The following is a 113,665-nucleotide window of genomic DNA, read 5'->3' on the forward strand; positions in this document are numbered from 1 at the left end:
GAACTGCGCTTGCACAGACACCGTTGGCGGCACCACGTTGGGGTACTGCTCGATGGGCAGTATGCGCATCGACATCACGCCCACCAGCGTGACAATAATTGCCAGTACCGTGGCAAAAATTGGCCGGCTGATGAAGAAGTTAGAGAAGTTCATTATTGCGCACCCTCTTCCCCTTCAGCGGGCTGGCCAGCGGCTGCCCCCTCTTCCATCTCTTGCGCTGCCTCTGCCTGCTGTTGCGCTTCTTCTTGCTCAGCCTCTTCGACTACCGCCTCCGCATTGCCGCTAAACGGCTGCGGGTCAATCGTCCTGCCCGGCTCTAAACCGGCGGGGTCGCCTACGATGACGCGATCCCCCGGCTCAATGCCGTCACGAATCAACTGCCACGGGCCAGCCACTTCGCCCAAGGACACCGTCCTTTCGCGGGCTTTGTTATCTTCATCCAGGACAAACACTTGAGGGCCCATTAACCCTTGGGTGACGGCAATTTCTGGCACCGCCATCACATCAAAGCGCTTTAAGCCCTCAATGCGCACGCGCACGAACTGACCCGGCAGCACGGCCGCATCAGGGTTGTCGAACGTCGCTGATGCTTGCACCGTACTGGTGCCGCTATCGACCCGAGAGCCCAGAAAATCTAAGCGTCCTTCAAGCTCTGAATCGCTGCCGCCACTCACACCCGGTACGCTCAACCGCGCACGAATATCCGACGGATCCCCGTTGTCGCTTAGCTGGCGTCGCAGCTCGAAGGCGTCCCGCTGGGGCAGCTGGAAACGTACTTCTAACGGGTCCAGGGGCGTGACCGTGGCCAACTCGGTACCGGACGTCACCAAATTGCCCACGTTGACTTGGCTTAAGCCAATCATGCCCGAGACAGGCGTGGTCACCCGCGAATAATCCAAATCCAAGTTAGCGCTGGAGAGCGCGGCCTCTGCTTGGGCGACGTTTGCCTGGGCCACGCGCTGATCAGCCAGTGCCTGATCGTATTGCTGACGACTCACCGAGTTTTGGCTAAGAAGCTGCTCAAAACGCTGGGCATCGCGCTGGGCGCGGGAAAGCTCGGCGCGAGCGCTCTGTAGATCCGCTTCACGCTGATTGACGGTGGCCTGATAAAGATCCGGCTCAATGGTATAAAGACGGTCGCCCTTCTCCACCAGTTGACCTGGCTCGAAGTGGCGTTCTTCCAAAAACCCGTTAACGCGGGCAACCAGCACAACTTCATCGTCACTGCGTAGCAGCGAGGGGTAGGATTTATCCAGCGGAATATCCTGACGTGACATCTCGGTCACTTCGACTTTATGGGGCGGTGCCTCTTGCTCGGCACCCTGCTGGGGCGCTTCGGCTTGCTCTTGACCACAGGCCGCGAGTGCCAGCGCGGCTAACAGGGTCACTAGACTCGCTCGATGTGAGTGAATCATTTTCTTCATACGTTGAGTTCCCATAGATCTTTTAAAAAGTCGATTAGTGGCACATGTGCACCAAGACACTTCCCCTGCCAACCCCTTTCCACTGGGCGGTTACCTACTCAGGCTGAGGTGGTGCACCGATGTCGAGCGCGCGCTCATAGCGGTCATTGCCGCCGCCTTCAGGCAAGGTAAAGTTGACCTCTTCGCCGGTTAGCCAGGCATTGACTTCTTCAATGGCGTCCACATCCAGGCGACCCGCTTGCTGACGCAGTGAAAGTAAATTCACCACGTAGTCGTAGCGTGCCTCGGCATAGTTGGCGATGGCGTTGTAGAGGTTCTGCTCAGCGTTGAGCACATCGACAATGTTACGAGTACCGACTTCATAACCGGCGCGGGTCGCTTCAAGCGCGCTCCGGTTGGAGACGATGGCCTGCTCGCGAGCCTCAACGGTTTCCACATCGTTGCTGACCTGGGTATAAAGCGAGCGCACCTGCTGGATGGAGGAACGACGCTGGGACTCGAAATCGTACTGGCTGCTTTCCAGTTGATAGGTCCCTTGACGAATACTCGCACTGGTACTGCCGCCGGTGTAAATCGACAGGTTGGCACGCAAACCGATTTGGCTTGAGGAGTCCTGCCCGGTGATGCCATCAATATCGTTGTCGCTAAACTGGTAGTTACCAAAGGCGTTTAGCGTAGGCAAACGCCCCGCGCGGGCAATCTCCGCCCCGCTACGCGCGACCTCAATCCCCGCCTGCTGCGCCAGTACCTGAGGATTACGCTCAATGGCTTGCTCTACCCAGTAATCGCGGCTGCTGGGTTCAGGAAGGGCAATCGGCATGCCATCGCCCAGCGCTTCAATATTCGCATAGCGCTGGCCGGTGAGCTGCTCTAATGCCTCAAACGCCACTTGAAGATTGCTTTCAGCCGCAATGCGGTCAGCCCGCGATTGGTCAAACGTCGCGCGAGCCTCTTCGACTTCGGTAATCGCAATCAAGCCGACTTCAAACTGCTCGCGCGCTTGCTCAAGCTGGCGGCCAATGGCGCGCTCTTGGGCAAAACGCGCTTCGAGCACTTCGTGGGCACGCAAAATATCAAAATAGGCGCTGGCCACGTCAATGAGCAGTTGCTGTTCCGTCGCCGCTAGCAGGTACACCTGTTGGTCAATCTGGCGCTCAGCCTGGGTAACCTCGCGGCGCGTTACTTCGTCATACAGCGCCTGGGTGGCCTCAAGGGAGAGCGATACCGTGTTGTAGCGGTCATCACTTGATCCAGCTCCAGCTTCCACGCCAGTGCCAGCCCCTGCACGCGATGAGGACTGGCTTTCATACTGCTGATTGTGGGCGACCGTACCCGAGGCGTTGACCTGGGGTAGCAGCCCACCCCGAGCGACATCTCCGCCGGCTTCCACGCCCAAATACTCGGCGCGCGCCGAGGCAAGCTCAGCGTTGTTGTCTAACGCATCACGGGTAATCGTGATGAGATCAGCGGCCTGAGCAGGCAACACGAAAGAAGCGGCGAATACCGCTACCAGTAGGGGTCGTAAAGGGGCATTGATTGCCCAGTGTGCCAATCGCATAGGGGTGCCTCTAGGTATCAGCGTCAGGATGACGAATGTACTCAATCACTCAGCTAACCAAATCACTCAGCTAACCAAGTTACTCAGCCAGCTCTGCGCCATTCAGAAAGATGAGCATTATAGTTACATTCATGTATGTATGCTAGCCTTGTACATTCTTTAAATATGTGGACAGCCTGTTGTCAAGTCACTTCCAACCTACCTTAGTCCAAAGTATCGTGGGTTGGCGACAAATGCGGCTTATGGTGACGAAATTTTCGGGCATCGATGCCCCATTTATTGAGTCGTGAGGTCAGCGTTGTCGGTTTAATTCCCAGCAACTCTGCCGCACCCCCCGCCCCAGAGACTTTACCTCCGGCCTGCTTCAGAGCAGCAATCGTGCTCTCACGCTGGCGCTGGCTCAGCGTATGCTCGGTCAGCACTGCCTGCGCACCGTGCTGTTCGCTATGGTGAGCTGGCGAAGCCTCCGCGAAGGTATCAGGTGAACGTGACGGTTCGCCTAGCAGCAGGTCATCAAACACTAAGCGCCGATCTTGAGTCACGATCACCTGCCGCTCAATGATATTTTCCAGCTCTCGAATATTGCCCGGCCACGCATAGCGCTGCAGAATTTCCAACTGCGCCGGGGGAATACGCACCCCTGGCTTGTTAAATTTCAGGCAGGCGCGCTGTAAAAAGTGGCGCGCCAGCAGCGGTACATCTTCAATCCGCTGACGCAATGGCACCGAATCAACCGGAAAGACATTAAGACGAAAATACAGATCCTCGCGAAATCGCCCGAGGTTGATCATCTCACGCAGCTCGCGATTGGTCGCGGCAATCACTCGCACGTCCACCTCACGGGTTCGATTTTCGCCTACGCGCTCAAATTGCTGATCTTGTAATACGCGCAGCAGCTTACTCTGCAGTTCCAAAGGAATTTCACCGACTTCATCCAAAAACAGCGTGCCACCGTGGGCCAGCTCAAAGCGTCCGGGGCGGTCCTGTATCGCCCCGGTAAAGGCGCCTTTCACATGGCCGAAGAACTCGCTCTCAAACAGATCGCGCGGAATCGCCGCGCAGTTAACACGAATGAGCGGCCTATCGCTGCGCATACCCCCAGCATGAATAGCGCGAGCGATCAGCTCTTTACCGGTGCCCGACTCACCGCTGATCAGCACGTTGGCACTGGTAGGTGCGACCATTTCAATCTGCTTAATCAGTTTCGCGACGGCGGGGCTATTGCCGACTATATCGTGGTGGTTAAGCTCCGCTTTGATCTCTTCCTGAAGGTATTCATTTTCCAGCTCTAAGCGCTGCTTGAGCGACTCCACCTCGGCGAGGGCGTCACGCAGCTGCTGTTCAGCACGTTTGCGTTCGCGAATATCGCGAAATAGCACTACCGCGCCTACCAATCGCCCCATCTCGAAAATCGGCGTGCTGGTGTACTCCACCGGTATCGCCTCGCCATTTTTGTGCCAAAACACCTCGTTATCGACATGATGCACTTGTCCGTCGCTAAACGCGGCGTGAATGGGGCACTGCTGAACCGGGAAATGACTGCCATCGGCATGAGCATGATGGAACATGAGGTGCGCATCGTGGCCCACCATGTCGTCGGTGCTCCAGCCTAAAATGCGCTCGGCGGCGGGGTTAACAAAGGTAGTTTTGCCTTCGGCGTCCAAGCCGTAAATGCCTTCCCCCGCGGCGCCCAGAATCAACTGGTTTTGCTTTTCAATCCGCTCGAATACCTGTTCAACGCGTTGCCAGCCCACCTCCCCTTGGCGATGTTGGCGGCCTAGCTCCGCTTGCGCACGCCGCTGTTCGGCTTTGTTGCGATCAATCAACGTTAATAACAGCTGTTCTGAAACATCAATACGCTGGGCATAAACCTCAACTCGATACGGCTGGCGGCACATATCGAGAATTACTAAATCGTCTGACCAAGCCGCTTTTTGCACCAGCGCCTCGTCCGTAAAACTCACCCATAACGACAATGAAGCACTCAAGCGATGGCTGAACGGTGTTGTTAACGGCCGCGCTTCATCAATGCGGAGCAACGCGCAGGCGGATGGATTAGCCGCCAGCAGCTGATCGGCAAAAGGGTCAACCACGAGCATCGCCAGCGGTGAATAATCGCCCATTAAGGCCTCAGTACCTGTGGCCTCAGTACCTGTGGTCTTAACACTGGAGGCCGTCGTACCGGCGGGGGTGGGTTCGTACACAGACATCGGTTTACCCCTCATGACATAAGGTGATTGTTAACCAATGCCATTCAATTACCGCGCCATTCACGATTTTTCGTGAATAAAACAACGAAATATCGTTATTTACGATTTTTCGTAATCTATCTCGCCCACAAACGCAGCCGTTAAAAATAGCGTTAAATTATTAAAAAACAATAATTTAAATACATAAAAGCCAAGTTGGCATGCAATTAGCAAGAGTATGGATAGAACCGCGAACCCTGCCTCTTTTGCACCAAGAAGGCGCGATCGGCTGTTTTTTGCTCTTATAGAAAACACTCGACGCTTGGCCGAGGCACTCATTAACCGAAATGACGCAGGAAACCATACTTATGTCATATCTAATGCCCAGTGAATTTGTCACCAAGTTGGTGGATCAGGGTGAATCAAAAGTCTATATGGGCACCCGGGATACGCTTATTCGTGCCTTCATGGCGGGGGCTACCTTAGCGTTGGCGGTTATTTTCGCCATTACCATCGCAACGCAAACAGGGAATTTTTTGATTGGTGCACTGCTCTTCCCCGTGGGCTTCGTCATGCTTTACCTGATGGGCTATGACCTGCTCACCGGGGTTTTTATGCTGGTGCCTATTGCATGGCTCGACAAACGGCCTGGCGTCACCCTGCCGCGAATGCTGAAGTGCTGGGGCTTGGTAGGGCTTGGAAATCTTGCGGGTGCTCTGTTTATCGCAACGTTCGGCTACCTGAATTTCACTATGGGCGGCACCCAGGAAATCAACGCCGTCGGCCAAGCCATGATGGCCGTCGGTGAAAGCCGCACGGTGGGTTACCAGGACGCAGGACTAGCTGGTTGGGTTGTGCTCTTCCTGAGGGGCATGTTCTGCAATTGGATGGTCTCCATGGGCGTGGTGGGCGCCGCTATCTCCACAACGGTTTCCGGCAAGATCATGGCCATGTGGATGCCAATCATTGTGTTTTTCTATCTCGGCTTCGAGCACTCCGTGGTCAACATGTTCCTGTTCCCGATCGGCCTCATGATGGGCGCTGATTTCACCCTGTATCAATACATCATGTGGAACGAGATCCCCACGGTATTGGGCAACCTTGTCGGTGGTCTAACGCTGGTTGGCTTGGTTCTTTACACCACCCACGTCCGTACTCAGGCTAAAAAAGTGTTTTCTTGACCCCACCAGTCGACGCAACAGGGCGTTAGTCGCCCGCCCCTTGATAGGAGAACCATGATGGATAAGCTCGAAATGCGTTACACCTTGCTCGCGGCCAAAGCGCGCAAAAAAATGAGCTGGGACGATATCGGTAAAGCAGTGGGTATGTCGCCGGTCTGGGTCGCCTCCGCCTGCTACGGCATGAACAGCGCCAGCAAAGAGGTTGCGCAAAAAATGTGCGACACGCTTGGCGTAGAGAGCGATGTCGCCGAGGCCTTGGTGGCATTCCCCACCAAGGTCTGGGATGAAGCGATTCCCCAAGACCCGTTTATCTACCGCCTGTATGAAGTGGTCGGTGTTTACGGGGAAACCCTGAAAGACGTGGTTCAAGAGAAGTTTGGCGATGGCATTATGAGCGCCATCGACTTCACAATGGAGGTCGACAAAGTCGAAGACCCCAAAGGCGACCGGGTACTGCTCACCTTGAACGGCAAGTTTTTGCCCTATAAATCTTGGTAAAACACAAGTCCTGGTAAGGCTCAGGTGAAAGATTCGAGCCTCGCCACGCTGCGTTCAACCGCCGCACGGTAGCCGGCGCCGAACAGCAGCAGATGATTTAACAGCGGGTATAGCTGAAACAGGGCTTCACGCCTCGGCCAATCGGCCGGGGCGTCGCCGTCCCAATAAGCGTCAAAAAATGCCTCACCCGGCGAGCCAAATAGCGTCAGCATCGCCACGTCCACTTCCGGGTAGTGACGATACACCGCCGGGTCTATCACCGCGGGCCCCTTTGTCGTGAAGAGCACATTCCCCGACCATAGATCACCGTGGAGTAAACTCGCTGCCGGATTGGGTAGCCAGCGTTCCAAATCCTGGGCCAAGCGCTCGATACGCCCGCGTAGCTCGCCATCTAAAAGCCCGCGCTGATAGCATGCCTGACACAGAGGGAGCAGGCGGCGCTCGCGCTGAAAGGCCCGCCCGTCGCTGAGCGGCGCATTGGGCTGGGGCGTGCGGCCACAGGCATTATCCTGATGCCAACCATGGGCATCGCCAATCACATCATGCAAACCGCGCAGGCCTTCGCCAAGCGCCGCTTCGTCCTCCAGCTCGCCTGACACTGTATCTAACGACTCAATCACCAGCCATTCATCTGACAACCCCAGCACCTCTGGCACCACTAGCGTTGCGCAGGCGCTATGCAAGGTCCGCAGGCCTTCGGCTTCACCGCGCAGCCGCGCCGCATCGTCATGCTTAATCACCACCTCCCCCTGGCGCGTCTCCAGGCGATAAACGGCCGCGATATCACCCCCACTCAATGACGTTAAATCACCGCTAGGGGATAGCTCGATAGACTCCAACAGCTGGCTTAGGGTGGCATCCATATCCGACTCCCCCGTTCCTCGACATTTAGGTCAATAGACTGACGTATAGTCTAGCCTAATCTTTTATCGATCAAACTCTCTAACTCAAGCTGGTCGTCATGAAAACGGCGGATGCCTTCGGCCAGCTTGTCGGTGGCCATGGCGTCCTGATTGTGGCCCCAGCGGAAGGCGGCTTCGCTTAGCGGCTCACTTGGTTTGCCACTGCCGTCGCCTGCCTGGATTTGCGCAGCAACGCTGCCTTCGGTGGCGTCCAGCTCTTCAAGTAACGCCGGTGAAATGGTCAGCCGTGGGCAACCTGCCAGGGCAAGTACCTGACCGGTGGTGCGAAAGCTCGCGCCCATGACCACGGTGTCGTAGCCACCCTGATTGGCACGCTCACACACGCCTTGCACAAATTGAACGCCAGGGTCGTTTTCCGGGGTATAGTCGTTGCCGGTCGCTTTTTTGTACCAGTCGGTTACCCGGCCCACAAAGGGTGAGACCAGAAATACCCCGGCATCAAAGCATGCCTGGGCCTGAGCATCGCTGAAAAGCAGCGTCAGGTTGCACTGAATGCCCTCGCGTTCGAGCACCTCGGCGGCACGGATACCTTCCCAGGTAGAGGCCAGTTTGATCAGCACGCGATCCCGGGACACGCCGCGGGCGTCATACAGTTCGATTAACTCGTGGGCCTTGGCAATACTGGCCTGGGTATCAAACGACAGCCGTGCAGCCACTTCGGTGGAGACACGTCCAGGTACAACGGCGGAAATCTCACTGCCCATGGCCACCGCCAGACGGTCAACGGCATGCTTGACCTGCTCTTCGCGGCTGCCAAACGAGGCTTTGACACTACTGAGCTCTTCGTCAATCAACGCTTGATAACCCGACAGGCTAAATGCCTTGAGCAACAGCGAAGGATTAGTGGTGGCATCCTGAGGCTGGTAGCGGCGAATAGCCTCAAGATCGCCGGTGTCGGCAACCACAAGTGAATGTTGCTTTAACTGTTGCAGCTGGCTGGTCATAAAAACTCCTTACATTTATTAAATTTTCATTTAATTTGTTTCATCTTAACTGTTCACTAAGACCGCTTTATTAAGCACTGCCATGGCGTTGTTCAAGTGCTGCGCAGTAGCGCGCATAAACCGGCTGGTAGGCGGCCACACGATCTGGATGAGGGTCGGCAAGCGTTTGCGCGTCCAAATGGACGAGCCGATCACACAACGCTTCCAGGGTGACGCCCTCGGCGCGCTGGTCACACCACGCCGCCTGTATCGCAGCACCCAGCGCGGCCGCATCGGTAATCTCGGGGCAAATCACCTGGGTGCCGGTAATGTCCGCGACCATCTGCCGCCAAACCGGGCTGTTAGCGCCGCCACCGATCAGGCGAATCTGGCTGGCCCCGGCGGTTAAATCACCCAACAATTCCAGCCCATAGCGTAGCCCGAAAGTGGCCCCCTCCACCACGGCCCGGCATAAATTCGCCTGGGTGGTATTTAAACTGGTCAGGCCAAGAAAGTCCGCTGAGGCGTTGGGCAACATCGGCACTCGCTCACCGTTGAAAAACGGCAGCACGGTAACCCCTTCGGCGCCTATTGGCGCGCTGGCCACTTTCTCGCCAAACGCTGCCAGATCTAAGCCAAACAGCTTGCGTACCCGCGTAGTGGCCGAGGTGACATTCATGGTGCAAATCAGCGGCAGCCAGCCGCCGCTACTCGAACAGAAATTGGCTACCATGGCGCTATCGCACTCAACGGGGGTGTCTGAGTAGGCGCAAACGGTACCGGAAGTGCCCAAACTCAGCGTAATCAACCCTGGGGTGATATTGCCCGTACCAATGGCACCCAGCATATTGTCACCGCCGCCGGAGGAGACCACCACCTGATCGCTCAGCCCAAGTTCCTGGGCCACTGCTGGGCGCACAACGCCTACCGCCTCATGCGCCTCCAGCACACGGGGGAGAACCCGCTGGGGGTCTAATTCTGGGGCTATCTCTGCAAAAACATCTAACTGCCAGCAGCGCTTGCGAGTATCAAAATAGCCGGTGCCAGAGGCATCGCCCGCTTCTGTAACCCGCTCGCCGGTGAGCCAGAAATTGAGGTAGTCGTGGGGCAGAAGCAGGCTCTTGATACGCCGATACGCCTCCGGCTGATGCTCACGCAGCCAGGCAACTTTAGAGGCGGTGTAACCAGTTTGCAGCACTAGCCCCAGCTTCTCCAAGCAGCCCGCTTCGCCACCCAGGCGGGCGACTAAATCGGCGTTCTGGACGCTGGTTTCGGTATCACACCACAGCTTGGCGGGGTAAACCGGCACACCGTCGTCATCCAGCGCTACCATCCCATGCTGCTGGCCAGAGACACCGATACCACGCACTTGACTCGCCGACACTCCGGCTTTGTCCAACGCAGCAAAGAACGATTCTTTCAAGGCCGACAGCCACTCGGCCGGTGCCTGCTCCCGACGACCATTTTCGCCTTCCTCCAAGCGGTGAGCTTGGCTTGCTTCAGCGAGAATCTTGCCGCGTTCAACGTCTATCAACACTACTTTGGTACTTTGGGTACCGCAATCAACCCCGATATACATCATAATGTTCCTTTGGATGACACCAGACCCTCTAGCGTAGCGCGTGCGCCGCGTTCGTGCAGGGAACTGAGAGTCTCTACATAGGCTTCAACAAAGCGGGGGCTGTCGATTAAGTCGCCAAACAGCTCGCGGTTTTCGATAAAGGCCGTGGGTCGCGAGCGATTTTCGGCAGCAATCGCCGTGAGCGGCGCTTTCAAGCGATCGACAATCTCTATGGGCTCGCCCTGCTCGTCTACTCCTTCAGCGTAGCGCGCCCAGCTGGCTACCACGGCGGCGCTACGCTTTATCTCGCCGCCCTGAGCCAACTGCTGGCGAATCACCGGCACTAGCCATTTGGGGATGCGGTCGGAACTCTCGGCACAGAGCCGTGCCAAAGTATCTTTGATTTGCGGGTTGGCGAAGCGCTCAATCAGCGTTAAGCGGTAGCTTTCGAGATCGACCCCCGGCACCGGCGCCAGGGTGGGCGTGCCCTCTTCGCGCATATAGCCCAGCAAAAAATCGACGAACAGCGAGTCCTGACACACTTCATGGGCGTAACGGTATCCGGCTAAATAGCCAAAATAGGTCAACGCCTGATGGCTGGCGTTGAGCAGGCGCAGCTTCATTAGTTCGTAGGGTTCCACGTCTTCCACCACTTGAACGCCTACTTTATCAAACGCCGGGCAGCCAAGGGGAAAGTGATCTTCCAAGACCCACTGGGTAAAGGGTTCACAGACCACCGGCCAGGCGTCCTCTACCCCAAAACGCTGAGCGAGTTCATCGATGTCATTGGGCGACGTCACCGGGGTAATACGATCCACCATGGCGTTGGGGAAGGCCACCTCTGCTTGCAGCCAGGCGCCTAACTCAGCATCCCGGGCCTGGGCATAGGCGCCGAACATACGTTTGGCCACATCGCCGTTGCCTTGAATATTATCGCAGGACATCACGGTAAATGGTGCGATACCCCTAGCGCGACGGAGGGCTAGCGCTTCCACCACCAGCCCGAAGCTGGTGGAGGGCTGGGTAGGGTTGGCAAGATCGGCGCGCACTTGAGGATTGTCGAGATCGAACTCACCGCTCACTGGATGAAAGTTATAGCCGCCTTCGGTCACTGTCAGCGATACAATGCGAATGGCCGAATCGGCCATCTGCTCGATCACCGCCTCGGTCTCTTCGGGTGCAAACAGGTAATTGACCATGCTGCCAATGACCCGCGGCTCATACTGGCCATCTGGGTGTTTGACCACCAGGGTGTAGAGATAGTCCTGCGCTGCCAGCGCCTGCTGCATGCGTTTGTCGTCGGGCATCACGCCCACACCAACAATACCCCAATCTAGTGCTTCGCCCTGGTTCATCAATGCATCCAGGTACATCGCTTGGTGGGCGCGGTGAAAGCCGCCTACCCCGATATGCACAATGCCGGGAGTGAGCGTCTTGCGGTCATAGCTGGGTTTGGCAACGTAACTAGGGTTGGCAACATCGTCGGTTAGCTTGCCCAGGTTGTGATTGTTAAGTTGGATCATGGGACTCTCCAGCCAAGGCCTACTTGGCGCGATGGGATGCATAAAGTCAGGTAAAAAGCGCGGGTAAGTGTGCTAGCGCCAGCGCTGGTCTGGCGATAAACAGCAACTTTTCACTAACTGCGCGTTGAGCATGTCTTTGCGATGGGTGCGCGCTAGCGCCCCAGCGCGATCCTGGCCCATCTCAAGCCAGCGATTGACCAGCCGCTCAATCAGCACGACGTCGTCGACGTCTATAAACAGCGTCCAATCAAACAGCGGGCGCAATTCGCGCCAGGGGGAGCGGTCAAGCAGCAGGTAGTTGCCCTCAACAATGACGATGCGCTGCTCAAGGGTAATCAGTCGCCCACCGGCACGGGCGAGATCCAGCGGGCGATCAAACACTGGCACTGCGACTGGGTGAATTCCTTGGCGGATACGCTCAAGGTCACAGCGCAGTCCCTCCACATCGAAGGTATGAGGTGCGCCTTTTACCGGCACCTGCTGCTCGCCTAGCACGGCGTTATCGAAGTGGTAGCCGTCCATAGGCACCAACCCAGCTTGGCCTGGCAGGTATTGATTAATGGCATCGCAGAGCTGATCGCTGCGATAAGATTTCCCCGCCCCCGGCGGCCCTGCCAGCGCTACCAGATAGCGTGATGCGCCTTCGGCAGCGCCAATAATCTGACGGGCTAACGTATCAAAATCAGGTGTCATGACCACCTCAGTTCATCCAGTTGCCGCCATCGACATTGAGCGTCTGGGCGACCACGTAGTCACTGTCCTGGCTGGCCAAAAATACCGCCGCGCCGGTGTGGTCTTCGGGAAGCCCCATACGCCCGAACGGCACCGCCTCGCCCACTAAGCGTTTTTTCTCACCGAGCGGGCGGCTCTCAAAACGGGCAAACAGCGCGTCGACCTCCTCCCACATCGGCGTATCCACCACGCCAGGGGCGATGCCGTTAACGTTGATGCGGTGTTTGATGAGATCCAAACCACTGGATTGGGTAAGGCTGATGACAGCCGCTTTACTGGCGCAGTAAACGCTTACTAGGGCTTCACCGCGGCGACCTGCCTGAGAGGCCATATTGATAACCTTGCCGCCCTGGCCGCGCGCCACCATCGAACGGGCAACCGACTGCAGAGTGAAAAACATGCCTTTGGTATTGACCGCAAACTGCTTGTCAAAGCTCGCTTCGGTCACCTCAAGCACCGGCGCCATATCAAAGATGGCGGCGTTATTGACCAGAATATCGATGCCGCCAAAGCGCTCTGTTACCACTTTGACCATGGCATCAATCGACGTCTGATCGCAGACATTCAGCTCAACCCCCATCACCTTTTCGGCAGGCGACTGCTGCCGCAGCGTTGCCACAGCATCATCAATGGCAGCACGGTCAATATCCGCCACCACCACGCTGGCGCCTTCGGTTAAATAGCGCTGGGCGATGGCCAAGCCGATGCCCCGCGCGCCGCCGGTAATCACCGCAATTTTATTGTTTAGTTTCATCTTGGTGCTCTCTTGTTTCGCTGTGCCGTTATTGCCAGGAAGCTTTTATTAAGTGGATAAATAGCCATTGGCTTGCCACTCATCCACCAAGGCTTCCAAGCCGTGCATATGTTCTAGAATGCGCCAGGCGCCAGCCTGTAATAGTCGCGCTGACTGTTCAGTATCCACGTGACTGCCACCGACAAAACCAATCACACACATACCTGCAGCATGGGCGGCGGTCACCCCCGCCACGCTATCCTCCACTACTAGGCAGTCCCGCGGCACCTGGCCCAATTGCGCTGCGGCTAAGCGATAGATCGCAGGGTCGGGCTTGGGGTTAGCCACCTGGTCAGCGGTAAAAATCGGCACTTCACCAAAGGCTTCAGCCAATCGTGTGCTGGCCAGCGACGCCAATACGCGGCTGCGCCGACTGTTGGAAACCACCGCCTTTTCAAGGCTAATGCCGCGAACCGCTCTATCGGCACCCTCTATGGCTTTAAGCTCCCGCACCAGACGCGCCTCGATAGCGGTATCCACCTGTTCGGTGGCGTCCAATGGCAGGGTGTGGCCGCTTAACGCTTCAAGGTGGCGCAAGATATTTGCGGTGGTCATGCCCAATGCTTGGCTAAGTAACGGGGTAATATCGAGGTCGGGCAGCCAGCGGCTGAGATGCTCCACCAAGGTGCCTTCAGCAAGAGCTTCGCTGTCGACTAGCACGCCATCACAGTCAAAGATGAGCGTCCTCATGCAGGCTCCTCAGAAGGCGCCCCTGGGCCGCGGTTATCGTGGCGGGTCAGCCCTGCCAGCGGGTGCTGCTGCAAGCTCGGCAGAGCCAGCCCGTCTGCCCCGAACAGGTGGGCACGCTCGGGAGCAAAGCCGAAATGCACCGTATCGTTGACCCGGTAGGCCACGTCTCCATCGGCCATAATCGTGATTAGCTCATCGTTCATTTGTACGTAAAGCGAGGTCTGGCCACCTAGACGCTCCAAGACTTTAATTTCACCGCTCAACGGGCCCTGTTCATCAAGCACCAGGTGTTCCGGGCGAACCCCCAGCTCCAGAGTAGCGCTCTCCTCCAGGTGGGTGCCGTCCACCGGAATGCTGCGTTCACCACCGCCGGGCAAGCGAACACCTACTCCGCCAGGCGCTACGCCAGTCAGCGTGACCGGCAGAAAATTCATTTTTGGTGAGCCAATAAATCCCGCCACAAAGCGGTTGCACGGGTGATGGTAAAGCGCCATGGGAGACCCCACCTGCTCGACCACGCCGTCGTGGAGCACGACGATTTTATCCGCCATGGTCATCGCTTCGATCTGGTCGTGGGTGACGTAGATCATGGTGGCGTCCAGCTCATCATGCAGACGCGCCAGTTCGATGCGCATCTGCACCCGCAGCGCGGCATCCAGGTTAGAGAGCGGCTCGTCGAATAGAAAAATACTCGGGTTACGCACAATCGCCCGGCCAATCGCCACCCGCTGACGCTGACCACCGGAAAGCGCTTTGGGCTTGCGGTCTAACAGCGGCTCTAGCTGCAGAATCTTGGCCGCTTCCAGCACTTTCGCGCGCCGCTCCTCTTTGGGCACCCCGGCCAGGCGCATACTGAAGCCCATGTTGCCCTCTACCGTCATGTGCGGGTAAAGCGCGTAGCTTTGAAACACCATGGCGAGCCCGCGGTCGGCTGGGCCAACGTCATTGATACGCTGACCGTTGATCAAAATATCGCCGTCGGTGGCGCTCTCAAGCCCAGCAATCATGCGCATCAGGGTCGATTTACCGCAGCCCGAAGGGCCTACGAAGACCACAAATTCGCGGTCATTCACCTCAAGGTTGATACCCTTGATCACCTCAGTGTCGCCAAATCGCTTGGTAATATTGTGCAGTTGTAGTGTTGCCATGAGGAAGATCCTTTACTTGACGGCACCAAAAGTAAGGCCACGTACCATTTGTTTTTGGGTCATCCAACCGAGTATCAAAATCGGCGCAATGGCCATGGTGGAAGCGGCAGATAGCTTGGCCCAGAACAGCCCCTCAGGGCTTGAGAATGAGGCGATATAAGCGGTTAACGGCGCTGCTTTTGAAGAAGTCAGATTGAGACTCCAGAACGCCTCGTTCCAACTTAAAATGATCGACAGCAGGCCTGTTGAAGCGATGCCCGGCAGCGTGAGTGGCAGCAGTAGAAAGAACACCTCCTGAAAGGTTGAGGCCCCATCCATACGGCCCGCTTCAAGAATGTCTTTGGGCATGTCCTTGAAGAAGGTGTAAAGCATCCACACTACAATCGGCAGATTCATCAACGTATAGATGATGATCAGCCCGGTGCGGGTATCGAGCAGGCCAACGTCGCGGAAAATGAGATAAATCGGCACCAGCACGCCGACCGGTGGCAGCATTTTGGTGGACAGCATCCATAGCAGGGTGCCTTTGGTGCGCTTGGTGGGCAAAAAGGCCATGGAGTAGGCAGCAGGAATCGCCAGTAGCAGCGCGAAGAACGTTGAGCCAAATGCCACCGCAACGCTGTTAAGCGCAAAGCGTGTATAACCCGAGCGCGCCTGCACCGCCTGGTAGCTCTCTAAGGTGGGCGAAAAAATCAGCGTGGGGTCGGCAATCGCTGCCGACTCGGTTTTAAAGCCGGTCAGGATCATCCAGAAAATCGGAAAGAAGATTACCAGCGCCACCGACCAACCTAACACCGTTATCATAGCCCGCTTGCTTTGCGCTGACCGTAAGCCAGTCACTGAGCGTGGTGCGGTCGTTGCGGAACGTAATATTGTCATTGAAGTACTCCCAGGTGCCGCTCTAATCTTCCAGGTTTTTGGCCACCATACGGACCAGGAAGATCGCCACGATATTGGCGAGAATGATCGCAATCACTCCACCGGCCGACGCAGTGCCCACGTCAAAATCCAGCAGTGCACGAATGTAAATCAGGTAAGCCAGATTGGTGGTCGCCAAGCCTGGGCCACCGGAGGTAGTAACAAAAATCTCGGCAAAGATGGTCAGCAGGAAGATCATCTCAATCATGACCACTACGCTGATCGCGCGCCTTAAGTGCGGCAGGGTGATAAAGAAGAAAATCGCCACCGGCCCCGCGCCATCCATTCTTGCGGCTTCCACCTGATCCTCATCCAGCGACTGCATGGCGGTGAGTAGAATCAACAGCGCAAACGGCAGCCACTGCCACGCCACGATGATCACAATCGAGGTCAGCGGCAACGAAGAGAACCAATCGACAGCGGGCAGCCCGAAGGATTCTGCCAACCAAGCCAGCACCCCGTTTGAGGGGTGCATCATCATGTTTTTCCACACCAGCGCGCTAACGGTGGGCATCACAAAAAATGGCGAGATCGCCAGTACCCTAGCAATGCCGCGTCCCGCGAAATCCTGCTGGAACAGCACCGCCAGCAAGGTGCCGCCTACCACGGTAATTGCCAGCACCCAGCCCACCAACAGCAGCGTGTTGCCCATGGACTTCCAGAGCGCAGGGTCAGTTAACAGGTATTCATAGTTTTCCAGCCCGGCGAAGCCCGTCATACCGGGCATTAGCAGGTTGTAATACTGAAAGGAAAACCATAGCGTCATGCCCAGTGGCACAATCATCCATAGCAGCAGTAGCGTCACGGCCGGCGCTTGAAGCGACAGCGTCCTTAGCCCACCGACGGTACGGCCGGAAGCACGTGTTTTAGTCATGGGGTTACCTGCGGAAACAGTGTGGGGTAATGCCTGCCTTGACTGGCAAGGCAGGCATTGCGGCCATCAGTCTAGATAACCGGCCCGCTGCATGGTGCGTTCGGTGGCACGCTGAGCACTGTCTAGCGCCTGTTCAACTGTGGTGTCACCGGTTAGCGCTGCGGCAATGGTTTGGCCGACTTGAGTACCGATCGACTGGAACTCGGGAATACCCACAAACTGCACGCCCACATAAGGGCTAGGCTCCAAGGTAGAGTCGGTGGGGTCGGCGTCCTGAATAGCTTTCAGCACGAAGTCAGCAAAGGGGGCTGCTTCGATGTACTGCTCATTGGCATAGGTCGACTCACGAGTGCCTGGTGGCACACTGGTCCAGCCTTGGGTTTCACCGACCAGCTCAATGTACTCTTGTGAGGTTGCCCAGGTAACAAACTCAAGCGCCGCGTCCTGGTTCTCTGAAGAAGCCGGAATGGCTAGCGCCCAGGACCACAACCAGTGGGAACCTTTAGGTGTTTCCGCTATTGGCGCTGGAGCAAAACCTAAGCTGTCCGCCACATCGGACTCATCGCCGTCGTAGAGTTTGCCTGCCGCCGAGGTGGCATCGACCCACATACCGCAATTACCGCGCGAGAACAGCGCTAGGTTTTCGTTAAAGCCGTTGGAGCTTGCGCCTGGCGGACCGTAATCGTTGAGCAGATCAACGTAGAACTGGACGGCGTTTACCCAGGCATCGGAGTTCAGCTCGGGATTCCAGTCTTCGTCAAACCAGCGCCCACCAAAGGTGTTCACCAGGGTGGAGACAAACGCCATGTTTTCGCCCCAGCCGGGTTTACCGCGCAGGCATATACCGGCCAGATCGTCTTCCATGCCGTGCAATTCACCGGCCCATCCGCGCACCTCTTCCCAGGTGGGCTGATCGGTCATCTCAATGCCCGCTTCTTCGAACAGGTCCTTGCGGTAGTACATCATTGAGCTTTCAGCATAAAACGGCAGCGCGTGAAGCGTGTCATTATAGCTTAAACCATCGCGGACCGACGTCAGCAAATCGTCTTCGTTATAATCGTCCGGCAGGTTATCCAGCGGTGACAGCCAGCCGCGCTCAGCCCAGATCGGCACCTCGTAAGTGCCAATGGTCATCACATCGAACTGGGCACCGCCGGTGGCAATATCGGTGGTCATGCGTTGACGTAGCACGTTCTCCTCAAGCACCACCCAATCCAGGGTGATATCAGGGTGAGCTTCCTCGAAAGCATCGGTGAGGCTCTGCATGATGACCATATCGTTATTGTTAACCGTGGCCACGGTAATTTCAGTTTGTGCCTGGGCATGGCCGGACATAGCAATGGCGGCCGCTAGCGTGGTGACGGACAAGTGACGTGCGAGTCGCATAAAGCACTCCTGTGGGCTTGTATTGGCATTGTTGTCGCCTTGATCTTATTGATCATCTAACGAACAAATGATCGTACGTAAGCGCAAGAAAAGCAAAGCCCATACGCTTAGACTTTACGCTAACTTATTACCCCTAACGCATGTTGCAGTGCCCACATTTAGGGTTTTAAAGGCTTAGAGCGCTTCAACAATCTGACGGGCGGCCACTTCGTCGGTTACCAATCCTTTCAACCAACCGCCGCGCAGTGCGGCATGAATCGCCGGGGCTTTTTCGCAGCCACCGGCAATCGCCACTATGTGGTGCTTACCAAAGCGTTCCAGGGGCAGACTAGTGACCCGTCGGGTAATCGAGCAGTCGATTACCTCGCCGTCGCTATTGAGTGGCCAGCCAAGCAACTCCCCTACCGCTTTTAGACCTAACAATTCATCCAGCTCGCTTTCGCTAATAAAGTGGTCTTGAAACAACGTGGCCTGGCGGTCGATGCGCCCAACACCGATAAACGCGGCCTCTGACTGCCGTGCCACATCGGCAATCGCTTTAAACAAGCGCTGTGCCAGCATCGCCTCTTTTTCAAACAGCGATTCAGCCACTACCGGCGCGGGCAGTAAGAACCGCTCACCGCCGGTTTTATCCGCCATTACCATCACCGCATCGTAACGGTTGGCCGAGCCATCCCGAGCGACATTACCCACCAGCGACACAAAGCGGTGCTGGGGCCGTTCAATGCGGCTAAGCGCTTCTACCGCTGCCCGCACCGAACGCCCGGTACCCAGCGACAACGTCAACGGTTCGCTGCGCTCGACCATTTGCGCAATGCGCTCGGCGGCAGCGATTGCCAGGTAGGAGGCGGCGCTGTCTGCAGCGTGATTATCGGCGGGCACTACTTCACAGTAGGCCAGGCCAAAGTGATCACGCAGCGTACTGCCCAGCGCCATACAGTTAGATATGGGGTGATCAATATGCACTTTCACCAGCCCTTCCTGGCGGGCCAACGCCAATAAACGCTGCACGCCTGGCCGCGAAACCCCCAGCTGGCTGGCAATCTCGTCCTGGGTCATGCTACCCACGTAGGACATCCAGGCGGCCCTGGCCGCCTGATCCAGCTTTACCTCGAATTTATCCATGGGGCGGCTCTCGTATCAGTCGTGGCTAACAGTCGTGGGTAAACGTCATCAAAGTATCATTATACAAAGCCAAGCCCGCGACCAGAAGTCTTCTATCCGCTAACATGGTCAGCGTTACACGATTCACAATGGTTTGTTCGCTTGGAGTTACACTATGTATAAGCTCGCATTTTTTGTTCCCATAGAAGACGCCGAAAGCGTTAAACAAGCGGTTTTTGAGGCCGGTGCTGGCCGTGTTGGCGACTATGAACATGCCTGTTTTCAAACCCGTGGCACGGGTCAGTTTCGCCCTACAGAAGGCGCCCACCCCCATATCGGGTCGGTGGGCAGCTTGGAAAAGGTCGAAGAGTTCAAAGTCGAGTTGCTTTGCGATGAAGCTCATATTCACGGCGCTATCGCGGCGTTGAAGCTAGCTCATCCTTATGAAGAGGTCGCGTATGATGTCTTTCAGTTGGCCGACCTGTAAGGGTTTTTATATCCTGTAATGGTTTTTATACAGTGGCATTCGAGGCTCACGCGCTGCCAAAATAACGCTCGCGATCTTCTGGCGTTACCATACTGATGTGCAGCGGAAACTCATTGCGGAGGCGGTCAGTGTAAAAGTGGTGCAACGTGCGCTCGATAGTCACGAAGGCGAGCTCATCCCAAGGGATCTCGTGCTCTTCAAACAGCGCGACCTCCAGGCTTTCTGGCCCGGCGCTAAAACCACTGACCAACTCGGCGCGAAAAATCATATACACCTGATTGATATGAGGTAGGTCAATGAGCGTATACAGGTTGGCAAGTTCGACCTCAGCGCAGGCTTCTTCTTGGGTTTCTCGGATGGCTGCCTGCTGGGTCGATTCGGCGTTTTCCATATAGCCAGCGGGAAGTGTCCAGTAGCCTTTGCGCGGTTCAATAGCGCGCTTACAGAGCAGCACCTGACTACCTAACACCGGTAACGTACCGGCCACTATGCGCGGGTTTTGGTAGTGGATCATACCGCAAGCATCGCACAGGTAGCGCGGGCGATCATCGCCTTCCGGGACGGCAAAACGTACTTTTTCACCACACTGGCTACAAAAATTCATCGCGTGTTCTCAACGGCTAGTGAATAGAAGTCTCGACGTGCTTGACGTCAATGACCGCTGCTGGGTAAAAAGATAACAAAGTAATGAGATACCCCATGTTAGAGAAACTGCGTAAACGGCTGCAACAGTTGACTCCTCAACGCTTGGACCACGTGGCGATGCCCGAAGCCGCCGTGCTGTTACCGATTGTTGAACGGCCAGCGCCCACCTTACTATTTACCCGTCGCGCCAGCCACTTGAGTACCCACAGTGGCCAAGTAGCGTTTCCAGGCGGCAAGCGTGAATCCTATGATGCCGATCTATATGCGACCGCGCTGCGCGAAGCAGAAGAGGAGATTGCCCTCGACCCCGGCCTGGTGCAACCCCTGGGGCGGCTGTCGGATGTTATTTCGCTGCACGGTATTCGCGTCACCCCCTGGGTCGGCATTATTCCGCCGGATCTCCCCTTGATTGCCGACCCCGGTGAGCTAGACGCGATTTTTGAAGTCCCACTAAGTCACTTTCTAGACGATCACCGTACCCATACCGATGTGATTACCGTGGATGGGGTGACCCACTACGTGCCCAGCTATCACGTAGATGGCCATGTGATCTGGGGGCTTTCAGCGATGATGCTGGTAGAGTTGCTGGCCGAAGGCTTCGGCATGCCGATCAATTTATATCAACGTCCCAGGGGGCCACTGCGCCACTACCCTGAACGCAAAAGCCGCTTACCTACTTAAGCAGCCACTTCTTCACGCTCTGCGCCACCGAGGTCCAACAAATGACGCCTACCGCTATGCCCTCCCCTGCATTACAACCCGCTACTCAGGTAGCGCTTATCGAAGCGTTAGTTGAGCAGGGCTGGTATGTCGGCCGTGACGTCATTGACCTTGGGTTATGCGACGTCCTCAATCACGAGCTTCTAAAGCGGGCGGCCTATAACGGCCTGGATGAAGCGGGCATCGGCCGCGGTCAGCAGCATCTTTTACGCAAAGATATTCGCGGTGACGCCATTCATTGGCTTGACCGTGAAAGCGCCGCCCAGCGGCAATACTTAGAGGCGATGGGCGAGCTGCAGCAGGCGCTCAACCAAGCGCTATTTTTAGGTTTATTTGAGTACGAAGCACACTTTGCCCACTACCCGCCGGGGGCTTTTTACCAGCGCCATCTGGATAGCTTTCGCGGTCGCGCCAACCGCGTGATATCCACTGTTGGCTACTTAACCCCGGATTGGCCAAGCGACGGTGGCGGTGAAATGGTCATTTACCATCCTAACGACCCCAGCCAGGAGGTCGCGCGCGTCGTTCCCGAGGCGGGCACCTTCGCCTGCTTCTTATCAGACACCATTCCCCACGAGGTGTTACCCACACGCTACCCGCGCACCAGCATCGCGGGCTGGTTTCGGCGCAATGCGTCGCTGGGCGGCGTGCTTGATCCGGCGCACTAGATTCTGAACGCCCAAACAGACTAACTTCGCGGAACAATTTGCCCGTTAGCCCGTTCCAGCACTTCGCGCACCTGTTGGTAATCAGCGCTATGCGCGTTACCGCTCTCATGCTGTTCAATAAGCCCGACAACGTTTAACAGCGTGTCCATTCCATAGGCCTTTTCATCCGTGGCGGTAAACGCCTGGATATAGCCTTTACCGTCGGTATCCCAGCCTACTTTGATGGGCGAATCGATAATATTGACCTGGGTGCCTACCGGTACTCGCCAGAAGATCGACGCGATATCGTCGGGGTGCATGCGGATACAGCCTCGGCTAGCGCGCATGCCAATGCCATCCGGCTGGTTGGTGCCGTGAATCAGATATCCAGGGATATCCAGCAAAATAGCGTATTGGCCAAGCGGATTATCGGCGCCGGGGGGCACAACCTCAGGTGTCGGGTCGCCGCGTTCGGCGGCTTCCCGGCGAATCGACTCTGGCGGGTACCAAGCCGGATTTTCAAGTCGCATGGTCGTCTCGGTGATCCCCAACGGCGTGTTATACGCATCGCGCCCAATGCCAACGGGGTACGTCTCCACCTGCGGCGTCTCGCCCTCTTCTACCTCGGGGTAGTAGTAGAGGCGCAGCTCAGCCACGTTAATCACAATACCGGTACGCTCCTCGTCAGGCAGAATGAATTGCCCGGGGATCGTAACCTCCGTTCCCTCGCCAGGGAGCCAGATACTGACATCGGGATTGGCCATACGAATTTCTTCGTAGCCCACGTTGTGCGCCTGGGCAATATCCAGCAGCGTATCTTCTTCACTCGCCGTCACGGTGTACACTTCGCCCACCATGTTGCCCGCTTCGGGCAGAGGAAAATGGCCTTTCGGCAACTCATCCCCGCTGGCCGCGCCAGTCGACGCTATTAGCCATGCCGCGAAGGTAAAACGGCTGAAGCACAACTGTTTAAATCGCTGGAAAGGGTGGTATCGAGTACTCGATGTCATGGGGTCTCCTTTTTTTTGCTTAAGGAATATGACCACTGACGAGGAGCGAGGTCAATTCGCCACTCTGTCGCACAGTCGCAGCGCTCCCCTTTGGGTAAAAAAAATGCCGCCCCATTAGATAATGGGGCGGCATCATAAACATCGGCTATCGAAAGGTCGCGTTTAGCCTTTTAATGTAGCCGTCATACTGATGTCGGCGTTCAGCACTTTGGAGACGGGGCAGTTGGCTTTAGCCGTTTCTGCCGCTTCTTGGAAGGCTGCATCGTCGGCGCCACTTATCGCAGCGACAACGTCCAGATGAATGTTGGAAATATCAAACCCGGCATCGCTCTGTGAAAGCGTCACCTTGGCGCTGGTTTCAATCGAATCGGCGGTATACCCTTTATCGCCCAATATCATCGAAAGTGCCATTGAAAAACAGCTGGCGTGTGCTGCGCCAATTAGTTCTTCAGGATTAGTGCCTTTTTCATCCTCAAAGCGCTTGCTGAAGGAGTAATGGGCATCTATAACGCCACTTTCGGTTGAAACGGTGCCTTTGCCATCTTTGAGTCCACCTTCCCAACGTGCGCTAGCTTTACGATCCATGAACAACTCCTTGTGCGTAGCTAATATGCTTAAACATGTACTCAGACAGGGCTTAACGGCGGTTGCCGCCCCAGCCCCTTACCCAGCGTAGCTGATTTTTGGCGCTGTGCCGAATCAGCTATCACGGTGGGCTTCCTTCACTCTGCATTCCGCCGTAAGCTGGTTAGCTCCCTAATCGCCCTACCTAACGCAAATTAAGGACACACCATGTCGTCGGCTGATGCGCTGCGTCTGAGTCTGCTTTCCACACTGTGGGGCCTGTCATTTATCTTTATGCGCGTTGCCGTCCCTGAGTTTGGTGCAGTGCCCTTGGTACTGGTACGCATGGGTCTTGGCGCGTTGCTGCTCATGCCGTTGCTTATTAGCCTGCGTTATCTGCGTCTCATCTGGGACCATAAAGGCCCCTTGTTACTGCTCGGGATAGTCAATCACGTACTGCCGTTTTCATTGCTGGCGCTGGCTACCACGCGCCTGGAAGCTGGCTTTACCTCATTGATTAACGCTACCACGCCAATTTTCACCGCTTTGCTAGGCGCGCTTTTTTTCGCCACGGCGGTGCAACGCCAACAGTATTTAGGCTTAGCCCTGGCACTCCTGGGCGTCTATGTGCTTTCTGCGGATCGGCTCGATTTTGCTCTGGGCGGCGACGGCTGGTTTATTCTGGCCGCCTTAGGAGCAACGTTCTGCTACGGCATTGCGAGCAACTACTCCAAGACGCGCCTCGGCCACTTGCCCACCCGGGTGCTGGCGGCGGGCAGTAGCGCTATGTCGGCGCTAGTGCTGCTAATTCCCGGTATTTTGCTATGGCCAAGCGTCCCTATCAGCCCACTGGCCTGGGGAAATGCGATGGCACTGGCGGCGCTCAGCACCACGCTGGCGTTCCTGCTCTACTTTGGCTTACTCGCCAGCGCGGGCGCCACGGCCACCTCAACAGTCACTTTTTTGGTGCCGGTCAGTGCGTTGATATGGGGCTATCTGCTGCTTGGCGAGACGCTGAATCTACACATTATCGCCGGTATGGTCATTACCCTGATCGGTACCGCTATCGCTACCAAGCTACTGCGCATTAGGCGTCTCGGGGCGATGCCGCCAGTGTATCCCCCACACGAATAACATTGCCGTCACCCGCGATCAGTGTGGCGTTTTGACCAAAAAAAGCGCCTTTTAACGTCGGCTGTGTGTTCAACGCCATTAAGGTTTTCAGTGGCTCGGCGGGGTCAGGCACCGCCGCCGTGTGCTGATCAATGGTGGTAATTTTACAGCGCTTGCAGGGCTTGCGTAGCGCTAGTTGAAAGGCGCCGTTTTGCTCTGTCAGCGTTGCCCAGCGGTCTTCCGCCCAGGCCTCGTCGCCCTCCACCACGATATTAGGGCGAAAACGGTTCATGGGCACAGGTGTGTGTCCCTTGGCTACCAAGGCTTGATTCAAGGCATTTAATGAATCAGTGGTGGTTATCAAAAAAGGGTAACCGTCGGAGAAATAGGTGTGCGCCGCCCCGCCGTCGAGAAAATCCTCTTCAACCGCTCGGGTAAAGTCAGTCGCGAAGCGCACCAAGCTCAACCCCTGGCCCTGTTCGCCCAAAGCGGCTTCTAGCCAGCGTGAAACCTCCTCACTTTCAGGGAGCGCTTTGCAGTGGTCATTCCACACGTTGACCAAGCGCAGGTTTCCCTCGGGCTCGGCCAAGGGCACGTTGAGTGACTCGATATTAGGATGCGAAAGCACGAGGTGCTCATCGGTCAGCGCCACCTCAACGGTTGCCAGCGCCGGCAGTTGGCGCTGGGTCACGAAGCGTTGGTGAGCGTCAACCAGCATCCAGCGACGATCCCAGGCTAACCCGTGCGCCTGCAGCACGCTTTGGTCAACGCTGATGCCTTTGAGCGATTTAACGGGGTAGATGTTGAGTTGGGTAATCTGCACGGTGGCCTCACGACGGATTAAAAGGCTACTTTAGCCATTCTCACCACTAGCCGCTACCTTGAATCATCATCGCGTGACAGCGTCATTCCCGCTTCGATGCGATAGCCTAAATCGACCACTTGCTGGGTCAGCGGCTCTCCGCGCAGCCGCGCTAATAACTCCCTTGCCGCCGCTTCGCCGATGGCTCGGCGCGGCGTCACTACGCTGGCAAGCCTTGGATTCATCACCTGTCCCACATCGTGGCCGTGAAAGCCTGCCAGCGCCATGCGCTCCGGCACGTCAACCCCGCGGCGCTGGCACTCGAAGTAAGCCCCCACCGCGACGTCATCGTTGGTGCAGAAAACCCCGTCGGCTGCTGGGTAATCGGTGAGCACCTGCTGCAACAGCGCGGCGCCCACGCTGTAGGAAGAACGCTGGGTGCTTTGAAGGGTAACGGGGCTTAACCCATGCTCTTCCATCGCCTGACGATAACCCTGCTCCCGCTGGCGAGTACGCTCATCCAAGCGCACCGCTAGGTAGATCACCTGACGCCGCCCACGACGGATCATCTCGCTCACCATGTCGTAGGCGGCCTGCACGTTGTCGTAACCCACCGCCTGTTGCAGTGCAGGGCGGTGGGTATCCATGACTTCCACAATCGGGATGCCGGCGGTTTCCAGCATGCGCAGGCTGCGTGGGGTATGGTCGCGATCCGACAAAATCACCCCATCAACGTTATAGGACAGCAGCGAAGCCAGACTGCGCTCTTCAAGTTCAGGGCTGTAGCCATAGTGCGACAGCATCAGGTGATAGCCTGCCGGTTCCGTCAGCGACTCGATGCCGACGATCACATCGGCAAATACCTGGTTGGTCAGCGACGGCACCAGCACGCCAATCGAATGGCTGGTGGCGCGGGAGAGCAGATCGGGGGCACGGTTGGGAATGTAGCCAAGCTGCTCGGCAATCGAGAAGATGCGCTCGCGAAGGCCTGCCGATACCGTTTCCGGATCGCGCAGGCAGCGGCTAACGGTCATCTTGGTAGCCCCTACGTGGTCGGCAATATCCTGCAGGGTGGGGCGTTTTTTCTTCACTGGGGTGACTGCCTTTTGCAACGAGGGCGCATTGAGGCCTAGCCTAACCAGCAGCAGGCCTCAGTGCCTATTCTCCCTTTCGCTTATGAGCGGCTGGGTACCGGCAATGTGGCAGCAAATTGACGGACGATTTCCTCAGGTGGTAAAGCAATCGAAGCGGTGAACGCCTCCTCTTCTTTGGGCGGCTCCAGGTCAGCCAGTTGGCTGGCCAGCATGGTGTCGCCTTTAAAGAAGTGGCCTGCGCGGGTTTCGAGGCGTTCAAGCAGCAGCTCCCGGCTGCCCGCTAAATAGAGAATCTGCAGCGCCGTGTCGCCCTCGCGCAGCCGCTCGCGGTAGCGTTTTTTCAACCCTGAACAAGCAATGACGAGGGAGGCGTCTCGCGCTTGATACTCGGCGAACAGCGCCGCCAACGTATCCAGCCATTCGCTGCGGTCAGCGTCATTGAGCGGCGTGCCGCTGGCCATTTTGGTCACGTTGGCGGGCGAGTGATGATCGTCACCATCGATAAACGTCGCGCCTATTTCAGCTGCCACCTGACGGCCAATGTGCGACTTACCCGAGCCGGACACGCCCATTACCAATATACGCTGCGAGAGTGTCTTCACAGAGGCTCTCCTCTTAATTGCCGCGCACGGCGGTTAGGTCAGGCAACCACGTCACGATTCCCGGGAAGGCGACCAGTAACACTAGCACCACTAACAGCGCCACGTAGTAAGGCAGCATGGCTTTGACCAGCGACTCCATGGAGACCTTACCCACGCCGCAGCCGACGTAAAGGCAGGTGCCCACCGGCGGAGTTAATAGCCCAATGCCCAATACAAAGGCCATCAGTACGCCGAAGTAGGCGGCATCTACGCCCACCGAGGTTACAATGGGCGCCAGCATCGGGGCCATGATGACCATCGCCGGGGTTAAGTCCATCACAAACCCCACCAGCAGCAGCAAAAAGGCCACAATCAATAACAGCAGGAAGGGATCCTGGGTGATCGCCTGCACCTGGCTAACCAGGGTTTGCGGCACCATATTGATGGTTAAAAACCAAGCGATCACCGTCGCAAACGCCAGTAACATCATGACCATACCGGTTAACCGAGCGGTACGGATCAGCATTCCGCCCAACGCTTTCAGCTTAAACTCGCGGTAAACGACCAGCGAAATAGCCAATGAGTAGAGCAGTGCCGCCACAGCCGCTTCGGTGGCGGTAAACACGCCACCGATAATGCCGCCAATCACAATCACCGGCAGCACCAGCGCCAGCCAGGCATCCTTAAAGGCTTTCCAGAGACGATCCCAACGGAACTGCCGCACGCCGCCGCCATCCTTTTTGGCCAGAACATAGGTGGTGACCATCAGCGCAAAGCCAATCAACAGGCCTGGAATAATACCGGCAATGAACAGGCGGCTAATGGAGGTTTCGGTGACGATGCCGTACAGAATCAGCGGAATCGACGGCGGAATAATGATCCCAATCACCGAGGAGACGGTGTTAATTGCGGTGGCATTGGCCGCGCTGTAACCCTGCTCTTTCATCGACGGAATCATCATTGCACCGGTAGCCGCCGTGTCGGCCACCGCTGAACCGCTAATGCCGCCAAAAAACATCGAACCGGTGATCGCGACCTGCCCCAACCCGCCGCGCACAGAGCCAACCAGCGCACCGGCCAGCTCCATTAAACGCCGCGCAATGCCGCCGTTGCTCATCACCTCGCCAACTAAAATAAAGAACGGGATCGCCAGAAGCGGGAAGCTGTTCACTCCGCGGATCGACTGCTCAATCATAATCGATAGCGGAATATCAGAGAGTACCGCCATCACTAGCGCCGCCACACCTAAGCCAAAGGCGATGGGAAGCCCAATCACAATGGAGGCCAACAAAATAGCTAAAAAAATCCACAGCATGCTTAGCGCTCCCGCTCAGGGTGACGAATAACGGTCAGGCTTACCCACATACGCCAAACCGCGACCGCCGCAATAAAGATGACACACAGCACCAGCGAGAGGCTGATGAAACTCAGCGGCACGTTCATGATCGCCGAGCGTCCACTTGAGCGCTCCAGCACTTGATAGCCGCCCCAGATCATGACCCCCATCAGGCCGGTGATGATCAGGTGCTGCAAGAAATAAAGGATATGCGCCAGACGCAGCGGCAAGCGCCGCACCAGGGCGTCGACGGCAATGTGCTCGTAGCGAGAAAATGCCGCGGCGGCGCCGATAAACACCAGCCATACAAACAGCATGCGCGCCAACTCATCGGCCCACGGCAGCGAGTGATTGAACAGCGCGCGCCCCACCACGTTGCAGGAAACCGATGCAATCAGCGCGACTAAAATAACCCCGATCAAATACTCCATGCCCAAGGTCAGCCAGCGAAACAGCGCCGGACCATGGCGATTATCGGTATCGATTTCCAATAATTTGCGATTGGGGTCGTCCAGGTATACCGACGGATCTTCAATCGGTGTCGGGGTATGCGCGGACGTAGAAGAGAGAGGCATAGAAAACTCCAGGGCACTGACACAACGGGCAGGCACAAAGGCCTGCCCGATGGCGCGCTAAACGAATAGCTTAGTTGCTGCTATCTTCAACAATCTGCTGGATATCGGCGATCAAATCTTCGCCAATGCGCGGCGCCCATTCTTCATAAACCGGTTGAACGGCGTCTTGGAAAGCGGCTAGCTGTTCGTCGTCAAGGCGGGTAATTTGCATACCGCGTTCTGCTAACTGATTCCGTGACCAATCGTCGTATTCAGCCGAGAGCTGGATTTCATACTCGGCTGATTGACGCGCTGCTTCCTGCACCAGTTCTTGATACTCGGGCGCCATGCGGTCCCAGGTACGCTCGGAAAGCATCATGATAAACGGGGTGTAGACGTGGCGGGTTTCGGTGCCGTAATCCTGCACTTCGTGGAAGTTAGAGGTCAGGATGGTGCTCCAGGGGTTTTCCTGGCCATCGACAACGCCTTGCTCCAGCGCAGAGAACAGCTCGCCAAAGGCCATCGGCGTTGGGTTGGCGCCCAGGGCTTCCCAAATGGCCAAGTGCACTGGATTTTCCATGGTACGCACGCTTAAACCGCGCACATCCAGACCCGCTACATCTTCAGGACTAGTGATCGGGCGAGCGCTGTTGGAAAGCTGACGATAACCATTTTCAGAGAAGGCCAAGGCTTTCAGTCCCGTCCCTTCAAAAGCATCGAGCATGTTCTGAGCAACATCGCTCTGCATCACGGCCACAGCGGCTTCGCGGCTAGGCAGCAGGAACGGTAGATCGAAAGCAGCCAGCTCTTCAACGTAGCCGGTAGCAGCTGAGCTGGAGGGGTAGGTCATATCCAGCGTGCCGGTTTGCAGCATCTCCAGCATTTGCACGTCGTCGCCTAACTGGCTGTTAGGGAAAACGTTAACGCTGATACGACCGTCGGTGCGCTGCTCAAGAATCTCACCAAAGTATTGGCTGGATAGATACTGCGGCGAGCTTTCCGCAAGGCCGATGCCCATGCGTAGGGTGTGCGAGCCGTGATCACCGACTACCTCACCGTCAATTTCCGGCGGATCAGAGAGCTCTGGGCTCTGAGCATGCGCCATGCCAAAGGTCAGGGTGGTGGCACCGACGAGGGTAAGCGTGTTGCGCCAAATAGCGGTCATAGCGTTTCTCCAAATACTCGTTGTTGTTGATAACTGAGTTGTTAATGGCTGAGTTGTTGATGGCTGAGTCGTTAATCACTGAACTACTATAATCAATGAACTACTAATAGTTAATTCAATGACCGGCAGCTTGTTACCGGTAACATTCAGTAAGCGAAGGCTAGCCACCTGCCCTACGCGTGTCAAAACAAAACTGCCAACTTACGACCATCGTCTAGGCCTAGTCACTGGCGGATCATCACGCTACATTAGCCTGTCTACTTTTTTGGAGCCGCTATGTCTGAGCAACCTTCTTGCAGTGAATTAGAGCTCGATAATCAGCTTTGCTTTGCGCTCTATTCAACTTCGCTAATGATGACGAAGGTTTATAAGCCGCTGCTCAAAGAGCTTGGGCTTACTTACCCCCAATACCTTGCCATGCTGGTATTGTGGCAAGAAGATGGCATCACGGTAGGCACCATGAGTAAGCGCCTACTAACTGATCCAGGCTCACTGACGCCGCTGCTTAAACGCCTTGAAGCCGATCAACTGCTGAACCGAAAGCGCAGTTATCAAGATGAACGCGTCGTTGAGCTTTATCTGACTGAAAAGGGCCAAAACCTACGCGAACACGCTCACAGTATTCCTAGCTGCGTGGTAAATGCCAGCGAGCAGTCTGTCGAGGCGCTCACAACGCTGAAAGAGGATTTGGTGCGTCTGCGCGATAGCTTACAAAAAAATCAGTAACCACCTCGGATAACGACGAGGTAGCTAAGTTTTATTGTCATTTAACTTGCGCGCAAAATAAAGCTGCGCTAATTTGAAAGGCACGTTGCAAGGCGACGGGAATGAGAAGTACGCCAATCACACCGGCATAATCAATAACGCTGATAGGAGATATACTGTGTCTACATCGATCGAAAACGTTGTGTACCGCGCCCATTCCACCGCCACGGGTGGCCGCGAAGGGTCCGCCAAATCATCGGATGGGGCCTTGGATGTCAAACTCAGCACGCCTAAGGAACTGGGCGGCGCAGGCGGTGATGGCACCAACCCCGAACAACTCTTTGCCGCTGGCTACTCGGCCTGCTTCCTAGGCGCATTAAAGCACGTAGCCAGCCAGGAAAAAGTCAAACTGCCTGAAGAGACGCAAATTGATGGCCACGTCGGTATTGGCGCTATCCCAACCGGCTTTGGTATTGAAGTTGAACTAAAAATCAGCCTGCCCGGCCTTGATAAAGACGTTGCCCAGCAGCTGGTCGATAAAGCCCACGTTGTATGCCCCTACTCTAATGCGACTCGCGGTAATATCGACGTCACCCTGACACTGGTATAAAGGTCGTAGCCTAATTTATTGATTACTTGGCTTAATCATTGAGTGCCCACGCCACCGCTTGCTGTGCATGCAGCGCGGTGGTGTCGTAAAGCGGCACAGTGGTATCGCTTTGACTTATCAGCATGGCGATTTCGGTGCAGCCCAAAATAATCGCCTGGGCGCCTTGGGCATGGAGTGAATCAATGATGGCCAAAAAGCGCTGCCGCGATGCATCTTCAATGTGGCCTTGGCAGAGTTCATCGAAAATTACCCGATGAATAGTGTCACGCTCAGGCTGATCGGGCACCACGACTTCGATGCCAAACTGCTTTTCCAAGCGGCCGATATAAAAGTCCTGTTCCATTGTGAAGCGCGTACCCAATAGGCCGACGCGAGTCATTCCGTCCGCCGTCAGTTTTTCAGCCGTGGCATCGGCAATATGCAACAGTGGAATAGCAATGGCCTGTTCGATAGCGGGCGCTACCTTATGCATGGTGTTGGTGGCAATCACAAGGCAATCGGCGCCCGCGCGTTCGACGCTTTGAGCAGCGCTGGCCAGCAGTTCACCAGCGGCGTGCCAATCGCCCTGTTGCTGCAGCGCTTCGATGTCGGCAAAGTCGACGCTAACCATCACGATCTTAGCCGAATGAAAGCCACCTAGCGCCGCTTTGACGCCCTCGTTTAGGGCTCGGTAGTAGCCTTGGGTCGACTCCCAGCTCATACCGCCTAGCACGCCAATAACACGCATCCGCCACCTCTATGGAAAATGAGCTACTTTATTATCAGGCTAATCTCCAGCCCCCTAGTAGCCGCTTTATCATCAATAGACTCTTTATAGCGAGGAAACGAATGAGCGACAATACCTATACCCCACCCCGCGTTTGGAAATGGGAACCGGGCAATGGCGGTAAATTTGCCAATATCAATCGCCCGATTGCAGGCCCTACCCATGACAAAGCACTGCCGGTAGGTAAACACCCTCTCCAGCTCTACTCCCTTGCCACCCCTAACGGTGTCAAAGTCACCGTGATGCTCGAAGAGCTGCTGGAACAAGGCATAACAGGTGCCGAGTACGACGCCCACCTGATTCAAATTGGCGAAGGCGATCAGTTCAGCAGCGGCTTTGTGGAGGTGAACCCCAACTCCAAAATACCCGCACTAATGGATCACTCGACCACCCCACCCCAGCGGGTGTTTGAGTCCGGCGCCATCCTGCTTTATCTGGCTGAAAAATTTAACGCCTTCTTGCCCACCGACCCAGCGACACGCACCGAATGCCTGTCCTGGCTGTTCTGGCAAATGGGCAGCGCACCGATGCTGGGCGGCGGCTTTGGTCACTTTTACGCTTACGCACCGGAAAGCTATCAGTACCCAATCGACCGCTACACCATGGAAGTAAAGCGCCAGCTTGACGTGCTAGACCGCCACTTGGCAGAAAACCGCTTTATGGCGGGCGACGAGTACACCATTGCCGATATGGCGATTCACCCCTGGTACGGCGCGCTGGTAAAAAACCGCGTTTACGAGGCGGCAGAGTTCCTGGAAGCTCACACCTACAAGAACGTTCTACGCTGGACCGAGGAGCTCGATGAGCGCCCTGCCGTTAAGCGTGGCCGTATGGTCAACCGCACCTGGGGCGAACCCCACGAGCAGTTGCATGAACGCCACGACGCCAGCGACTTTGAGCTCAAAACGCAGGATAAACTGGCTGATGGTGAGTAAATAGCCGCAAAAAACCGTAAAAAAAGGGCCTACGCGTGATCACTCAGCGTAGGCCCTTTTATGTTCTAAAGGCGATTCATCACATCTTAAAACTGGTAACGCACGTTAGCCGTTACGTTGCGTCGCTCGCCATAGCCACAGTCACCGCCTTCGTAACGGCACCAAGAGACAAATTCTTCATCTGTCAGGTTTTTGGCGTCCAGGCTTAGATCCCACTGCCCGACGGTATAGCCGATCATGGCGTCAAATAAGGTCTCAGAAGGCACCTTAGGCGCACCACCCGAGCCTACGTTGTCACCGATGTAGCGAACTCCGGCACCAAATCGCCAGTTATTGCCTAGGTAGAGTTTGTTCCACCAGGACGCCTGTTTTTCCGCAACGTATGGTAGCCGCTCGCCAGAGCTTGCATCATCGGCATTCATGTGTGTGTAACCCAGTTGGGTTTCAAAGTCCTGCCAGCGTTTGTTTACCTGCAGTTCCCAGCCGTCGATGACTGCGCCGGTTTGCTCAACGCCTCCCGGCGTAGCGCCGTCGCTGACCCGGTTTTCCTGGGTGATATCGAAATACGCGGCGTTGATAGCCAGCGACTTGTCCGGTGACAGGTACTTGATCCCCGCTTCTTCCTGCTCGCCGGTCGTTGGCTCAAGCGCACTGGGGTTGGCGGTGCCGTCATCGCCCAGATTCATGGTAAAGGATTCCGAATAACTCACATAAGGCGAAATGCCGTTATCAAAGCGGTACATTAGGCCAAGACGCCCAGTAGTGGCTTCTTGTTCGTAAACCTCATCAGGTTCAGACACCGATAATTTGCGATTTTCCGCCCAGTCGTGGCGTAAGCCCGCTGACACCGCTACCCGGCTGACTTCGATATGATCAGCCAAGTAAATACCTACCTGCTCAATTTCATTACCCGATTGCCCCGAAGGATCAAGTGCCTCCAATTGCAAGTTGCCGTATTCAGGGTCATAGACATCAATCGTGCCACCAGTTGCAGAACCATTATTGTTTCGTTCCCAGTGAGCATCCTGCCTATCGATACCAGCAATCAGGTTATGCTGAGTATCACCCAACTCAAACTCCCCTTCCAGGCGGGCATCGATATTGAAAATTTGCGTTTCGTCATCAGCAGTATAAATCGTCCGAGGCACCTCACCATTAGCATCCGGTGCACTTGAGATAGTCACCCAGTGCTCGCGGGTTTCCGTGCTGGAGTCGGTGTAGCGCGCAGTGGCGGAAAACGCCCAGTCGCGGTTCAACTGATGATCGAAGAACAACGTGGTCTCGGTTTTTTCGCGGTCATAGCGGTCCCATCCCGGCTCGCCGACAAAACGCTCAGAGCCGATAAAGCCCTGTGAACCCGGTTCTAATGTGCCCGCCTGGGGCAGGAACTGCGCAGATACCTGGCCTTTATTCTCTTGGCGGTTAACCAACAGCGTGATTTCGGTATCATCACTGGGTCGCCAGGTCAGTGAGGGTGAGACTAAATAGCCATCGTCCTCAACGTGATCCACCTGAGTGTCGCTGTCACGCTTCAGGGCCACCAGGCGGTAAAGCAGCTTGCCCTCTTCGTCAGCAGCCCCGGTGACATCGACAGCGAGCTGTTTGCGGTTATGGGAACCATATTGTGCCCATACCTCGCCGCTGGACTCTTCTTCAGGCAGTTTGGAGACCCCATTGATGACGCCGCCCAAATCCGCCTGACCGTACAACATGGAAGACGGCCCTTTCAGTACTTCCAGGCTTTCGAGCGCATAGGGGTTGGTGCGCACTGAATTGTAAGAGCCGTAAAGCTGACGCAGGCCATCAAGGTAACGGCCTGCCGTAACACCGCGAACCGAGGCACCGTCTATGCGCGTATCGAACCCGAAGTTACCGGCGTAAACGCCTGGGGTATACAACAGCGCATCCTGAATCGTTTTGCTGCCGGTATCCTGCATGAACTGCTCGTCCACCACCGAGATGGAGAATGGCTGATCTTTTAGCGGCACGTTCATTTTGCCAACACCAGGCGTCTCTTCCATTTCGATATAGCCGAATTGGCCAGTGGATTCTGCTGTTACCTCGACCGTATCCAGCTCAACGGTTGGAGTATTTAGGTCGTCTTGGGCCACAGCATAAGCGGAGGTGCCTAGCAGAGAAGCTATCGCAATAGCGCGTGGCATTTTGCGCAAACAAAAGGTTGTAGTGTGCATATTGATCCCGGAGCGGAAAACTGTTATTAACGGAAAAGCCAATGATAGTAATTTTTATTTCCGAAAATATAATGTTCTCATCACCGGGTGTCAATCAAACCAGCTTATCGTATGAAATCACTCGACCCGCGAGTTATTCAACGCGTAATTCCATACCCGATAGAAGTAGAAAATATACCCTAGGCCGAAGGTAACCAGCGAAATCAGCATCCATAAGATGATGTGGCCGATATTACTGAATAGGTTGATATCGCAGACCATTTTTCGCTCGATGCCAGTCGCATCCACGACTGAGGTGCGGTTAATCACAAACCGCGAAAATGAATAGGGGAAGAAAAAGAGCGCTATCCCAAAAGTGATAAAACTCAGCACCACCCAAATAATCAGATGAACGATGATATCGAGAATCGACAGGTCTGCTTTGATTTTCACACGTTACCCTTAGCATGCATGGAAAGCGGCAGAGAGTATCACCGTCAGCCACAAGCGTGAACATTAAAATTAAAATAAATTAGGAAAATGAATCGGATGGGTATGACGTTAATGCGGCCCACGAACGCCCTCTAAACTCGAATGGCGACTTTCTGCCTGCCGTTTGACGACACTCAACGAACCATCGGTTTCTAACACAACGGCTTCTACCGCAGTCACATCATTAAGGCCGCTACTGCGGATAGCCGCTAAAACTTCGTCTTGAGTGACCCGCGCTTGTTGCAGTGGTGTGGATAGAAACTCCCCCTGATAGAGCAGCATCAGTGGCTCGCCAGTGACTAACCGACGTACCCAGCGAAATCGCACGCTAGTCCAGGTAATCACAAATTGGAGCGAGATCAATAGCGCTAGTGCGACCGCACCATCAGCCAGCGCAACATCTTTAGACAGGAGAACAGTCGCCAGAGTTGAACCCAGCGCAACCGTTACGATTAGGTCGAAAGCATTCATTTTCGAAAGCGTACGATTACCTGACAGGCGCAGAAAGAGCACCAGCGTTGCATATGCCAGTAACCCGATGATTAGAACGCGTAATAAGCTGCCCCAGCCATTAAAAAATACCAGATCCATATGTTCTTTCTCCTTAGACATCAAGCGATATAAAAAACACTTGCCTACCACACAGCCTAGGCTAACAGCCCTGTGTCTACTGTATTAGCTAAGAAGATATTTAGCACTGGCTCTGCCGCCACTGGGCATAGGAACTGTTACATGAGGGCGCTTGCCCTCTTCATCGGAGTATGTATGGAACGGTAGCCGTTTAGAAGCGTTTAGATAGGGTGATCGCGCCAAACTTATCCTGTTCGTCCTGAGCGTCGAATTCACGCGTTCGCTGTATAGCAGCGTAAGTGACTTGCCAATCTTCCCAGGCCAGTGCCAGCCCGGCTGAGACATCGCCCACCCACTCTTTGCGGTCGACCGAGTGGCTATTTCTAAACGTATTACCATCAAGCGTCAGGTTTTGGGCCATATAGTAGCCTTCTACGCTGGCAAACAGGTACCACTGCCAGCCGTCGTTTCCAGTCATATGGTGGCGACTACCAGGGTTGGGCCTGAGAGAGGGGATACCCGGCGCTTCATCGCCCCAGCGCACGCTGTAACCGGCGCTTGCATAAGTATACAGATTACCCAGGGCAGCTCCGGCGTTAGGGCCGTGAGCAAATTGCTTACCCATCAATGTGGCGCTCTGCCACCACTGGCGGCGCATGGCAACATTGACGATGGCTTCATCGCCCAGCTGGTTATCCCAGCCATCGGGACGATCACTCTCGGTGATCCGATGCACTTCACGCTGAATGCTGTCAGCAAGCGAAGAGGGGCCGACTAAGCCAATATCCAGATGCAGGTCGGTGGCCTGGCGCCAGCTACCCATCGGCACATCTTCGTAAAGCGAAAGCCCCCCGTAAACGAGTCCTGCGTAAGGGCGATCGTCTTCAATCAAACCACGCTGCTCGATGTTATTCGGCGTATAGATCTGGTGTACCAGCCGAAAAGCGGCCATATCAGCGCTGCCGATAATGCTATCAGGCAACGTAGTGGCTAGGCGCTGTGCCCAGCTTTCAGCCTTGGGCTCAAACGCCCAATTAAGTTCAAAGCCGCTGGTATAGTGGCCATCATCACTACTGGCCAAGCCATCATTGGCGTGCTGAATCGACAGCACGTTATTTTCTGCTTGCGCCAGCGTTGGCAGTAGACCAATAACGGCCACTAGAGAGAGCAGTGGCCACCGTGCAGAGGAGTAGCTGGTCATTACTCATTCCTTGAGTTGAGGGAGTAGAGTCGGGTCATTAAGGCATCAATTAACAACAAACATTGTTGATTGTATGTAATTGTGCAAAAAGATAGCAAGTCTATTTTTTTAGCTATCACAAAAACATTAGGTTACCCCTTACCTCCCTCACCAATGGTGGAAATAGACAAAAACTGCGAATGCTTAGCGGTCGCGTAGTAGCCACTGCGGGGTAATTTCATGCTGGCCGTTTTCATCGGTAATAAACAGCGACCCTTCGCTGACCATCACCGCCCAATTAATCGCCCTTGGCAGGTCTTTAGCGATGGTCGCTAGCGCTTCCTGGGGCAGTTTCGCCACATGCACATTTTTTAGCGAGGCTACGTTAGCCAGTACTTTGCTCTCCCACAAATCTACCCGGCCGTAGGCAAGTAGAGACACGCGTTCCGCGCGGCGAGAACACCAGGTAATACGCTCAGCATCAGGCAAGCCCACTTCAATCCAGTGAAGCAAACGCCCATCTAGGCTTTTCTCCCACAGCGCCGGCTCGTCCACATCGGAAAGCCCCCGCCCGAAGGCCAGCGATTCGTTGTACCACAGCACATAAGCAAGCAAGCGCGCGGTCATGCGCTCTTCGGTTTCTGACGGATGACGCGCCACGGTAAAACGCAGTGTTTCATACACCCCGCGATCCAGGTCGGTCAGATTAATATCAACTTTATAGGGCGTTGCGCTAAGAGCCATGGGACTTTCCAAACGAAAATTTGCGCCAGTGTACCCGATGTAGGGTGGCCTTGGTGAACGGCAAAGCAAGTTAAGACTTGCGATAATCGATTTTCAGAACGCCATTTTTTAACGTTTCGGCCTCGTGCATAGGCTCACGCCATGGTTCTTCCAGCGCAGATTGATACCATGCTTGCATAGCATCAAGCGCTATCAGGCGTTCCACATAAGCCTGGGCAGCCTCACTAACAGGCAACTTAAAAGTCTGCACGCGAAACGCCACAGGGGCATAAAACGCATCTACTGCTGAAAAGTGTTCACCCGCCAAAAACGGACCGCCAAAGCCCTCAAGCCCCTGTTGCCACAGCGTATCTAAGCGAGCCAAATCGGCTTTGAGTTTGGCCGATAAGCTATTCAATTCAACCCGCACAGCGCAGTTCATCGAGCACTCGTCGCGCAGTGCACCAAAGCCGCTGTGCATCTCTGCTGTCGCGGAGCGTGCCCAAGCCCGAGCGGCCTTATCATTCGGCCAAACGTTCGGGTGCTGCTCGGCCACATACTCGACAATGGCCAATGAATCCCATACGGCAATATCACCGTCAACTAAACACGGTACCAGGCCCGAGGGCGAAAACCGCTTAAACGCCTCATGACTAGCACCAAAACCACCCTCAAACGGCACTAGATGCTCATTAAACGGAACCTCCAGCGCTTTCATCAGCACCCAAGGGCGCAACGACCAGGAAGAGTAGTTCTTATTGGCAATATACAGATCAAACATGCAGCGCTCCTTGTGTAGGGAAAATAGCGGCTTACTACATTAGCCTTTGAGCATAAAACGGGGGTGACGCAAGCGCCACCCCCTAAATAAGCAAAATTGAAACGAGCAACCTTTAGAATCTGGCTTTGCGCTTCTCAACAAACGCTGACATGCCCTCCTTTTGCTCGCCACCGGCGAAGCATAGGGCAAACAGGCTGGTTTCCAGCGCCAGGGCGCTATTCAGGTCTTGATCCAGCCCGTCGTGGACCGCCTGCTTGGCACTGCGGACCGCCTGCGGGCCATTGCCTTTAAGCTGGTTGGTGAGTTCTTCAACGTAGCCCTCAAGCTCCGCTTGGGGCATTACCCGGTTTACCAGGCCGATACGCAGCGCCTCTTGGGCGTCAATTTTGCGCCCGGTGGTCGCCAGATCAATCGCCATGGCAGGGCCAACCCGGCGCGGCAGGCGTTGAGTGCCTCCAAAGCCGGGGATGACGCCCAACTGTACTTCCGGTTGACCAAATACAGCGTTATCGCTGGCTACGGCCCAATCGCAGGCCAGTGCCAGTTCGCAGCCGCCGCCAAGGCAAAACCCGTTCACCAGCGCGACCACCGGCACGGGTAAAGTCTCTAGGCGTTTAATGGTTCTCAGCGCTTGGCTGGCAAAAGCTCGCGCTTCTTCGGGTGTTTTATCGCGCATTTCGGTGATGTCGGCGCCGGCCACAAAGGACTTTTCGCCCGCGCCGGTAATCACTACACCGCGTAGATGGGGGTGGGCCTCAAGCTCGACCAAGTGCGCTTCCAGCGCGGCCAATACTTCGCTGTTTAGGGCATTCAGCGCTTTAGGACGATTGATGGTCAGTTGCACCATCCCATCGTTATCAACCTTTTCAATCACTGCTTCGCTCATGGCGGGCTCCTTATTTGATTTGTTATTGAACATTAAAGTGAACACCACCCAACCCTAGCGAACGCTTGGTTGAGTGGCAATGACTTATTTATGCCGCGCTCTTCACGTCACTGCAAGCTAATCGTAGTGATAAAATCCTCGCCCGCTTTTACGCCCTAGGTATCCCGCTGCGACCATGCGCTTGAGCAGTGGGCAAGGGCGGTATTTGGGGTCGCCAAAGCCTTCTTGAAGCACTTCCATAATCGCCAAGCAAACGTCCAGGCCAACCAAATCTGCTAGTGCCAGTGGCCCCATGGGGTGAGCGGCGCCAAGCTTCATCGCCTCATCGATCGCCTCCGGCGTCGCGGTGCCTTCTTGAACGATAAACACCGCTTCGTTGATCATCGGTACCAGCAGGCGATTCACCGCAAAACCTGGCGCGTCGCCCACCGGCACGGCGGTTTTACCTAACGCCTGGGCAAGGGCTTCAATCTCGGCAACGGTTTTATCCGCGGTCTGTTCAGCGCGAATCACTTCCACCAGTTTGAGCACCGGCACTGGGTTAAAGAAGTGCATACCCACGACGCGCTCGGGGTGCTCGCACACCGCCGCCAAGCGGGTGAGTGATAGCGACGAAGTGTTGGAGGCTAAAATTGCGGAACTGCTCAAGCGGCTTAGATCGCGAAACAGTTGCTCTTTGAGTTCAGACTGCTCGGGGGCGGCCTCAATAATCACCGCGCAGTCGCTCAGGGCATCCAGCGTGGTGGTCGTGGAGAGCCGCGCCAAGGCAGCATCTTTATCCGCCTCGCTAATTTTGTCTTTGGCCACCTGCTTTCCCAGGCCTTTGTCGATAGCCGCCTCGGCGCGGCTGAGTTGCTCTTCGGCCACATCATAAAGGCGCACGTGAAAACCGCTGGCAACCGCCACTTGGGTGATGCCCTGCCCCATGGTGCCAGCCCCTACTACACCGATTAATTGATCGCTCATGCCCTCTCTCCCTATCGATTAGCAATACTAGTTATCAGTACTATTTATCCATACTAGGCGGTTATTGGTGTCGCTGTTTCAAGCGGCCGATTTAGATTTAATAACCTTAAAACAGCACCGCCGCCTCTAGGGGCGGCGGTGCTGAGCTGAGAAAATAACGCTAACGAATCTCAAATTCGCTTAGGCACTGTATCCCCGCCTCAATGACCGCACGCTGAGCACGACCTACCGGCAGCCATTGGGTGATGGCAAACTCGGCACTACGCATTTTGGCAGTATAGAAGGGATCATCGCTGCCGTTTTGAATCGCAGCTTTGGCACTCAACGCCGCCTGGCCCATTTGCCACGCGCACAGCACATGCCCTGCTAAGTTAAGGAACGGCGTGGCATAAGCCTGAACGGCATCAGCGCCGTTTTCGGGGTCTTTGCCTTGTTCGAGAACAATCGCTTGGGTGGCTTTTAAGTCCTCAAGCCCTCCAGCCAGGCTGCTCCCGAGTATTGCCAAGGCGGGGTCGGCGTTTAACTGCTCCACGGTGGCAGCAACGTCATGCAGCAGCGCCGTGAGCGCTTCGCCGTTGTCACGCTGGAGCTTACGGCCCGCCAAATCGAGCGCCTGAATGCCGTTAGTGCCTTCATAAATCGGCGCGATGCGGGCATCGCGCAGCAGTTGCGCTGCGCCAGTCTCTTCAACGTAGCCCATTCCGCCGTGTACCTGAATGCCCATCGAGGCGATATCCACCGCTTGATCGGTGGAGAAGCTTTTGATCACCGGAATCAGAATATCCGCGCGGGCCTGGGCAGTTTGCCGGGCATCGTCACTTTCAGCGTGGCGGGCGGTGTCCAGCTCAGCGGCGCAGTACAGCGCCAGCGCGCGTAGCGCATCGGTACGCGAACGCATGGAGAGCAGCATACGGCGCACGTCGAGATGGTCGCTAATGGCACACTCCTGACCGCCGCGTGATTTTGGCGAGCGACCCTGCTGACGCTCCAACGCGTAGGCGAAAGCATGCTGGCAGGCGCGCTCAGCCACGCCAATGCCCTGAATGCCGACTTTGTGACGCGCTTCGTTCATCATGGTGAACATGTGGTTTAAACCACGGCCTTCTTCGCCGACCAAGTAGCCAATGGCACCGCCGTTCTCGCCAAAGCTTAAGGTGCAGGTGGGCGAGCCGTGAATGCCCAGCTTGTGCTCAATAGAGGCACAGGTGACATCGTTGCGCTCACCCAGCGAGCCATCGTCATTGACCAGAAACTTGGGCACCAAGAACAGTGAGATGCCTTTGTTGCCTTCCGGCGCATCGGGCTTGCGGGCCAATACCAGGTGGATAATATTGTCGGCGGCATCGTGCTCGCCCCAGGTGATATAGATCTTTTGTCCACTGATGCGGTAGTGGTCATTTTCAGGCACGGCGCGAGTGCGCACTTGGGAGAGATCCGACCCCGCTTGGGATTCGGTCAGGTTCATGGTGCCCGTCCAGCTGCCTTCCACCAGCTTGGGCAAATAGGTCGCTTTGAGTGCCTCACTGCCGTGATGGGCCAGCGCTTCGATGGCACCAGCGGTCAGCATCGGGCACAGGCCTAGCGCCATATTGGCGCCGTGAAGCATCTCCTGGACGGCGCTGGCGACCACCTCAGGCAGGTTCTGCCCGCCAAGCGCTTCTGATACACCAATCCCGTTCCAGCCGCCCTCGACATACGCTTGGTAAGCCGCCGCAAAGCCTTTCGGAGTGGTCACGCTGCCATCTGAGTGGCGTGTAGTCCCCTGCTGGTCGCCAATCTTGTTAAGCGGTCCCCAGACATCACCGGCAAGTTTTGCGGCCTCTTCGAGTACCGCCTCGACGAGATCAGGCGTGGCTTCTTCAAAGCCCGGTAGGCTGAGCGAACGGTGCGCTAGTAGCTCTTCGAGCACGAAGCGCATATCGCGTACCGGTGCGGCGTAATAGTTCATAACAAAACCTCGGGCTAAGAGTTAAACAATTGTTTGAAAGTGTGGCTAGGATAGTAGTAACACTCTCCTGCCGACACCATTAGCCCAAGGTATCAGCCGTTACCCATAACGTCTTTATCCGGTCTTTTTTTACGCACTTCCACTTGTTCCACGTCATCATAGTAGGTGATATGGCTTTTATCTTCGGCGGGCGGCCCCACCACCGGTTCAGCCACATCCACATCCCAAACGGCATCAGACAGGTCCTCCAGGTGCTCGTGCTCTAGCGCTCCCTGCATCAGCTCTTCGGTGACAACCAGTTCAGCCCCGGCAGCCGTCATCGGTGTAGTGGGTGTAAAGGGCGCCACAGGCACTGGCGCGGGGCGCACACTGCGCCGCCAGGAGAAGAACAGTAAGAAGAACAGGCTCAGCGAGCCAAAGGCCCAGAACAGGCCGGCATCGCCCATCACCGTCATCACCGGGGAGATCATCAACGGGCTGATGGTGGCGCCAATCGAATTAATCAGTAGCAGGCCCTGGCTCATGCGCACCAGCGCCCCGGCGGGCGCGCGGTCGGCGGCATGGCTCACCGCCACCGGATAGAGCGCAAATACGCCACCGCCAAGCAAGAATAGCAGCGCCGCCAGCATTGGCGTTGGAAGCGGTAGCCAGATCATCGCCGCCGAGATCAGTACGCAGAAACCACTGATACCCATCAGCACCATCTGACGGTCGTGGCGATCCGACCAGCGGCCAATGGGGTACTGCAGCAGCATGGCCCCCATAATCACCACCGCCATCATCTGCCCCACTTGGCTGACGCTCATGCCAATCCGCTGCAGATAAAGCGGCAAGAGGGTATAGGCCGCGGCGACCACCATACCGGAGCCTAAACTGCCCATTACACCGGTCGGCGTCAGGGTGATCAGGCGCAGCGGATGCAGCGGCTCGGCGTGTTCCATAATCGGGGAGACGCGGGGAATCATTGCCATGGGAAGCACGGAAAGCGAGGCCAGCAGGCCAATCACCATAAAGGGCGCCGTGACGCCCATGGCATTGGTCACGCCGAGTAGGAGTTGACCCAATACGCCGGCGGCATAAAGCGAAATCATGTACAGCGCCAGCAGGCGCCCGCGGACTTTTTGATCGCCCGACGTCAACAGCCAGCTCTCAATGACCAAATAAACACCCACCGTGGCCCAGCCGCCGATCAAGCGCAGCACAAACCAAGCCCAAGGGTCGAAGAACAAACCTTGCAGCAGCACGGTAACCGCAACGAGCGAGGCAAAACTGCCGTAGGCGCGAATATGGCCAATGCGCAGCAGCAGGCGGTCGTTAACCAACGCGCCCAGGGCTAAGCCAATAAAGTAGGCCGACGAGACAATACCGATTAGCGTGGCCGACTCACCGGCCGCGTCTAAGCGCACGGTAATTAAGGTGGCCAGAAAACCGTTGCCAATCCCGAGAATAAATAGCCCCAACAGAGGGGCCAGCGCCATGGCTAGCAGTTGCCGCGACATGAATACCTCACCTTGACCAGAAGGATGAAAAAAACAGCATTACAAAGGTAATGATATAAACCGTCATCTCACCTGGCGCATCTAGTCAGGTAGTATTACGGCGCGCAATTATTGCCCTCGACTGAGCAAAGTCAATGCTTTTCTGATGGCATCGCTATCGGCGACAGCGATTTACGCAGAATAACCGTGTCAGGCCCCGGAAATTCCACTGCTAACGTATTCTTTTGTGCCCACCAACGGAAGGTCTCTTGACTAAAAAAGCTAATATGCGTGGGGTCGCTAATATAGTGCCAGCGGGCAAAGGCCTCGGGCGACGTGACCCGTTTGGTCATCACCCCCAGATACCCGCCTGGCGCCAGTTGAGCCACTAATTGAGTAAGCACCTGGCCGGGCTGTGACAAGTGCTCAACAACTTCTGTTGCGGTGATAAAATCAAACATCTGGGCGAGAGCCGAGGCGTCAGGGGCGTAAAACGGATCGTAGATAGCCATCGGGTAGCCCTGCTCTGCGAACATCACCGACAGCGTTGGCCCCGGCCCTGAACCAAAATCGAGCCCGCGGGCATTAGCGGGAAGCTTCGCCAGCAGCGGGGTAAATAAACGCCCTAAAAAGCGCCGGTATCCCGTATCATGCGGCGAGTTTTGGTGTTTATCGTATTCGGCTTTTTCAGCAGCAGCGCTCAAATGCTGCGCCGGGGGGACAAATACCAGCTTGCACGTGGCACACTGGTAGTAGTCACGGCGCCGATCCCGGTGGTAAAGCGCAGTCGTGGATGCCGCGCAGAGCGGACAGCGACGCATCATCGTATTCTCTGGCTTATCGTTACGTATTAAGGAAGGTGGCATGCTCTCAGGTCTGGATCATCTTGTGGTTACCGTGACCGATATGGGTCGCGCAGTGGATTTTTACTCGCGTGTTTTAGGCTTGGACGTCCGCTACCGGGATGCTCAACGGGTCGATTTAATGCTCGGCGATACGGCGTTACGTCTACACCAAACCGATACCGACATTGCGCCCATTTCAGCGACGCCGACTCCCGGCAGTCTGGATTTATGCCTACGCTGCCAACTGCCGCTGGATGAGTTCAAGCAGCATTTAGAGGTGCTGGGCATTGATGTAGAACTGGGTCCTGTCGCCCGCCAAGGCGCCAATGGGCCGATTGAGTCGCTTTACCTGCGCGACCCGGATGGCAACCTGTTGGAAATTTGCCGCCCCGCTTCACGTTAAGGCTCAATCTTGGTTAGTGATAAGCCGAATAGCGCACGGTATCATAATGCGCCTGACCAGCGCCCGCTGAAATGCGCTAGCCAGTATTCTATTATTCAAAACTAATCATTCAGCACTAACCATTAGTGCTAACCGTATAGTCTTTATACGGTTTTATCGAAAGGAAACGTTATGCTTGATAACGACAGTGATTCCCCCTCTCAAGGCGAAGTCGTCAGCGGCGCGCAGCAGCCGCCCGACACCACCATGGCGATGGTTATCTATGCGCTCTATCTGGCCAGCTTCATCCTCGGCTTTACGTCGCTGATTGGTGTGGTTATCGCTTACGTCTATAAAGGCAAAGGGCCTGAATGGTTGGACGAGCACTACCGCTACCAGATTCGCACCTTCTGGATGGGCTTGGCATACGGCATCCTTTTTTCACTGCTAACCTTCGTGTTGATCGGTTTTCCGCTTTTGCTGGCGCTGGCTGTCTGGCTAATTATTCGCTGCGTGAAAGGCTTCAAGGGGCTGCAAGAGAAGCGTGCACCCTCTAATATAGATTCCTGGCTGTTTTAACCATGGCTCAACAAACGCTTGAAACGCGTGGGCGTTTTTCCAAAGCCAGCGCGATCAGCTGGCTTTGGCGGCGCCTTTCGCACTGGCCCCTGGCGCGCCTGTGGCGCTTTGCGTCAGCGCTGGGCCCCTTGGTGTACCGCTTTAACCAGCGCGAACGCCATATCACCGATATTAATATCGGCGTTGTTTATCCCCGCCTTAGCCCCCGCGAACGTAAAGCACTGGCACAGGATAGCCTGCGCCACTCAACGGCGACCATGTTAGAGCTGGGGCATGCCTGGATGGCGGCACCGGAAACAGTAGACGCGGGTATTTTAGCGGTGCACGGACGCGACAAACTCGACAGTGCCCGGGCAGAGGGTCGCGGCGTGATTGTGCTTGCCCCCCACTTCGGCAACTGGGAGGTGCTCAACTTCTGGCTATCGAGCCATTTCCCCTTTACCGCCATGTACGAGCCACCCAAGATCACTGCCCTCGACCCGGTCATTCGGCACGGTCGAGAGCGCATGGGTGCAAGCTTAGTGCCGACCAACCCACGCGGTGTGGCGGCGCTGCTTAAAGCGCTTAAACGCAGCGAGGCGATAGGTATATTGCCTGATCAAGAGCCTTCGTGGGGCAGCGGCGTCTTCGCCCCGTTTTTTGGCCGCGACGCCTACACCGCAACGCTGTTGCCGAAACTGGTGGCCCGCACCCAGGCGCGCGTGGTCACGGGGGTAGCGCTGCGTATTCCCGGTAAAGGCTTTGAGATCCATTTACTGGATGCCGATGAGCGCGTTTACAGCAGCGACGATGTACTGTCTGCCACGGGCGTTAACGCCAGCGTAGAAACCGCGATTGGCTTGGCACCTGCGCAGTATCAGTGGGAGTACAAGCGCTACCGCAAAGTGGTGCAAGCGCAGCAAAAGCTGGCTAACCACCGCGACTATCGGCTTTATTAATCTAAAAGAGTTTTCTGATGACGCCACACGCTAGTCCGCCCGATGCAACCCGCACGCCGCAGATTATCTACGCCCTTTATTTAGCGGGGATTGTCACCGCCAATATTACCCTGCTGATTGGCGTAATCATTGCCTATGTTTACCGCAAGGACGCCGCACCGTGGCTGCAGCAGCACTACCGCTATATGATCCGCACCTTCTGGATCGGCACCCTGTATGCCTGCATTGCCTTTGTGCTCAGCATTTTTGTGGTTGGCACGCTACTCTGGCCGCTGCTAGCCGTGTGGCTGGGGGTACGCTGCGTACTGGGCTGGGTAGACGTGCGCAAAGGGCGCCCCCCGGCCAGGCCCGCTAGCTGGCTTTGGTAAGCCGTGCGTCATCTGCCCTTCACTCGTTGTTATCACGGGCATAAACATCATCCAAACGCTCAATATCGTCTTCGCCCAGATAACTACCTGACTGCACTTCGATCAGTTCAAGGGGGATTTTGCCGGTGTTCTCCAGCCGGTGGAGCGCGCCGATCGGGATATAGGTCGACTGGTTTTCCGTTACCAGAAAGCGTTGTTCCTCAAGCGTTACCTGCGCCGTCCCCCTCACCACAACCCAGTGCTCAGCGCGGTGATGGTGGCGCTGCAGCGACAGCCGCCCACCGGGCTTAACGGTGATGTGTTTGACTTGATAGCGTGCACCGCGATCCATTGCTTGAAAGCTGCCCCAGGGACGCTGCACCAAGGGTGCCGCCACCGGTTCGCTGCGGCCCGCTTGAGAGAGCGCCGCCACTAGCTGCTTTACCTGCTGCGCTTGATCGCGATGAGCCACCAGCACGCTATCCGATGTTTCCACCACGATATGGTTCTGCACGCCTAGCGTGGCCACCAGGCGGTGCTCGGCAAACACCAGCGAATCCTGGGTATCGGTTAGCCAGGTATCGCCCTTGGTGGCGTTGCCCGCCGCATCAGGTTCCAGCGTGGCCCATAGCGAATCGAAACTACCGATATCGCTCCACTGCGCCGCCAAGGGCACGACCGCCGCGTGGTCGCAGTGTTCCATCACCGCGTAGTCGATCGAGTCCGCCGGGCAGCGTCGAAACGCGGCTTCGTCCAGGCGCAGAAAATCCAGGTCGCGATGCGCGCCGCTAACGGCCGCTTTGCAGGCCTCAAGCATGCTCGGGTTAAGCCGTTCCAGCTCGGCTAAATAGCGCGACGCCGGAAGCAAAAACATGCCGCTGTTCCAAAGGTAGCCACCGTTTTCCACCAGCTCGGCTGCGCGTCTGGCGTCAGGCTTTTCAATAAAGGCGGCGAGGCGATGGCCGCCTTCGAGAGGGTCACCGCAGGCGATATAACCGTAGCCGGTTTCAGGCTGGGTAGGCACCACGCCGAAAGTAACCAGATACCCCGCTTCAGCTAACGGCACGGCCAGCGAAACGCTGTACTGAAACGCCTGAACATCGCCAATCACATGGTCCGCCGGTAGCACCAGCAGGAGCGGATCATCGCCCGATTGACGCGCCAACAGCGCTGCGCAAGCAATCGCCGGGGCCGTATTACGCCCTTCGGGCTCGAGCACCAGCGTCGCTGCTTGCTCCATCTCACGCAGTTGTTCAGCCATTAAAAAACGGTGGCTGTGGTGGCCCATTAGCAATGGCACGGCAGTGGTGACGCCCACTAAGCGGCTGAGCGTTTGCTGAAGCAGGCTTTGCGACGCGGTTAACGACAGAAACTGTTTGGGCATCTGCTCGCGGGAGAGGGGCCAGAGCCGTGTGCCACTGCCACCGCTCAAAATCACCGGCTGAATCATGGTGCCATCCTTGTTGTCGTTCCTGGGGGCGGGAAAGTGTCAGCGTCAGGTGCCGCAAAATCGGCCTGCAACCAGTGGCGCAGTTGGCTCATTCTGGGTGCGTTAGCGGCCTGCTCAAGCGCTGGCAGCGTGCCGGGTATAAATCCACGCGCCAAAAAGGGTGCCAACAGCGCTGGGTCGCCGCTGATAATATGCACGGGCACCGCCTTGCTGGCATCGTCACCGGTAATCAGCGGTGCTGCCTGATGGTCGCCGAGGACGATCAGCAGAGTGTCGTTATCCACCACCCGCTCGGCCCAGCGCCCGGTAACTTTGACAGCATAGTCGACCGACCAGGCATAGTGATCACGAATACGCTCGATGTCCTGCCATAACACCTCGGGCGGGTCGCCGGCCTCCTCCCAGGGGGTAAAAATCTGGCCGTCTGCGATTAACGACCAGTCTTCAATCACTGGCAAAATCGGTGTCCAGGGCGCGTGGCTGGAAATCAGTGCCAGCTGCGCGAATACCGGCGTGTCGCCCAGCAAGTGGCGCTGGGTGTAATCGAGGGTGAACTGGTCGGGCATGGTCACCCAGTTGAGCGCGGGGCCGGCGTAGTCGATATCGTTGGCGGCGGCAATCTGATCAAAACCGTAGGCCTGCCCTTCCGGCCACGCCATGGTGATGGCGGGCATTACGCTGAGGGTGCGTTGACCGGTGGCGCTAAAATCATCGATCAACGTCGAGTGATCGCTATTTAGCATCAACCGATACCATAGCTGATTATCGATCCACCGGCCGCTAAGGACGGTTGCATGAGCAAGCCACGACTGCCCCCCTTGAATGGGCGCCTCTAACATACCTGACACGACATGCAGATGGCGATTCTCCAGGCGCTGCTGCATCTCGCTAAGCGTGGGTAGCAACACGTCAGCATAGCGCGGGTCATTCAGCGCCGAAATGCCGTAGGACTCAATAAACGTCAGCAACACGTTACGCCCCTCAAGCCCGGGCATCGGCTGCGTAGCAATGGGTGATGTCTCCAACTGCTCGGCAAAGGCAAGGCGCGCGGCGTGGGTATCGGCTATTTGCTGCCACTGAAACCGCGTGGTGTTGAGCATGGGCAAACGGGCACTGTCCACCAGCCGTACCCCGGCCAACTCAAGTGCGGCGCCGCTGGTAGCCACCACCAGCACCGCTAACGCGGCGGCCCCAGGGAGTTGCTTCACACAATAGTGAAAGGGCGGTAGCAGTAAGCGTAATAAGCCCAAAACAATACCCAGCAGCACAGCGGCCCCGACGAACATCGCGCAAACCGCCACAGTTTGGCCTACATTACCTACTAGCAGATGATAAATAGAGCGCAGCAAAGGAATATCAAGGTAAAGGTTCAATGGCCGGGCAAAGGCCATATTAATGGCCGCATCGCCTAAATTAGCGGCAGTGGCCACCAAAATCCAACTGACGAACGCAACGACCAGCCAACGACGCAGTTGGCGGGGAGGAAGCAGTAGCATAAGCGGCGCGATAATCAGCGCCTCCCAAGCAATAAGATGGGAACTGACATCACCAAAACGCCACCACAGCGGCGCGATGAGTAATACATTCAGTGTTAGTAGCGTTAATAATAATCGACTCATCGCATTCTCATTTCTGCCTGCGTTAGCTTAAGGTGGCTGAGGTATCACCGGTCAGTGTTCGACCTCAGTGAGCGGTTATGAAAAAAGCAAGGAATAAGGGCTGCTGTAAAACGCAATAATCATGTACTGTTGTGCAAAATTGTATAATTATTGTGTAAAAAATTCACGCTTTGCGTCGCTGATGGCGAAGCGTGTGCAGACCTTCTACCGAAAGGACTTCGCCCATGTGTTGTAACACTATTGGTAGGTGGTGGGCAGGTAAGTGGATGGTTCTCCTCAGTAGTGCCGTCATCTCTTCCGCGTTTGCCCAAGACGATCAACAGTTCAGCGACGTCATAGAACGTGCTCAACAGCTTGCCGAGCACGCGTATCAAGCCCCCGAAGAGACGCTGCCGAAGGCACTGCGTGAGCTTGACTACGATGCCTACCGACAAATTCGTTTTGATCCCGAGCATGCCTATTGGCAAGACGAAAGCCCCTTCAGCTTACAGCTGTTTCACAGCGGCTTTCTGTTCCAAACCCCGATAGCCCTTAATGTCATTGATCAAGATGGCGTTACCCCGCTGCCCTTTTCAGCAGGCGATTACCGCTACGATGGCGCCGCTGAAACGTTGCAAGAGCATGACCTAAGCGGCAGCGGTCACGCGGGCTTTCGCCTGCATTATCCCCTCAACAGCGACGACTACGCCGATGAGTTTGCCGTTTTTCTCGGCGCGAGCTATTTCCGCCTGGTAGGGCGCGGCCAAGCTTACGGGCTCTCGTCACGGGGGCTGGCGATTGATACGGCGTCTGCCGAGGGCGAAGAGTTTCCCGCGTTTCGCGAATTCTGGTTGTACAAACCCGCCGCTGACGCCAGGCAAATTGAGCTGTTAGCGTTAATGGATAGCCCATCAATTAGCGCTGCCTACCGTTTTATCATCCAGCCTGGCGACAGTACTCAGGTTGAAGTAGAGGCCGAATTGTTTGCCCGGCACGATATTGCCAAGCTAGGCGTGGCGCCGTTAACCAGCATGTTTACGTTTGGTGAAGCAAGCCGCGAGCGCCCGGACGATTTTCGCCCTCAGGTACACGACTCTGACGGCCTGCTGATGCATACCGGCAGCGGCGAGTGGATCTGGCGCCCCCTGAGCAACCCCAAGCATCTTCGCACCTCGGCATTTAGCGATAGTCAGCCTCAAGGGTTTGGCTTGATGCAGCGGGAACGTGACTTTAGCCGCTACCTGGACACCGAGGCCCAGTATCACCGCCGCCCCAGCCAATGGGTCGAGCCCTTAGCGCAATGGGGGCCAGGCCACGTCGAACTGGTTGAAATTCCCACCCCCGATGAAACCCACGACAACATCGTTGCCTACTGGGTGGCGGACGACACGCTTGACGCGGGCGAATCCCGCCGCCTGCACTACCGCACTTACACGCTTAACGCTCAGCCAGAAGCGCATACGCTAGGTCGGGTCATTCGCACCCGCCACGGGAACGCAAAGGTACCGGGAACAGATTCACCCGCTGACGCTCAGCGTCAGTTTATCGTCGATTTCCAAGGCGGGGCGTTAGATGCTATTAGCGCCGACCAAGCCGTCGAGTTAGCTATTAGCAGCCAACAAGGTGAGGTATTGCTGCCCCAAGTTACCGCACTGCCTCATCAAGGCTTTCGGGCGAGTTTTCGGCTACCCGAAAGCGATCAACCCAGCGATGTTCGCCTCAGGCTGACCCTAAACGGCGAACCGGTTAGCGAAACCTGGAACTACGTGTGGTATCCCGATGCCTAGCACAACCGATATCCAACCATCGATTCCCTGGCTGACCACACGCCGGGGCGGTCTGGCCATTGTGGTGCTGCTTTCCAGCGCGGCGGGCTGTATCGCCATGAACCACGTCGTCGCCAGCCTCGCTATCGGCTGGCAGGTTTCCATGCTGGTGCTGTTTGCGTTGACCTTTACCTGGATCGCGCTGGCATTTTGGGGCGCCGTTTGCGGCTTTGTGGTCTGCGCGCTGCGCCGCGACCCGCTTAGCCTACGCAAGCTCGACCAGCAAGCGCCCAGCGCACGCCTGCTCGTGAGCCGCACCGCGATCGTGATGCCGATTTATGCCGAGCCACCGATCCCCACCTTTGCCGGGCTTGAAGCCACCTGCCGTTCGCTGTTGAGCTACGCCATTCATAGCGATGGAAACGACGCGGTACGGCCCATGAGCGAGCATTTTGAGGTGTTTATTCTTAGCGATACGCAAGACGCCGCCCAAGCTCAGGTAGAAGAGGCTCACGTGGCGGCCTTGCAGCGTCGTTTTAGCGAGCAGTTGGCCATCCATTACCGCCGGCGGGCTAACAATAACGGCCGCAAAGCGGGTAACATCGCCGAGTTTTGCCGCCGCTGGGGGCGCTACTATGATTATATGATCGTACTCGATGCCGACAGTTTAATGAGCGGCGCCACGCTGCTGCGCATGGTCCAGCGCATGCAGCGCCAGCCCTCACTGGGTTTGATCCAAACGGTACCCATCCCGGTCGGCCAAAAAACCCTGTTTGGGCGCTTCACGCAGTTTGCTTCAGCGCTCTACAGCCCCATGCTGGCCGCTGGCCAGAGCTTCTGGCAAGGGGATGCCGCGAACTATTGGGGACACAATGCGATTATCCGCACGCGTGCCTTTATGGATTACGCCGGCCTCCCCACGCTCTCCGGCAGGCCACCGCTGGGCGGTGAAATACTCAGCCACGACTTCGTGGAGGCCGCCTTGCTCAAACGCGGCGGCTGGCAGGTCATACTGGACACCACTATCACCACGGCGGTATCGCGCCATGACCCCTACGCCAGCGCCTCCCACAATAGTTTTGAAGCCATGCCGAGTAATCTGCTCGACTTTGCGAAGCGTGACCGCCGCTGGCTCCAGGGCAACCTTCAGCATTTACGTTTGCTAAGCGGCGCAGGGTTGCACCCCCTCAGCCGCCTGCATTTCTTCTACGGCGCGTTTGCTTATTTATCCTCATTAGTGTGGCTAGGGCTTTTGCTATGCACCAGCGCATTGGTAACGGTTCACTCGCTGAGTAATGAGTCAGGTGAGCTGCTGTCAGGTAACGTTACCTTTAACCCGCTTTCGCTGGGGTTACTGTCCATTACCTTAGTGATGCTATTGGCGCCTAAACTACTCGGCTGGCTACTGGCCTGCTGGCAAACGCCCCACGCCTTCGGTGGTCGGCTGCGCCTGACCGTCAGTACCTTTCTGGAAATGCTGTTTGCCGCCTTGTTAGCGCCGTTGATGATGGCGTGGCACAGTCTCTTTATTATCAACGTGCTGCTAGGGCGCTCCATTGAATGGCAAACGCAAGAGCGGGGTGAGCGGTCACTGACTTGGCGTGAAACCTGGCAACACACGTGCTGGATGACGCTCACCGGCGTGGCATGGGCGGGCATAATGGCCGCCTTTTCGGCGACGGCCTTTGGTTGGTTAACCCCGGCCTGGCTAGGCCTAGTGGCGGCGGCACCGCTGGTTAAATACTCCAGCAGCAGTACCTGGGGCGGCGTGGTGAGCTATCGGCTCGGGCTTCTTAAAACGCCCAGCGAATGCTTAATGCCGTCGGTACTAGCGGATTTTGCAGCACTCATGAGCAGTAGCCACCCGCATCCTCTCGACCCATCGACCCAAGCGGCTTACCCACTTCAGCTACCGCCGCCGGAGCGCCTGGGAGCGATGCTCTGCCAATCCTTTCAGCAGTTTGATCGTCAGGCATTGGCAGCCTCATCACAAACGCCGCCGACAACGACCAAGGAGCCGTATTAATGCCTAGCCTGTATTTCCAACGGCTGCGCAGTGCGAGTGGGCTCGCCCGCTCGCTATTTATTTATTGGCGGCCGGGTCGACAACGCGGGCTACAACGCCTTTACCGCCCTTTCATTCAGCCCGGCGCCATCGCCTTTGATATTGGCGCCCACTTAGGCGACCGCAGTGCCGCCTTTCAAAGGCTGGGGGCCACCGTGGTAGCCCTTGAGCCACAGCCGAATCTCGCCAAGTGGTTCAGGCGTATGGTCAACAAACCCAACGTAACGCTGCTGCCGCTGGCCGCCGGGCCAAGCCCAGGCTTTGCCGAGATTGCCATTAGCTCCGGCAACCCCACGCTTTCGACCCTGGCCACCGACTGGCGCGAACAAATCGGCGAACGCAACGCAGGCTTTAGCCACGTTCGCTGGGAACAGCGGCTGCGCGTCCCGGTCATCACCCTGGATAGGTTGATTGATGAATATGGCGAACCCAGTTTTATCAAAGTCGATGTCGAAGGTTTTGAGGCTGACGTATTGGCAGGGCTTAGCTGCCCGGTGGCCGCCCTGTCGGTGGAGTTCGTCGCCGGCGCGCTGGACGTCGGTCGCGCCTGCGTTGAACACCTGAGCGCCCTCGGTGATTATCGTTATAACGTCGTGGTCGGTGAGCAACGCCACTTTCAGTGGAGCGAGTGGCAACCCCCACAAGCGACTATCCAGTGGCTTGCCGATGGCGCCAACGACGTCCCTTCCGGCGATCTTTACGCCTGCCGCGCCGATCATCCCTTGGTGCTGAATGATGTTAAATAACGCGAGGCCCTTCCCTTTATGATTCACCACTGGCAAACGCTGACCGCGCCACAGCTCGCGGATTTCGCCCAACGCGACCCGGTGGCCGTGCTAGTACTCGGCGCCATTGAGCAGCACGGCACGCACCTTCCCCTCGCTACTGACCTCATGATTGGCGAAGGGCTGCAGGCCGCCATGCTAGAGGTGCTTGACCCCGATCTTAACGTGATCTGCCTGCCGCCTATCGCCGTGGGCGCCAGCGACGAGCACGTCAGCTTCCCCGGTACGCTAAGCCTGCCTGCGCCGCTGGCGATTGCCACCCTGGAAGCCTACGGCGACAGCTTGGCCCGCGCGGGCATCCGCCGTTTGGTGCTGCTTAACAGCCACGGGGGGAACAAAGCAGTCATGGACTTGGCGGGGCTAACGCTACGGCGGCGGCATGGCATGCGCGTCGTCAAAGCGACCTACACGCGTCTGCCCGCGCTGGAAGGTGCAATAGATGCCGACGAACTGCGCTACGGGTTGCACGGAGGATTGCTTGAAACCGCCATGATGCGCTACCTGGCGCCTTCGTTAGTGCAACTCGACGATTACACAGCAGCGCCGACCGCCGCACCGCAAGACGCTGCTTTGGTCAGTGCCGAAGGCGCTGCAGCGTTTGCGTGGTTGGCTGAAGACTTGAGCCCGCATGGCGTGGCAGGCGACGCGACCCACGCCAGCGCTGAACTAGGCGAGCAGCTGGTTCAACACTATGCCCGCCAACTAGCGGCCGTAGTGGCGGAAACCGCCCACCTACCACCGCTAACCAGCCACCGCTAACCAACCAAACTTGCTGCACAAGTGGGAACCAGCTTTAGCTCGCGGCCGTGTTGCGTTTAACGCTGGTCACTGAGCACATCTTCCAACAGATGCCCACCGCGGGTGGCCTTGGCATTTAAGTAGCGGTGATTTTGGTCGGTAACGCTACCGTAAAGCGCCTGGCGCGATACCACCTCGATACCGCCTTGGCGCAGCGCCTCCATTTTCAACGGATTATTGGTCAGCAGCTGCACCTGGGTGATCTCAAGCGCGTTTAACATATCCACCGCCACCGCATACTGGCGCTCGTCGTCGCCAAAGCCAAGCACCTGATCCGCATCCACGGTGTCCAAACCACCGTCCTGCAAGGTATAGGCGCGCAGCTTATTGGCCAGGCCGATACCCCGGCCCTCCTGGGCTAAATAAAGCAGCACGCCGCCGCCCATGGCTTGAATATCCGCCACGGCATTGCGCAGCTGCTCGCCACAGTCACAGCGCAAGCTACCAAACAAATCGCCCGTCAAACACGCCGAGTGCATACGTAACGGCACCGCACCTTGCCATTGCGCCTGCTCACCGATGACCACGGCCACGTGCTCACGCAAGCCGTCCGGCTCCCGGAACAGCACAAAGCGGCTATGAGCGGCCTCTTCGAGGGGAATGTGCGCTTCGCTGACACGTTTAAGCATGCCCGGCGCACCGGCCAGGCACTGCTGCGCCTCTTCGGCGTCCACTTCCAGCAGCCGCCCTTGGGCCAGCTGTTGATCAATAGTGGCCGCGGCGGCTTCACTGACAAACGCGCATAGCGCCGCGGGGATTAGCAACGCCCGGCGCATAAGCGCAACCGCGCCACGCTCGGCCAGTCCCGCGGGTTTTAAACCGCTCGTTAAGCCACTGGGAGCCTGCGGCCAGTTTTCCGCAGTAGCTAAGCCGTGCAGCTCGCTAACACTTATATCGGCGGCTAACGGCAAACTGGCCGCCTCTGCCGTCAGCGAGATCCCCATCGCTGCCAAACGGTGACGAGTGAGGACCAACGCTGGCCGCGACCCCGCCGTTTGAGCCAGGGTTTCCACCGACTCACTGCCCTCCAGCGCCTGCACTAACAAGCGCTGCCCATCGGCATTGACCACCACTGGCAATCCCCGACGTATATCGAAAATAGCTCGTTCAATCTGATACATGTAGGCCTCCTGGCTTCCTGGCGTGAGGGACGTTCCGCGCTTGCGCTAAACCGACAGGCGCCGCATGATAAAGCGGATTTTCTAGCGCGGAGGCGTCATGCCCGACTCCCCTATCGACACGGGTTTTATCTATCAAGAAAGCGATATTGCGCTGGCAGATGCCTGGCAGTGGCTGCTGGCACGGCGCCACCAGCGCCCCTGCTCGGTCGCCGTTACCCTGGCGCCCGACGGTGAATGGCAATCGCCGCAAACGGTGACGCCTGAAGCGCGCCAGCTGCTGGATTGTTTGACCCCGCTGGCTAGCCGCCCCGCGTGGGTCATCGCACAGCTGGGACAAAGCATGGATGGCCGGATCGCCACCGAAAGTGGCCACTCGCATTACATTAACGGCCATCAAAGTTTGGTCCACCTGCACCGGCTGCGGGCCTTGGTAGACGCTGTGGTGATCGGCGCCGGCACCGCCAGCGCTGACAACCCGCAGCTGACGGTGCGCCATGTCAGCGGCGTTAGCCCGACCCGGGTGGTGCTGGACCCGCGTGGGCGCCTGCCGGATGACTTGACGCTGCTGACGACGCCGTCCGCCGCGACGCTGCATATCGTTGGGCCCAGCGTAGCAACGGCGTCCGCCAACGCTCACGTAGAGCGCTGCGTACTGCCATTGAACAGCAGCGGCCAGTTCAGCCCCAATGACGTGATTGCGCTGTTGGCTGAGCACGGCTTGCACCGCGTACTGATCGAAGGCGGCGGCATTACGGTGTCCCAATTTATCGAAGCGGGGGCCGTTGACCGGCTGCACCTGCTGGTCGCTCCGCTGCTGATTGGTTCCGGCCGACCGGGGCTTAAAATGACCCCCATCGACACCCTTGAAAGTGCGCTGCGCCCGCCCACCCGAACGTTCCGCTGCGGGGACGACACGCTGTTTGACATGCAACTGAGCGCCGCCGCCACCTGACGGCTGTGCCGTGCGGCGACGGCTTAACGCTACCCAAATACCCGGCAGGCTGGCCAGTAACACGATGACGCCATAGGCCAGCGACACTGCCACGCCCTGGGCAGCGGGCAAGCCCACCAGCGCCCATACGCCCGCAGCAGTGCCTTCGCGCAGCCCCCACCCCGCCACCGACAAGGGAATCAGCATCGCGAGCAGCAGCACCGGCGTTAGCGCCAGCAGCTGCAGGGCAGGCAGTTCGACGCCAATCGCCCGCGCAGCGCACACCATCACTAAACCGTAGCTCACCACAATCGCCAGCGACGAGAGCAACTGCTGGGGCCAAACCCCACGCTGATATAAGCCGCGTTTTAGGTCTCTGGCCAAGGCGCGACACCATTGGGGTGCACGGGCTAAGCCCACGCCAACGCGCTGACGGAGCAGCAGCCCGGTGACCACGACGCCCCCCACCGCCGCTGCCAGCGTAGTCAGCACTGGCCAGCCTAATGCGCCATGCCAAAGCGGTGAGAGCAGCAGCGCCGTGAGCGTTAGCAACGCCACCGCGACCTGCCCGGAGGCGCGCTCAATAATCACCGCGCGCCACGCACTGCCTCGAAACGCGGCCTGGCTGGCATGGCGGTGCGCGCGCCCTGCGTCTCCTAACACACCACCCGGCAAAAGCTGGTTCACTAACAGCGCCAGATAGTATTCGCGCAGGGCATAGGTAAACCGTAACGGCACATCGATAAGGCCCGCGGTGAGCTGCCAGCGCCAGGCGCATAGCATTACTTGCAGGGTACTGATCGCTAGCGCCAGCACCACCCATCCGGCTGAAAAGCGCTGCACCTCGGCAAGTATCGCCTGAGGCTCCACCCACAGCGCAACGGCGCCCAGCAGCGCGGCGCTGATTAACCCACGACGTAGCCATGGGCGGTCCATCCAGACAAGTAACCGGCGTGCAAGGCGCATACGATTAGCCCTCTTCCCGGGGCGTCGCGAGTAAATCGCAGTGCCCAACCCAAACCCCAAGGGCACCGTCTGCCACTGCTTGCTGACGCTGCTGCAACCAGTGGGTAATCCGTTGCGCCGCCTGCGGGGCTTGTGTCATTGCCGCTTCCGCCCAACCTTCGAGTAGGGCTTTGATCAACGGCTGCTGGGCACTGTTGCCAGCGGCTAACCGCCAAGGTGTTTCGGCCTGCTCAACGCGGTAATTGGCCTGTTCTAAAGCGCTGACCAGAGCGCTATGCGCCTGCCCGCCCAGGGCGGCTCCCAAGCCTTTATCACGCCGCTGGTGGGCAGTAAACATTGCCAACACCCAATGATCTTCGTCGTCCAGCACCGGCTCGCCCTGGGAATCCATAAAGTGCCACTTACCGGTAACGCTCAAGGCGATGAATAGCGCTTGGCGCTGCGCGGCGCAACGGGCCACCAATGCCTCAATCCACGCTTGTGAAACGAGATCCAGCAAGGCCGACGCGGTTACCAAATGGGCCCCATGCAGCGGGACGCTATCCACCGGCGCCAGGGAGACGCAGTGGGTTTCGACGGCAATGGGCCGCCCCTCGGCATCGCTAACATCGGCGGCGCGTTGGCGCGCTTGCGCTAACAAGGCAGCGTCGTGGTCGATTAGATTCCAACGCTGAGGGCCATGCAAGCGCGGGGCGAGAAAGCGCATATTGCTGCCTCGGCCACAGCCCAGGTCGGCTATCAACGGGGTCGATGTCCGCGCACGCAACCATTCATCGGCGAGCGCCGCAAGCGGCTGACTGCGTGAATCAACATCGGCCTCTTCGCGCAGGGTTAACCAATCTGCCGCAAACTGACTCCCAGCGTGCAAGCTCGTGACGTTTAAAGCCGCAGCAAATGCTGCCCCCGCCGCTTGCCAGTCGCTTAACTGTTCGCGCGACTTTATAGCGCCCTGACGCAGCCGGTGGCGTAACTCGGCGTCGTGACAAAAGCGGTTCAAGGCGTCTTGCAGGGCATCGCTGTCGCCCGGTATAACGCTCAACCCGGCGCCTTCCGGCAAGGTATCGCGAAGCGCGCCGCCGGTGGTGGTGATTACCGGTAAGCCGTGAGCCAAGGCTTCGGTGACGACCATGCCGTAGCCTTCGTACCAGGATGGCAGTAACAGCGCATGCGCGTGTCGATAGGCAGTTTCCAGCGTTTCGCCATCACACTCGCCGTGCAGGTGCACGCGGGCTTGCAAGCCATGTTGCTCGATCAACTGCTCTACGCGCTGGGTGAACGCTGGGTCGCGTGCGTCGCCATAGCAGTCGCATTGCCAATGCTCACCCGCAACGCCCGCCAGTGCTTGAACCAGAATGTCCTGCCCCTTGCGCGGCGTTAGCGTCGCCACGCACAGCAGCCGTAGCGGTTCGCCGGGCTCAGCGGCGGGGCTAATGGGCGCCTGAGCGACGCCCGGTTCCACCACGCTGACACCCGCGTTCAGCGGTACGTCGTAATGAGCCGCCAGTTCCGGCAGGCGTCGGGCGGTAAAACGGCTGGTCACAATAATCCGCGCCACAGCGGCTAACGCGGCTAGTTCACTGCGATGAAAACGCTGCTGGTCGGCGGCATTAAGCCCCAACTCATCGCCTAAGGGGTGGTGCAGTAACGCCGTGATATCCAGCCGCTGAGCATGCGGCGCCACTACCTCAGGCAAAGCGCCCATGGCGAGCCCATCAATCACCACAGCGGCGCTATCGGGCAGCCTTTCCAGCGTCAGGCCAAGCTGGGCTGCCGCCGTGGCATCGGCGTCGGGAAATTCACCGTCCAGGCCAACCACATCGATATCAAAGCCCTGTTCACGCAGGGCCGAGACGATATGGGCATCATAGAGGTAACCCCCGGTACGTTGCCCTGGGTCACCCGCCACGATTAAGCTAAACCGCTGGCTCATAGCGGGCCTTCGAAGCTTGCCCAGGCCACATGGGATTCGTGCAGTTTGACCTCTAGATGGGTCAACCCACGCGCGGTCGTGCCCATTTCACCGGCGTTAATCGCCGCCGCCAACTGGTCAAAAATCACTTTGGCCATAAACTCGGTGGTAGTGTTCTTGCCTTGCAGTTCACTTACCTCATCCAGATTTTGATAGTTGTAGCCTGCCAGCACGGCTTTGAGGGTCTCACTGGCCAGACCAATATCGATAACGAGACCATCGTCATCCAATTCGGGGCGCTGAAAAACCACATCCACCACATAGGTAGCACCGTGGGTGCGCTGCGCCGGTCCAAACACCTCTCCCTTAAAGCTGTGGGCAATCATAAAGTGGTCACGAACACATAAACGGAACATACACACGCCTCATAGTTAACTTTTTAAAAATATACACTTACAAGGGATATCGTAGCCGGTGGCAGAGTTCAGCGCTGCCGCGACCAAACAACCAAGGGGCCAGCGTAGGCAGCTGGGCAAAGTCGCTTTCACCGCTGATAAGTGCCTCCAGCCGATCATCTACCAGCAGGCTCAAGGCTAAACGAAGGCGTCGCGTGTAATCCCAGCGAGGGCTCAATTTAGCCGGCAACTGGCCTACCTGGCTGGCCTTAAGCGTCAGCCGCTGGGAGTGAAAAGCGCCACCCAATGGCAAGGCCACCTCACCTTCGCCAAACCAGCTCATTTCGATAATGCGCCCTTCATTGCCAACGACTGCCAGCGCCTGGCGTAAGCCAGCCGCGTGCCCGCTGGCGTGGATCACACAGTCCTGATCGTGAGTCACCTCCTCAGGGGCACAGAAAGCCACGCCCAGTTGCTCGGCAAGCTGGCGACGCTCGGGATTAATATCGACCAATCGCACATTGACGCCGGGGATTTGAGCGCAAAGGTACGCCACCAGCGTACCCACCACGCCAGCCCCGATCACACATATCCGCTCGCCCAGCATGGGCTCGGCGTCCCACACCCCGTTAATAGCGGTTTCCATATTCGCGGCCAGCACCGCTCGCTCGGCGGGTACATGGGTAGGCACTTCAAGCACCGCCGAGGCAGGCACGACGTAATGATCTTGATGGGGAAACAAGCAGAAGACGGTTTTATCCAATAAAGCGCTTGGGCCTTGTTCAACGCGGCCAACACTGCAGTAACCGTACTTAACCGGGGCAGGAAACTCCCCGGCTTGAAAGGGAGCCTGCATGCGGAAGTATTCGCTTTCGGGCACATGGCCATTGAACACCAGCGATTCGGTGCCACGGCTGATGCCGCTGTACAAGGTGCGTACACGCACCTCATCCGCTGCCACGGCGGGCAAGGGTTCAGGACGCAGTTCACCCTGTGCTGGGCGTGTCACCCAAAAGGCATTCGCGTATTCAGGCGTCGACATAACCCTTCCTTCTGGTTGCGAACTCCAACGCCGCGAGCTCTTTTTCACTCCATTGAACACGGTGTCGCGCTATTGAATTGCACGTTAAGTAGCGTGGCGTTGTCATATACAAAACGTTTATCAATGGCTCACCTTTTTTAAGCTTAGCGTTTGAAAATGAAATATTCGATTAACAATTTTGGTCAGTGGATACTAACGTGTGTATTGTCTTGAGCGTATGGACAACCCTACCTTCTTCTACAAGAATGGTACATATAAAAATTTTTGCATCATTTTTTCAGTCGTATGCCGCGCTATTGCGGTGAGGGGCTTGCATGTTTCGCTTTTTGAATACCTCAGGGTGTTATTCGTTATCCAAGCGCCTTCAAACCGCTATAGAGCTGGTGCTGGGCGGTTTGCTGCTGCTGGTAGCTGGCCAACTCTTGCCCACTCTAATGGCCGGCCCGATTAATTGGGCCGTCGCTTTTGGTCTGTACATGATGATTGCTGGCCTAGTGGTCATTTACTGGCCACAAGGCGCACTCGGCTGGGCAAACCGCGTTACGTTAGTGCGGGCCGTGCTGGTCGCCTTGGTAGCAGGCGGCTTAGCCGCGGGCACATTTACGCAGGTGATTTGGCAGTGGCTGCTGATCGCCGTGTTAGCACTACTGCTGGATGGAGTGGACGGCTGGGTCGCCAGACGCACCCAAAGCCACTCTGTCTTTGGGGCACGTTTTGACATGGAGCTTGATGCCCTGTTGATTATGCTGCTGTGCATCGGCCTGCTGCTTGAATCGATGGCCCCTTGGGTGCTGTTGATTGGCGGTATGCGCTATCTATTTGTGATCGCGGGCTACCGGCTTAGCTGGCTACTGGCGCCGTTGCTGCCTAGTTTACGCCGCAAAATAGTCTGTGTTTGGCAAGTCTCCGCCTTGCTGCTAGCGCTGACACCGCTGACCTCACCGTTGCTAACCGGGCTGCTTGCCATCAGTGCGCTGCTATCGCTCATAATGTCATTTGGTGCCGATGTAAAATGGCTCTACCAGCAAACATGAATGTCTCAACGCGCTAGCGCTCCAGCCCCAAGCGTTGATGCCATTCGGCCAGGCTTTCGTCTGGGTAGGCATAGAAGCATTTGTCCTGAATCGGCGCATTCACTTCGACCCACTCCGCCTTACTACCCAGCATCATGTGGGTACGCTTGGGAGGCGAAGGCAACTCACTATCAATAGCTGAGGCGAAGGGGTGTACCAGCTCAGGCCACTCGGGGTCGTAAACCCACAGCGATGAAGCGCAATGCTTGCAAAAGTGCCGCTCTGCCGTGCTCTGCTCGCCATTGATGATGGCCCGATAGACCCTAATGTGCTCGTCTCCCTTCACCATCAATGATTTGCTATTGCCGCCGAGGTTGATGGCATAGCCACCGCCCCCCGCCGTCTTACGACACACTGAACAGTAACAGCGGTTAAAGGGAAAGGGATGGTGTGATTTCACACTGAACGTTACTGCCTGACAATGACATGAACCTCTTAACAGCATAGTGCCTCCTTCCGCAGCCGTTACCAACCACGGGTATCTGAGAAGCCGCATGGCTGGGTAATTTTTTACGTATGCTCTTGCACGTACTTTCTTAAACGTATTCTCTTGCACGTACTTTCTTAAACGTATTCTCTTGCACGTACTTTATTACACGTACTCTCTTACTATAGACACAACAGCATGAAGCCATCATTTTTAAGCAGCGTTGGTGGCTATCGCGGCAAATAGCGATTCGGGCTCTCCCTTCACCTTAGCGCACAGCGCCCCCCGCTCTTTCAACGCTGCTGTCTCCGCTATCTATGAGAACTTCCTCATCGCTTACAACAGGGGAGCGCTTTGTGATGGGCGACCTGTGTAAAGCGTGCTCATCAGCACGGTGTTCCTGCGTGCGTAAGCTGGGTAAATTTTTCGGCCACTGGACCGAACTGATCGGCGGCGTGGAGCTGATCGGTATTGGCTGCGTGATACTGCGGAGCAGGCGGGCGTTATCGCGCATCTTGAAGCAGGCAGCACGCCATAAAAAAATGAACCCGCCTCATGGGCGGGTTCATTACTGATGTTGTGACTTCGACCGTCAGTCCAGCTTCACCAGCATCTTGCCCTGGTTGGACCCTTCAAACAGGGCAAAAAAAGCGTCCGGAGTACGCTCAAGCCCTTCTTCCACGGTTTCGCGGTATTCGATACTGCCATTGGCGACCAGCGGCCCTACCTGCTCATAAAATGCCTGCTCGTGGCCCTGGACCCACTCATGCACGATAAAGCCCTGCATGCGCAGACGCTTGATCAGCACGGCGGCAATATTGGCCGGCCCTGCTGAAGGCGTCGATTCGTTATAGCGCGAAATCATGCCGCAAACCGCAATACGGCCAAAATCGTTCATGACATCAAGTGCCGCCTCAAGCATGGGGCCGCCCACGTTTTCGTAATAAACGTCGACACCCTGCGGAGCAGCTTTCTTCAGTGCCTTCTTGATCTCATCAGCACTCTGATGGTGATCAATGGCCGTGATACCGTGCGCCTCAAGCCACTCACGCTTCTCCTGGCTGCCGGCACTACCAATGACCTTGCAGCCCTTTTGATGGGCCAGCTGAGCGGCCAGCGAACCCACAGCGCCGCTGGCAGCCGAGATCAGCACGGTATCCGAGGATTTAAGTTCAGCGACCAGTTCCAGTCCACTCCAGGCGGTCATACCGGGCATGCCCAGAACGCCCAGAAATGCCTGAGGGGGTACATCAATATCCGGCAGGGGCTGTACCTGGTCACCATCAAGCTGTGCCACGTCTCGCCAGCCGCCCATGTGAACGACCCGGTCGCCTTTTTTCAGCTGCTGATGCCGGGATTCAATAATTTCTCCGAGCGCCCCACCCTCCATAGGCTTGTTCAATTCAAAGGGCTCAACATAGGTTTTGACGCCGCTCATGCGCCCACGCATGTAGGGATCCACGGAAAGCCAGTGATTACGGATACGTACTTCACCTTCTTCAAGCTCAGGCAGTTCACAGGTTTCAAGCTGAAAAAGTGAACGCTCGGGTAGGCCTTCGGGATATTCACCGATCGTGAAATAGCGTGATTGGGTCATGGGTCTCTCCTAGATGCTTCAAAAAAGTACCAATAATAAGCAAGTGGATAAACCACAGGATAAAAAAAGGCGCGGCCAATGTTGCACCTTAAAACGATAGCAGGCTACTTAATTTTTCGAAATGTCGGCATGGTTACGAAAAGCGCTCATGCGTGGCTAGCTTATTCACGTTTGTGAATCAGAGTATTATCGTGCCCCCTTCAAGGCTTCAAGCAGTTCGGCGACCGCCAGACTCCCTTCGGGTTCATCAAATGCTTGCGTTAGTGAGCCTTCGGCAAAGCTCAGAAACCGGTAAGCGGCAGGAGGTAAGCGACGCTCCCGGCGCACCACGAAATGCCAGCGGCTTTTCAATGGAAACCCTGTCAACGTTAGCTCCTGAACGCCCTTGGGCGAATCGGCCACCACGTAGCGCGACAGCACCGCCAGCCCCATGTTCGACGCCACCGCTAGCCGAATCGCCTCATTACTGGCGATCTGCTGGGTGGACGTTAGCTCAATACCGGCGCTGTAAAGCCAGGCATCAAAGGTATGCCGGGTGGCAGAACCCGGCTCGCGCAGTAGAAATCGCTCGTCTTTCAAGGCCTCCATGGAAAGGTCTTTTACATTGGCCCAGTGGCACTTCTCAGGCCCTACCACCACCAACGGATTGCTTAGAAATGGGGCGGCCAGCACATCGTCATCCGAAGGCGGATGGCTAAACACGTAGATATCATCCTCATGGCGCTCAAAGCGATTGAGCATCTGCTGACGATTACCGATCTCTACCGTGACATCTACCTGCGGATTAGCCTGACTGAAGGGGCCCAACAGCCGCGGCAACACGTACTGGGCGGTGTTGACCAGGCCAATACTAAAATGGCCGCGCCCGCCGCGGTTGTATTCCTCCAGGTACTGGCTGAACACATCGGCGCGGCTGAGCAAATCCTGGCTGAGCTGATAGAGCGCCTGGCCGACCTCTGTTGGCACAATGCGGCCTTTCTCCTGGCGCACAATGGGTTCGCCGACGATCTCACGCAGCCGTTTCAGTTGCTGAGACACCGTCGGCTGGGTCAGGTGAAGTCGATTGGCGGTGGCGGTAATCGACCCCGTGCGCACCACATCGGCGTAGACCTGGAGCAAACGAAACGTCAATTGGCGTATTTTCATCGTAGACACCATAGGTATTTATCTATGACTGTATAAAGTTTATTTGTTTTCATCAATTCACACAGACCGCTAAAGTGGCCGCGCTGTGCTTTCAACCCCAGCCTGTCAAGGAGAATTACCGTGCCGGATATTGTGGTCATGTTTTTTGTATTAGGTGTGGTCGCCGGGGTGGTGCGTTCCGACCTCAGCATTCCTAAAGCCGCTTACGACATTCTAAGCCTGCTGCTGATGCTAACCATTGGCCTTAAAGGCGGCATGGCACTGCACGGCAGCTTAAGCACCTCACTACTGATCGAGCTTGCTGGGGTCACGCTATTGGGCATCATCATTCCGCTGGTGGTGTTTCCGGTGGTTCGCTACCTGGTGCGGCTGTCGCTTGCCGACAGCGCCAGCCTGGCCGCCCACTATGGCTCGGTGAGCGCCGGTACTTTTGCTGTTGCTTTAGCGTATACCGAAGCACATAGCCTGGTGACCGGTGGGCAAGTCACGCTTTATCTGGTACTCCTGGAGCTACCGGCCATCATGCTGGGGCTGATGCTCTACCGGCGCTTTAGCCGTGCCGACGCAAGCACTTCGCCAGCTGGCCTATGGCATGAAACCCTGACCAATCGCGGCGTTATTCTGCTGGTGGGCGGCGTTTTGATCGGTTGGCTATACGGCCCGAATGCCGGCGAATCGGTCACCGGTCTTTACACCAATGCTTTCCAGGGCATTCTGGCGCTGTTCCTGCTGGAAATGGGTCTGGTAGCGGCAGAAACACTGCGCAGCCTACGCTGGTCACATAGCCGACTGATCATTTTCGCCCTGACAGCACCTATCGTGCTTTCCAGCTTTGGCCTGATGATGGCGTTCTGGCTGGGCCTGCCCGCTGGCTCCGCGGTAATTCTTGCCAGTCTCACCGCCAGCGCCTCCTACATCGCCGCGCCCGTCGCCGTACGCGCCGCCATTCCAGACGCCAACATTGGCCTTGCCATGCTGGCATCACTGGGGCTCACCTTCCCGTTCAATGTGTTGATTGGCATACCGCTCTATCATCACCTTTGGGGATGGCTGGTGGGGATTTAATACAGCTAGTGAGGGGGAGCCGTTTTGGGCAATCGCTTAGCCAAGAGCGCCTAGAATCAGGCCGCACATCACCAACGTGCAGCCCACACCGACGATATACGCCACCGTCCGCCAGGGCTGAAGCCCCGCCAGCAGGCACAAGGTGTGCATGTAACGGGCGCCGGTAAATGTCAGGAAGAGCCAGGCCGCCAAGCCTGGCGCGGCATCTACCCACACGTAGGCAACCCCAAGCGCCAGAAAGATGGGGATATTTTCAAGGTCGTTTAACCAGGCGCGGGCCGCTCGTTGCACTTGGGGCAATTCCTCCTTGGCGGCTTCACGGCCCACCAAAGCCGCATCTTCGGGGGTCTTGAAAGTCATCTTGGTGATGCGATGAAACCCTTGATACGCGGCAATCGCGAACATCTTCAAAAACAGCAGCACCGACGCCACTGCGTACCAATACACTGCGCTATCCATGGTGTCTCCTTGCGTTTAATACTCGGCTTTGCAACGCGCCGCTCCTGCAGCCAACATAAAACATTGAAACCTAACGATGAGAGGCATAAGGCGAAGTATGGACCATACACTTGAAATCCAGGAAATCCGTAATCTCACCCACGATGTCAAACAGATACGGCTTGCCAAGCCTGAGGGATACACGTTCACACCTGGCCAGGCGACCGAGGTAGCCGTCAACCGTGAAGGGTGGACCGACGAGAAACGGCCGTTCACCTTCGCCTCTCTGGTTTCGGATCCGTGGCTGGAATTCGTCATCAAGATCTATCCAGACCATGAGGGCGTCACCCAGCAGATCGGCCAGCTAAAAGAGGGGGATTCGCTGATCATTGGCGATCCCTGGGGCACCATTGAATACAAGGACGAAGGCGTTTTCCTGGCGGGCGGTGCAGGGGTAACGCCGTTTATCGCTATTCTGCGCGACTTGCATCGCAAGGGCGAGATCGGCAACAACCAGTTGGTCTTCTCCAACAAGACAGAACGCGACATCATCCTCAAGGAGGAATTCGAGACGATGCTGGGGGATCAATTCATCAATGTCATCACCGACGAAAAGCCGTCCGGCAATCATACCGTCATTGATGGCGTCATCGACAAGGCCTTCCTGACATCGCATATCAAGGACATGAGTCAAGCCTTCTACGTGTGCGGCCCCGACCCGTTCAACGAGAGCATCATGGCAGCCCTCAAAGAGTTGGGCGCCAACCCGGACGCGCTGGTCTTTGAAGAGTAGTCGGTCTCGCAACGCGGCCTGATTCAACGGCGCATTGACAGTGCCAAGGTGTTATAAAGGCTTCAGATTATCCGCTTTTTGCTCCCCGCCCGATTGGGTGGGGAGCGATTACTTAGTGCTTTACACCTCCACCGCTTTGTGGCGATTCACTGTGGTATCGCTTTGCCTCTCTATTAAGGCGTTTTCATCGCCTGACGTTTGACCTACCCAGGGGTTTACGTTTGAATAACCGATATTCTTAGGGCTCTGAATAATGACATCCGATGCACGAATCGCGGAAATGCAGCGTCGTCTCCAGCGCTGGTTGAGTAAAGGGCCGATCGGCACTGAAAGTGAAGCTTACGGCAGCCTTGAGGGGCTGGACGATGATATTCAGGCACTGGAAGCAGAAATGCGCACCCTGTTTCCTGGGCGCGAATCCACCCGGGATGTGTTCGAAGCCCTGAGAGACCAGTCCATGTTCCGCACGGTTCTTGAGTCCGTGGTCGAGGGTGTGGTGGTTGCTGATATGGAAGGTCGGCTCCTCGTCTTCAATTCCGCCGCACGGGCGTTACTGGGCAGTGGTCCCACCGAAGGCGATGCCGAAAACTGGAGTGATGAGTACGGTTTTTTCTATCCCGATGGGATAACGCCCTGCCCTTCCTCACAACTCCCCCTCAGCCGGGCGATGCAGGGAGAACCGGTTGATGGGGAGGAACTGGTTGTCCGCACGCCGGGCCGAGCGAATGTCCATATTCTTGCAACCGCCAGACCCCTGCTTGATACGGACGATAAACAAATGGGCGGTGTGGTGGTATTCCATGACATCACGGCCTCCAAGGCCTTGGAGCAGGAGCAGCTCCATGCCCGAATGGCCGCAGAGGATGCGTCTCAGGCGAAGAGCGAATTTCTCGCCAACATGAGCCATGAAATCCGCACTCCGCTGACAGCCGTCCTTGGGTTCGCAGATCTACTAATGGACGGACAGCTCGGAGAGAGCGACAGGCTCAACTACATCCAGGCGGTCAGACGAAACGGCGAACACCTGCTTGCACTAATCAACGACGTTCTGGATATATCGAAGATCCAGGCCAATAAAATGCACGTTGAACAGTTGACCTGTTCGCTCCATCAGTTGGTGCACGAAACCGCCTCCATTATGCAGGTGCGGGCCCTCGAAAAGGGCCTGCGATTTGAGGTGGAATATGAAACTCCGATTCCGGTGCACATTCGCAGCGACGCCATGCGAGTGCGTCAGGTGTTGCTCAATCTTCTCAGTAATGCCATCAAGTTTACCCGTCAGGGCCGGGTCAAACTCACCGCACGCTGTGTTGACCCAGGCACTGAAGCCTCCCGGGTGGAGCTAGCGGTCAGCGACACCGGCATAGGGCTGAGTGAGGAAGATATTAGCAACCTGTTTCAGCCCTTCCACCAGGCAAGCCCTTCCACCACCAGGGAATACGGCGGTACCGGCCTTGGCTTGGCCATCTGCCGGTCACTTGCCGAGGCGCTGGGTGGTGAAATCCGCGCAAGCAGCACGGCCGGTGAGGGCAGTACGTTCACCTTTGTGCTTTACCATTCGATAGACGAAAACACCGAGATGGTCGCCGAGCACGGTCTCGCCTCTGGAGAACTTCAGATGGAGACGCCTGCTGCAGCCATGCCTGCGCAGATGCTCGCCGGGCGGATACTTCTAGCGGAGGACGGGCACGATAACCAGTTGCTGATTTCAACCATCCTGCAGAAGCACGGCCTGGAAGTGGATATTGCTGAGAACGGCCAGATTGCCGTGGATGAGGGGATGAAGGCGCTGGAAAACGGCAAGCCCTACGACCTCATCCTGATGGATATGCAGATGCCAAAACTGGACGGCTACGGCGCTACAGCCAGGCTTCGCTCCAAGGGCTACTCCGGGCCGATCGTTGCCCTGACCGCCCACGCCATGTCCGGCGAGAGAGAGCGCTGCATCAAAGCCGGCTGCGATGACTACCTTACCAAACCCATCGCCCGCGCGGTGCTGCTTGCCGCGGTGGCGCTCCACCTGAACCAGGGCCAGGGCGACCATGACGGGCCCGCCGAAGATCGACTTTACAGCGCCTATGCCGATGACCCGGACATGGATGAGCTGGTCGCAGGCTTTGTCGAGCGACTACCCCAACAGCTGACGGATCTACGCCTGGCCGCTGACGAAGGGGATAGCGCCCAGCTGAAGCGTCTAGCTCACCAACTCAAGGGCGCTGCCGGAGGCTATGGTTTCATGCCCGTGAGCGAGCAGGCCGATGCAGTGGAAGCAGCCGCTGGGGATGGGCAGACAAGCGAGATTCAAGCAGCCGTAGCCCGGCTAGAACACCTCTGTGAACGCGTCAGCCACAAACCATTAAACGGCGGGTAAGCCCATGAGCGATATGGTGCATCAGTCCGTCCTGATTGTTGACGACTCGCCGGACATCCACCAACTGGTGGGTGCCCGACTGCGATCCGAGCGGGTGAACCTGATTCATGCCCACGATGCGGCCGAAGGCTTCCGGCTTGCCGCTTCGGAGAAGCCCGACCTGATCCTTCTTGATCTGGACATGCCGATTACCGATGGCATGACGCTATGCCGCCAGCTCAAGGCTGAGCAAGAGCTTTCTGACATACCGGTGATCTTCCTGACCGGCACTATGGACGTGCAGACCAAGGTCCAGGCCTTCGAACTGGGCGCAGTGGATTATGTCACCAAACCATTCGATGCCGTTGAGCTTAAGGCCCGGGTGCGAGCGGCCCTGCGGACAAAACGTTATCACGACCTTCTCACCACCAAGGCCCAGATTGATGCCCTTACCGGCCTCTGGAACCGCGGCTATCTCAATGATCGGCTGGCCGTCGAGATGTCAGTGCTAGAGCGCAAAGGCCTCCCGGTGGCTGTCGCGATGGTGGATATCGATCACTTTAAGCCAATCAACGACACTTACGGCCATCCCTTCGGGGATGCGGTGATACAGCGCATTGCGGAAGTGCTCGGCAATATGTCGCGGGACAGCGATGTTGTCTGCCGCTACGGTGGTGAAGAGTTCGCTATCATTCTGCGGGACACGCCATCAGAGGGGGCCATGACCGTGGCAGAGCGCATGCGCAAGGCGGTGGAAACCCTGCAACTGACATGCGGCAAAACGCCCGTGCCGGTGACAGTGAGCATCGGAGTAGCTGGCAGCGACCGGGTCGGCAATGCCACAGATTCAGGGACACATCTTCTGGAAGCGGCCGACCGGGCGCTCTATCGCGTCAAGGAAGCAGGCCGCAACCGGGTCGGGGGGATAACCCCCTAAACTGTTTCACCGAGCACATCGTAATGGCCTAGGGTCTCCTGCACATCCTCGGGGCCCCGCCCCTTACTTCTTGTCAGTAACTATCTGGTGCCTCTATCTATTGCAGGGTCTCATGAAGTGCCTTCAGGCTTTCGGGGCCTTCATCGAGCCGTTGGCAGTGGGGCAATTCTTGCTCCCATCCGGCCGCTGAATTCAGGTGAAGATGAACCGCTACGCGGGAGGTGGTTTCTTCGTCCAGCAAGCCTGCCGGCACCCACATCAATTCTGTATCGCGCAGCTTGTTGGGCACAGAGCTGCCGCATGTAGAGCAGAAATCATTGCGATAACCCGTTAGCCGCTGGAAAGAGCGGATACTGGCCTGCCCGGCCACCCAGCGGAAATGCGCTTCGCTGACAAACGTCGCCGCATTGGCGGTGGAGCCTGTTGTTTTTCGGCATAAAGAGCAGTGGCATTGGTACAGGTTGGGAAGTGCGCCATCAATTTCGAACTTCACCTCACCGCAGAGGCACTCACCGATCATGGACGACATCCTTGAAACTTATGCTGATTAGGAAACCCAATGAGGTCACACGCGTAATAAACGTTGCCTGAATATACAGTGATACGCTGACGCCTGGAAAAGGCATCGCAATTAGCTTTTGTTTACCCTCAGTTCAGAAAATCACAGTGCCGCATTAATCCCTGAACGTAGTGATATACAGTGCTTCCACTTTATCGCGCGCCCACTGCGTTTTGCGTAGAAATTTGAGAGAGGATTTGATGGAGGGATCATTGTAAAAACAGTTGACGCGGATTTCTTCGTACAAGCCATCCCAGCCGTAATGCTCAACCAAACGGGTCAATATCGTTTCAAGGCTTAAACCATGTAAAGGGTTATTAGGTTGCGGATGATTCATCAAGTAATTCCAATTCCCAGTGTTTATTTCAAACGCCCTGCCCGAAGCTGTAGCAGGCGACCCATAGCGTATTTTAACAGAGAAGCCTTTTGAGCTTACGAAAGCTGTACTTGATTATTCATAATGCGAAGCGCTGCAGATAATGTTAAGCGACAGGGCTACGCGTTATCGGCCATGGCCGAGCTTGCCACGCTGCATTACTATTGAAACAGTACCATTGAAACAGTTTCCACAACGTTAGCAGGAATTCACATGCGCGTGCTCTCCCGCAAGAAACAGATTCTGGGCCTGATCGGCTGGTTGGCATTGGCTTATATCGCCGCGGCTATCGGCGCCGTGGCCTCCATCAACGCAGCGGACTTTTACGCCTCGCTCCAGCAGCCCACCTGGGCACCACCTGCCTGGCTGTTCGGGCCGATGTGGATGACACTTTACGGTTTAATGGGCATCGCCGCCTGGCTTGCCTGGCGCGAGCCCGGTGCAAGGCCCGCGCTGGTAATGTTTTTGGTACAACTGGCACTCAACGCCCTGTGGAGCTGGCTTTATTTCGTCTGGCAGCTGGGGGCGGTCTCCTTTATCGGCGTGGTCGTGCTGTGGGTAATGATCGCCATCACCTTGGTGATGTTCTGGCGCCTCAAACCGCTGGCTGGGGTGCTGCTTTTGCCTTACCTTGCCTGGGTAAGCTTGGCCTGTGCCCTTACCTGGAGTACTTGGCAGCTTAATCCGCAGGTATTGGGCTAATTGCCCAAGCGCGTTCAGCTGATGGGACGGACGTCGGGAAGACGTTAGTCTTCAATATAACGAGGAAAGCCCTCTCAGCTTATGCCGAACAGCTAGCTGCCGGTTCTGAGGATTAATCCACAATATTATGGCTGGAAGATGTCGCTGTATATTCTAGTGTTAATACTTTGTGGGCTGGTATTTGTTTCCCTGATCATGCATTACGGCTTAGCGGCGTTCGGCCTGCTGCCGGATGCGACTACGGTGCAAACGGCAACGGCACGTGATCATTTCAAGATGGATTACGGTTTCATACTCAATCTGGTATTGCTGGCGGCGGGACTGGTGGTGCCTGCGTTTAATGAACATGGAACAGCAGGAGATAAAGATATGCAGACGATCGAACTAGGCGGCGTAAGCGTACCCCGTATCGGCCAGGGCACCTGGCATATGGGCGAGAATGCCGGGCAGCGGCAGGCTGAAGTCAGGGCGCTGCGTGAAGGGCTGGACCTGGGCATGACCCTGATCGATACCGCCGAGATGTATGCCGAGGGCGGTGCTGAAGAGATCGTTGGCCAAGCAATCCGCGATCGGCGCGATGAGGTGTACCTGGTCAGCAAGGTCTACCCACACAACGCCAGCACTCAGGGTGTTCAAACCGCCTGCGAGCGTAGCCTGCGCCGCTTGGGCACTGAGACTATCGATCTGTACCTGCTGCACTGGCGCGGCCAGTACCCGCTGAGCGAAACAGTGGAAGCGTTTGAGCGGCTGCGTGAGCAGGGCAAGATCCTGCGCTGGGGCGTGTCGAACTTTGACATTGACGACTTAGCAGAGCTCGACGAGCCGGATTGCGCCACAAATCAGGTGCTATACAACCCCGAAGCACGCGGCATTGAAGTCGACCTGCTGCCCTGGCAAGCACAACACAACATGCCGCTCATGGCCTACTGCCCGATCGGGCAAGGCGGCGCGCTACTGCATGACACCACCCTGCAACGCATCGCCGACAAACACAGCGCCACCACCGCGCAAGTCGCCCTCGCCTGGGCACTGCGCCACCCCGGTGTGATTGCCATTCCTAAAGCCGTGAATCTGGAGCACCTCAAACAGAATGCCGACGCTAGTAACGTCAGACTAGACGACGATGACCTGGCACAAATCGACGCCGCCTACCCCCCGCCAACGCGCAAGCAGTCGTTGAAGATGGTGTGAAGACGAACCACTAACGGACCAGGACAGGAGCGTTCTCATGTCACTACCCGCCCCACCACCCAATGCCTGGATCCGCTTTTTGGCCCACCTGCTGTTTATCCTCGCGGCGTGGACGCTGTTCATCAAATACCTGTTTCCCATTGGCTATGCGCTGGCATACGGCGAACCCTGGGCGCGGTATATCTATTGGGACCTATGGCCACTGGCGCACGTCTGGCTAGGCTGGGCGCTGCTTAAGCGGCCTCGCTATACGCGTGCACTGGCGGTGGGCATGTCCGTCATTGAAATCCTCATCATCGGCACCCTGTTCACCCGTTTCCTCGCCGACCCTGAGTGGTCGATCTGGCGCACCAACTGGTTTGTTAATAAAGTGTTTGTGCTGACATGTTTTGTGCTGGTGTTGGCTGCCATGGTGCCGATTCAAAAAAACCTGAAGGAGCGACCGCTATGAGCTATCGCATCAAGAATCGAATCACGCGCCGACAAAGCCTTAAGCTCATGAGTGCCACGCTGGCCGCCACGATGTTGCCAAGCGTGCCGCTGCTTGCCAACACCGGCGGGATAAAAAAGAAGGCCTTTGCAGGGGCTGACAAAAAGCTGCCCGTAATTGGCATGGGCACCTGGCGTACGTTCAATGTTGGCAATGACCCTGAGTTACTCGATGCACGTACCGAGGTGGTGAAGGCCTTTTTCGAGCATGGCGGCGGCCTGATCGACTCTTCGCCTATGTACGGCTCGGCGCCGGATGTGATGGGCTATGCCTTGCAACAACTCGGCACGCCCGAGAGCCTGTTTTCCGCCGAGAAGGTCTGGAGCCCCGCCGGTGGCTCCGCCCGCGAGCAGGTGGAGGAGTTGAAAGACCGCTGGACGGTGGATCACTTCGACCTGGTGCAAGTGCACAACCTGACCGACTGGCGCGAGCACCTGGCCGCGCTGCAGGAAATGAAAGCCGAAGGCGTTATCCGCCATGTCGGCATTACCACCTCCCACGGGCGCCGCCATAGCGAGGTCGAGCAGATCATGACGTCAGAGGATATCGACTTCGTTCAGCTGACCTACAACATCACCCACCGCGAAGCCGAAAACCGGCTACTGCCCCTGGCGGAAGAACGCGGCATCGCCGTGATCGCCAACCGGCCTTACGATGGCGGCAGCCTAATCAAGAACCTCAAACGCCGTAACGCGCCATTGCCCGAATGGGCCAACGAGGAATGCGGCTGCGACACCTGGGCGGACTTCCTGCTGAAGTTTATCGTCAGCCACCCGGCCATCACCTGCGCGATACCCGCCACTACCCAGGTCGAGCACATGCGCGAGAACATGCGCGCCGGCCACTCCCCTATGCCCTCTGCCGATGCCCGGCAGCGGATGGCTGACTATATCGAGTCGCTATGAACGCGTGGACAAGCTACCAGCTGCAGGACTTTGTTCCCTTCACGGCGGAGGTTTACTTTCGCCTGCTGGAACGCATGGGCGAAACCTTCTGGCCGCTGCATCTGCTGACACTTGCCTTGGGCGCCGCAACTCTTGTTCTGGCGCTGAGACATCGCATGCGACTCGCCTGCCTGCTACCCGCCCCGCTCTGGGCCTTCGTCGCCGTGGCGTTTTTCATTCAGCGCTATGCAGAGCTTAACTGGGCCGGGGGCTACGTTGGCTACGCTTTCATCGCCCAGGCCGTGCTACTGGTGCTGATGGCGCTAAAGGGGTGGGGAATGGATAACGCGCCACGCGCAACAAACCCACCGGTTGTTATAGGCATCGCCATTACCCTCTTCGGCCTGATACTCATGCCACTGCTAATGCCGCTGATAGCACCGCTGAGCGGCGGTTACTGGTTTCAGGCGGAAGTGTTCGGCATACACGCCGACCCCACCGCGGTGACCACGCTGGGTCTGGTGCTTATCATGCTTCGGGGGTTCGGCCTTTGGATCGCCGCCATCATTCCAGCGCTCTGGCTGGTCGTTTCAGGCCTGACCCTACAGGCGCTGGGTTCGACGGGCGGCGCTGTGCTGTTCGTCGTACTGGCGATTGCACTGGTTGGGCTTGTTTGGAAAAGCTTCAAACCTAAGCGATAACAAAGCGGCACCACACACTACTGAAAATTATAACGTTTGGCATCAAAAGCCCAAAAATAACATGTCCAACGCTACGGAGATTTCGTCATGCTTCTCAGCAAGGCTACCAACGCCAGAGCGCAATTCGCCTTTGGGTACAGCCGCCATGTATTGAGTAGCCATTACTAGTTCATGACCCTCAATGCTAAAGACAGGATTCAACCGTTGGGCAGGGGTCGGCGCGGTAGATTTGGTCAATAGCGGTACGACAACGCGGGTGTTTAAGCCGCTTAGAAGGTCTGACTGAACGTCCAGCAAATAGCCAATCCCACCCTCATTTTCAAAAACGTCGAAACGAGCCATCAGAACTGACGGTGCCGTGCGAGTGGCAAACCGTTAGCCTCCACGTATGCGTTCGAACTTGCCAGGGCGCTGGCATTGTCTTCCAGCCACTTCTCCTGCTTATGCCGCTTCACAGCTTCCGCGATCCCTGCCTCTGCGGATCGTGAGACATTGATTCCCAAGTTTTTTGCCTCTTTGAGAAGCGCACTATCTAGCGATAGGTTCGTTGGTCTTCGGGTGGATTTGGTAACTTCAACAGCGTGCATGGTTCAATCCTCGCGCGGAACTATAGACTTATAATATGCGCGTATTATATGCGCATCAAGTTTGCAAAGCGGCAGGTTTTGTTCGAATAGCGCTTTAATCTCATAGGCATGGCGGCTGACGAAGCTGGTGCGAGATGCACATCGACTTGAGCTCGCTGTGTAAGGCACCCATCTCCTTGATGCACCGAAGCTGGAGCAAAACGACTCGGGTGCTAACCTTAATTAAACCCTGTACTGGTAACGGTAAACATCTCTGTATTCTCCGCCCAGCTGTGGAGCTTGGTAAAAACTCGGGGCTCTTCCAGTAAGCACGAACCCCGCTTTAACTAAAGCACTTTGGGCGGCAGCGTTGTCTACGTCTGTGAAAGAGCTAACGCCTACAGTCTGACCCGTTGCGAGCAAGTGTTGCGCGGTGAGCGCCAAAGCCTCTGCTGCAAACCCGCGACCTCTGTATGGGATGCCGATGCCGAAGTGAACAGCCATTGACGCATCATCCTCGGCAATGGTTATCAGCCCTACAGCAGTACCGTCTCTAATTGCCTCTATCACCCAAACACACATGCCATTGGCTACCAGGCTTTCAGGGTTCGAGAGCTTCTTGAGCATTCCTCCTGTTTGCTCGACGTCACTATGTGGCTGCCGCGCAAGGTACTTCGCTGAGCCAGGGTCACCCGTATAGATCTTAAAGATCGGTGCGGTATCTTCGGGCCTGTAGTAACGCAATCCCAGCCGTTCTGAAGCAGTGATCATATCTCCAAGCTCTTCTTCAGAAGCACAGCCTGGCTCTTATTCTTACCGTAGCCTGGTGCCTCGTAAAATACGTGAGACGGTTCATCCAATCCATCGGCTCAATTTCCGGCCAAACCAGATTCGACATCGTCGATGCCAAGATGGTGATAGCCGCTCCCAGCCTAGCCCCGGCTATGTTTCGATGGAAGATAATCGCACATACTCTGGCACCCTTTCCTTGAGCAATTTGATGAGTTCGGGCTGCATTAATTCATAGTGATCAGGAATATTCAGACAGACTAGCCGCTTCCCGTTCAGCAATTCCTTGTACGTCCTGCCGACCTCATCCTGGTGGTGCTTTTCCATCACCAGGATTATATCAGCCCACTCTATCAAGCTCCGGGAAACGGGCGTTTGCGCATGTGCCCCTGTCCCAGCGCCGATTGCCTGGATACCAGGATAAGCTGAAAAGACACTTTCCGCCGTTGGACTGCGTAGCCTATTTTCGCTGCAGATGAATAGAAGGTTCATAGGCGCTCCCTGAACACATAACATAAAACTTTGTGGCAATTCTGGCGCCGCGAAGCGTTGGAAATCCGAACGCTACTCAGTCGATTGTCAAGCCTCATGATGTACGATATTCTGTACACTAACAACATCCCGTACAGGAGCGACCTTATGGATGCTATCAGCTACACAGCCGCTAGAACCAATCTAGCAAAAACCATGGAGCAGGTCTGTGAAGACCATTCACCTATGATCATCACCCGCAACAAGGCGCAGTCTGTGGTTATGATCTCTCTCGAAGACTATGAAGCACTGCAAGAGACAGCCTATCTCCTGCGCGCCCCCAAGAACGCCCGCCGTTTGCTGGAATCCATTACCGAGTTGGAGCAAGGCGGTGGTCAGGAACAGGAACTTCTTGAATGAAGCTCATCTTTTCCGAGAATGCCTGGGAAGACTATCTGTACTGGCAGAAAACCGATAAGAAGGTTCTTAACCGAATTAACAAGCTCATCAAAGAGACCCAGCGAGAGCCATTTGAAGGGGTCGGCAAACCAGAGCCTCTTAAACAGAGCCTCGCCGGTTATTGGTCTCGGCGAATCAACGAAGAACACCGAATAGTTTACAAAGTCACGGATGACGCTTTGCTAATTGCCCAGCTCCGGTATCACTACTGACTTAACGCTAGTCTGGCTACGCGTCAGCGCGTCGATTCTTGAACGCTTTGTCGGGGCTTACCATTAGTTTATTCGCAAGCACCCGCTTGCCGTGCTCCGTAGGTGGCTTGGCTATCTGTATACCCCTCTCCTGCACTGGATGAAAGTTGCTCAATAAGACCTTGGCAAGAGAAGCCCATCATATTGAGGTACTGCTCCGCAGACTTCACCGCTTGCTTGGCTTGTCCCAATCAATATCGAGACTATCCACTGCTGCAGTAGCGTCGGCAACCTTATAACCATCGCCAAAGTCTGATGAGAGCTGCTGAATAAGTCCGCTCCGCGAGAAGCCCTGCATGCTGAGATACAGGTTCGCAGATCTGACGGCATTGTTCTGGGGCCCCGTAAGGCTTTCCGCCCATGTAGGCGTGGCGGAAAACAAGGCAACAATCAACGCTAATTTCAAGATTTTCATTGTTATTTCTCCATGTATTAATTCGTGTGGCCCGTATCTTTAGTTTACCCACGGCGCGCCAGCAAAAGCCCAACGCCAGCACTACAAAACAAACCGGCACAAATTCTATTGAACAGGCGGCGCATTGAGGGGCGAGAGAACCAATGACGCAGCGCTTTGACAAAAAAGGAATACCCGGCTATTGCTACCCACTCAAGCATCAAAAGCAACCCCACCTAAAATCAAGAATTGAAATCCCACAGAGCCTGTAGGGTCAACAAACTGAGGCAAGAAAGCAGTGAAAATCAAAATCGCCTTGGGGTTTCCAGCCGTCAGGAAAAACTCTTGCCTCGCCAATTGGAATAGGCCCTTGCCACCCAAAGCTTCGTTCCCACCGTCAGTTGGGTCTGCCGTCCAAAGCTGAAAGGCCAGCCAAAGTAGATAGAGCCCTCCAACAACCATTATTGCAAAAATAATTTTTCGCACGTATACAGCACTGTTGCCAGCCCTGTAGCGGCAAGAGTGATCATGCCCACAAATGCGACCAGACGGCCCAAGCCAGCATAGCAGGCGGCCTTAGCCGTAGCACTTTGCGTTCGTCATCGAAAGGAGGTTACTGGGGCCAGGCGCCATGTTCAATGCAAAACATGCGGGTATGAACAAAAGGATGGTTATTAAAGTCACAACTAATTCTCCTTGCCTCCTAACGCCAGGCTAAGCCGCCGGTTGGAGCGTCAGCGCAAACCGGTCGGCCCTGGATTCATTATGAATAACCACTTATCTTCAAGCTTCCTTAAGAACACCTTGAACTTCTTCCAACCATTTTTTTCTTCCAAAAACGGAAAATCGATGGCTTGCCCCATCCTCCATTGCCACCACAATGGCATTAGGAAATAAAGGAATGAATCCTAGAAACTTTGTCCATCCATTGCTAACAAACATACACCCATTCAGATCAATGGAAGCACTCGAGCCCTGAGCATTAAAACCGTGCCCTTCGAAGATAATTCTTTGATTTGTCAAATATAGCTTACCTCCTGCACTCTCGACATTCTTTTGCCTATTCGCTTTTCCTTCTTTGACTAAAACTTCTGATTCCTTGAGTGTAGTTTTCATACTTCTCCTCCCCCACTTAATGAATAGTTTTAACAATCTTGTGATATTAGATCTTTAAATATCGGGTCTTCTCCGTGTACGCAAACCTTCCCATTATCTCTTTCGGCTTTTTCCATTAACTCATAGTCACCATCATTGAGAGCAAAAATTAAACCCATACTCTTCTTCATCTCTTGATAATATGGCCAGACCGGTTTTCCCCTGACTCCCATTTTATACCTTTTTAATAAAGCCCTTCAATACTATGCTCAGGGCATACGTTATTGACACCATTTTTAAAACTTCTAATAGAAGTGGAGTCGAAAAATCCTGTATTAATATTGCTAGAAGCAAATCATAACAACAATACAGAGAACAAAAGAGCTAACTTATTAAAATTATATTTCCTGCATTTCCACATACGAAATTATCTAATTAAGATTAGAAAGAAGAGGTAATAAAACACATATTACTTCTGTTTACAACCTCAACTTCCGCACGAATCACCTTCGGCAATGAACTTTATTCTACCTATTGATAATGACTGTTCATTGCATTTTCCAGCAGTGAAATGGAAAAGCCCCACCAAAAGGCAGGGCTTTCCAGTAAACCAAAAATCAACACGACGCATTAACGATGAGAGCCTAACTTTTATCATCCTTGACGGCGAGAAGTCCTCTTCGTCAAGGTGACAGCCGATAATGGTTGATAGATGGAAGAAACGACCGATTGGCACTGAAGCGCCTGGAGACTCGATGGCGTCTGAGTCGAGGGGTCGATTACCTTGCCCGTATCCAGATAATCTAGCATCTAGCCAATCCCAGGCGCTTGAAGACCAATACCCACAGCGATAAAGATCACCGTATTGAGCAGTAGATCAATAGCCAAGAGAACCTCCTTGCGAAGGACGGTCTTGAACTCCATTCTATCCAATGTGGGAACACCATGGCCATTGAGCTTCAGGCTACACTCTGATGCATCATGCCCACGACGATATGAAAACTCTAAGAGTTGATTATCTTCATATCCCGTAACGATCTCTTAGCCAGGTCTTCGTTATACCCCTTGGTTCTACCCCAAATGATAATTATATCAATAAAGTACCAAACAAAGAACCCGCCAAATGTAAGCCAGAAAATCAACCCCAAGCCTACTCTTCCTTCAATAAAATGTTGTATCGGAAAAAATATTGCTAGCAAGAGCATTAGAATAGGATTTCTTTTTTTCCTTAAAAACTCCTCTTCAAATACAGATTGCTCTGAAGGCGGAAGTTTTGAAAGTGCATTTTTTACGCTGGAAGGAAGGCTATCTGCAGCTTTGCTACTAACCTCTAACGACATTTTAGATCCCTTTATTTAGTTTTTAGGAAACCGGTAGAACTATAGATGCATGAATATTTAAAAAACACTTCAGATGCAAATAATTCTTAGATTCTGACAGAGGATATACTTGGTGTCAATATTCTTATTTCGGCAAATTATATACGTGTAAGTGGCTATTCATAATTAATCATATATCTTGTCCCATAACCACCAAGCAAGTGGTTCATCTTCTCACAGAGGTGATCAAAAGAAAGGTAGGCGTTTAAGGGCAGCCAGAAGCACTTCATCGGCCTCCTTCTGAGCCATAAACTGTTCAAACACCTCAATCACCGGTGGTCATCTCGATGATGATTTCACTTCGCTCCAGGGTGAAACATTGACAGAATCTTGTTTTAACCTGAAATCCACTAATTTATCGAAGTACGGTAACGTTTCTAGGGAAGCCTGCCACACCATCAACATAGTCCCCTTGCATCTCCCCCACCCGCCTCCTACACTCCACCAACGAACAGCTTGACGGGGTGCCGGTGAAATCCGGCTGAGATGGCGCAGGGCGAGCATTTTTGCTGCCGAGCGCTGGTCCCGCTGAACCTGATCCGGCTAATGCGCTGCTCATATAACGAGCAGCACGGGTACCGGCGTAGGGATCAAGCGATGGCCATGGCTAGCTCTCACGATCGCACGCCACCTTTAGGGCCATTTCCTCGATCTTTTATACGCCTGCCCTCCGGATCATTACCACCGGAGGCATCATGGGCTACCGCTTTACTGATCTCACCACCGCCTGCCATAACGATTGGCGCGCCTATGTTGAGCACGATTTTGTGCGTCAGCTAGGCAGTGCCACGCTACCTGAAGCATCCTTTCGCCACTACTTAAAGCAGGATTACCTGTTTTTAATCCACTTCGCCCGCGCCTATGCGCTGGCTGCCTATAAAAGCCCCACCCTCGCCGATCTTCGCCAGGCCCATGAAGGCTTAAAAGCCATTGTGGATGTGGAGCTGGGCCTGCACGTGGGCTTTTGTCGGGAGTGGGGGATTTCCGAACAGGAATTGGAAGCGCTTCCCGAAGCCAGGGCGACGCTTGCCTACACCCGCTACGTATTGGATACCGGCAGCCGTGGTGACCTGCTCGACCTACACGTGGCGCTGGCTCCCTGCCTGGTGGGCTATGGCGAAATCGCTAACTGGCTGAACGCTCAGCCGTCTACGGTGCGCGGTGCGCAAAACCCCTATGACGCCTGGATAGCCATGTACGAAGGCGACGAGTTTCAGGCCGCCATGCACGCAGAGCTTGAATGGCTAAATGCCCGCCTTGCCGATGTAACCCCCGCCCGCTTTGCCGAGCTGAGCAAAATCTTCCGCGATGCCACCCGCCTGGAAATCGACTTCTGGCAGATGGGGTTAGCGCTAATAGACCAAGACCTGACAGCTTAATGCAGCACCACAACAACCTATGGAGACCGTAATGACTAAGTCCGTCAACAATAGAACCAGTCACTTTTTAGCCGAAACCGCCCAGGTCGATGCCGCCGCCATTGCGCCGCTGCCCGGCTCGCGCAAGGTTTACGTGGAAGGCTCGCGGCCCGATATCCGTGTGCCGTTCCGGGAAATTTCGCTATCGCCAACCAAAACCACCGGCATCGATGAAGAGAACCCGCCGCTGCTGGTGTACGACACCTCCGGCCCTTACAGCGACCCCGATGCCAACAACGATTTACGCAAAGGCTTACCCGCCCTACGCCGGGCCTGGATCGAAGAGCGCGACGATACTGAATTTCTGGAAGGCCACACCTCTGAGTACGGCAAGCGTCGCGCCAACGACCCAACGCTGGCCCAGCTACGCTTTGATTTAACCCGCACCCCACGGCGGGCCAAGCCGGGGAAAAACGTCACTCAGCTTTACTACGCCCGCCAAGGCATTATCACGCCGGAAATGGAGTTTATTGCCATTCGCGAAAACCAGCGCCGCCAAGCGCTAGGCACTGCGGAAGTAGAGCGTATTCTGGGCCATCAGCATAAAGGTCAGAGCTTTGGCGCCAGCCTGCCGGAAGAGATCGCCCCTGAATTCGTGCGCGACGAAGTGGCCCGCGGGCGGGCGATTATTCCCAATAACATCAACCACCCAGAATCTGAGCCGATGATTATTGGCCGTAACTTCCTGGTCAAGATTAACGGCAACCTGGGCAACTCGGCGGTCACGTCTTCTATCGAAGAAGAAGTAGACAAAATGACCTGGGGCATCCGTTGGGGCGCGGACACCATCATGGATCTCTCCACCGGCCAGAACATCCACGAAACCCGCGAGTGGATTCTGCGCAACTCGCCGGTACCCATCGGCACGGTGCCCATCTATCAGGCGCTGGAAAAGGTTAAAGGCGTGGCCGAAGACCTCACCTGGGAAGTGTTCCGCGACACCCTGATCGAGCAGGCCGAACAGGGCGTGGACTACTTCACCATTCACGCGGGGGTACTGCTGCGCTATGTGCCGCTTACCGCCAAGCGGGTCACCGGCATTGTCAGTCGCGGCGGCTCGATCATGGCCAAGTGGTGTTTGTACCATCACCAGGAGAGCTTCCTGTATACCCACTTCGAGGAGATCTGCGAGATCTGCAAGCAGTACGATGTGGCGTTCTCCCTCGGCGATGGTCTGCGCCCCGGCTCCGTGGCGGATGCCAACGACGAAGCGCAAATGGCGGAGCTAAAAACCCTCGGCGAGCTGACCCATATCGCCTGGAAGCACGATGTGCAGGTGATGATCGAAGGCCCCGGCCATGTGCCCATGCACCTGGTGAAAGAGAACATGGACAAGCAGCTGGAGTACTGCGACGAAGCGCCCTTCTATACCCTCGGCCCACTGGTCACCGATATCGCCCCCGGCTATGACCACATTACCTCGGGTATTGGTGCGGCGATGATTGGCTGGTTTGGCTGCGCGATGCTCTGCTACGTTACGCCTAAAGAGCACCTGGGCCTGCCCAATAAAGACGACGTTAAAACCGGCATTATCACCTACAAGATTGCTGCCCACGCAGCGGACTTGGCCAAAGGCCACCCGGCAGCACAGCGGCGCGACAATGCCCTCTCCAAGGCACGCTTCGAGTTCCGCTGGGAAGACCAGTTTAACCTGGGGCTGGATCCAGATACCGCCCGGGAGTACCACGATGAAACCCTGCCCAAAGACTCCGCCAAGGTAGCCCACTTCTGCTCCATGTGCGGGCCGAAGTTCTGCTCCATGAAGATCAGCCACGAAGTGCGCGAGTACGCTGCTGAACACGGCCTAAATGGCGATCAGGAAGCCATCATGAAAGGCATGGAAGAGCAGGCGGAGAAGTTTCGCAATAAAGGCAGCGAGCTGTATCAGGAAGTTTAAAACAGCAAGCTACTGAACTGTTTCATAACTGAATGTGGCCCTTGAGTCTTAGGAAAACTCAAGGGCCATTTTTATACCCACTCGTTTCTGGCTCGGTCACTCAGGCTTCTTGGCCTTATGGTTTATCAATATAGTCTTATCCGGCCATTTTCTGAATCTGCCCTAACCCTCGTTAAAAGTAATTTTCACTTAAGTAGAGGTTAATTATACATTGATCGTGTATGATTCTCATTTGTAGAATATTTTATTCACTACAATCAATTTAAAACCAACACCTTTCAAAGAACCGATTCCAAATGAAAACCAAACTTTCCCTAGCGGTATCGCTTGCCCTGATCAGCGCTGGCCTGCTCAGCGGCTGCAGCAGTGATAACGAGCCAACCGAAGCAGCGTCGGTTCTGAATTATATTCCGGCTGATTCCCCCTACTTCATGGCCTCAAGTGAACCCATGCCTGAACAGGCGGCCTTTGATCTCTATCAGCGCATGCAGCCCACGGCGAGCCTTGAGTCTGACCTGGAAGAACTGCGCGACATACTGCCCCAGATAGAAGACGACGAAGTACAGCATGCGTTAATGACGCTATTAATCGCCATGGGTGAAGAACTGGAAGGTGTTGAGTCACTGGAGGATATCCATGCGCTGGGGCTAAAGGCGAGCCCTCAGGCCGCCTTGTATGGGTTGGGCATCTTGCCGGTACTGCGCATGCAACTGGAGGATGAAGAAGCCTTTCGCGAAACGCTTCAACGCATCCTGACCAAGGCAGATATCAACCCAAGCACGGCCACCACCAACGGCACCGATTACTGGGTGCTAACGCCTGAGGGGCCGGTCAAGGCGATCCTCGCCATTATTGAACAGCAATTACTGTTGTCTGTTGTGCCGCAGGATGCCAGCGCTGAGCTGATGGCACAGGTACTGGGTAACGATCTGCCTGACAGCAACCTTGGTGATTCTGGCGCACTGGCAGCGCTTGAGCAGCGCCATGGCTTTACCCCTTACGGTGCCGGGGAAGTCGACTTTTCGCGCCTGCTTAATGAGTTGAGCTCCCCTTCTCATGCAGGCACTCAAGCGTTGATGGACGCCGTTGAAGCCGAGCAGCTGGATCTATCCACCTGTCAGGCCGATATTGACCGCCTCACCGGCCGCTTCCCTGGCCTGGTAATGGGCATGCGTGAGTACAACCAAGAGCGCATGGAGATGAATGTCATACTGGAAACCGATGACGGCATTGTCAGCGACCTGCGCGCCCTGACGACTCAGGTGCCGGGCCTGGGTAGTACAGAAGGCATGGCCAGCTTCGGGATGGGTTTGAATTTGCCGGTACTGCTTCAGACGATTCAGAAATATGCGCAGGAAGTGCGTCAAAACCCCTTCAGCTGTGCCGAACTACAGGACCTGAACAGCGCCTGGACCGAGATCAACATGGCGATGAACAACCCTGCCACCTTGATGATCGGGTCAGCGCTATCCGGTTTGCGAGCCCGCATCGACAGCCTGACCATGACCGATGGCGAACCCACCGGTACTGGCATCCTGACTATCGCCTCACAAAACCCGCTGGGACTGCTGACTACCGCCAGCGCCTTCACGCCTGAGTTAGGAGCGCTTGGGCTTGAACCCGGCGGGGAAGCCAAACAAATCCAGAGCATGATGCTGCCACCTGACGTACCGGCGCTCTACGCCGCCATGTCGGATACAGCCATCGTGCTGGGCGCTGGCATCAGCGATTCAGAGACGCTGAAAGCCGAGCTACAAGCGCCTGCGTCAGAGCGTGACCTGCTGCTTTATGGCCACATTACCGGTGAGTTTTACGCTTCGCTGGCCGATGTTATGGAGCAGGTAGCACCCGATGACGTATCAGCGTCCGATATTGAACTGTTCAGGCAGTATGCTGAGATCTACAAGAACATGGAGTACGGGTTCAGAGTGGACGATGCAGGTGTTGAAATGAACTTCTCGCTCGAACTGGACTGATATCTGTCAGCTCGTGTAATCCGAAAAACCCGCTGACGTTTAGCGGGTTTTTCGTTAATAGCTTCATTGTCAATACCGCTCAATTGGGCCGCCATGGTGACCTTAATCCTTTACACCAAGGGCACCTTGCCAGTCATTTTTAGGATCTGTTGACATCTCACTCACGCCCACCCTTTTAGCTTATTTTATGTCTGGCAGGCGCGTTGGCGTCCAGCGGTTTAGCGCAACGTGCAGGCAGGCCATGACGAGTAGCGTGAGCGTCAGTGCCACACTCATTGATGAGAACCGATACAACGCGCTGTAAACCAAATCTTGCTGGGGGCCTAGCGATTGACCAAACAGAATCCCCAGGGTGGTTAACCCGCCAAAGCCGATTCCTGAACCAACGCCTTCATGAATATGCTCTCGGGCGAAAAGCATCAACCCCAGCCAATAGAGCAAAACCACCAGTAGGAAGTGATGGCTTTGGGTGTAAAGCAATAACTGCATCAGTAGCGCTAAATTGCACCCTAGTAACGTTCCCACCGCCCGCCTAGCGGCAGACGCTTGCGCGCCCGAGTAGCCCAACGCAAACAGTACTAAAATGGTCGCCATCTGCGCGGAAAGCGACCCCTGCAAATCAAACACCTGAAAGACCCAAAATGAGAGCGTGGCGGTTAATCCACCGATTAAGGTTTCATGGCGAATTTGTGCTGGTGGCTTGGTCACACGAGGGGGCGGCGTACGCGCCTCCACGTCAGGGAACAGCGTATGCATCAGCATGGCAATAAACACCGCCAACAGGCTGGCGACGAGATTGCAGGCCAAGAGATCGCTCAAGTCTACGCTGGGGTAACTGGCGAAGTGAAGGAGAATGCTGAGCGTTAGCACGCCGTTGGCGCCAAACAAAAACAGCGACCCTTTCGCCATCAGGTTGAATCGAAACAAAAACATACCCAGCACGACCAGCGTCATCACCACCGGCATATGTTTAAGCAGCCCCACTACCAGGCTCACTTCGATAACGTTGAGTGAAACATTGGTTAAAAACTGGCGAATAATGCTGCCATTCAGAATGGGGATCATACCCAGTAAGAACATCGGGAAAACGGTGAAAAACACCCCATAGTTCCAGCCCATCAGCTGGCTGACCACAAATCCCAGCGTGCCGCCCCCCGCCACGCGCAGGCATTGCCGCAAGCCGTTTTGGGTCAATGCCCTGAGTAAGGCACTCCGCGTGCCAGGTGTCGCGCGTTTACCCCACCCACGTTTAATAAACATAATGCAGCCAGCTGATCAGGTGCGACTGCCACCATACAAAGGGCTTCGCTAGCATAAAACTACTGGGGTGAAGCTGCACCGTGGCGCGTGCGCCGCTAGACAGAGAACTAGCGATTGGCTCGGTGAGCGCGATGTGTACGCGCATACGCTGCGCATCGCGCACCCAGCGGTCGGTCGTCGCAATATCGGCCAGCTGACCATCGGCGTTTAGCTGGCCTTTCCGCACACCGGCATCCACAGCGACCAAGTCCGCGTCAAATACCTGGCCTGGCCATGCATCGAATACCACGCGCGCCGGATCACCCGGCGACGCATGACGGAGGCTCTTCTCACGAAAATCGGCAATGATATCTATCTTTTCAGCCACCACCGCGACCGCTGGCTGACCCGCTTGAACGTAGTCACCTAGGTCTAGCTGCAGGTTAGTAACGTGCCCGGCTTGCGCGGCGCGCACCTGGGTATGGGCAAGATCCAGCTGAGCTTGCGACAGGGCATTGTCTGCTTGGCGCAAGCGCAGATTGGCGTTACCCGTGCCACCCAGCTGCACTTCCAGGCTAACAATCTTGGCCCTGGCCGCCGCCACGCTGGCCTGCGCCGTGTGCGCAGCGGCTACCTGCTGCTCGTATTGCTGGCGCGATACGCTCTGCCGTGCCAGCAGTGTTTCAGCACGACGAAGTTCCCCCTGCCGCTCGGCAGCCGTCGCTTCAGCGGATTCAAGCGCTGCTTGCGCGGAGCTTAAATCCGCTTCCAAACGGGCGTTCTCGCGCTCGGCCTGCTCGCGATTAAGCTCTGCCTGTTCAACCGCTAACTGAAACGGCGCGGGGTCGATCTGAAACAGCACATCGCCTTTTGCGACGCGCTGGTGATCGCTCACCAATACCCCGCTCACCGGTCCACTGAGTTCCGGCGCAATGCGCGCCACCGGCCGTATAATCCTCGCCTCAGGCGTCATGGGCATAAAGCTGTCGGCAAGCAAGAAGTAAATAAACAGCACTACAAAGGCAGCCATCGCCACCTTCACCCAGCGGGCAAATGTTTGATCAGGGGTCATGCAGGGCTCACTTGTTAGCTGCCAGATGGAAAACCTGGCTAGCGCCTCTCAACGGGCGCGCATCGTGTCGGGGATGGTATAAGAGACGTTAGTCTAACAACTAATTAGCTGGCTAACAATATGCGTATTAAAGCAGCCGGCAACAAAAAAACCCCGTAACCGATTGGCTACAGGGCTTTATGTCGTATAAACCTAATATAAATAATTACCGCCCCTTGGACAGGCTCAACACGACTATACCACCGACCACTACGGCGCCACCCACGAGCTGGACGGGGCTAAGCATTTGGCCCAGCACGAAGTAACCCAACACCAGGGAGGCCACCGGCTCGATATTCATCACCGGTGCGTTGCGCGCCATATCGAGTCGCGGCACAAAAATAAACAGTGTCGAAAACGCCGAGCCATATAACAGCCCCAGCAGCGTCAGCCCCAACCAGCCGGCACTGTTATCCGGTAGGCTCATGCCGCCTGGCACCACACCGGCAATGCCGCCGATAATCATCATGATAAACACCGTTTGCATGGTAAGCAGGCTGCGCAGGGTGCTACCCACCCCGGCTAAACGGTGCTCGGTGACCCATAGCGCGCAGGCAAACGCAAACGCGGCGGTTAGCCCAAAGCCAATCCCGGCGATCCACCCTGGCCCCATGTCATCGGCGCTGGCAATCCACGCAGGAATATCCAGCACCACCAATAAACCAATTAAAATCGTGCCCATGATCAGGCAGCTACGCAGCGTTGGGCGCGGGCCACCCAGCGCCCAGCTTAATAACGCCAGCTGAATAGGGAAGGTATTGACCAACAGCAGCGCAATCACCACCGGTAGCCTCGCCACGGCCGAGTAGAGGCTGATACTCTGGATCGTGATCAGCAGCCCCACGGCGAGTTGCCACGGCCAGGTACCCGCTGGCAGCCATAAGCGCTTCTTCTGAGCAATGACCAGCGTCAGTAAAATCAGGCAAGCAATGCCTGAACGGGTTAATACCGCCAGTAACAGCCCGGTGCCGTTATCAAACGCCAGCCGCGCAGAAACATGGTTGGCAGCAAACATCGTCGCCACGCACATCATTAATAAAATGGCTAAATGGCGAGGTAAAAGCTTCGGCAAAGGGGACGCGGACATAAGAACAAAACGGCTCATTAAGGGAGTAAACGGGGTAAGGTTAGCAGCGGGCATATTGCAATCGCCCAGCTTGCCTAGCTTTTATGTAGAAGGCTAACGAAATCCAGGCGCTGCTTTTGCGCACCGCAACATATTAAACTAAAGTCTACTCCTCTGCTCATTAACCTCCTAGTGAAAGGTTTTTATGAACGCACCGGTGCTGGTTATCAACTGTGGTTCCTCCTCTATAAAAAACGCGTTGATCGATAGCGCCGACCACAGCGGTCCAGAAGTATGGGTAATTCCTACCCACGAAGAAGGCCGTATTGCCATGGAAACCCATCTCTGCGTGGAGAACTCATAATGAATAGCCCCTACGAGCAACCCCAAGCTATTTTACTGGTGCCTACGAGCATGGGAGTAGGCCTTACCTCCGCCTGCCTGGGGTTAATTCAAGCGCTGGATACCATCGGCCTGAAAGCCGGTTTTTTAAAGCCGTTTATGCAGAACGAGCTCAATGGTCCCGGTTTGGACCGCTCGACCGCCCTGGTCTCGCGCGCTTTAAATCAGCGCCCGCCGTCGCCGATTTCCCAAGCGCGGCTGGAACGCCTGCTGCGCGACGACCAAACCGATGAGCTAATGGAAAATGCCGTCGAGCTTTATGAGCAGGTTGTTCAACAGGCTCAACGCGACGGCAGCACCCTTGATCTAGTAGTCGTCGAAGGCGTAGTGCCCACCCAGCACACCACCTACGCCACGCAAACCAACGCCCAGCTGGCCCATGCGCTTAATGCGCGGATTATTCTCGTCGGTACCGGTGACCTAAACGAACCCCAGGCCCTGGCCGAACAGCTGGATATGCACGCCCGCAGCTTTGGCGGTGTTAGCTCTAAGCGCACTCTGGGCGGCATATTGATGCGCATGAAACACCTCCCCTACGGCCAGGAAGACGACCTTTCTGCCGCGCCGGGCACCATCAAACCCCAGCTTAAAGAGTCAGCACTTGCCGAACTAAGGCAGTACTCCCCGGCCCTGGCGACCGATAAATTCCATCTGATCGGCGTGGTGCCTTATAGCAAAACCCTTAGCGCACCACGCACCCTGGATGTGGCACGGGCGCTTAACGCCAAACTGCTTAACGAAGGCGAAGCCACCAGCCGTCGGGTGCTTTCTACTAGCCTATGCGCCCGCAGCGCTGCCAACGCGCTGCATATTTTCAAACCAGGCAGTTTAATCGTCGCCTCTGGTGACCGCGATGACGTGGTGCTGGCCTCGGCGCTGGCGACCATGAACGGTATTCAACTAGCGGGCGTACTGTTGACCAACGGCTTTATGCCCAACGACAGTATGATTGAGATGTGCCGCCCCGCACTCAAAACCGGCCTACCGGTATTGGCGGTAGAGACCGACAGCTTGACCACAGCGCAGCATCTCAGCCAGCTAAGTAGCGAAATCCCCATGGACGATTTCGAGCGCGCCGAACAGGTAGCTCGTTACGTCGCGGCCCATATGGACCTTGAGTGGCTAAAAGCCCACCTAAGCAGCGGTTATACCCGCCGCCTGTCGCCTTCGGCATTTCGCCACCAGTTGGTTAAGCTCGCCCAGCAGGCTAAAAAACGCGTGGTGCTGCCGGAAGGCAACGAGCCACGCACAGTCGAAGCAGCGATTATCTGCCAGCGCCGTGGCATTGCCGACTGTGTGCTGCTAGGCAAGCGCGACGAGATCCAAAACGTAGCGCGCAACCGTGGGCTTAGCCTTCCCGAAGGACTGACGATTATTGATCCTGAAAGCACCCGCGCGAACTATATTGGCCCCATGGTCGAGCGGCGGCGCGGCAAACTCAACGAACTCACCGCCGAAGAGCAGCTGCAAGACAATGTGGTGCTCGGCACCATGATGCTGCAGTTAGATGAAGTCGATGGGCTAGTCTCGGGCGCCATACACACGACCGCTCACACCGTACGACCAGCGTTTCAGCTGATTAAAACCGCGCCGGAATACAGCCAGGTGTCGTCGATTTTCTTTATGCTGCTGCCCGAGCAGGTCGTTGTCTACGGCGACTGCGCGGTGAACCCCGACCCCGACGCCGACACCCTGGCCGAGATCGCCCTGCAAAGCGCCCGCTCTGCCGAAGCCTTTGGCATCGAGCCACGCGTCGCCATGATCAGCTACTCCACCGGCGAATCCGGCACCGGCGTTGATGTCGATAAAGTCCGCGAAGCCACCCGGATTGCCAAACAGCGCGCCCCACACCTGGCCATTGACGGCCCGCTGCAATACGACGCTGCCGCCATCGAAAGCGTAGGCAAACAGAAAGCCCCTGACTCGCTGGTAGCGGGCAAAGCCACCGTGTTTGTGTTTCCCGATCTCAACACCGGCAACACCACCTACAAAGCGGTACAGCGTAGCGCCCGCGTCGTTAGCGTTGGGCCAATGCTGCAAGGTCTAAACAAACCGGTGAATGATCTTTCCCGCGGCGCGCTGGTCGACGATATCGTTTACACCATTGCGCTAACCGCCATTCAGGCCAGCCAACGGGAAGGCTAACTCACCCGCTTAATCACCTACAAAAAAACGCCCCGAGCAGCTAACTGCTCGGGGCGTTTTATTAACGGCTTAGCGGTATGTGAGGGTTAGACCCACATCGGCACCATCGCTTCCAGCACCATGACTAAACTCATCGCGGTGATGGTCAGGATCGAGACGCCAAACACCTTTTTGGCCCAGCGCACATCGTCGTCTAACCGATAGCCGCGCAGCGCCAGGTAGAGCCAGTAGCCGCCCATGGTCAGCGCCACGCAGAGATACCCAGCGCCCGCCTGGCTGGCCAGCCCCAGCGCCAATGAGGCAGGTATAAATGCCACGATGTAGCCCAGGATATGGTGTTTGGCCATTTTGACCCCGCGCACCACCGGCAGTACCGGAATCGATGCCCGTTGATAATCCGCATAGCGGAAGATCGCAATCGCATAGGAGTGCGGCATCTGCCACAGGCAGAAAATCACCAGCAGCATGATCGCACCGCTGTCGAACTGCCCCGTTACTGCACAGTAGCCCACCACCGGCGGCATGGCACCAGAGAGACTGCCCACCAGGGTGCCGTACTCGGAGCGACGCTTCATGTAGAGACTATAAAGCCCCACATACACGCCCCAGCCAATGACCGCCAAGGCCACGGTTAGCCCGTTGGTGCCCAGCGCTAAGCACACCACACCGGTCACCCCCAGCAGCGCCGAAACGCCCAGCGCCTGGGTAATCGAGATGCTGCCTCTAACCAGAGGGCGATGGCGCGTGCGCGCCATCAATGCATCAATATCGCGGTCAATGACGTTGTTACACGCACAGCCGGACGCGATGATTAACGCAATCCCCAGCATGACCGAGACAAAGCTGAGCCATTCGAACTCCCCCTGGGCGGCGAGAAAATAGCCGCCCAGGGTGGCAATCAGGTTGCCGCCGATAATGCCCGGCTTGGTCAGCTCAAGCAGATCCCGCCAGCGGCTAGGTGCTGAAATCAGCCGATCATCATGTTGAGATGCAAATGCTGCATGATCCACAGCGAGCCTCCTACCACTAAGACGAGAATCGTCAGTGTGAAGACGAAGGACATCATGTTCCAGCCTTCGTCGGCTTTGGTGTTCATATGCATGAACATGCCCAGCTGCACCAGTATCTGCAGCACAGCGGTCACCACGACCACCACCACGGTAGCCAGTACGCTGAGTGCGCCACTCATTACCACCGCAAACGGGATAATGGTCAGTATCAGCGACAACACCAGTCCTGTCACATACGACTTTACGCTGCCATGGGCATTGGTTGAACTAGCACTCATCTCACAGCACTCCCATCAGATAGACGAATGAGAAGACACAGATCCAGACGATATCGAGGAAGTGCCAAAAAAGACTTAAGCACAAAATCCTCGGCCGGGTCATAGCCGTCAACCCTTTGGTCGAGAGCTGCACCAGCATGACCAAAATCCAGATCAAACCAAAGGTAACGTGCAGGCCGTGGGTACCCACCAGGGTAAAGAACGACGACAGAAAGGCACTTCTATCCGGGCCGAACCCTTCGTGAATCAAGTGCTGAAATTCGTATATCTCCATGCCCACAAAAGCCGCGCCCAGCAGGAAGGTAATGGCGAGCCACGCCTTCACCTGGCCAAGGCGCTCGGCGTTCATCGCCAATACGCCCATGCCGAAGGTAAAACTACTGAACAGCAGCAAGAAGGTTTCGACCAGCACAAAGGGCAGCTCGAAAATCTCTGCCGCGGTAGGTCCACCCGCCGTGCCCTTCATCAGCACGGCGTAAGTGGCGAACAGTGACCCGAAGATCACCAAATCGCTCATTAAGTAGACCCAGAAACCAAACAGTTTCGTGCCCGTGGCATCGTGATGCTCTTCCTCGTGCTCTACCGGGTGGTGCGAGCTATTATTTAGCGTCTCAGTCGACATTACGCTTGCGCCTCCACGCCTAGTTTTTGTTCACATTTGAGTTGATGCTCACGTTCGATTCGCTCAACGTCAGCGGCGGGAACGTAGTAATCGATATCGTCGTTAAACACCCGGGCCATAAAGCTTGCGAATACACCCACGGCGCCGACGCCGGCCAACCACCAGATATGCCACACCAACGCAAAACCGATGACCAGCGCAAAGAAGCTGATAACCGGCCCGGCCACGGTATTACGCGGCATATGAATATCGGTATAGGGCGCTTCTTCGAGCTGCTCCTCGCTACGCTGCTTCTGCGACCAGAAGCTGTCGATATCGCCCACTTCAGGCAAACGTGCAAAGTTGTAGAACGGCGCAGGTGAAGAGGTTGACCACTCCAGGGTACGGCCATCCCAGGGGTCGCCGGTTACATCGGCGTTCTGTTTGCGGTCGCGAACACTCACCCAGAACTGAATAATGGTGCAGGCAATACCCAGCAAAATAATTACCGCGCCGACCCAGGCCAGGATCATCCACGGCTGCCAATCAGGGTTCGCGTAGGACTGCATGCGACGCACCGCACCAAAGAAGGCCAGCACGTAAAGCGGCATAAAGGCGACGTAGAAGCCGATAAACCAGCACCAGAATGAGCGCTTGCCCCACTTTTCGTTCAGCGTGAAACCGAACGCTTTAGGGAACCAGAACGTCAGGCCGGCCATCATGCCGAACACCACGCCGCCGATAATCACGTTGTGGAAGTGGGCAATCACGAACAGGCTGTTATGCAGCACAAAGTTGGCCGCAGGCACCGCCAACATGACACCGGTCATACCACCCAGGGTAAAGGTAATAATAAAGCCCAGCGTCCACAGCACCGGCGACGTCAGCTCCAGGCTGCCGCGGAACATGGTGAACAGCCAGTTGAAGACTTTCACCCCGGTGGGGATGGCAATGATCATGGTCATAATGCCGAAGAAGGCGTTGACGTTGGCACCTGCCCCCATGGTGAAAAAGTGGTGCAGCCAAACCACAAACGACAGCAGGGTGATCGCGATGGTCGCCCATACCATGGTCATGTACCCAAACAACCGTTTACGGGCAAAAGTCGAGATAACTTCAGAGAACACACCGAAGGCGGGCAGAATCAGGATATACACTTCCGGGTGACCCCAGGCCCAGATGAGATTGACGTACATCATCATGTTGCCGCCAAAATCATTGGTAAAGAAGTGCATACCCAAATAACGGTCCAGCGTCAGCAGCGCGATGGTGGCGGTCAAAATCGGGAAAGAGGCAATGATCAACACATTGGCGCACAGCGATGTCCAGGTGAAGATCGGCATGCGGAACATGGTCATGCCTTTGGTGCGCATTTTGATAATGGTCACGAAGAAGTTGATACCGGTGAGCGTCGTCCCTATCCCGGATATCTGTAACGCCCATATCCAGTAATCGACCCCCACCCCGGGACTAAACTCGATCCCCGATAAAGGCGCATAGGCAAGCCAGCCGGTTTTGGCAAATTCGCCCACCACCAGCGAGATATTGACCAATATCGCCGCCGCGGCAAACAGCCAGAAACTTAAGTTATTCAGGAAAGGGAAAGCAACGTCGCGAGCGCCAATTTGCAGCGGCACCACCAGGTTCATCAGGCCGATGACCATGGGCATGGCGACAAAGAAGATCATAATCACGCCGTGGGCGGTAAAGATCTGGTCGTAGTGTTCGGGCGGTAAATAGCCCGCTGCATCCCCGGCGGCCATGGCCAGCTGGGTCCGCATCATAATCGCGTCCGAGAAGCCGCGCAGCAGCATCACCAGGGCGACGATGAAATACATAATGCCGAGCTTTTTGTGGTCAACGGAGGTAAACCACTCGTTCCACAGCCAGCCCCATTTACGGTAATAGGTGATTAACCCAAACAGCGCGATCCCAGCAATGGCCATAAAGGCCACCACGACCATAATAATCGGCTCATGGTAGGGAATTGATTCTAACGTGAGTTTTCCAAACACGGCTTAACCCCCCGCTTCAACGCTAGTCGGATGGCTGCGCATGGCATGATCCTGACTGGCTTGGTGATTGGTGTCACGACCGGATGCGGCCGTGTGCTCGCCTGCGAGGGCGCTTTCACCGTCGTGTGAGTCAGCATGGTCGCTGCTCACCGGGTGATCGCCGCCCATATTGTGCTCACCGCCGGTATGGAAGCTTTTCAAGATGCTTTCATACAGCGAAGGCGAAATGGCCGAGAAGTACTCCACCGGGTTTGATTCGCTGGGCTCAGCCAACGCCTCATAACCTTCGGGGTAGGTCAGCGTTTGTGGCGCACCGCGAACCGTTTCAACCCAGGCGTCAAAATCATCGGGCGTGGTTACCTTGGCTTCAAAGGTCATCCCCGAGAAGCCCGCGCCGCTGTAATTGGTGGAGCGCCCTGGATAATCGCCAATTTCATCGGCGATCAGGTGAACATCGTTATCCATACCCGCCATGGCATAGATCTGGCTGCCCAGGCGAGGGATAAAGAAGGCGTTCATCACCGAGCCGGAACTCACCCGAAAGCGCACGGGCGTATCCACCGGAAAGGCCACTTCGTTAACGCTGGCAATGCCCTGCTCGGGGTAGATAAACAGCCATTTCCAATCGAGTGCCACCGCCTGTATTTCGATCGGCGCCACGTCGCTTTCCAGCGGCTTGTGGGGGTCAAGGCTGTGGGACGTTTTCCAGGTCAACAGAGCAAGCACGGCGATAATCGCGCAGGGCACGATCCATACCACCGCTTCAATCACGTTGGAGTGCGCCCAGTCAGGGGTATATTTAGCCATGCTGTTGCTGCGCCGATAGCGCCAGCCAAACAACAGCGTCATGGCTATCACCGGTATAACCACAATCAACATCAGGCCAAAGGCGGTGAGAATCAGCGTACGCTGCTCAGCGCCAATTTGGCCTTTGGGGTCTAACAGCGCCGAACTACAGCCTGCTAGAAACAGACACAGCACAAGGAGCACCAAGGTGCCTCGCCTGCGCCAAAGTGAGCGTCGTTGCATGGTGTGATCTCGTTAGAAATTGATTGAAATACTCGCCAGCCATGCCATCAAAAAAATAGCAGGCTAACTACCACCCCATACTCTTCCCAAAACATGCTCGTAAGAGCATTGCGTGTAGCAGTGAGGTCATTGCTCCGGGAAAAATATGCGTCGCCGAATGGGGGTTAGCGACGAGCCTCGGCAACTCAAGCGCAAACGACTAAAGCAGCTAAGACTAAAGTATTTTCTATTGATCTAGGTCATTACAGAAGTGGCGCATTGCCGCACCCCAGCTATTGACGACGATGGGCAGCCGGGAATGGGTTACGCCACGGTGACGGCGGGAACATGGTGGCCGTGGCCAGCGAGCAATTGCGGGGCACCCTGCTCGTCGGTGACCACCACATCAAAATCGTCCAGGGCGGCGAAATAAGCAGGACGCACCACGCCAAACTTACTAGCATCAACGACGAGTAGGCGCTGCATAGCGGTGGCAATAGCCGCCTGTTTGGGGGCCACCTCGTGGAAGTGAAAGCAGCTAATCCCACGCGCCAAGTCGACCCCCGCCGCGGAGATCAACGCTTTGTTAATGCCTAACCGCTCAATGGCGGCAGCCATATTGTCACTACTAAACGACTGCGAGGCGGCGTAAAACAGCCCGCCGAGTAGCACTAAGCGTACGTTGGGCAGCGCCGCCACCGCATTAGCGACGTTAAGCGCGTAAGTCACGACCGTGAGTTCATGAAAGTGGCTCAACTGGCTCAACAAGGGAATCAACGTGGAGCCACAGTCAATAAACAGCGTATCGCCCTCTTCAATAAAGGCGAGGGCGCGCTGACAGAGGCGGTACTTTGCCTGATAGTGGCTGGCCTGCTGCTCGGTTAAATCGTAGATCGGCGTGACGCCGGGGTAGCTCGCCATCACCAAGCGCCCACCCAGTAGGCTAATCGACGTGGCCTGGGTGGTAAGATCGCGGCGAATGGTCATTTCTGAGACACCGCAAAGCTCTGCCGCATCACGCAGGTGAAGAGTGCCGCCACTGGCAAGCGCTTCCTGAAGTTTGGCAAGGCGCAGCGCGCTACGGCCATTCACGGTGGGCATCTCCTGGCAACATCCTCTTACGGCAGTGATTGCGGGTATATTTTTGGCGTTTTCATGCTGAGTAAGCGGCGACCAACATTCCACTCTCATGGCCGCTATTAACGCACATAACGAAACGTTCAGACGCTTCATTACATTTAAATAGCGTTGATATGACAACACTTGCAAATCAACGTTAGAAAAATAACACTAAATGTTATAATTTTAACATTAACGCCAGCCCGCATAATGACAATTTCCCGGATAGCCAAACCCAGAATGGCTCCGCTACAACCTTGTTGAGGCTTACATGACTGTTCGTACCCATTTACGTACCCACCTTCAGGCTGCATCCCTTGTCGCGCTTGGCACTGGCGTATTAGGAGCAACATTTGCCACACCGCTGATGGCAGATGACGCTCAGCCCCACCCGCTTGATCGACTCTGGTCATTCGCCAACGTCTCGGTTAACTACCTGGACTGGTCGAACGGCACCGAAGCACGCACCGCCTCTAATGCGGCGAAAAGTGACTTTATGTTTCTCGAAATCGAAGGCGGCGCTGGCTTTAGCTGGGGCGAGTTCTACGGTTTCTTTGATTTCGAGAACCCCACCAACGACCAGTTTGATGCGTCGAGTGGCGGCAAGGACAATTTTCGCACCGCGGGGAAAGTAACCTCGCACATTTACCTGGGCGATAGCCCGCTATCGATCTACGCCCACCTTTATGACTTCCGCGACTACGGTTATGATAGCCGCGAGCAGGATCAAATTCTGGGTCTGGGCTACCGCACGACGTTTGATAACGGCCTGTGGTTCAAACCCTTTATTGGTGCCGCACGCGTACAAAGTAATGGCTATACCGGCATGAACGGCTTTATGGCTGGCTGGGTAGCGGGTTATGATTTCACCGCGTTCGACCAGAACTTCAGCGTGACTAACTGGCACGAGCAGACCTTTGGCCGCGATGACGAGTACCTGGAAGATAACTACGTGGGCGATAAAGCGGGCAGCGTGGGCACCAATGGTGCACTGAGTTTGTGGTGGCATCCGAGAGATTTGATCACCACCGGCGTCCAGTATCGCTACTCTGAAAACAAGCTGGGCACCCCTAATGATTATCAGAATGCGATAATCTACTCCGTCAAGCTCAACTTACTATAACCGCGTTTCTCACACGCGGACTCGAAGGATCTCCCTATGACACTCCTTATGAGCTTGGTGGGTATGATCACTCTAGTGATCATTGCCCTGATCTTCTCTTACGACCGTAAATCCATTCGGCTACGCACCGTGCTGGGCGCCTTTGCTATTCAAGCGGGTATCGGTGCCTTTGTACTCTATGTGCCCTTTGGCCAGACAGTACTACAAACCATTTCCTCCGGCGTTAGCCAAATTTTGGTGTACGCCAACGACGGTATCGGCTTTCTGTTCGGCGGCTTAGCGGATGTGGATAACGTTGGCTTTGTATTTGCCATCAAAGTCCTGCCGGTGATTATCTTCTTCTCCTCGCTAATCGCCGTGCTTTACTACATCGGCATTATGCAGTGGGTGATTCGCATTCTGGGTGGCGCCCTGCAAAAAGCGCTGGGCACCTCGCGGACTGAATCACTTTCCGCAACGGCGAATATTTTCGTCGGCCAAACCGAAGCGCCGCTGGTGGTACGCCCGTTTATCGCCCGCATGACGCCTTCGCAGCTGTTTGCGGTCATGTGTGGTGGTTTGGCGTCTGTCGCCGGGTCAGTATTGGCGGGTTACGCGGCGCTGGGCATTCCCATGGAGTACCTGGTGGCCGCGTCGTTTATGGCGGCCCCCGGCGGGCTGCTGTTTGCCAAGCTGATCATGCCCGAAACTCAAGACACCACCGACGGCGATAGCGTTTCCAAGGTCGAGGAAGAGATCGAGGCCCAGGAGGATAAACCCGCCAACGTGCTGGATGCGGCGGCATCGGGTGCGACATCAGGCTTAATGCTGGCAGCCAACGTGGGTGCCATGCTGCTGGCGTTTATCGCGCTGATTGCCTTAATCAACGGCATTTTAGGCGGCATTGGCGGCTGGGTAGGGTTTGACTCGCTAAGCCTGGAGCTGATCCTGGGTTGGCTGTTCGCCCCGCTGGCTTTCCTGTTGGGGGTCCCCTGGGAAGAGGCGACCCTGGCAGGCTCCTTCATTGGCCAAAAATTAGTGGTCAACGAGTTTGTCGCCTACATCAACCTAGCGCCCTACATTGATGGGGAACAGGTGGTGGCTGCCACGGGTCAATTGATGACACCGCACACCATGGCGATTCTTTCTTTTGCCCTGTGTGGCTTTGCGAACCTTTCCTCCATAGCGATCTTGCTGGGTGGCCTGGGCAGCATTGCGCCAACCCGGCGTAAAGAGATTGCCCGCTTTGGCGTTAAAGCGGTGTTGGCCGGTACACTTTCTAACCTGATGTCGGCCTCTATTGCTGGCTTCTTTATTGCGTTGAGTAATGCGACCGCCTGACGCAGCGTGTACGACACAACACGGCGGGCGCTGCTATTTTTACGCAGTGCCCGTTTTTTCTTTTACTGATTTGCGAGAACGCCATGACCGCGACTGCCCCTTCACACGTTGTTCAAGCCGCCCGCCAAGCGCTGACCCTTATGGACTTGACGAGCCTGAATGACACTGACACCGATGCCACCATTGAATCGCTGTGCCAGCAGGTAAAAACGCCCTTTGGCACCCCTGCCGCTGTTTGCGTCTACCCGCAGTTTATCGTCACGGCGCAACGCGCGCTTACCGCTCACAACCTCAACGCTCAAGTTAAGATTGCCACGGTGACTAACTTCCCTAACGGTGGCGACGACATTATGGGCGCCGCCCGGGAAACCCGCGATGCAGTCGCCTCCGGCGCCCATGAAGTCGATGTGGTGTTCCCCTACCGCACGCTGATGGCGGGCGACGAAGAAACCGGCCTGGAATTGGTTGAGATGTGCAAAGCCGCCTGCGCTGGTCAGGCGCTGCTCAAAGTGATCATTGAGTCAGGCGAGCTTAAAGAGCCTGCGCTAATCAAACGCGCCAGCGAACTGGCCATTGAAGGCGGCGCCGACTTTATTAAAACCTCAACCGGCAAAGTGGCCGTTAACGCCACCCTGGAAGCCGCCGAGATCATGCTCCAGGCAATTAAAGCCAGCGGCCAAGACGTCGGCTTTAAAGCGGCGGGAGGCGTTAAAACCGCCGAAGACGCGGCGGAATACCTGGCCCTTGCCAACCACATCATGGGACCAGGCTGGGCGACACCCGCGCACTTTCGCTTTGGCGCCTCTAGCCTGCTCGGCAACCTGCTGGAAGCCTTGACCGGCAACACCAACGCGGCTTCCTTTGACGGAGGTTACTAATGGCTACCAACGCCATGAAACACGCGCTACTGCCGCAGGAGCTGATTCGCCTTAAGCGCGATAACCAGCCGCTGCCTGCTGAAGAGATCAAAGGGTTTGTGCAAGGCATTGCCGACGAGCGTATCAGCGACGCCCAGATTGGCGCCTTCACCATGGCGGTGTTTCTCAACGGCATGAGCCGCGAAGAAGTGGTGGCGCTGACCACCGCGACCCGCGATTCCGGCCACGTCATGCAGTGGCGCGACATGAACCTGCCCGGGCCGATTGTGGATAAGCACTCCACCGGCGGCGTGGGTGACTTGGTCTCGCTGGTGCTGGGCCCCTGGGTGGCCGCCTGCGGCGCCTTTGTGCCGATGATTTCCGGACGCGGCCTGGGCCACACCGGCGGCACCCTGGATAAGCTCGAATCGATCCCCGGCTACGACCCCTACCCCGCTCCTGAGCGTTTCCGCGAGGTGGTCAAAGCCACCGGTGTGGCGATTATCGGCCAAACCGGTGACTTGGCACCGGCCGACAAGCGCATCTACGGCGTGCGCGATGTGACCGCCACGGTGGAATCGATTCCGCTGATTACGGCCTCTATTCTGGGCAAGAAGCTCGCCTCCGGCCTGGATGCGCTGGTGATGGACGTAAAAGTCGGCAGCGGCGCTTTTATGCCCACCCCGGAAAAATCCCGCGAACTGGCCAAAAGCATCGCCAATGTGGCCACCCAAGCGGGCACGCCCACTACCGCCCTGCTTACCGATATGAGCCAGCCGCTGGCTCCCTGCGCCGGTAACGCCGTTGAAATCGTCGAGACCCTGGCCCTGCTGCGCGGCGAGCGCCCCAACAGCCGTGTGATGCAAGTCACCCGCGAGCTGGCAGTTGAGATGCTGATCGCTGGAAAACTCGCAGGCTCCCGTGAAGAGGCGCTTACCCAGCTTGAGAAGGCGCTGACCTCCGGCGCTGCCGCTGAAGTGTTCGCCCGCATGGTGCGCGAACTTGGCGGCCCCAGCGACTTTATGGAGCGCTCCGAACACTACCTGGCCAAAGCCGACGTCATTAAACCCGTGTATGCCGAGCAGCTAGGCAATTCACCTCAAACGGTCCAACGGATTGATACCCGCGCCGTGGGCATGAGCGTGGTGGAACTCGGCGGTGGCCGCCTGCGTAACGACGCCAGCGTCGACCACAGCGTCGGCTTCACCGATATCGTCGAAATCGGCGAGAACGTGGATAGCCAGCGCCCCATCGCTTTTGTACACGCCCGCAGTGATGCCGCCGCCGAGCGCGCCGCGGAGCAATTGCGCGCTGCGTTCACGATTGGCGAAGGCACTGCCAGCGCCGATACCCTGCTGCAAGACACCTTCCGTGGAGAAGCCTTATGAGCCGCGCAATCGTCATAGTCCTCGATTCGTTTGGAATTGGCGCCGCCCCGGATGCCGCCGCTTTCGGCGATGAAGGCGCTGACACCCTGGGCCATATCGCTGCCGCCTGCGCCCGCGGCGAGGCGGATAACGCCAACCGCGCCGGCCCGCTAACGCTGCCCAACATGGCCAAACTGGGGCTGTTTCACGCCCACCGCGATGCCACAGGCAGCGTTGCGATGGGCGTGACGCTACCGGAAAACCTGGCAGGCGCTTACGCCCACGGCAAGGAAATTTCCAGCGGCAAAGACACTCCCTCCGGCCACTGGGAAATCGCCGGCGTGCCGGTGCGCTTCGACTGGGGCTACTTTCTGGATAAAACCGACAGTTTCCCCCTTGAGCTGCTCGACGCCATCGTGCAAGAGGCCGACCTCAACGGGGTGATTGGCAACTGCCACGCCTCGGGCACTGAGATCATCGCCCGGCTGGGTGAAGAGCATGTTGCCACCGGCAAGCCGATTGTTTATACCTCGGCGGACTCGGTATTTCAGATTGCCGCCCACGAAGAGCATTTCGGCCTGGAACGGCTTTATACGCTATGCGAAACCGTTCGCGAGCTGCTGGCGCCTTACAACATTGGCCGCGTGATTGCACGTCCGTTTATCGGTGAGGACAGCACCACCTTCGCCCGCACCGGCAACCGCCGCGACTACAGCGTTGAACCGCCAGCGCCCACGGTGCTGCAAAAGCTTGCCGATGCCGGTGGCGAAGTGGTCTCGATTGGTAAAATCGCCGATATCTACGCCCACTGCGGCATTACCCACAAGGTAAAAGCCAGCGGCCACGATGCGCTGATGGACGCCACGCTTAATGAGATTGAGCGCACTAGCCAACGCGACGTTGGCGAGCGCGCCATGATCATGGCCAACTTTGTCGATTTTGACTCGGTCTACGGCCACCGCCGCGACGTGCCGGGCTATGCCGCCGCGCTGGAAGATTTTGATGCCAAGCTGCCCAAGTTGCTTGCCGCGCTAAGCGAAGACGACCTGCTGATTCTCACCGCCGATCACGGCTGCGACCCCAGCTGGCACGGCACCGAGCATACCCGTGAGTACATTCCCATTCTGGTACACGGCCCCGGCTTTACCCCCGGCCCGCTGGGCGAACGCGGCACCTTTGCCGATATTGGCCAAACCCTGGCCGACTTTTTCCTGTTACCGGCCATGGCCGATGGTACAAGCTTTCTTCCTAACGCTTCATAAAGGCCAGCCGCTTAAAGGAGATCTTTGATGGCTACCCCACATATTAACGCTGCCCCCGGTGATTTCGCCGATACTGTACTAATGCCCGGCGACCCGCTGCGCGCCAAGTACATCGCCGACACCTACCTGGAGAACGTTCGCCAGGTCAACGACGTGCGCAACATGTTCGGCTACACCGGCACGTATCAAGGCCGCGAGATTTCCGTGATGGGCCACGGCATGGGCATTCCCTCGGTCTCCATCTACGCCAAAGAGCTAATTACCGATTACGGCGTTAAGTCGCTGATTCGTGTGGGCTCCTGCGGTGCGGTGCGCGACGATGTCAACGTCCGCGATGTGGTGATTGGTATGGGCGCCAGCACCGACTCCAAAGTTAATCGCATGCGCTTTAACGACCACGACTTCGCCGCGCTGGCTGATTTTGAACTCACCCAGCACGCCGTGGCTGCCGCCAAGGCCAGAAACGTGCCGGTCAAAGTCGGCAACATCTTTTCGGCCGACCTGTTCTACAACCCGCAAACCGAAATGGCTGAAATGCTCAAGCGCTACGGTATTGTCGGCGTTGAAATGGAAGCGGCGGGCCTTTACGGCGTCGCCGCCGAGTTTGGCGCCCGCGCCATGACCATCTGCACCGTGTCGGACCACATCCTGAAAGGCGACTCGCTCTCCAGCACCGAACGTCAATCCACTTTCGACGATATGATGCTGATTGCTTTAGACACCGTGCTACGCGACGACGCGAAGTAAACAATCAATGAGGCCGTGGTCATGAGTCAGCAAGCAGATGAAATAGCAGAAGAGATCGTTCAAACGTTGTTCAGCGCGCGGGCTAACGCCTATGTGCCCTACTCCGCGCACCCGGTGGCGTCGGTGATGGTGACCCCGGACGGCCAGCAGTTTACCGGCGCTAACGTGGAAGTGGCCCACTACAAAGGCCTGTGCGCCGAAGCCTCGGCGATTTCCGCCATGATCACCGCCGGGCAGCGCCAGTTGGCGACCGTGTATGTCATGGGCCCCGGTGATCATCTGTGCACGCCCTGCGGCGATTGCCGTCAGCGGATTCGTGAGTTCGCCACACCCGAGACACTCATCAAGGTGCTTTCCGGCAGCGGTGAGCTACTCAAAACCTACACCATGGAAGCACTGCTGCCCGACGCTTTCGGCCCCGAGCAACTGCCACCGCGTTAAGCCAGGCTACCCCTCGGCACCCCCGGATGACCCAGCGCAGTCAATGAACACCTGCCGCAAAAGCTCGCTACTCAATAGCGGGCTTTCTTGCCCTATCTTTCTTGCCCTATCTTTTTTGCCCTATGGAGAGGGTTAGCCTACATATACCCTACGCCGGGCGGCATCATGCCCAGGTGATTTTCCACTCGGATAACGCCGGGCACGTTTTCCGCCGCCACTGTCACCGCCTTTTTTTGTTCAAGTGACTCGACCAGTCCCCATATTTCCACGCCACCGCCATCCACTATCAGGCTGATATTCTCGGATCGCACGCCGGTATTCTGCTCCACCTCGTTTAAAATGGCCTCGCGAATTTTGCGGTCATCCGTGGGGGACTGGGTCGGCGCGACCGCGGCATTGGCAATCCCCTGCAGTAAGTTCGCGCGGCTGACAATGCCCACCAGTTTGCCTTCGCGCAGCACGGGCACCCGCTTGATATGATGTTTTTCCAGCATTCGCGCAATGGTATGTAGCGGCGTATTTTCCGCCACGCACAGCGGGTTCGCCGTCATCACTTCATGGGCTTTGCGCCCATGGGTTTTGACATACTCTTGTGGGTCTTTGCCGCCGGAAAACAGTGTCAGCCACCAGGAGTGGCCGTGTTTCTCGACATCTTTGACCCGGCGCATTAAATCGCCTTCGCTAACAATCCCCACTACCTTATTGTCCTTATTGACAACCGGAACCGCGCTAATACGATTTTCAAGCAGCCGTTGCGCGATTTCACGCACTTCCGTATCGGGACCGACGCTCACCACTTTGGGTGTCATAATATCGATAGCTTGCATGGAACCTCCTTGCGACTAACTCGCAGATGCCGTTTGCCCTGCTACTTCTATCCTAGTGCGCTCCTGGTAATTTGCCTATGCCATGCCAAGGACGCGTTGCGAGGGCGTTGATCTGGGGCAACTTATGCCCCATCTTTCTCTACACTGCGCTCTTTTGATTTTCTCAACGTCAACAATGCCTGAACGGCTAACCACCATTTTTTTACGCTCAACGTTGATCAACTCACCAATCTCCTACTCCCTTAACTAAGCTGATGATATACCATGGCTGAAAAGATCATGGTGCTGCATCCATTTTTCTGCGTATAGCCTTTGCTAACAATACTCACCATGCACACCGTTTACCTCTTCATCTACGGAGCTAGGAAATGTCCATTGCCCGTTTTTCACCCTTTGAGCTGCTGCTATTAAAAAGTCGCAGCCAAGTGGATACGGCAACCCTGCTGCTGTTGGCCTGGGTGCTGGTGCACCGCCAACATGTTTCAGAAGGTCAGAGACGGCGTCGCCTAGCCCAAGTCACTGCACAGTTTCGCCATGGGCACGAACTGGGCCCGGTGATGAGTATTGCACATAGCCAGGACCTGCAGGCGATTCAATTAGCCGCCGAGGTACTGCGTAAAGAGTGTGCCAAAGAGCGTAATCTGAGCGTTATTCATCAAGCGATTGCCGTGGCCACCGATGACGGTGCGCTGTCGCTGGCCAACCACTATATTTTGCGATTTCTGGCCGATTTGTTATCTATCCCCCCGGTTACGTTAAACACGCTCTTTCATGAGCTAACGGGCACGCCGTTAGGCGCGCCTGACGACCCCAGCCGCGATGCCTACTGGCAAATTCACGACCCCGACTACCACGCGCGTAAGGCGCGTGACGCAGAGGCAGCTAAGCAACAGCACCAGCAAGCCCAGGCACAGGCAGAACAACGGCAGCGTCAGAAAGACGAGCGCCAGCAATACAAACAGCAAAAACAACAAGAAAAGCAGCAGGAAAAACAGCAGCGTCAGGAACAAGCCAGCCAAGCACGCGAACGCGAACAGCAGCGCCAGCGGGAACGCGCGCATCAGCAAGACCAACAACGACAAAAACAGCACCAGGAGAAGCAACAACGCGAACAGGCCAAACGTGAACAGCAACGCTCTCAACAAGACTCTTATCAGCGGAACTCTGACCAGAACTCTAACCAGAACTCTCGTCAGCAAGAGCATCGCCAAAAAGAGCGTGGCAACCAGCAGCGCACCTCACCGCCGCCGGACCGCACGACACGGGCACTCTCGGTGCTGGGGCTTACCCCGGGCGCCAGCCGTATTGAAGTTCGTCACGCCTATCGGCGCATGGCGCAGCTACACCACCCCGACCGCTTTTACTCGGAAAGCGAGCACCAAGTAGCCTTGGCCTCGGCGCGTTTTCAACGCATTAAAAACGCCTATGATTATTTGATGCAAACGTACTAAGGTATAGCCCCAAGAGAAACGATAGCCCCCTATGCGTGATTTGTACCAGCGCCTCGCGGTTTCCCCCGAGGCCGACGACCAAGAAATTAAGCGGGCCGTGGCCAATTGCCAACACAGCGCGCTACGCCAGGATGCCGAGGCAGTGTTCACCATTGCCGAGCGGCGTGACGTTTACGATACGCTGCACGACACCGTGAGCGACATCGGCCGATTGCGCGCGCGTTTGGGGCTCAGCCATGGCCCTCATTGGCAAGGCGATGTAGCCAACGACTTTTCGCTGCCTCCCGACCATGCAATATCGCGCCACGATGAGTTGGTTGACCGCGTGAGTCACGCGGTTTCGCTCTATAACCGCTGGCGACGCTTGCGCGCGCCGTGGCTACTCATCACCATGCTCGTGGCCGGGGTTGGCATAGGTCTCGCCCTCGGGCTTACCCTGTGCCTGGGGCTTTTGCCGATGTGACCCGGCTCGTTTTGACGTCTCATCGTGTTGGCGCACCTGCTCGTCGCGACGTGTTTCTGCCGGGGTCGGGCGCGGTGCGGGCTTCGGCGGGGGCGGCTGTTTATGTTCCTCTGCGTTGGGTTCGGCTTCTTGCTCAGCTAGAGAAAACGAAGTGCCCGCGGTGTCCTCCATGCGCTCGCCAGCACGCGCCTCCATACTGACACTCAGGCGCGGCACGCCCAGATCAATCTCTTGCGCTTCCATGCGCTGCTTAAGCAGCAGGTTGAACGCGCGGGATATATCCCACTGCATCTCGGGCGCGGTGCGAAAACGCATTCGCAAAATCGGGCAGCCGTCCTCAAAGCCCTGCACGCCCTGCATTTCCAGCGGTGACCAAATATAGTGGCGCATCATCGGGTCTTTACGCAGTTCTTGGGCGGTCTCCTGCATCAGCGTAATCGCATCGTCGATTTTCATGGCATAGGGAATGCGGATACGCATCAGCGCGATACCAAACTGGCGCGACATGTTGTGAATCGACTCAATGCGGCTAAAGGTGATGATATGCACGATGCCGTCCAGGTCACGAAGCCGCACCGTGCGCAGCGTTAGCCCTTCAACCGTGCCCATGTGGCTATTGATCTGCACGAAATCATCGACCGCTAGCGAATCCTCAATCAAAATAAAGATGCCGGTAATCAAATCCTGCACCAAGGTCTGGGCACCAAAACCAATCGCCAGACCGATCACACCGGCACCGGCCAGCAGCGGCGTTACGTTGACACCTAAGTTCGCCAACCCAGAAATGACCGCAATAATCAAAATGGTCACAAAGATGACGTTGCGAATCATCGGTGTGATGGTTTGCGCCCGCGCCTGGTTGACCCGCCGCCCGCGCGAGCGTGCGGAGGACGTTAGCGCCCGCTGAATGGCGGTATCGGCAAAAATCCACACCAGCCACGCCAACAACACGGTGGCACCCAGGCTTATCAACGCCTGACCGATCCGCGCGCTGGCCATGGCTTGCTGGCCCAGGCCAAAGAACGAACTGCCCCACACTTGCATTGAAAGCTCGGCGAACACCATCCAAGCGCAAATATGCGCCAGCACAAAGCCAAAGCGTTCCAGGCGTTTACGGTATTGACTGTAGCGATGGCGATGGCGACGCTTGCCCATCTGCTCTGCTTGGCGGCGCAATAACCCGGTCACCACCAATGTGAGCACCAGCAAGCTGGCGGAAATAATCGAACGCGCCAGCGCGGTGCCCACATCGCCGACGGTGATAAAGATCGCTAGCAGCGAACCACTGACCAGCAACAGCGCCGGTATATGCCACAAGCCACCCAGCGAACGAATCATCTCAACGGCGGCACTGGCATCGCGGCGCTGCTTGAACGGCCGATTGCAAATCAGATGGCGCACGGGACGTTTGAATTTGAGAATAAACCGCGCCGCGAAAAGCGCCGCCAGCATGTTGGAGAGTACGGACACCAAGCTCGATAGCTCGCTGCCCAACATTTCTACCAGACGCGAAGAGTTGACCGCATCCCCCAGCGCAATCAGTGCGCCAATCACAAACAGCCCGCGCAGGGCGCGCTGTTGGAGCAGTTGTACTGCGGTAAAGCGATGGCCACGGCTGAAAAACGCGATAACCGTCTCAAACACTACCGAAAGCGCTCGGCCACATAGGCAGATATAGGCCACTACCAGCACCAGCGTACGCCCTGGGCTATCGGGCAGCACTTGACCAATCCCCAGCGTAATAGCGAAGGACAGCGCCCAGGGCAGCATACGCCGGAAGAAGTGCACGGCGAGCAGCCAGCCCCTGGGGTCCCGGGGCAGGTCCAGCGGCCATTCACGACGGTTTGCCAGCATGCGCCCAAAGCCAATCATCGCCACTAACAGCCCTGTCCAAATGACCGCCAGTACGGCGCCCTCGGCAATCGCCCGAATGGCCTCGCCCTGGTCGGCATCGTCGTTCAATGCGCGTAAATCTTCAGCGCCTTGTACCAGCTGGCGCGACCACTCATCGACCGGTGAATTACCGGATTTGGCTTGGTCACCAATGTCGCTCAAGGTGTCGGCAAGTGCGCCCAGCAAGCCTTGGTGCACTACGCCGTCTTCCTGGCGGGCAGCGTCCGCCGCGACCTGCAATTCACGCAGCGATTCAAGCAGCTGTGTGCGCTGCTCTTCGTTTTCCAGCATGCCAATCACATCGTTCAGCGAACTCTGGAACGCTTCCCCGCTGACCTCTGTTTGCTCTTCCTCAGCGCCACCGCCCAGGCTGGGGAGAGAAACGGTTTGCGCTTGGGCCTGCGTTATTGCCACACTCGCCAGCATCAGGCTCGCCAAGACAAACAAGACGACGCCAATTACCGCATTGATTAACCAGTGCTGTCGCACACCTTACTCCTGAAAATTAGCCTAGATGGTGTTCTACCAACCGTTTGCCGCTCGATGAATAACCCCGCCCTTTTGATGCGCCTAAGGTGTACAAACCTTAGCAATACGCTCAGTCTAACCGCGTGACTGTGATAGGCTTGGCGCTTAAACGTTCACCTCAAGGATGCCGAGATGACGCTACAAGCTCCACCTAACCGCTTAAATAGTCACGGGGATACCCGTCATGTCGGCGTCGAAATTGAATTTGCTGGTTTGCCTCCCCGTGACACGGCACTGCTTGTGCGCGAGCTGTTTGGCGGGGAGCTTAACGTGGTAAGCCCCCATCGGCTACTGGTAGAAGATACCCGCTGGGGTGAATTTGGTATCGAACTCGACACCCAATACGCGCACCCCGACAAAACGCTGCTCGAAGACTCGCCTATCGAAGACAGCGAGTGGGCGCGCCATCAACACCAACGCCGGGTCGAGTTTCACCACAAAACGCGCGAACTGATTGGCGATATGGTGACCGGCCTAGTGCCTACTGAGATCGTTTGCCCGCCGATTCCCTGGGATGAACTCGACGATTTAGACGCGCTGTTTGAAGCCCTGCGCGAGCATGGCGCCAAGGGCACCGATGCCAGCCTTCTGTATGGGTTTGGGCTACACCTTAACCCGGAAGTCGAACGCTTTGACGTCGACTACTTACTTGCCATGCTACGCGCCTATTTGCTGCTAGCCGGTTGGCTACGCGAGGATATCAAAGTCGATATTACCCGTGAGGTACTGCCCCACGCCAACCCCTTTAATAAAGAGTACGCCTTGAAGGTGCTGGATAGCCGCTACGCGCCTGACCTCGACACACTGATTAACGATTACCTGCACTACAACCCAACGCGTAACCGCGAACTGGATATGCTGCCGTTGTTTGCCTATTTGCGCCCCGACCACGACCATGAATTGCTGCATGCGCAGCTCACCCAGCCGCGCCCTACCTTTCACTACCGATTACCCAATGCTCAGCTTTCCCAACCCGGCTGGGGATCGGTGACCGAGTGGAACCGTTGGGTGGAAGTTGAAAAACTGGCGGCTAACTCTGACGCACTGCTTGCCCGTTGCGCTGAGTATATTGCCGATCATAACCGCCCCATGCTGATCCGCTTGAAAGAGAAACTAACCGGCTCCACTGCAAAGCTGGGCCGCTGGCTTCGGCGTAAACCCTGAGCCGCCTAGCCAGACGCAGGCTTTCCATTTCGCTATTTCTAACAGAGTGAGTAACCATCCGCATGTCACGGCCGCTTATCGGAATCACTACCTCTGACCAAAAAAGCCACTTAGCCTGGTGGTTTGATTGGTTCGCCGTCTGGCGGCATGGTGGTAAGCCACTGCGTTTATCGCCGTCACGCCCGCTACCGGAAAGCCTTGATGGTTTAATCATCGGCGGCGGCGACGATATTCAAGCCCACCTGTATGACAGCGAAGTGCAGTTGGACGTGCGCCTAGACCCGGCGCGGGATGAGCTGGAACTGGCCCTGCTAGAACGCTTTATTCCGCTGCATACGCCGGTGCTGGGTATTTGTCGGGGCGCGCAATTAATTAACGTGCACCTGGGCGGCACCCTTGACCCCGATATCTACACCACCCACGAAGGCTTAAAACGACGCCGGACGGTGCTACCGCGTAAAACGGTTGATATTGTTGGAGCAAGCAAGCTACACCGCTTGCTAGGCGTCTCCTGGTGCCGCGTCAACAGCCTG

The 113,665-nt window shown here is 56.4% G+C and carries 114 protein-coding genes, 2 pseudogenes and 1 riboswitch (2 of these 117 cut by a window edge); of the genes and pseudogenes, 46 read left to right on the forward strand and 70 right to left on the reverse strand.

The genetic code is table 11. The features are described from left to right. The 4 genes from HVA01_RS09880 to HVA01_RS09895 form a co-directional block, all read right to left on the reverse strand. Nucleotides 1-153, reverse strand: partial view of an efflux RND transporter permease subunit gene (locus HVA01_RS09880; protein WP_146875167.1) — the 5' portion only. It extends 3,042 nt beyond the left edge of the window; only the first 153 of its 3,195 coding nucleotides appear in the window; the start codon lies at nt 151-153; its stop codon lies off the left edge, out of view. Continuing rightward, nucleotides 153-1,424, reverse strand: coding sequence for an efflux RND transporter periplasmic adaptor subunit (locus HVA01_RS09885; protein WP_146875169.1), 1,272 nt, complete (start codon nt 1,422-1,424; stop codon nt 153-155). The genes HVA01_RS09880 and HVA01_RS09885 overlap by 1 nt, the downstream gene beginning before the upstream one ends. Before the next feature lie 94 nt (nt 1,425-1,518). Then, on the reverse strand, nt 1,519-2,982 hold the full coding sequence (locus HVA01_RS09890; RefSeq protein WP_146875171.1) for a TolC family outer membrane protein: 1,464 nt from the start codon (nt 2,980-2,982) through the stop codon (nt 1,519-1,521). A gap of 203 nt (nt 2,983-3,185) precedes the next feature. Next, entirely contained in the window at nt 3,186-5,105 is a 1,920-nt protein-coding gene (locus HVA01_RS09895; RefSeq protein WP_146875359.1) for a sigma 54-interacting transcriptional regulator, read from the reverse strand. 434 nt (nt 5,106-5,539) lie between these two features. On the opposite strand from HVA01_RS09895, the gene HVA01_RS09900 reads away from it, so the two are divergent. Together HVA01_RS09900 and cynS are read left to right on the forward strand one after the other, a co-directional pair. Continuing rightward, nucleotides 5,540-6,352, forward strand: a complete 813-nt coding sequence (locus tag HVA01_RS09900; protein ID WP_146875172.1) for a formate/nitrite transporter family protein — start codon at nt 5,540-5,542, stop codon at nt 6,350-6,352. Nucleotides 6,353-6,409: 57 nt separating this feature from the next. Beyond that, nucleotides 6,410-6,850, forward strand: a complete 441-nt coding sequence (gene cynS / locus HVA01_RS09905) for a cyanase (RefSeq protein ID WP_146875360.1) — start codon at nt 6,410-6,412, stop codon at nt 6,848-6,850. A gap of 20 nt (nt 6,851-6,870) precedes the next feature. Here cynS and HVA01_RS09910 read toward each other — a convergent pair whose 3' ends face one another. The 12 genes from HVA01_RS09910 to HVA01_RS09965 all read right to left on the reverse strand — a co-directional run bounded on the left by HVA01_RS09910 (nt 6,871) and on the right by HVA01_RS09965 (nt 19,446). Further along, nucleotides 6,871-7,713 (reverse strand): fructosamine kinase family protein, encoded by an 843-nt coding sequence (locus tag HVA01_RS09910; RefSeq protein WP_146875174.1) that lies wholly within the window; start codon nt 7,711-7,713, stop codon nt 6,871-6,873. Between the two features lie 50 nt (nt 7,714-7,763). Further along, complete coding sequence (gene tal, locus HVA01_RS09915) at nt 7,764-8,717, reverse strand: transaldolase (protein ID WP_146875176.1); 954 nt, start codon at nt 8,715-8,717, stop codon at nt 7,764-7,766. A 70-nt stretch (nt 8,718-8,787) separates the two neighbouring features. Further along, nucleotides 8,788-10,275 (reverse strand): xylulokinase, encoded by a 1,488-nt coding sequence (gene xylB / locus HVA01_RS09920; RefSeq protein WP_146875178.1) that lies wholly within the window; start codon nt 10,273-10,275, stop codon nt 8,788-8,790. Further along, on the reverse strand, nt 10,275-11,780 hold the full coding sequence (locus tag HVA01_RS09925; protein ID WP_146875180.1) for a mannitol dehydrogenase family protein: 1,506 nt from the start codon (nt 11,778-11,780) through the stop codon (nt 10,275-10,277). The genes xylB and HVA01_RS09925 overlap by 1 nt, the downstream gene beginning before the upstream one ends. Nucleotides 11,781-11,852: 72 nt before the next feature. Beyond that, nucleotides 11,853-12,473, reverse strand: coding sequence for a nucleoside/nucleotide kinase family protein (locus tag HVA01_RS09930; protein WP_146875181.1), 621 nt, complete (start codon nt 12,471-12,473; stop codon nt 11,853-11,855). 7 nt (nt 12,474-12,480) lie between these two features. Continuing rightward, complete coding sequence (locus tag HVA01_RS09935) at nt 12,481-13,266, reverse strand: L-iditol 2-dehydrogenase (RefSeq protein WP_146875183.1); 786 nt, start codon at nt 13,264-13,266, stop codon at nt 12,481-12,483. A gap of 48 nt (nt 13,267-13,314) precedes the next feature. Next, a complete protein-coding gene (locus HVA01_RS09940) occupies nt 13,315-13,995 on the reverse strand; it encodes an HAD family hydrolase (RefSeq protein WP_146875184.1) in 681 nt (226 codons plus the stop codon). After that, complete coding sequence (locus tag HVA01_RS09945; RefSeq protein ID WP_146875186.1) at nt 13,992-15,143, reverse strand: ABC transporter ATP-binding protein; 1,152 nt, start codon at nt 15,141-15,143, stop codon at nt 13,992-13,994. The genes HVA01_RS09940 and HVA01_RS09945 overlap by 4 nt, the downstream gene beginning before the upstream one ends. Nucleotides 15,144-15,155: 12 nt before the next feature. Further along, a complete protein-coding gene (locus HVA01_RS09950) occupies nt 15,156-16,022 on the reverse strand; it encodes a carbohydrate ABC transporter permease (protein WP_146875188.1) in 867 nt (288 codons plus the stop codon). A gap of 22 nt (nt 16,023-16,044) precedes the next feature. Beyond that, nucleotides 16,045-16,935, reverse strand: a complete 891-nt coding sequence (locus HVA01_RS09955) for a carbohydrate ABC transporter permease (RefSeq protein WP_146875189.1) — start codon at nt 16,933-16,935, stop codon at nt 16,045-16,047. A 66-nt stretch (nt 16,936-17,001) separates the two neighbouring features. Beyond that, nucleotides 17,002-18,321 carry an ABC transporter substrate-binding protein gene (locus tag HVA01_RS09960; RefSeq protein ID WP_146875191.1) on the reverse strand — a complete coding sequence of 440 codons (1,320 nt, stop codon included), beginning with the start codon at nt 18,319-18,321 and terminating at the stop codon, nt 17,002-17,004. Nucleotides 18,322-18,495: 174 nt separating this feature from the next. Further along, complete coding sequence (locus HVA01_RS09965; protein WP_146875193.1) at nt 18,496-19,446, reverse strand: sugar-binding transcriptional regulator; 951 nt, start codon at nt 19,444-19,446, stop codon at nt 18,496-18,498. 154 nt (nt 19,447-19,600) lie between these two features. Here HVA01_RS09965 and HVA01_RS09970 point away from each other — a divergent pair, with 154 nt between their 5' ends. Next, complete coding sequence (locus tag HVA01_RS09970) at nt 19,601-19,912, forward strand: YqfO family protein (RefSeq protein WP_146875195.1); 312 nt, start codon at nt 19,601-19,603, stop codon at nt 19,910-19,912. A gap of 46 nt (nt 19,913-19,958) precedes the next feature. Here the strand turns inward: HVA01_RS09970 and HVA01_RS09975 are convergent, their stop codons facing one another. After that, a complete protein-coding gene (locus HVA01_RS09975) occupies nt 19,959-20,516 on the reverse strand; it encodes an NUDIX hydrolase (RefSeq protein WP_146875197.1) in 558 nt (185 codons plus the stop codon). Nucleotides 20,517-20,611: 95 nt separating this feature from the next. Here HVA01_RS09975 and HVA01_RS09980 point away from each other — a divergent pair, with 95 nt between their 5' ends. Together HVA01_RS09980 and HVA01_RS09985 are read left to right on the forward strand one after the other, a co-directional pair. Next, nucleotides 20,612-21,238 carry a CoA pyrophosphatase gene (locus HVA01_RS09980; RefSeq protein ID WP_146875199.1) on the forward strand — a complete coding sequence of 209 codons (627 nt, stop codon included), beginning with the start codon at nt 20,612-20,614 and terminating at the stop codon, nt 21,236-21,238. 41 nt (nt 21,239-21,279) lie between these two features. Next, entirely contained in the window at nt 21,280-21,945 is a 666-nt protein-coding gene (locus HVA01_RS09985; protein WP_146875201.1) for a 2OG-Fe(II) oxygenase, read from the forward strand. A gap of 20 nt (nt 21,946-21,965) precedes the next feature. On the opposite strand, the gene HVA01_RS09990 is transcribed toward HVA01_RS09985, so the two are convergent. Next, complete coding sequence (locus HVA01_RS09990; protein ID WP_146875203.1) at nt 21,966-22,934, reverse strand: L,D-transpeptidase family protein; 969 nt, start codon at nt 22,932-22,934, stop codon at nt 21,966-21,968. A gap of 162 nt (nt 22,935-23,096) precedes the next feature. Continuing rightward, nucleotides 23,097-23,519 carry an OsmC family protein gene (locus HVA01_RS09995; RefSeq protein ID WP_146875205.1) on the reverse strand — a complete coding sequence of 141 codons (423 nt, stop codon included), beginning with the start codon at nt 23,517-23,519 and terminating at the stop codon, nt 23,097-23,099. Nucleotides 23,520-23,726: 207 nt separating this feature from the next. On the opposite strand from HVA01_RS09995, the gene HVA01_RS10000 reads away from it, so the two are divergent. After that, a complete protein-coding gene (locus HVA01_RS10000) occupies nt 23,727-24,632 on the forward strand; it encodes a DMT family transporter (RefSeq protein WP_146875206.1) in 906 nt (301 codons plus the stop codon). Here HVA01_RS10000 and HVA01_RS10005 read toward each other — a convergent pair. The 6 genes from HVA01_RS10005 to HVA01_RS10030 form a co-directional block, all read right to left on the reverse strand. After that, nucleotides 24,586-25,434, reverse strand: a complete 849-nt coding sequence (locus HVA01_RS10005; RefSeq protein ID WP_146875208.1) for an MOSC domain-containing protein — start codon at nt 25,432-25,434, stop codon at nt 24,586-24,588. The genes HVA01_RS10000 and HVA01_RS10005 overlap by 47 nt on opposite strands. Nucleotides 25,435-25,487: 53 nt before the next feature. Further along, nucleotides 25,488-26,504: a gluconate operon transcriptional repressor GntR gene (gene gntR / locus HVA01_RS10010; protein WP_146875210.1), complete on the reverse strand. Its 1,017-nt coding sequence runs from the start codon at nt 26,502-26,504 to the stop codon at nt 25,488-25,490. A gap of 83 nt (nt 26,505-26,587) precedes the next feature. After that, complete coding sequence (locus tag HVA01_RS10015) at nt 26,588-27,109, reverse strand: gluconokinase (protein WP_146875212.1); 522 nt, start codon at nt 27,107-27,109, stop codon at nt 26,588-26,590. 13 nt (nt 27,110-27,122) lie between these two features. Continuing rightward, nucleotides 27,123-28,403, reverse strand: coding sequence for a TRAP transporter large permease (locus HVA01_RS10020; RefSeq protein WP_146875214.1), 1,281 nt, complete (start codon nt 28,401-28,403; stop codon nt 27,123-27,125). A 2-nt stretch (nt 28,404-28,405) separates the two neighbouring features. Next, nucleotides 28,406-28,999, reverse strand: coding sequence for a TRAP transporter small permease (locus tag HVA01_RS10025; RefSeq protein ID WP_146875216.1), 594 nt, complete (start codon nt 28,997-28,999; stop codon nt 28,406-28,408). Between the two features lie 70 nt (nt 29,000-29,069). Further along, nucleotides 29,070-30,143, reverse strand: coding sequence for a TRAP transporter substrate-binding protein (locus tag HVA01_RS10030; RefSeq protein ID WP_146875218.1), 1,074 nt, complete (start codon nt 30,141-30,143; stop codon nt 29,070-29,072). 276 nt (nt 30,144-30,419) lie between these two features. Between HVA01_RS10030 and HVA01_RS10035 the strand changes: the two genes are divergently transcribed. Together HVA01_RS10035 and HVA01_RS10040 are read left to right on the forward strand one after the other, a co-directional pair. After that, nucleotides 30,420-30,869 (forward strand): MarR family winged helix-turn-helix transcriptional regulator, encoded by a 450-nt coding sequence (locus HVA01_RS10035; protein ID WP_146875219.1) that lies wholly within the window; start codon nt 30,420-30,422, stop codon nt 30,867-30,869. A gap of 157 nt (nt 30,870-31,026) precedes the next feature. Next, nucleotides 31,027-31,458 (forward strand): organic hydroperoxide resistance protein, encoded by a 432-nt coding sequence (locus tag HVA01_RS10040; RefSeq protein ID WP_146875221.1) that lies wholly within the window; start codon nt 31,027-31,029, stop codon nt 31,456-31,458. Between the two features lie 31 nt (nt 31,459-31,489). On the opposite strand, the gene HVA01_RS10045 is transcribed toward HVA01_RS10040, so the two are convergent. After that, nucleotides 31,490-32,185 carry an aspartate/glutamate racemase family protein gene (locus tag HVA01_RS10045; RefSeq protein ID WP_146875222.1) on the reverse strand — a complete coding sequence of 232 codons (696 nt, stop codon included), beginning with the start codon at nt 32,183-32,185 and terminating at the stop codon, nt 31,490-31,492. A gap of 101 nt (nt 32,186-32,286) precedes the next feature. Here HVA01_RS10045 and yghU point away from each other — a divergent pair, with 101 nt between their 5' ends. Beyond that, the gene (yghU, locus tag HVA01_RS10050) at nt 32,287-33,159 is read left to right on the forward strand and encodes a glutathione-dependent disulfide-bond oxidoreductase (RefSeq protein ID WP_146875224.1); all 873 of its coding nucleotides are present in this window, start codon (nt 32,287-32,289) and stop codon (nt 33,157-33,159) included. 86 nt (nt 33,160-33,245) lie between these two features. Here yghU and HVA01_RS10055 read toward each other — a convergent pair whose 3' ends face one another. The 11 genes from HVA01_RS10055 to HVA01_RS10105 all read right to left on the reverse strand — a co-directional run bounded on the left by HVA01_RS10055 (nt 33,246) and on the right by HVA01_RS10105 (nt 45,178). After that, nucleotides 33,246-35,351 (reverse strand): TonB-dependent siderophore receptor, encoded by a 2,106-nt coding sequence (locus HVA01_RS10055; RefSeq protein ID WP_146875226.1) that lies wholly within the window; start codon nt 35,349-35,351, stop codon nt 33,246-33,248. Nucleotides 35,352-35,468: 117 nt separating this feature from the next. Continuing rightward, entirely contained in the window at nt 35,469-35,783 is a 315-nt protein-coding gene (locus HVA01_RS10060; RefSeq protein WP_146875227.1) for a DUF6693 family protein, read from the reverse strand. A 108-nt stretch (nt 35,784-35,891) separates the two neighbouring features. After that, the gene (locus tag HVA01_RS10065) at nt 35,892-36,413 is read right to left on the reverse strand and encodes a DUF421 domain-containing protein (RefSeq protein ID WP_146875229.1); all 522 of its coding nucleotides are present in this window, start codon (nt 36,411-36,413) and stop codon (nt 35,892-35,894) included. Nucleotides 36,414-36,603: 190 nt separating this feature from the next. Beyond that, nucleotides 36,604-37,593, reverse strand: a complete 990-nt coding sequence (locus tag HVA01_RS10070) for a lipid A deacylase LpxR family protein (RefSeq protein ID WP_146875231.1) — start codon at nt 37,591-37,593, stop codon at nt 36,604-36,606. A gap of 183 nt (nt 37,594-37,776) precedes the next feature. Further along, nucleotides 37,777-38,316, reverse strand: a complete 540-nt coding sequence (locus HVA01_RS10075) for a YaeQ family protein (protein WP_146875232.1) — start codon at nt 38,314-38,316, stop codon at nt 37,777-37,779. A 70-nt stretch (nt 38,317-38,386) separates the two neighbouring features. Then, nucleotides 38,387-39,076 carry a glutathione S-transferase family protein gene (locus tag HVA01_RS10080; RefSeq protein ID WP_146875234.1) on the reverse strand — a complete coding sequence of 230 codons (690 nt, stop codon included), beginning with the start codon at nt 39,074-39,076 and terminating at the stop codon, nt 38,387-38,389. A gap of 112 nt (nt 39,077-39,188) precedes the next feature. Continuing rightward, the gene (locus tag HVA01_RS10085; RefSeq protein WP_146875236.1) at nt 39,189-39,962 is read right to left on the reverse strand and encodes an enoyl-CoA hydratase/isomerase family protein; all 774 of its coding nucleotides are present in this window, start codon (nt 39,960-39,962) and stop codon (nt 39,189-39,191) included. Nucleotides 39,963-40,079: 117 nt separating this feature from the next. Further along, complete coding sequence (locus HVA01_RS10090) at nt 40,080-40,928, reverse strand: 3-hydroxybutyryl-CoA dehydrogenase (RefSeq protein ID WP_146875237.1); 849 nt, start codon at nt 40,926-40,928, stop codon at nt 40,080-40,082. A gap of 160 nt (nt 40,929-41,088) precedes the next feature. Beyond that, on the reverse strand, nt 41,089-42,876 hold the full coding sequence (locus HVA01_RS10095) for an acyl-CoA dehydrogenase (RefSeq protein ID WP_146875238.1): 1,788 nt from the start codon (nt 42,874-42,876) through the stop codon (nt 41,089-41,091). A 92-nt stretch (nt 42,877-42,968) separates the two neighbouring features. Continuing rightward, nucleotides 42,969-44,375 carry an MFS transporter gene (locus HVA01_RS10100; RefSeq protein ID WP_146875240.1) on the reverse strand — a complete coding sequence of 469 codons (1,407 nt, stop codon included), beginning with the start codon at nt 44,373-44,375 and terminating at the stop codon, nt 42,969-42,971. A gap of 131 nt (nt 44,376-44,506) precedes the next feature. Beyond that, nucleotides 44,507-45,178, reverse strand: a complete 672-nt coding sequence (locus tag HVA01_RS10105) for a class I SAM-dependent methyltransferase (RefSeq protein WP_170243504.1) — start codon at nt 45,176-45,178, stop codon at nt 44,507-44,509. A gap of 40 nt (nt 45,179-45,218) precedes the next feature. Between HVA01_RS10105 and HVA01_RS10110 the strand changes: the two genes are divergently transcribed. The 4 genes from HVA01_RS10110 to HVA01_RS10125 all read left to right on the forward strand — a co-directional run bounded on the left by HVA01_RS10110 (nt 45,219) and on the right by HVA01_RS10125 (nt 47,466). After that, nucleotides 45,219-45,602: a VOC family protein gene (locus tag HVA01_RS10110; protein WP_146875244.1), complete on the forward strand. Its 384-nt coding sequence runs from the start codon at nt 45,219-45,221 to the stop codon at nt 45,600-45,602. A gap of 171 nt (nt 45,603-45,773) precedes the next feature. Further along, complete coding sequence (locus HVA01_RS10115; protein WP_146875245.1) at nt 45,774-46,160, forward strand: DUF4870 family protein; 387 nt, start codon at nt 45,774-45,776, stop codon at nt 46,158-46,160. Between the two features lie 2 nt (nt 46,161-46,162). Next, on the forward strand, nt 46,163-47,098 hold the full coding sequence (locus HVA01_RS10120) for a lysophospholipid acyltransferase family protein (protein ID WP_146875247.1): 936 nt from the start codon (nt 46,163-46,165) through the stop codon (nt 47,096-47,098). A gap of 17 nt (nt 47,099-47,115) precedes the next feature. Then, a complete protein-coding gene (locus HVA01_RS10125; protein ID WP_146875249.1) occupies nt 47,116-47,466 on the forward strand; it encodes a DUF4870 family protein in 351 nt (116 codons plus the stop codon). Between the two features lie 19 nt (nt 47,467-47,485). Here the strand turns inward: HVA01_RS10125 and HVA01_RS10130 are convergent, their stop codons facing one another. Both HVA01_RS10130 and HVA01_RS10135 read right to left on the reverse strand, forming a co-directional pair. Then, nucleotides 47,486-48,895, reverse strand: a complete 1,410-nt coding sequence (locus tag HVA01_RS10130; RefSeq protein ID WP_146875251.1) for a mannose-1-phosphate guanylyltransferase/mannose-6-phosphate isomerase — start codon at nt 48,893-48,895, stop codon at nt 47,486-47,488. Then, nucleotides 48,892-50,514 (reverse strand): alkaline phosphatase family protein, encoded by a 1,623-nt coding sequence (locus HVA01_RS10135; RefSeq protein WP_146875253.1) that lies wholly within the window; start codon nt 50,512-50,514, stop codon nt 48,892-48,894. Before HVA01_RS10135 ends, HVA01_RS10130 begins: the two co-directional genes overlap by 4 nt. A gap of 266 nt (nt 50,515-50,780) precedes the next feature. Here HVA01_RS10135 and HVA01_RS10140 point away from each other — a divergent pair, with 266 nt between their 5' ends. The 4 genes from HVA01_RS10140 to HVA01_RS10155 are packed head-to-tail and all read left to right on the forward strand — an operon-like array spanning nt 50,781 to nt 55,868. Beyond that, nucleotides 50,781-52,280, forward strand: coding sequence for an OpgD/OpgG family glucan biosynthesis protein (locus tag HVA01_RS10140; protein WP_146875255.1), 1,500 nt, complete (start codon nt 50,781-50,783; stop codon nt 52,278-52,280). Beyond that, entirely contained in the window at nt 52,273-54,285 is a 2,013-nt protein-coding gene (gene mdoH / locus HVA01_RS10145) for a glucans biosynthesis glucosyltransferase MdoH (RefSeq protein WP_146875257.1), read from the forward strand. Before HVA01_RS10140 ends, mdoH begins: the two co-directional genes overlap by 8 nt. After that, nucleotides 54,285-55,070, forward strand: coding sequence for an FkbM family methyltransferase (locus HVA01_RS10150; protein WP_146875260.1), 786 nt, complete (start codon nt 54,285-54,287; stop codon nt 55,068-55,070). The genes mdoH and HVA01_RS10150 overlap by 1 nt, the downstream gene beginning before the upstream one ends. Before the next feature lie 18 nt (nt 55,071-55,088). Then, complete coding sequence (locus tag HVA01_RS10155; RefSeq protein ID WP_146875262.1) at nt 55,089-55,868, forward strand: creatininase family protein; 780 nt, start codon at nt 55,089-55,091, stop codon at nt 55,866-55,868. Between the two features lie 56 nt (nt 55,869-55,924). Here the strand turns inward: HVA01_RS10155 and ribA are convergent, their stop codons facing one another. Continuing rightward, nucleotides 55,925-57,028: a GTP cyclohydrolase II RibA gene (gene ribA / locus HVA01_RS10160; protein WP_146875264.1), complete on the reverse strand. Its 1,104-nt coding sequence runs from the start codon at nt 57,026-57,028 to the stop codon at nt 55,925-55,927. A gap of 340 nt (nt 57,029-57,368) precedes the next feature. Between ribA and HVA01_RS17665 the strand changes: the two genes are divergently transcribed. Then, the gene (locus tag HVA01_RS17665; RefSeq protein WP_246129580.1) at nt 57,369-57,980 is read left to right on the forward strand and encodes a RibD family protein; all 612 of its coding nucleotides are present in this window, start codon (nt 57,369-57,371) and stop codon (nt 57,978-57,980) included. 57 nt (nt 57,981-58,037) lie between these two features. On the opposite strand, the pseudogene HVA01_RS17670 reads toward HVA01_RS17665, so the two are convergent. The 4 genes and pseudogenes from HVA01_RS17670 to HVA01_RS10185 all read right to left on the reverse strand — a co-directional run. After that, nucleotides 58,038-58,925, reverse strand: a pseudogene (locus HVA01_RS17670) (lysylphosphatidylglycerol synthase transmembrane domain-containing protein); the annotation flags it as partial. 4 nt (nt 58,926-58,929) lie between these two features. Next, a complete protein-coding gene (locus HVA01_RS10175) occupies nt 58,930-60,855 on the reverse strand; it encodes a glycosyltransferase (protein ID WP_146875265.1) in 1,926 nt (641 codons plus the stop codon). Further along, nucleotides 60,852-61,250, reverse strand: a complete 399-nt coding sequence (locus tag HVA01_RS10180) for a 6-pyruvoyl trahydropterin synthase family protein (protein ID WP_146875267.1) — start codon at nt 61,248-61,250, stop codon at nt 60,852-60,854. The genes HVA01_RS10175 and HVA01_RS10180 overlap by 4 nt, the downstream gene beginning before the upstream one ends. Nucleotides 61,251-61,287: 37 nt before the next feature. Beyond that, nucleotides 61,288-62,271 (reverse strand): zinc-dependent alcohol dehydrogenase, encoded by a 984-nt coding sequence (locus HVA01_RS10185; RefSeq protein WP_146875269.1) that lies wholly within the window; start codon nt 62,269-62,271, stop codon nt 61,288-61,290. 314 nt (nt 62,272-62,585) lie between these two features. Between HVA01_RS10185 and HVA01_RS10190 the strand changes: the two genes are divergently transcribed. After that, on the forward strand, nt 62,586-63,305 hold the full coding sequence (locus HVA01_RS10190) for a CDP-alcohol phosphatidyltransferase family protein (protein ID WP_146875271.1): 720 nt from the start codon (nt 62,586-62,588) through the stop codon (nt 63,303-63,305). A 13-nt stretch (nt 63,306-63,318) separates the two neighbouring features. Here HVA01_RS10190 and HVA01_RS10195 read toward each other — a convergent pair whose 3' ends face one another. The 3 genes from HVA01_RS10195 to HVA01_RS10205 form a co-directional block, all read right to left on the reverse strand. Beyond that, nucleotides 63,319-63,789, reverse strand: coding sequence for a GFA family protein (locus tag HVA01_RS10195; protein ID WP_146875273.1), 471 nt, complete (start codon nt 63,787-63,789; stop codon nt 63,319-63,321). A gap of 574 nt (nt 63,790-64,363) precedes the next feature. Next, nucleotides 64,364-65,368: an NADP-dependent oxidoreductase gene (locus tag HVA01_RS10200; RefSeq protein ID WP_146875275.1), complete on the reverse strand. Its 1,005-nt coding sequence runs from the start codon at nt 65,366-65,368 to the stop codon at nt 64,364-64,366. Nucleotides 65,369-65,554: 186 nt separating this feature from the next. Beyond that, nucleotides 65,555-66,514, reverse strand: coding sequence for a LysR family transcriptional regulator (locus HVA01_RS10205; protein WP_246129576.1), 960 nt, complete (start codon nt 66,512-66,514; stop codon nt 65,555-65,557). Nucleotides 66,515-66,634: 120 nt separating this feature from the next. On the opposite strand from HVA01_RS10205, the gene HVA01_RS10210 reads away from it, so the two are divergent. Next, nucleotides 66,635-67,579 carry a sodium-dependent bicarbonate transport family permease gene (locus HVA01_RS10210; RefSeq protein ID WP_146875279.1) on the forward strand — a complete coding sequence of 315 codons (945 nt, stop codon included), beginning with the start codon at nt 66,635-66,637 and terminating at the stop codon, nt 67,577-67,579. A gap of 36 nt (nt 67,580-67,615) precedes the next feature. Here HVA01_RS10210 and HVA01_RS10215 read toward each other — a convergent pair whose 3' ends face one another. Then, on the reverse strand, nt 67,616-68,038 hold the full coding sequence (locus HVA01_RS10215; protein ID WP_146875281.1) for an MAPEG family protein: 423 nt from the start codon (nt 68,036-68,038) through the stop codon (nt 67,616-67,618). Nucleotides 68,039-68,135: 97 nt separating this feature from the next. On the opposite strand from HVA01_RS10215, the gene HVA01_RS10220 reads away from it, so the two are divergent. From HVA01_RS10220 to HVA01_RS10230, 3 genes are all read left to right on the forward strand, one after another. Continuing rightward, complete coding sequence (locus HVA01_RS10220) at nt 68,136-68,810, forward strand: FAD-binding oxidoreductase (protein WP_146875283.1); 675 nt, start codon at nt 68,136-68,138, stop codon at nt 68,808-68,810. A 253-nt stretch (nt 68,811-69,063) separates the two neighbouring features. Next, on the forward strand, nt 69,064-71,181 hold the full coding sequence (locus HVA01_RS10225) for an ATP-binding protein (protein ID WP_146875284.1): 2,118 nt from the start codon (nt 69,064-69,066) through the stop codon (nt 71,179-71,181). A 4-nt stretch (nt 71,182-71,185) separates the two neighbouring features. Continuing rightward, complete coding sequence (locus tag HVA01_RS10230; protein ID WP_146875286.1) at nt 71,186-72,097, forward strand: diguanylate cyclase; 912 nt, start codon at nt 71,186-71,188, stop codon at nt 72,095-72,097. A gap of 97 nt (nt 72,098-72,194) precedes the next feature. On the opposite strand, the gene HVA01_RS10235 is transcribed toward HVA01_RS10230, so the two are convergent. Next, nucleotides 72,195-72,617 (reverse strand): GFA family protein, encoded by a 423-nt coding sequence (locus HVA01_RS10235; protein ID WP_146875288.1) that lies wholly within the window; start codon nt 72,615-72,617, stop codon nt 72,195-72,197. Nucleotides 72,618-72,771: 154 nt separating this feature from the next. Next, nucleotides 72,772-72,993 (reverse strand): VF530 family protein, encoded by a 222-nt coding sequence (locus HVA01_RS10240; protein ID WP_146875290.1) that lies wholly within the window; start codon nt 72,991-72,993, stop codon nt 72,772-72,774. A gap of 252 nt (nt 72,994-73,245) precedes the next feature. Between HVA01_RS10240 and HVA01_RS10245 the strand changes: the two genes are divergently transcribed. From HVA01_RS10245 to HVA01_RS10265, 5 genes are all read left to right on the forward strand, one after another. Continuing rightward, the gene (locus HVA01_RS10245) at nt 73,246-73,734 is read left to right on the forward strand and encodes a TspO/MBR family protein (RefSeq protein WP_146875292.1); all 489 of its coding nucleotides are present in this window, start codon (nt 73,246-73,248) and stop codon (nt 73,732-73,734) included. Between the two features lie 369 nt (nt 73,735-74,103). After that, nucleotides 74,104-74,925 carry an aldo/keto reductase gene (locus HVA01_RS10250; protein ID WP_146875362.1) on the forward strand — a complete coding sequence of 274 codons (822 nt, stop codon included), beginning with the start codon at nt 74,104-74,106 and terminating at the stop codon, nt 74,923-74,925. A 37-nt stretch (nt 74,926-74,962) separates the two neighbouring features. Beyond that, complete coding sequence (locus HVA01_RS10255; protein WP_146875294.1) at nt 74,963-75,376, forward strand: hypothetical protein; 414 nt, start codon at nt 74,963-74,965, stop codon at nt 75,374-75,376. Further along, complete coding sequence (locus tag HVA01_RS10260) at nt 75,373-76,320, forward strand: aldo/keto reductase (RefSeq protein ID WP_146875296.1); 948 nt, start codon at nt 75,373-75,375, stop codon at nt 76,318-76,320. The genes HVA01_RS10255 and HVA01_RS10260 overlap by 4 nt, the downstream gene beginning before the upstream one ends. Next, nucleotides 76,317-77,000, forward strand: a complete 684-nt coding sequence (locus HVA01_RS10265; protein WP_146875298.1) for a DUF6064 family protein — start codon at nt 76,317-76,319, stop codon at nt 76,998-77,000. The genes HVA01_RS10260 and HVA01_RS10265 overlap by 4 nt, the downstream gene beginning before the upstream one ends. A gap of 42 nt (nt 77,001-77,042) precedes the next feature. On the opposite strand, the gene HVA01_RS10270 is transcribed toward HVA01_RS10265, so the two are convergent. From HVA01_RS10270 to HVA01_RS10285, 4 genes are all read right to left on the reverse strand, one after another. Beyond that, a complete protein-coding gene (locus HVA01_RS10270) occupies nt 77,043-77,342 on the reverse strand; it encodes a CcdB family protein (protein WP_146875300.1) in 300 nt (99 codons plus the stop codon). Beyond that, nucleotides 77,342-77,587, reverse strand: a complete 246-nt coding sequence (locus tag HVA01_RS10275) for a type II toxin-antitoxin system CcdA family antitoxin (protein WP_146875302.1) — start codon at nt 77,585-77,587, stop codon at nt 77,342-77,344. Before HVA01_RS10275 ends, HVA01_RS10270 begins: the two co-directional genes overlap by 1 nt. A gap of 222 nt (nt 77,588-77,809) precedes the next feature. Next, on the reverse strand, nt 77,810-78,337 hold the full coding sequence (locus HVA01_RS10280; protein WP_146875304.1) for a GNAT family N-acetyltransferase: 528 nt from the start codon (nt 78,335-78,337) through the stop codon (nt 77,810-77,812). 171 nt (nt 78,338-78,508) lie between these two features. Beyond that, the gene (locus HVA01_RS10285) at nt 78,509-78,847 is read right to left on the reverse strand and encodes a low molecular weight protein tyrosine phosphatase family protein (RefSeq protein WP_146875306.1); all 339 of its coding nucleotides are present in this window, start codon (nt 78,845-78,847) and stop codon (nt 78,509-78,511) included. 147 nt (nt 78,848-78,994) lie between these two features. Between HVA01_RS10285 and HVA01_RS10290 the strand changes: the two genes are divergently transcribed. Then, a complete protein-coding gene (locus HVA01_RS10290) occupies nt 78,995-79,246 on the forward strand; it encodes a type II toxin-antitoxin system Phd/YefM family antitoxin (protein WP_146875308.1) in 252 nt (83 codons plus the stop codon). After that, entirely contained in the window at nt 79,243-79,497 is a 255-nt protein-coding gene (locus tag HVA01_RS10295; RefSeq protein WP_146875310.1) for a Txe/YoeB family addiction module toxin, read from the forward strand. Before HVA01_RS10290 ends, HVA01_RS10295 begins: the two co-directional genes overlap by 4 nt. A gap of 68 nt (nt 79,498-79,565) precedes the next feature. On the opposite strand, the gene HVA01_RS17855 is transcribed toward HVA01_RS10295, so the two are convergent. From HVA01_RS17855 to HVA01_RS10315, 5 genes and pseudogenes are all read right to left on the reverse strand, one after another. After that, nucleotides 79,566-79,679: an Ltp family lipoprotein gene (locus tag HVA01_RS17855; RefSeq protein ID WP_371860144.1), complete on the reverse strand. Its 114-nt coding sequence runs from the start codon at nt 79,677-79,679 to the stop codon at nt 79,566-79,568. Nucleotides 79,680-79,702: 23 nt separating this feature from the next. Beyond that, nucleotides 79,703-79,951, reverse strand: a complete 249-nt coding sequence (locus HVA01_RS17500) for an Ltp family lipoprotein (protein ID WP_218031554.1) — start codon at nt 79,949-79,951, stop codon at nt 79,703-79,705. Nucleotides 79,952-79,995: 44 nt separating this feature from the next. Further along, a pseudogene (locus HVA01_RS10305) lies at nt 79,996-80,614 on the reverse strand (LysE family translocator). Nucleotides 80,615-80,713: 99 nt separating this feature from the next. Continuing rightward, on the reverse strand, nt 80,714-81,046 hold the full coding sequence (locus tag HVA01_RS10310) for a hypothetical protein (protein ID WP_146875312.1): 333 nt from the start codon (nt 81,044-81,046) through the stop codon (nt 80,714-80,716). Nucleotides 81,047-82,029: 983 nt separating this feature from the next. After that, nucleotides 82,030-82,365 carry a TM2 domain-containing protein gene (locus HVA01_RS10315; RefSeq protein ID WP_146875314.1) on the reverse strand — a complete coding sequence of 112 codons (336 nt, stop codon included), beginning with the start codon at nt 82,363-82,365 and terminating at the stop codon, nt 82,030-82,032. Nucleotides 82,366-82,854: 489 nt separating this feature from the next. After that, a riboswitch (TPP riboswitch) is annotated at nt 82,855-83,011 on the forward strand. Nucleotides 83,012-83,099: 88 nt separating this feature from the next. On the opposite strand from HVA01_RS10315, the gene tenA reads away from it, so the two are divergent. The 3 genes from tenA to HVA01_RS10330 all read left to right on the forward strand — a co-directional run bounded on the left by tenA (nt 83,100) and on the right by HVA01_RS10330 (nt 87,695). Then, nucleotides 83,100-83,783, forward strand: a complete 684-nt coding sequence (gene tenA / locus HVA01_RS10320; protein WP_146875316.1) for a thiaminase II — start codon at nt 83,100-83,102, stop codon at nt 83,781-83,783. A 31-nt stretch (nt 83,784-83,814) separates the two neighbouring features. Continuing rightward, nucleotides 83,815-85,719: a phosphomethylpyrimidine synthase ThiC gene (thiC, locus tag HVA01_RS10325; RefSeq protein WP_146875318.1), complete on the forward strand. Its 1,905-nt coding sequence runs from the start codon at nt 83,815-83,817 to the stop codon at nt 85,717-85,719. 296 nt (nt 85,720-86,015) lie between these two features. After that, the gene (locus tag HVA01_RS10330) at nt 86,016-87,695 is read left to right on the forward strand and encodes a hypothetical protein (protein ID WP_146875319.1); all 1,680 of its coding nucleotides are present in this window, start codon (nt 86,016-86,018) and stop codon (nt 87,693-87,695) included. Nucleotides 87,696-87,875: 180 nt separating this feature from the next. Here the strand turns inward: HVA01_RS10330 and HVA01_RS10335 are convergent, their stop codons facing one another. The 3 genes from HVA01_RS10335 to HVA01_RS10345 form a co-directional block, all read right to left on the reverse strand. Beyond that, on the reverse strand, nt 87,876-88,955 hold the full coding sequence (locus HVA01_RS10335; RefSeq protein ID WP_246129578.1) for a DUF2955 domain-containing protein: 1,080 nt from the start codon (nt 88,953-88,955) through the stop codon (nt 87,876-87,878). Continuing rightward, on the reverse strand, nt 88,945-90,006 hold the full coding sequence (locus HVA01_RS10340; RefSeq protein WP_146875320.1) for an HlyD family secretion protein: 1,062 nt from the start codon (nt 90,004-90,006) through the stop codon (nt 88,945-88,947). The genes HVA01_RS10335 and HVA01_RS10340 overlap by 11 nt, the downstream gene beginning before the upstream one ends. 205 nt (nt 90,007-90,211) lie before the next feature. Beyond that, nucleotides 90,212-91,132: an EamA family transporter gene (locus HVA01_RS10345; RefSeq protein WP_146875321.1), complete on the reverse strand. Its 921-nt coding sequence runs from the start codon at nt 91,130-91,132 to the stop codon at nt 90,212-90,214. 184 nt (nt 91,133-91,316) lie between these two features. On the opposite strand from HVA01_RS10345, the gene HVA01_RS17395 reads away from it, so the two are divergent. Both HVA01_RS17395 and pta read left to right on the forward strand, forming a co-directional pair. Continuing rightward, the gene (locus tag HVA01_RS17395; RefSeq protein WP_170243502.1) at nt 91,317-91,475 is read left to right on the forward strand and encodes a hypothetical protein; all 159 of its coding nucleotides are present in this window, start codon (nt 91,317-91,319) and stop codon (nt 91,473-91,475) included. After that, the gene (gene pta / locus HVA01_RS10350) at nt 91,475-93,658 is read left to right on the forward strand and encodes a phosphate acetyltransferase (RefSeq protein ID WP_146875323.1); all 2,184 of its coding nucleotides are present in this window, start codon (nt 91,475-91,477) and stop codon (nt 93,656-93,658) included. Before HVA01_RS17395 ends, pta begins: the two co-directional genes overlap by 1 nt. An 86-nt stretch (nt 93,659-93,744) precedes the next feature. Here the strand turns inward: pta and cyoE are convergent, their stop codons facing one another. From cyoE to HVA01_RS10380, 6 genes are all read right to left on the reverse strand, one after another. Further along, nucleotides 93,745-94,668: a heme o synthase gene (gene cyoE, locus HVA01_RS10355; protein WP_146875325.1), complete on the reverse strand. Its 924-nt coding sequence runs from the start codon at nt 94,666-94,668 to the stop codon at nt 93,745-93,747. Next, nucleotides 94,626-94,946 (reverse strand): cytochrome o ubiquinol oxidase subunit IV, encoded by a 321-nt coding sequence (gene cyoD / locus HVA01_RS10360; RefSeq protein ID WP_146875327.1) that lies wholly within the window; start codon nt 94,944-94,946, stop codon nt 94,626-94,628. The genes cyoE and cyoD overlap by 43 nt, the downstream gene beginning before the upstream one ends. Nucleotide 94,947: 1 nt before the next feature. After that, nucleotides 94,948-95,568, reverse strand: a complete 621-nt coding sequence (gene cyoC, locus HVA01_RS10365; RefSeq protein WP_146875329.1) for a cytochrome o ubiquinol oxidase subunit III — start codon at nt 95,566-95,568, stop codon at nt 94,948-94,950. Then, the gene (gene cyoB / locus HVA01_RS10370; RefSeq protein WP_146875330.1) at nt 95,568-97,562 is read right to left on the reverse strand and encodes a cytochrome o ubiquinol oxidase subunit I; all 1,995 of its coding nucleotides are present in this window, start codon (nt 97,560-97,562) and stop codon (nt 95,568-95,570) included. Before cyoB ends, cyoC begins: the two co-directional genes overlap by 1 nt. 3 nt (nt 97,563-97,565) lie before the next feature. Beyond that, nucleotides 97,566-98,591, reverse strand: coding sequence for a ubiquinol oxidase subunit II (gene cyoA, locus HVA01_RS10375; protein WP_146875331.1), 1,026 nt, complete (start codon nt 98,589-98,591; stop codon nt 97,566-97,568). A 303-nt stretch (nt 98,592-98,894) separates the two neighbouring features. After that, the gene (locus tag HVA01_RS10380; RefSeq protein WP_146875333.1) at nt 98,895-99,662 is read right to left on the reverse strand and encodes a DeoR/GlpR family DNA-binding transcription regulator; all 768 of its coding nucleotides are present in this window, start codon (nt 99,660-99,662) and stop codon (nt 98,895-98,897) included. A gap of 298 nt (nt 99,663-99,960) precedes the next feature. Here HVA01_RS10380 and HVA01_RS10385 point away from each other — a divergent pair, with 298 nt between their 5' ends. The 7 genes from HVA01_RS10385 to cdd all read left to right on the forward strand — a co-directional run bounded on the left by HVA01_RS10385 (nt 99,961) and on the right by cdd (nt 106,806). Further along, nucleotides 99,961-100,812, forward strand: coding sequence for an outer membrane protein OmpK (locus tag HVA01_RS10385; protein ID WP_146875334.1), 852 nt, complete (start codon nt 99,961-99,963; stop codon nt 100,810-100,812). A 36-nt stretch (nt 100,813-100,848) separates the two neighbouring features. Further along, nucleotides 100,849-102,132: a NupC/NupG family nucleoside CNT transporter gene (locus tag HVA01_RS10390; protein ID WP_146875336.1), complete on the forward strand. Its 1,284-nt coding sequence runs from the start codon at nt 100,849-100,851 to the stop codon at nt 102,130-102,132. A gap of 83 nt (nt 102,133-102,215) precedes the next feature. Further along, entirely contained in the window at nt 102,216-103,010 is a 795-nt protein-coding gene (deoC, locus tag HVA01_RS10395) for a deoxyribose-phosphate aldolase (RefSeq protein ID WP_146875337.1), read from the forward strand. Next, nucleotides 103,010-104,377 carry a thymidine phosphorylase gene (deoA, locus tag HVA01_RS10400; protein ID WP_146875339.1) on the forward strand — a complete coding sequence of 456 codons (1,368 nt, stop codon included), beginning with the start codon at nt 103,010-103,012 and terminating at the stop codon, nt 104,375-104,377. The genes deoC and deoA overlap by 1 nt, the downstream gene beginning before the upstream one ends. Beyond that, the gene (locus HVA01_RS10405) at nt 104,374-105,618 is read left to right on the forward strand and encodes a phosphopentomutase (protein WP_146875341.1); all 1,245 of its coding nucleotides are present in this window, start codon (nt 104,374-104,376) and stop codon (nt 105,616-105,618) included. Before deoA ends, HVA01_RS10405 begins: the two co-directional genes overlap by 4 nt. A 27-nt stretch (nt 105,619-105,645) precedes the next feature. Beyond that, complete coding sequence (deoD, locus tag HVA01_RS10410; RefSeq protein WP_146875342.1) at nt 105,646-106,365, forward strand: purine-nucleoside phosphorylase; 720 nt, start codon at nt 105,646-105,648, stop codon at nt 106,363-106,365. A gap of 21 nt (nt 106,366-106,386) precedes the next feature. Further along, complete coding sequence (gene cdd, locus HVA01_RS10415) at nt 106,387-106,806, forward strand: cytidine deaminase (RefSeq protein ID WP_146875343.1); 420 nt, start codon at nt 106,387-106,389, stop codon at nt 106,804-106,806. A 137-nt stretch (nt 106,807-106,943) separates the two neighbouring features. On the opposite strand, the gene HVA01_RS10420 is transcribed toward cdd, so the two are convergent. Further along, nucleotides 106,944-107,633: a CBS domain-containing protein gene (locus tag HVA01_RS10420; protein ID WP_146875344.1), complete on the reverse strand. Its 690-nt coding sequence runs from the start codon at nt 107,631-107,633 to the stop codon at nt 106,944-106,946. A gap of 368 nt (nt 107,634-108,001) precedes the next feature. On the opposite strand from HVA01_RS10420, the gene HVA01_RS10425 reads away from it, so the two are divergent. Together HVA01_RS10425 and HVA01_RS10430 are read left to right on the forward strand one after the other, a co-directional pair. Beyond that, nucleotides 108,002-109,084 (forward strand): J domain-containing protein, encoded by a 1,083-nt coding sequence (locus HVA01_RS10425; protein ID WP_146875345.1) that lies wholly within the window; start codon nt 108,002-108,004, stop codon nt 109,082-109,084. Nucleotides 109,085-109,115: 31 nt separating this feature from the next. After that, a complete protein-coding gene (locus HVA01_RS10430; protein WP_146875346.1) occupies nt 109,116-109,547 on the forward strand; it encodes a hypothetical protein in 432 nt (143 codons plus the stop codon). Here HVA01_RS10430 and HVA01_RS10435 read toward each other — a convergent pair. Beyond that, a complete protein-coding gene (locus HVA01_RS10435; protein ID WP_146875347.1) occupies nt 109,464-111,929 on the reverse strand; it encodes a mechanosensitive ion channel family protein in 2,466 nt (821 codons plus the stop codon). The two genes, HVA01_RS10430 and HVA01_RS10435, sit on opposite strands and share 84 nt — an antisense overlap. A 171-nt stretch (nt 111,930-112,100) precedes the next feature. Between HVA01_RS10435 and HVA01_RS10440 the strand changes: the two genes are divergently transcribed. Both HVA01_RS10440 and HVA01_RS10445 read left to right on the forward strand, forming a co-directional pair. Beyond that, nucleotides 112,101-113,132: an amidoligase family protein gene (locus HVA01_RS10440; protein WP_146875348.1), complete on the forward strand. Its 1,032-nt coding sequence runs from the start codon at nt 112,101-112,103 to the stop codon at nt 113,130-113,132. 62 nt (nt 113,133-113,194) lie between these two features. After that, nucleotides 113,195-113,665, forward strand: partial view of a gamma-glutamyl-gamma-aminobutyrate hydrolase family protein gene (locus tag HVA01_RS10445; RefSeq protein WP_146875349.1) — the 5' portion only. 225 nt of this gene lie beyond the right edge of the window; 471 of the gene's 696 nt are visible here — the first part of the coding sequence; the start codon lies at nt 113,195-113,197; its stop codon lies beyond the right edge, outside the window.

Origin of the sequence: Halovibrio variabilis, assembly GCF_007991175.1 — a bacterium.
In the GTDB taxonomy this organism is placed as follows: Bacteria; Pseudomonadota; Gammaproteobacteria; order Pseudomonadales; family Halomonadaceae; genus Vreelandella; species Vreelandella variabilis.

Coding starts and splice junctions, on each gene's coding strand:
- HVA01_RS09885 (WP_146875169.1), bottom strand. CDS start 1,424: ATGAAGAAAATGATTCACTCACATCGAGCGAGTCTAGTGACCCTGTTA.
- HVA01_RS09890 (WP_146875171.1), bottom strand. CDS start 2,982: ATGCGATTGGCACACTGGGCAATCAATGCCCCTTTACGACCCCTACTG.
- HVA01_RS09895 (WP_146875359.1), bottom strand. CDS start 5,105: ATGGGCGATTATTCACCGCTGGCGATGCTCGTGGTTGACCCTTTTGCC.
- HVA01_RS09900 (WP_146875172.1), top strand. CDS start 5,540: ATGTCATATCTAATGCCCAGTGAATTTGTCACCAAGTTGGTGGATCAG.
- cynS (WP_146875360.1), top strand. CDS start 6,410: ATGGATAAGCTCGAAATGCGTTACACCTTGCTCGCGGCCAAAGCGCGC.
- HVA01_RS09910 (WP_146875174.1), bottom strand. CDS start 7,713: ATGGATGCCACCCTAAGCCAGCTGTTGGAGTCTATCGAGCTATCCCCT.
- tal (WP_146875176.1), bottom strand. CDS start 8,717: ATGACCAGCCAGCTGCAACAGTTAAAGCAACATTCACTTGTGGTTGCC.
- xylB (WP_146875178.1), bottom strand. CDS start 10,275: ATGTATATCGGGGTTGATTGCGGTACCCAAAGTACCAAAGTAGTGTTG.
- HVA01_RS09925 (WP_146875180.1), bottom strand. CDS start 11,780: ATGATCCAACTTAACAATCACAACCTGGGCAAGCTAACCGACGATGTT.
- HVA01_RS09930 (WP_146875181.1), bottom strand. CDS start 12,473: ATGACACCTGATTTTGATACGTTAGCCCGTCAGATTATTGGCGCTGCC.
- HVA01_RS09935 (WP_146875183.1), bottom strand. CDS start 13,266: ATGAAACTAAACAATAAAATTGCGGTGATTACCGGCGGCGCGCGGGGC.
- HVA01_RS09940 (WP_146875184.1), bottom strand. CDS start 13,995: ATGAGGACGCTCATCTTTGACTGTGATGGCGTGCTAGTCGACAGCGAA.
- HVA01_RS09945 (WP_146875186.1), bottom strand. CDS start 15,143: ATGGCAACACTACAACTGCACAATATTACCAAGCGATTTGGCGACACT.
- HVA01_RS09950 (WP_146875188.1), bottom strand. CDS start 16,022: ATGACAATATTACGTTCCGCAACGACCGCACCACGCTCAGTGACTGGC.
- HVA01_RS09955 (WP_146875189.1), bottom strand. CDS start 16,935: ATGACTAAAACACGTGCTTCCGGCCGTACCGTCGGTGGGCTAAGGACG.
- HVA01_RS09960 (WP_146875191.1), bottom strand. CDS start 18,321: ATGCGACTCGCACGTCACTTGTCCGTCACCACGCTAGCGGCCGCCATT.
- HVA01_RS09965 (WP_146875193.1), bottom strand. CDS start 19,446: ATGGATAAATTCGAGGTAAAGCTGGATCAGGCGGCCAGGGCCGCCTGG.
- HVA01_RS09970 (WP_146875195.1), top strand. CDS start 19,601: ATGTATAAGCTCGCATTTTTTGTTCCCATAGAAGACGCCGAAAGCGTT.
- HVA01_RS09975 (WP_146875197.1), bottom strand. CDS start 20,516: ATGAATTTTTGTAGCCAGTGTGGTGAAAAAGTACGTTTTGCCGTCCCG.
- HVA01_RS09980 (WP_146875199.1), top strand. CDS start 20,612: ATGTTAGAGAAACTGCGTAAACGGCTGCAACAGTTGACTCCTCAACGC.
- HVA01_RS09985 (WP_146875201.1), top strand. CDS start 21,280: ATGACGCCTACCGCTATGCCCTCCCCTGCATTACAACCCGCTACTCAG.
- HVA01_RS09990 (WP_146875203.1), bottom strand. CDS start 22,934: ATGACATCGAGTACTCGATACCACCCTTTCCAGCGATTTAAACAGTTG.
- HVA01_RS09995 (WP_146875205.1), bottom strand. CDS start 23,519: ATGGATCGTAAAGCTAGCGCACGTTGGGAAGGTGGACTCAAAGATGGC.
- HVA01_RS10000 (WP_146875206.1), top strand. CDS start 23,727: ATGTCGTCGGCTGATGCGCTGCGTCTGAGTCTGCTTTCCACACTGTGG.
- HVA01_RS10020 (WP_146875214.1), bottom strand. CDS start 28,403: ATGCTGTGGATTTTTTTAGCTATTTTGTTGGCCTCCATTGTGATTGGG.
- HVA01_RS10025 (WP_146875216.1), bottom strand. CDS start 28,999: ATGCCTCTCTCTTCTACGTCCGCGCATACCCCGACACCGATTGAAGAT.
- HVA01_RS10030 (WP_146875218.1), bottom strand. CDS start 30,143: ATGACCGCTATTTGGCGCAACACGCTTACCCTCGTCGGTGCCACCACC.
- HVA01_RS10035 (WP_146875219.1), top strand. CDS start 30,420: ATGTCTGAGCAACCTTCTTGCAGTGAATTAGAGCTCGATAATCAGCTT.
- HVA01_RS10045 (WP_146875222.1), bottom strand. CDS start 32,185: ATGCGTGTTATTGGCGTGCTAGGCGGTATGAGCTGGGAGTCGACCCAA.
- yghU (WP_146875224.1), top strand. CDS start 32,287: ATGAGCGACAATACCTATACCCCACCCCGCGTTTGGAAATGGGAACCG.
- HVA01_RS10055 (WP_146875226.1), bottom strand. CDS start 35,351: ATGCACACTACAACCTTTTGTTTGCGCAAAATGCCACGCGCTATTGCG.
- HVA01_RS10065 (WP_146875229.1), bottom strand. CDS start 36,413: ATGGATCTGGTATTTTTTAATGGCTGGGGCAGCTTATTACGCGTTCTA.
- HVA01_RS10070 (WP_146875231.1), bottom strand. CDS start 37,593: ATGACCAGCTACTCCTCTGCACGGTGGCCACTGCTCTCTCTAGTGGCC.
- HVA01_RS10075 (WP_146875232.1), bottom strand. CDS start 38,316: ATGGCTCTTAGCGCAACGCCCTATAAAGTTGATATTAATCTGACCGAC.
- HVA01_RS10080 (WP_146875234.1), bottom strand. CDS start 39,076: ATGTTTGATCTGTATATTGCCAATAAGAACTACTCTTCCTGGTCGTTG.
- HVA01_RS10085 (WP_146875236.1), bottom strand. CDS start 39,962: ATGAGCGAAGCAGTGATTGAAAAGGTTGATAACGATGGGATGGTGCAA.
- HVA01_RS10090 (WP_146875237.1), bottom strand. CDS start 40,928: ATGAGCGATCAATTAATCGGTGTAGTAGGGGCTGGCACCATGGGGCAG.
- HVA01_RS10095 (WP_146875238.1), bottom strand. CDS start 42,876: ATGAACTATTACGCCGCACCGGTACGCGATATGCGCTTCGTGCTCGAA.
- HVA01_RS10100 (WP_146875240.1), bottom strand. CDS start 44,375: ATGTCGCGGCAACTGCTAGCCATGGCGCTGGCCCCTCTGTTGGGGCTA.
- HVA01_RS10105 (WP_170243504.1), bottom strand. CDS start 45,178: ATGATGCGTCGCTGTCCGCTCTGCGCGGCATCCACGACTGCGCTTTAC.
- HVA01_RS10110 (WP_146875244.1), top strand. CDS start 45,219: ATGCTCTCAGGTCTGGATCATCTTGTGGTTACCGTGACCGATATGGGT.
- HVA01_RS10115 (WP_146875245.1), top strand. CDS start 45,774: ATGCTTGATAACGACAGTGATTCCCCCTCTCAAGGCGAAGTCGTCAGC.
- HVA01_RS10120 (WP_146875247.1), top strand. CDS start 46,163: ATGGCTCAACAAACGCTTGAAACGCGTGGGCGTTTTTCCAAAGCCAGC.
- HVA01_RS10125 (WP_146875249.1), top strand. CDS start 47,116: ATGACGCCACACGCTAGTCCGCCCGATGCAACCCGCACGCCGCAGATT.
- HVA01_RS10130 (WP_146875251.1), bottom strand. CDS start 48,895: ATGATTCAGCCGGTGATTTTGAGCGGTGGCAGTGGCACACGGCTCTGG.
- HVA01_RS10135 (WP_146875253.1), bottom strand. CDS start 50,514: ATGAGTCGATTATTATTAACGCTACTAACACTGAATGTATTACTCATC.
- HVA01_RS10140 (WP_146875255.1), top strand. CDS start 50,781: ATGGTTCTCCTCAGTAGTGCCGTCATCTCTTCCGCGTTTGCCCAAGAC.
- mdoH (WP_146875257.1), top strand. CDS start 52,273: ATGCCTAGCACAACCGATATCCAACCATCGATTCCCTGGCTGACCACA.
- HVA01_RS10150 (WP_146875260.1), top strand. CDS start 54,285: ATGCCTAGCCTGTATTTCCAACGGCTGCGCAGTGCGAGTGGGCTCGCC.
- HVA01_RS10155 (WP_146875262.1), top strand. CDS start 55,089: ATGATTCACCACTGGCAAACGCTGACCGCGCCACAGCTCGCGGATTTC.
- ribA (WP_146875264.1), bottom strand. CDS start 57,028: ATGTATCAGATTGAACGAGCTATTTTCGATATACGTCGGGGATTGCCA.
- HVA01_RS17665 (WP_246129580.1), top strand. CDS start 57,369: ATGGATGGCCGGATCGCCACCGAAAGTGGCCACTCGCATTACATTAAC.
- HVA01_RS10175 (WP_146875265.1), bottom strand. CDS start 60,855: ATGAGCCAGCGGTTTAGCTTAATCGTGGCGGGTGACCCAGGGCAACGT.
- HVA01_RS10180 (WP_146875267.1), bottom strand. CDS start 61,250: ATGTTCCGTTTATGTGTTCGTGACCACTTTATGATTGCCCACAGCTTT.
- HVA01_RS10185 (WP_146875269.1), bottom strand. CDS start 62,271: ATGTCGACGCCTGAATACGCGAATGCCTTTTGGGTGACACGCCCAGCA.
- HVA01_RS10190 (WP_146875271.1), top strand. CDS start 62,586: ATGTTTCGCTTTTTGAATACCTCAGGGTGTTATTCGTTATCCAAGCGC.
- HVA01_RS10195 (WP_146875273.1), bottom strand. CDS start 63,789: ATGCTGTTAAGAGGTTCATGTCATTGTCAGGCAGTAACGTTCAGTGTG.
- HVA01_RS10200 (WP_146875275.1), bottom strand. CDS start 65,368: ATGACCCAATCACGCTATTTCACGATCGGTGAATATCCCGAAGGCCTA.
- HVA01_RS10205 (WP_246129576.1), bottom strand. CDS start 66,514: ATGAAAATACGCCAATTGACGTTTCGTTTGCTCCAGGTCTACGCCGAT.
- HVA01_RS10215 (WP_146875281.1), bottom strand. CDS start 68,038: ATGGATAGCGCAGTGTATTGGTACGCAGTGGCGTCGGTGCTGCTGTTT.
- HVA01_RS10220 (WP_146875283.1), top strand. CDS start 68,136: ATGGACCATACACTTGAAATCCAGGAAATCCGTAATCTCACCCACGAT.
- HVA01_RS10225 (WP_146875284.1), top strand. CDS start 69,064: ATGACATCCGATGCACGAATCGCGGAAATGCAGCGTCGTCTCCAGCGC.
- HVA01_RS10230 (WP_146875286.1), top strand. CDS start 71,186: ATGAGCGATATGGTGCATCAGTCCGTCCTGATTGTTGACGACTCGCCG.
- HVA01_RS10235 (WP_146875288.1), bottom strand. CDS start 72,617: ATGATCGGTGAGTGCCTCTGCGGTGAGGTGAAGTTCGAAATTGATGGC.
- HVA01_RS10240 (WP_146875290.1), bottom strand. CDS start 72,993: ATGAATCATCCGCAACCTAATAACCCTTTACATGGTTTAAGCCTTGAA.
- HVA01_RS10245 (WP_146875292.1), top strand. CDS start 73,246: ATGCGCGTGCTCTCCCGCAAGAAACAGATTCTGGGCCTGATCGGCTGG.
- HVA01_RS10250 (WP_146875362.1), top strand. CDS start 74,104: ATGCAGACGATCGAACTAGGCGGCGTAAGCGTACCCCGTATCGGCCAG.
- HVA01_RS10255 (WP_146875294.1), top strand. CDS start 74,963: ATGTCACTACCCGCCCCACCACCCAATGCCTGGATCCGCTTTTTGGCC.
- HVA01_RS10260 (WP_146875296.1), top strand. CDS start 75,373: ATGAGCTATCGCATCAAGAATCGAATCACGCGCCGACAAAGCCTTAAG.
- HVA01_RS10265 (WP_146875298.1), top strand. CDS start 76,317: ATGAACGCGTGGACAAGCTACCAGCTGCAGGACTTTGTTCCCTTCACG.
- HVA01_RS10270 (WP_146875300.1), bottom strand. CDS start 77,342: ATGGCTCGTTTCGACGTTTTTGAAAATGAGGGTGGGATTGGCTATTTG.
- HVA01_RS10275 (WP_146875302.1), bottom strand. CDS start 77,587: ATGCACGCTGTTGAAGTTACCAAATCCACCCGAAGACCAACGAACCTA.
- HVA01_RS10280 (WP_146875304.1), bottom strand. CDS start 78,337: ATGATCACTGCTTCAGAACGGCTGGGATTGCGTTACTACAGGCCCGAA.
- HVA01_RS10285 (WP_146875306.1), bottom strand. CDS start 78,847: ATGAACCTTCTATTCATCTGCAGCGAAAATAGGCTACGCAGTCCAACG.
- HVA01_RS10290 (WP_146875308.1), top strand. CDS start 78,995: ATGGATGCTATCAGCTACACAGCCGCTAGAACCAATCTAGCAAAAACC.
- HVA01_RS10295 (WP_146875310.1), top strand. CDS start 79,243: ATGAAGCTCATCTTTTCCGAGAATGCCTGGGAAGACTATCTGTACTGG.
- HVA01_RS17855 (WP_371860144.1), bottom strand. CDS start 79,679: ATGATGGGCTTCTCTTGCCAAGGTCTTATTGAGCAACTTTCATCCAGT.
- HVA01_RS17500 (WP_218031554.1), bottom strand. CDS start 79,951: ATGAAAATCTTGAAATTAGCGTTGATTGTTGCCTTGTTTTCCGCCACG.
- HVA01_RS10310 (WP_146875312.1), bottom strand. CDS start 81,046: ATGAAAACTACACTCAAGGAATCAGAAGTTTTAGTCAAAGAAGGAAAA.
- HVA01_RS10315 (WP_146875314.1), bottom strand. CDS start 82,365: ATGTCGTTAGAGGTTAGTAGCAAAGCTGCAGATAGCCTTCCTTCCAGC.
- tenA (WP_146875316.1), top strand. CDS start 83,100: ATGGGCTACCGCTTTACTGATCTCACCACCGCCTGCCATAACGATTGG.
- thiC (WP_146875318.1), top strand. CDS start 83,815: ATGACTAAGTCCGTCAACAATAGAACCAGTCACTTTTTAGCCGAAACC.
- HVA01_RS10330 (WP_146875319.1), top strand. CDS start 86,016: ATGAAAACCAAACTTTCCCTAGCGGTATCGCTTGCCCTGATCAGCGCT.
- HVA01_RS10335 (WP_246129578.1), bottom strand. CDS start 88,955: ATGTTTATTAAACGTGGGTGGGGTAAACGCGCGACACCTGGCACGCGG.
- HVA01_RS10340 (WP_146875320.1), bottom strand. CDS start 90,006: ATGACCCCTGATCAAACATTTGCCCGCTGGGTGAAGGTGGCGATGGCT.
- HVA01_RS10345 (WP_146875321.1), bottom strand. CDS start 91,132: ATGTCCGCGTCCCCTTTGCCGAAGCTTTTACCTCGCCATTTAGCCATT.
- HVA01_RS17395 (WP_170243502.1), top strand. CDS start 91,317: ATGAACGCACCGGTGCTGGTTATCAACTGTGGTTCCTCCTCTATAAAA.
- pta (WP_146875323.1), top strand. CDS start 91,475: ATGAATAGCCCCTACGAGCAACCCCAAGCTATTTTACTGGTGCCTACG.
- cyoD (WP_146875327.1), bottom strand. CDS start 94,946: ATGAGTGCTAGTTCAACCAATGCCCATGGCAGCGTAAAGTCGTATGTG.
- cyoC (WP_146875329.1), bottom strand. CDS start 95,568: ATGTCGACTGAGACGCTAAATAATAGCTCGCACCACCCGGTAGAGCAC.
- cyoA (WP_146875331.1), bottom strand. CDS start 98,591: ATGCAACGACGCTCACTTTGGCGCAGGCGAGGCACCTTGGTGCTCCTT.
- HVA01_RS10385 (WP_146875334.1), top strand. CDS start 99,961: ATGACTGTTCGTACCCATTTACGTACCCACCTTCAGGCTGCATCCCTT.
- HVA01_RS10390 (WP_146875336.1), top strand. CDS start 100,849: ATGACACTCCTTATGAGCTTGGTGGGTATGATCACTCTAGTGATCATT.
- deoC (WP_146875337.1), top strand. CDS start 102,216: ATGACCGCGACTGCCCCTTCACACGTTGTTCAAGCCGCCCGCCAAGCG.
- deoA (WP_146875339.1), top strand. CDS start 103,010: ATGGCTACCAACGCCATGAAACACGCGCTACTGCCGCAGGAGCTGATT.
- HVA01_RS10405 (WP_146875341.1), top strand. CDS start 104,374: ATGAGCCGCGCAATCGTCATAGTCCTCGATTCGTTTGGAATTGGCGCC.
- deoD (WP_146875342.1), top strand. CDS start 105,646: ATGGCTACCCCACATATTAACGCTGCCCCCGGTGATTTCGCCGATACT.
- cdd (WP_146875343.1), top strand. CDS start 106,387: ATGAGTCAGCAAGCAGATGAAATAGCAGAAGAGATCGTTCAAACGTTG.
- HVA01_RS10420 (WP_146875344.1), bottom strand. CDS start 107,633: ATGCAAGCTATCGATATTATGACACCCAAAGTGGTGAGCGTCGGTCCC.
- HVA01_RS10425 (WP_146875345.1), top strand. CDS start 108,002: ATGTCCATTGCCCGTTTTTCACCCTTTGAGCTGCTGCTATTAAAAAGT.
- HVA01_RS10430 (WP_146875346.1), top strand. CDS start 109,116: ATGCGTGATTTGTACCAGCGCCTCGCGGTTTCCCCCGAGGCCGACGAC.
- HVA01_RS10440 (WP_146875348.1), top strand. CDS start 112,101: ATGACGCTACAAGCTCCACCTAACCGCTTAAATAGTCACGGGGATACC.